The 115,343-nt window shown below is 28.4% G+C and carries 103 protein-coding genes and 3 pseudogenes (1 of these 106 running past the window's edge); 12 read left to right on the plus strand and 94 right to left on the minus strand.

The window, feature by feature from the left end:
• Positions 1-617, plus strand: a 617-nt coding sequence (locus tag IR152_RS06315) for an IS256 family transposase (protein ID WP_227450942.1), incomplete at its 5' end; no start/stop codon positions are given.
• A 367-nt stretch (positions 618-984) separates the two neighbouring features.
• On the opposite strand, the gene IR152_RS06320 is transcribed toward IR152_RS06315, so the two are convergent.
• The 10 genes from IR152_RS06320 to IR152_RS06365 form a co-directional block, all read right to left on the minus strand.
• Positions 985-1,854, minus strand: a complete 870-nt coding sequence (locus tag IR152_RS06320; protein WP_227450943.1) for a L,D-transpeptidase family protein — start codon at positions 1,852-1,854, stop codon at positions 985-987.
• A gap of 120 nt (positions 1,855-1,974) precedes the next feature.
• Positions 1,975-2,688, minus strand: a complete 714-nt coding sequence (locus tag IR152_RS06325; protein ID WP_227450944.1) for a DUF434 domain-containing protein — start codon at positions 2,686-2,688, stop codon at positions 1,975-1,977.
• Between the two features lie 278 nt (positions 2,689-2,966).
• A complete protein-coding gene (locus IR152_RS06330) occupies positions 2,967-4,355 on the minus strand; it encodes a dihydrolipoyl dehydrogenase family protein (protein WP_227450945.1) in 1,389 nt (462 codons plus the stop codon).
• Positions 4,356-4,477: 122 nt separating this feature from the next.
• Positions 4,478-5,755: a cytochrome c biogenesis protein/redoxin gene (locus IR152_RS06335; protein ID WP_227450946.1), complete on the minus strand. Its 1,278-nt coding sequence runs from the start codon at positions 5,753-5,755 to the stop codon at positions 4,478-4,480.
• Between the two features lie 143 nt (positions 5,756-5,898).
• The gene (locus IR152_RS06340) at positions 5,899-6,231 is read right to left on the minus strand and encodes a winged helix-turn-helix transcriptional regulator (RefSeq protein ID WP_227450947.1); all 333 of its coding nucleotides are present in this window, start codon (positions 6,229-6,231) and stop codon (positions 5,899-5,901) included.
• Between the two features lie 293 nt (positions 6,232-6,524).
• Positions 6,525-9,125 (minus strand): alpha-mannosidase, encoded by a 2,601-nt coding sequence (locus IR152_RS06345; protein ID WP_227450948.1) that lies wholly within the window; start codon positions 9,123-9,125, stop codon positions 6,525-6,527.
• Between the two features lie 29 nt (positions 9,126-9,154).
• The gene (locus IR152_RS06350; RefSeq protein WP_227450949.1) at positions 9,155-10,255 is read right to left on the minus strand and encodes a PTS fructose transporter subunit IIC; all 1,101 of its coding nucleotides are present in this window, start codon (positions 10,253-10,255) and stop codon (positions 9,155-9,157) included.
• A 15-nt stretch (positions 10,256-10,270) separates the two neighbouring features.
• A complete protein-coding gene (locus tag IR152_RS06355; RefSeq protein WP_227450950.1) occupies positions 10,271-10,591 on the minus strand; it encodes a PTS fructose transporter subunit IIB in 321 nt (106 codons plus the stop codon).
• 2 nt (positions 10,592-10,593) lie between these two features.
• A complete protein-coding gene (locus tag IR152_RS06360; protein WP_227450951.1) occupies positions 10,594-11,052 on the minus strand; it encodes a PTS sugar transporter subunit IIA in 459 nt (152 codons plus the stop codon).
• On the minus strand, positions 11,052-13,016 hold the full coding sequence (locus IR152_RS06365) for a BglG family transcription antiterminator (protein WP_227450952.1): 1,965 nt from the start codon (positions 13,014-13,016) through the stop codon (positions 11,052-11,054). The genes IR152_RS06360 and IR152_RS06365 overlap by 1 nt, the downstream gene beginning before the upstream one ends.
• 203 nt (positions 13,017-13,219) lie before the next feature.
• Here IR152_RS06365 and IR152_RS06370 point away from each other — a divergent pair, with 203 nt between their 5' ends.
• Positions 13,220-13,945 (plus strand): GRP family sugar transporter, encoded by a 726-nt coding sequence (locus IR152_RS06370; protein ID WP_227450953.1) that lies wholly within the window; start codon positions 13,220-13,222, stop codon positions 13,943-13,945.
• A 253-nt stretch (positions 13,946-14,198) separates the two neighbouring features.
• Here IR152_RS06370 and IR152_RS06375 read toward each other — a convergent pair whose 3' ends face one another.
• The 18 genes from IR152_RS06375 to trxA all read right to left on the minus strand — a co-directional run bounded on the left by IR152_RS06375 (position 14,199) and on the right by trxA (position 29,890).
• Positions 14,199-14,666, minus strand: a complete 468-nt coding sequence (locus IR152_RS06375) for a C-GCAxxG-C-C family protein (RefSeq protein ID WP_227450954.1) — start codon at positions 14,664-14,666, stop codon at positions 14,199-14,201.
• Positions 14,667-14,771: 105 nt separating this feature from the next.
• Positions 14,772-15,704, minus strand: a complete 933-nt coding sequence (locus IR152_RS06380) for a TDT family transporter (RefSeq protein ID WP_227450955.1) — start codon at positions 15,702-15,704, stop codon at positions 14,772-14,774.
• 152 nt (positions 15,705-15,856) lie between these two features.
• Positions 15,857-16,801 carry a DUF1848 domain-containing protein gene (locus IR152_RS06385; RefSeq protein ID WP_227450956.1) on the minus strand — a complete coding sequence of 315 codons (945 nt, stop codon included), beginning with the start codon at positions 16,799-16,801 and terminating at the stop codon, positions 15,857-15,859.
• Between the two features lie 340 nt (positions 16,802-17,141).
• Positions 17,142-18,578 carry a glycoside hydrolase family 55 protein gene (locus tag IR152_RS06390; protein WP_227450957.1) on the minus strand — a complete coding sequence of 479 codons (1,437 nt, stop codon included), beginning with the start codon at positions 18,576-18,578 and terminating at the stop codon, positions 17,142-17,144.
• Between the two features lie 163 nt (positions 18,579-18,741).
• Positions 18,742-20,142 carry a glycoside hydrolase family 55 protein gene (locus tag IR152_RS06395; protein WP_227450958.1) on the minus strand — a complete coding sequence of 467 codons (1,401 nt, stop codon included), beginning with the start codon at positions 20,140-20,142 and terminating at the stop codon, positions 18,742-18,744.
• 25 nt (positions 20,143-20,167) lie between these two features.
• Positions 20,168-21,514 carry a glycoside hydrolase family 55 protein gene (locus IR152_RS06400; protein ID WP_227450959.1) on the minus strand — a complete coding sequence of 449 codons (1,347 nt, stop codon included), beginning with the start codon at positions 21,512-21,514 and terminating at the stop codon, positions 20,168-20,170.
• A gap of 337 nt (positions 21,515-21,851) precedes the next feature.
• Positions 21,852-22,082 (minus strand): PF20097 family protein, encoded by a 231-nt coding sequence (locus IR152_RS06405; protein WP_311315431.1) that lies wholly within the window; start codon positions 22,080-22,082, stop codon positions 21,852-21,854.
• Positions 22,083-22,104: 22 nt separating this feature from the next.
• Positions 22,105-22,269 (minus strand): hypothetical protein, encoded by a 165-nt coding sequence (locus IR152_RS06410; protein WP_227450960.1) that lies wholly within the window; start codon positions 22,267-22,269, stop codon positions 22,105-22,107.
• A complete protein-coding gene (locus tag IR152_RS06415) occupies positions 22,253-22,927 on the minus strand; it encodes an epoxyqueuosine reductase (RefSeq protein WP_227450961.1) in 675 nt (224 codons plus the stop codon). Before IR152_RS06415 ends, IR152_RS06410 begins: the two co-directional genes overlap by 17 nt.
• Before the next feature lie 59 nt (positions 22,928-22,986).
• A complete protein-coding gene (locus IR152_RS06420; RefSeq protein ID WP_227450962.1) occupies positions 22,987-23,733 on the minus strand; it encodes a DUF2087 domain-containing protein in 747 nt (248 codons plus the stop codon).
• 348 nt (positions 23,734-24,081) lie between these two features.
• The gene (locus IR152_RS06425) at positions 24,082-24,231 is read right to left on the minus strand and encodes a hypothetical protein (protein WP_227450963.1); all 150 of its coding nucleotides are present in this window, start codon (positions 24,229-24,231) and stop codon (positions 24,082-24,084) included.
• Between the two features lie 214 nt (positions 24,232-24,445).
• Positions 24,446-24,601: a hypothetical protein gene (locus IR152_RS06430; protein ID WP_227450964.1), complete on the minus strand. Its 156-nt coding sequence runs from the start codon at positions 24,599-24,601 to the stop codon at positions 24,446-24,448.
• Between the two features lie 50 nt (positions 24,602-24,651).
• Positions 24,652-25,131, minus strand: coding sequence for an ATP-binding cassette domain-containing protein (locus IR152_RS06435; RefSeq protein WP_227450965.1), 480 nt, complete (start codon positions 25,129-25,131; stop codon positions 24,652-24,654).
• A gap of 10 nt (positions 25,132-25,141) precedes the next feature.
• Entirely contained in the window at positions 25,142-26,500 is a 1,359-nt protein-coding gene (locus tag IR152_RS06440) for an ABC transporter permease (RefSeq protein WP_227450966.1), read from the minus strand.
• A 75-nt stretch (positions 26,501-26,575) separates the two neighbouring features.
• Positions 26,576-27,328, minus strand: a complete 753-nt coding sequence (locus IR152_RS06445; RefSeq protein WP_227450967.1) for a sensor histidine kinase — start codon at positions 27,326-27,328, stop codon at positions 26,576-26,578.
• Entirely contained in the window at positions 27,316-27,987 is a 672-nt protein-coding gene (locus tag IR152_RS06450; RefSeq protein WP_227450968.1) for a response regulator transcription factor, read from the minus strand. Before IR152_RS06450 ends, IR152_RS06445 begins: the two co-directional genes overlap by 13 nt.
• 427 nt (positions 27,988-28,414) lie before the next feature.
• On the minus strand, positions 28,415-29,299 hold the full coding sequence (locus IR152_RS06455; RefSeq protein WP_227450969.1) for an NAD(P)/FAD-dependent oxidoreductase: 885 nt from the start codon (positions 29,297-29,299) through the stop codon (positions 28,415-28,417).
• Positions 29,300-29,563: 264 nt separating this feature from the next.
• Complete coding sequence (trxA, locus tag IR152_RS06460) at positions 29,564-29,890, minus strand: thioredoxin (RefSeq protein ID WP_395970812.1); 327 nt, start codon at positions 29,888-29,890, stop codon at positions 29,564-29,566.
• 241 nt (positions 29,891-30,131) lie between these two features.
• On the opposite strand from trxA, the gene IR152_RS06465 reads away from it, so the two are divergent.
• Positions 30,132-30,884, plus strand: coding sequence for a TrmB family transcriptional regulator (locus tag IR152_RS06465; RefSeq protein WP_227450971.1), 753 nt, complete (start codon positions 30,132-30,134; stop codon positions 30,882-30,884).
• Positions 30,871-31,752, plus strand: coding sequence for a PhzF family phenazine biosynthesis protein (locus IR152_RS06470; protein WP_227450972.1), 882 nt, complete (start codon positions 30,871-30,873; stop codon positions 31,750-31,752). Before IR152_RS06465 ends, IR152_RS06470 begins: the two co-directional genes overlap by 14 nt.
• Positions 31,753-32,082: 330 nt before the next feature.
• Here the strand turns inward: IR152_RS06470 and IR152_RS06475 are convergent, their stop codons facing one another.
• The 5 genes from IR152_RS06475 to pepI all read right to left on the minus strand — a co-directional run bounded on the left by IR152_RS06475 (position 32,083) and on the right by pepI (position 37,430).
• The gene (locus IR152_RS06475) at positions 32,083-32,580 is read right to left on the minus strand and encodes a CarD family transcriptional regulator (RefSeq protein ID WP_227450973.1); all 498 of its coding nucleotides are present in this window, start codon (positions 32,578-32,580) and stop codon (positions 32,083-32,085) included.
• Between the two features lie 221 nt (positions 32,581-32,801).
• Positions 32,802-34,211, minus strand: a complete 1,410-nt coding sequence (locus tag IR152_RS06480) for a VWA-like domain-containing protein (protein WP_227450974.1) — start codon at positions 34,209-34,211, stop codon at positions 32,802-32,804.
• A 3-nt stretch (positions 34,212-34,214) separates the two neighbouring features.
• The gene (locus tag IR152_RS06485; RefSeq protein WP_227450975.1) at positions 34,215-35,345 is read right to left on the minus strand and encodes an ATP-binding protein; all 1,131 of its coding nucleotides are present in this window, start codon (positions 35,343-35,345) and stop codon (positions 34,215-34,217) included.
• A gap of 11 nt (positions 35,346-35,356) precedes the next feature.
• Positions 35,357-36,160, minus strand: coding sequence for a hypothetical protein (locus tag IR152_RS06490; RefSeq protein ID WP_227450976.1), 804 nt, complete (start codon positions 36,158-36,160; stop codon positions 35,357-35,359).
• Between the two features lie 388 nt (positions 36,161-36,548).
• Positions 36,549-37,430, minus strand: a complete 882-nt coding sequence (gene pepI, locus IR152_RS06495) for a proline iminopeptidase (protein ID WP_227450977.1) — start codon at positions 37,428-37,430, stop codon at positions 36,549-36,551.
• A 605-nt stretch (positions 37,431-38,035) separates the two neighbouring features.
• Here pepI and IR152_RS06500 point away from each other — a divergent pair.
• Positions 38,036-39,007, plus strand: coding sequence for an aromatic acid exporter family protein (locus IR152_RS06500; protein WP_311315432.1), 972 nt, complete (start codon positions 38,036-38,038; stop codon positions 39,005-39,007).
• Positions 39,008-39,125: 118 nt separating this feature from the next.
• Here IR152_RS06500 and IR152_RS06505 read toward each other — a convergent pair whose 3' ends face one another.
• The 21 genes and pseudogenes from IR152_RS06505 to xylB all read right to left on the minus strand — a co-directional run bounded on the left by IR152_RS06505 (position 39,126) and on the right by xylB (position 62,726).
• Entirely contained in the window at positions 39,126-40,187 is a 1,062-nt protein-coding gene (locus IR152_RS06505; protein WP_227450979.1) for a transglutaminase-like domain-containing protein, read from the minus strand.
• Between the two features lie 542 nt (positions 40,188-40,729).
• Positions 40,730-41,581 (minus strand): MurR/RpiR family transcriptional regulator, encoded by an 852-nt coding sequence (locus tag IR152_RS06510; protein ID WP_227450980.1) that lies wholly within the window; start codon positions 41,579-41,581, stop codon positions 40,730-40,732.
• A 15-nt stretch (positions 41,582-41,596) separates the two neighbouring features.
• Positions 41,597-42,517 carry an N-acetylglucosamine kinase gene (locus tag IR152_RS06515; RefSeq protein WP_227450981.1) on the minus strand — a complete coding sequence of 307 codons (921 nt, stop codon included), beginning with the start codon at positions 42,515-42,517 and terminating at the stop codon, positions 41,597-41,599.
• 96 nt (positions 42,518-42,613) lie between these two features.
• Positions 42,614-43,528 carry an N-acetylmuramic acid 6-phosphate etherase gene (murQ, locus tag IR152_RS06520; protein ID WP_227450982.1) on the minus strand — a complete coding sequence of 305 codons (915 nt, stop codon included), beginning with the start codon at positions 43,526-43,528 and terminating at the stop codon, positions 42,614-42,616.
• A gap of 79 nt (positions 43,529-43,607) precedes the next feature.
• Positions 43,608-44,705, minus strand: a complete 1,098-nt coding sequence (locus tag IR152_RS06525) for a DUF871 domain-containing protein (RefSeq protein WP_227450983.1) — start codon at positions 44,703-44,705, stop codon at positions 43,608-43,610.
• 217 nt (positions 44,706-44,922) lie between these two features.
• Positions 44,923-46,269, minus strand: coding sequence for a PTS sugar transporter subunit IIC (locus tag IR152_RS06530; RefSeq protein WP_227450984.1), 1,347 nt, complete (start codon positions 46,267-46,269; stop codon positions 44,923-44,925).
• A 133-nt stretch (positions 46,270-46,402) separates the two neighbouring features.
• Complete coding sequence (locus IR152_RS06535) at positions 46,403-46,717, minus strand: PTS sugar transporter subunit IIB (RefSeq protein WP_227450985.1); 315 nt, start codon at positions 46,715-46,717, stop codon at positions 46,403-46,405.
• Positions 46,718-46,883: 166 nt separating this feature from the next.
• On the minus strand, positions 46,884-47,285 hold the full coding sequence (locus IR152_RS06540; protein WP_227450986.1) for a hypothetical protein: 402 nt from the start codon (positions 47,283-47,285) through the stop codon (positions 46,884-46,886).
• Between the two features lie 2 nt (positions 47,286-47,287).
• Positions 47,288-48,067 carry an anhydro-N-acetylmuramic acid kinase gene (locus tag IR152_RS06545; protein ID WP_227451119.1) on the minus strand — a complete coding sequence of 260 codons (780 nt, stop codon included), beginning with the start codon at positions 48,065-48,067 and terminating at the stop codon, positions 47,288-47,290.
• A gap of 147 nt (positions 48,068-48,214) precedes the next feature.
• A pseudogene (locus IR152_RS06550) lies at positions 48,215-48,394 on the minus strand (PTS lactose/cellobiose transporter subunit IIA); the annotation flags it as partial.
• Between the two features lie 419 nt (positions 48,395-48,813).
• The gene (locus IR152_RS06555) at positions 48,814-50,721 is read right to left on the minus strand and encodes an FtsX-like permease family protein (RefSeq protein WP_227450987.1); all 1,908 of its coding nucleotides are present in this window, start codon (positions 50,719-50,721) and stop codon (positions 48,814-48,816) included.
• Entirely contained in the window at positions 50,722-51,474 is a 753-nt protein-coding gene (locus IR152_RS06560) for an ABC transporter ATP-binding protein (RefSeq protein ID WP_227450988.1), read from the minus strand.
• A gap of 328 nt (positions 51,475-51,802) precedes the next feature.
• Positions 51,803-52,960 (minus strand): MFS transporter, encoded by a 1,158-nt coding sequence (locus tag IR152_RS06565; protein WP_227450989.1) that lies wholly within the window; start codon positions 52,958-52,960, stop codon positions 51,803-51,805.
• 2 nt (positions 52,961-52,962) lie between these two features.
• Complete coding sequence (locus IR152_RS06570; RefSeq protein WP_227450990.1) at positions 52,963-53,430, minus strand: PTS glucose transporter subunit IIA; 468 nt, start codon at positions 53,428-53,430, stop codon at positions 52,963-52,965.
• 13 nt (positions 53,431-53,443) lie between these two features.
• Entirely contained in the window at positions 53,444-53,932 is a 489-nt protein-coding gene (locus tag IR152_RS06575; protein ID WP_227450991.1) for a hypothetical protein, read from the minus strand.
• Between the two features lie 13 nt (positions 53,933-53,945).
• Positions 53,946-55,277: a 6-phospho-alpha-glucosidase gene (locus IR152_RS06580; RefSeq protein ID WP_227450992.1), complete on the minus strand. Its 1,332-nt coding sequence runs from the start codon at positions 55,275-55,277 to the stop codon at positions 53,946-53,948.
• 13 nt (positions 55,278-55,290) lie between these two features.
• Positions 55,291-56,856 (minus strand): alpha-glucoside-specific PTS transporter subunit IIBC, encoded by a 1,566-nt coding sequence (locus IR152_RS06585; RefSeq protein WP_227450993.1) that lies wholly within the window; start codon positions 56,854-56,856, stop codon positions 55,291-55,293.
• Positions 56,857-57,023: 167 nt separating this feature from the next.
• Positions 57,024-57,809, minus strand: coding sequence for a MurR/RpiR family transcriptional regulator (locus IR152_RS06590; RefSeq protein WP_003422510.1), 786 nt, complete (start codon positions 57,807-57,809; stop codon positions 57,024-57,026).
• Between the two features lie 217 nt (positions 57,810-58,026).
• A complete protein-coding gene (locus IR152_RS06595) occupies positions 58,027-59,226 on the minus strand; it encodes a S41 family peptidase (protein ID WP_227450994.1) in 1,200 nt (399 codons plus the stop codon).
• A 509-nt stretch (positions 59,227-59,735) separates the two neighbouring features.
• A complete protein-coding gene (gene xylA / locus IR152_RS06600; RefSeq protein ID WP_227450995.1) occupies positions 59,736-61,073 on the minus strand; it encodes a xylose isomerase in 1,338 nt (445 codons plus the stop codon).
• A 105-nt stretch (positions 61,074-61,178) separates the two neighbouring features.
• Complete coding sequence (gene xylB / locus IR152_RS06605; RefSeq protein ID WP_227450996.1) at positions 61,179-62,726, minus strand: xylulokinase; 1,548 nt, start codon at positions 62,724-62,726, stop codon at positions 61,179-61,181.
• A gap of 197 nt (positions 62,727-62,923) precedes the next feature.
• On the opposite strand from xylB, the gene IR152_RS06610 reads away from it, so the two are divergent.
• Entirely contained in the window at positions 62,924-64,078 is a 1,155-nt protein-coding gene (locus IR152_RS06610) for an ROK family transcriptional regulator (RefSeq protein ID WP_227450997.1), read from the plus strand.
• A gap of 163 nt (positions 64,079-64,241) precedes the next feature.
• On the opposite strand, the gene IR152_RS06615 is transcribed toward IR152_RS06610, so the two are convergent.
• The 5 genes from IR152_RS06615 to IR152_RS06635 are packed head-to-tail and all read right to left on the minus strand — an operon-like array spanning position 64,242 to position 68,828.
• On the minus strand, positions 64,242-64,646 hold the full coding sequence (locus IR152_RS06615) for a PTS sugar transporter subunit IIA (RefSeq protein ID WP_227450998.1): 405 nt from the start codon (positions 64,644-64,646) through the stop codon (positions 64,242-64,244).
• Between the two features lie 20 nt (positions 64,647-64,666).
• Entirely contained in the window at positions 64,667-65,149 is a 483-nt protein-coding gene (locus IR152_RS06620) for a PTS sugar transporter subunit IIB (RefSeq protein WP_227450999.1), read from the minus strand.
• A 19-nt stretch (positions 65,150-65,168) separates the two neighbouring features.
• Complete coding sequence (locus IR152_RS06625) at positions 65,169-65,978, minus strand: PTS system mannose/fructose/sorbose family transporter subunit IID (protein WP_227451000.1); 810 nt, start codon at positions 65,976-65,978, stop codon at positions 65,169-65,171.
• Positions 65,971-66,750: a PTS mannose/fructose/sorbose/N-acetylgalactosamine transporter subunit IIC gene (locus tag IR152_RS06630; protein ID WP_227451001.1), complete on the minus strand. Its 780-nt coding sequence runs from the start codon at positions 66,748-66,750 to the stop codon at positions 65,971-65,973. The genes IR152_RS06625 and IR152_RS06630 overlap by 8 nt, the downstream gene beginning before the upstream one ends.
• A complete protein-coding gene (locus IR152_RS06635) occupies positions 66,750-68,828 on the minus strand; it encodes a TIM-barrel domain-containing protein (RefSeq protein ID WP_227451002.1) in 2,079 nt (692 codons plus the stop codon). Before IR152_RS06635 ends, IR152_RS06630 begins: the two co-directional genes overlap by 1 nt.
• 312 nt (positions 68,829-69,140) lie before the next feature.
• Here IR152_RS06635 and IR152_RS06640 point away from each other — a divergent pair, with 312 nt between their 5' ends.
• Positions 69,141-70,010 carry an AraC family transcriptional regulator gene (locus IR152_RS06640; RefSeq protein ID WP_227451003.1) on the plus strand — a complete coding sequence of 290 codons (870 nt, stop codon included), beginning with the start codon at positions 69,141-69,143 and terminating at the stop codon, positions 70,008-70,010.
• Positions 70,011-70,112: 102 nt separating this feature from the next.
• Here the strand turns inward: IR152_RS06640 and IR152_RS06645 are convergent, their stop codons facing one another.
• From IR152_RS06645 to IR152_RS06705, 14 genes and pseudogenes are all read right to left on the minus strand, one after another.
• Positions 70,113-71,477: an MFS transporter gene (locus tag IR152_RS06645; RefSeq protein ID WP_227451004.1), complete on the minus strand. Its 1,365-nt coding sequence runs from the start codon at positions 71,475-71,477 to the stop codon at positions 70,113-70,115.
• A 79-nt stretch (positions 71,478-71,556) separates the two neighbouring features.
• On the minus strand, positions 71,557-73,911 hold the full coding sequence (yicI, locus tag IR152_RS06650; protein WP_227451005.1) for an alpha-xylosidase: 2,355 nt from the start codon (positions 73,909-73,911) through the stop codon (positions 71,557-71,559).
• Positions 73,912-74,131: 220 nt separating this feature from the next.
• Entirely contained in the window at positions 74,132-75,541 is a 1,410-nt protein-coding gene (locus IR152_RS06655; RefSeq protein WP_227451006.1) for a glycoside hydrolase family 1 protein, read from the minus strand.
• A 204-nt stretch (positions 75,542-75,745) separates the two neighbouring features.
• Complete coding sequence (locus IR152_RS06660) at positions 75,746-77,602, minus strand: beta-glucoside-specific PTS transporter subunit IIABC (protein ID WP_227451007.1); 1,857 nt, start codon at positions 77,600-77,602, stop codon at positions 75,746-75,748.
• A 474-nt stretch (positions 77,603-78,076) separates the two neighbouring features.
• On the minus strand, positions 78,077-79,354 hold the full coding sequence (locus tag IR152_RS06665; RefSeq protein WP_227451008.1) for a DUF4038 domain-containing protein: 1,278 nt from the start codon (positions 79,352-79,354) through the stop codon (positions 78,077-78,079).
• A gap of 48 nt (positions 79,355-79,402) precedes the next feature.
• Positions 79,403-80,428, minus strand: coding sequence for a substrate-binding domain-containing protein (locus IR152_RS06670; RefSeq protein WP_227451009.1), 1,026 nt, complete (start codon positions 80,426-80,428; stop codon positions 79,403-79,405).
• Between the two features lie 151 nt (positions 80,429-80,579).
• Positions 80,580-81,746 carry an L-fucose/L-arabinose isomerase family protein gene (locus IR152_RS06675; protein WP_413927477.1) on the minus strand — a complete coding sequence of 389 codons (1,167 nt, stop codon included), beginning with the start codon at positions 81,744-81,746 and terminating at the stop codon, positions 80,580-80,582.
• A gap of 246 nt (positions 81,747-81,992) precedes the next feature.
• Entirely contained in the window at positions 81,993-83,111 is a 1,119-nt protein-coding gene (gene tnpB, locus IR152_RS06680) for an IS200/IS605 family element RNA-guided endonuclease TnpB (protein WP_227451010.1), read from the minus strand.
• Positions 83,112-83,138: 27 nt separating this feature from the next.
• Positions 83,139-83,270: pseudogene (locus IR152_RS20395) on the minus strand (transposase); the annotation flags it as partial.
• Positions 83,271-83,867: 597 nt separating this feature from the next.
• A complete protein-coding gene (locus IR152_RS19975) occupies positions 83,868-83,999 on the minus strand; it encodes a hypothetical protein (RefSeq protein ID WP_255624560.1) in 132 nt (43 codons plus the stop codon).
• Positions 84,000-84,024: 25 nt separating this feature from the next.
• Positions 84,025-85,524 carry an FGGY-family carbohydrate kinase gene (locus IR152_RS06690; protein WP_227451011.1) on the minus strand — a complete coding sequence of 500 codons (1,500 nt, stop codon included), beginning with the start codon at positions 85,522-85,524 and terminating at the stop codon, positions 84,025-84,027.
• 12 nt (positions 85,525-85,536) lie between these two features.
• Positions 85,537-86,478 carry a transketolase family protein gene (locus IR152_RS06695; RefSeq protein WP_227451012.1) on the minus strand — a complete coding sequence of 314 codons (942 nt, stop codon included), beginning with the start codon at positions 86,476-86,478 and terminating at the stop codon, positions 85,537-85,539.
• Positions 86,479-87,300, minus strand: coding sequence for a transketolase (locus tag IR152_RS06700; protein ID WP_227451013.1), 822 nt, complete (start codon positions 87,298-87,300; stop codon positions 86,479-86,481).
• Positions 87,301-87,880: 580 nt separating this feature from the next.
• Complete coding sequence (locus IR152_RS06705) at positions 87,881-88,402, minus strand: CD3072 family TudS-related putative desulfidase (RefSeq protein ID WP_227451014.1); 522 nt, start codon at positions 88,400-88,402, stop codon at positions 87,881-87,883.
• Positions 88,403-88,566: 164 nt separating this feature from the next.
• On the opposite strand from IR152_RS06705, the gene IR152_RS06710 reads away from it, so the two are divergent.
• Complete coding sequence (locus IR152_RS06710; RefSeq protein WP_227451015.1) at positions 88,567-89,127, plus strand: CD3073 family putative ECF transporter S component; 561 nt, start codon at positions 88,567-88,569, stop codon at positions 89,125-89,127.
• A 323-nt stretch (positions 89,128-89,450) separates the two neighbouring features.
• On the opposite strand, the gene IR152_RS06715 is transcribed toward IR152_RS06710, so the two are convergent.
• The 5 genes from IR152_RS06715 to IR152_RS06735 all read right to left on the minus strand — a co-directional run bounded on the left by IR152_RS06715 (position 89,451) and on the right by IR152_RS06735 (position 92,055).
• Positions 89,451-90,143, minus strand: coding sequence for a hypothetical protein (locus IR152_RS06715; RefSeq protein ID WP_227451016.1), 693 nt, complete (start codon positions 90,141-90,143; stop codon positions 89,451-89,453).
• 249 nt (positions 90,144-90,392) lie between these two features.
• Positions 90,393-90,596, minus strand: coding sequence for a helix-turn-helix transcriptional regulator (locus tag IR152_RS06720; RefSeq protein WP_227451017.1), 204 nt, complete (start codon positions 90,594-90,596; stop codon positions 90,393-90,395).
• 242 nt (positions 90,597-90,838) lie between these two features.
• Positions 90,839-91,027 (minus strand): hypothetical protein, encoded by a 189-nt coding sequence (locus IR152_RS06725; protein ID WP_227451018.1) that lies wholly within the window; start codon positions 91,025-91,027, stop codon positions 90,839-90,841.
• A gap of 87 nt (positions 91,028-91,114) precedes the next feature.
• Positions 91,115-91,408, minus strand: coding sequence for a hypothetical protein (locus IR152_RS06730; protein ID WP_227451019.1), 294 nt, complete (start codon positions 91,406-91,408; stop codon positions 91,115-91,117).
• A 458-nt stretch (positions 91,409-91,866) separates the two neighbouring features.
• Complete coding sequence (locus IR152_RS06735; RefSeq protein WP_227451020.1) at positions 91,867-92,055, minus strand: helix-turn-helix transcriptional regulator; 189 nt, start codon at positions 92,053-92,055, stop codon at positions 91,867-91,869.
• A gap of 261 nt (positions 92,056-92,316) precedes the next feature.
• On the opposite strand from IR152_RS06735, the gene IR152_RS06740 reads away from it, so the two are divergent.
• Together IR152_RS06740 and IR152_RS06745 are read left to right on the plus strand one after the other, a co-directional pair.
• Positions 92,317-92,478: a hypothetical protein gene (locus IR152_RS06740; protein ID WP_227451021.1), complete on the plus strand. Its 162-nt coding sequence runs from the start codon at positions 92,317-92,319 to the stop codon at positions 92,476-92,478.
• A 158-nt stretch (positions 92,479-92,636) separates the two neighbouring features.
• A pseudogene (locus IR152_RS06745) lies at positions 92,637-94,181 on the plus strand (IS1182 family transposase).
• Between the two features lie 377 nt (positions 94,182-94,558).
• On the opposite strand, the gene IR152_RS19980 reads toward IR152_RS06745, so the two are convergent.
• A complete protein-coding gene (locus IR152_RS19980) occupies positions 94,559-94,687 on the minus strand; it encodes a hypothetical protein (RefSeq protein WP_255624565.1) in 129 nt (42 codons plus the stop codon).
• Positions 94,688-95,027: 340 nt separating this feature from the next.
• On the opposite strand from IR152_RS19980, the gene IR152_RS06750 reads away from it, so the two are divergent.
• Positions 95,028-95,513 carry a hypothetical protein gene (locus IR152_RS06750; RefSeq protein WP_227451022.1) on the plus strand — a complete coding sequence of 162 codons (486 nt, stop codon included), beginning with the start codon at positions 95,028-95,030 and terminating at the stop codon, positions 95,511-95,513.
• A gap of 75 nt (positions 95,514-95,588) precedes the next feature.
• On the opposite strand, the gene IR152_RS06755 is transcribed toward IR152_RS06750, so the two are convergent.
• From IR152_RS06755 to IR152_RS06800, 10 genes are all read right to left on the minus strand, one after another.
• Positions 95,589-95,735 (minus strand): hypothetical protein, encoded by a 147-nt coding sequence (locus tag IR152_RS06755; protein ID WP_227451023.1) that lies wholly within the window; start codon positions 95,733-95,735, stop codon positions 95,589-95,591.
• 765 nt (positions 95,736-96,500) lie between these two features.
• Positions 96,501-97,370, minus strand: a complete 870-nt coding sequence (gatY, locus tag IR152_RS06760; RefSeq protein WP_227451024.1) for a tagatose-bisphosphate aldolase subunit GatY — start codon at positions 97,368-97,370, stop codon at positions 96,501-96,503.
• A gap of 19 nt (positions 97,371-97,389) precedes the next feature.
• Positions 97,390-99,318 (minus strand): fructose-specific PTS transporter subunit EIIC, encoded by a 1,929-nt coding sequence (locus IR152_RS06765; RefSeq protein WP_227451025.1) that lies wholly within the window; start codon positions 99,316-99,318, stop codon positions 97,390-97,392.
• A 2-nt stretch (positions 99,319-99,320) separates the two neighbouring features.
• Positions 99,321-100,241, minus strand: a complete 921-nt coding sequence (locus IR152_RS06770; RefSeq protein WP_227451026.1) for a 1-phosphofructokinase family hexose kinase — start codon at positions 100,239-100,241, stop codon at positions 99,321-99,323.
• Positions 100,242-100,342: 101 nt separating this feature from the next.
• The gene (locus IR152_RS06775) at positions 100,343-101,095 is read right to left on the minus strand and encodes a MurR/RpiR family transcriptional regulator (RefSeq protein WP_227451027.1); all 753 of its coding nucleotides are present in this window, start codon (positions 101,093-101,095) and stop codon (positions 100,343-100,345) included.
• A 288-nt stretch (positions 101,096-101,383) separates the two neighbouring features.
• A complete protein-coding gene (locus IR152_RS06780; RefSeq protein ID WP_227451028.1) occupies positions 101,384-101,803 on the minus strand; it encodes a hypothetical protein in 420 nt (139 codons plus the stop codon).
• Positions 101,804-101,989: 186 nt separating this feature from the next.
• Positions 101,990-103,447 (minus strand): glycoside hydrolase family 1 protein, encoded by a 1,458-nt coding sequence (locus IR152_RS06785; RefSeq protein ID WP_413927478.1) that lies wholly within the window; start codon positions 103,445-103,447, stop codon positions 101,990-101,992.
• An 8-nt stretch (positions 103,448-103,455) separates the two neighbouring features.
• Positions 103,456-103,815 carry a PTS lactose/cellobiose transporter subunit IIA gene (locus IR152_RS06790; protein WP_227451030.1) on the minus strand — a complete coding sequence of 120 codons (360 nt, stop codon included), beginning with the start codon at positions 103,813-103,815 and terminating at the stop codon, positions 103,456-103,458.
• 28 nt (positions 103,816-103,843) lie between these two features.
• Positions 103,844-105,076 carry a PTS transporter subunit EIIC gene (locus IR152_RS06795; RefSeq protein ID WP_227451031.1) on the minus strand — a complete coding sequence of 411 codons (1,233 nt, stop codon included), beginning with the start codon at positions 105,074-105,076 and terminating at the stop codon, positions 103,844-103,846.
• Between the two features lie 22 nt (positions 105,077-105,098).
• The gene (locus IR152_RS06800) at positions 105,099-105,416 is read right to left on the minus strand and encodes a PTS sugar transporter subunit IIB (RefSeq protein ID WP_227451032.1); all 318 of its coding nucleotides are present in this window, start codon (positions 105,414-105,416) and stop codon (positions 105,099-105,101) included.
• Between the two features lie 244 nt (positions 105,417-105,660).
• Between IR152_RS06800 and IR152_RS06805 the strand changes: the two genes are divergently transcribed.
• Entirely contained in the window at positions 105,661-107,568 is a 1,908-nt protein-coding gene (locus IR152_RS06805; protein ID WP_227451033.1) for a BglG family transcription antiterminator, read from the plus strand.
• Between the two features lie 135 nt (positions 107,569-107,703).
• Here the strand turns inward: IR152_RS06805 and IR152_RS06810 are convergent, their stop codons facing one another.
• From IR152_RS06810 to IR152_RS06830, 5 genes are all read right to left on the minus strand, one after another.
• Positions 107,704-108,864 carry a glycerate kinase gene (locus tag IR152_RS06810; protein ID WP_227451034.1) on the minus strand — a complete coding sequence of 387 codons (1,161 nt, stop codon included), beginning with the start codon at positions 108,862-108,864 and terminating at the stop codon, positions 107,704-107,706.
• A gap of 171 nt (positions 108,865-109,035) precedes the next feature.
• Positions 109,036-111,651, minus strand: a complete 2,616-nt coding sequence (gene mngB, locus IR152_RS06815; RefSeq protein ID WP_227451035.1) for a mannosylglycerate hydrolase — start codon at positions 111,649-111,651, stop codon at positions 109,036-109,038.
• A 115-nt stretch (positions 111,652-111,766) separates the two neighbouring features.
• Positions 111,767-113,695: a PTS 2-O-a-mannosyl-D-glycerate transporter subunit IIABC gene (gene mngA / locus IR152_RS06820; RefSeq protein WP_227451036.1), complete on the minus strand. Its 1,929-nt coding sequence runs from the start codon at positions 113,693-113,695 to the stop codon at positions 111,767-111,769.
• A gap of 129 nt (positions 113,696-113,824) precedes the next feature.
• Entirely contained in the window at positions 113,825-114,580 is a 756-nt protein-coding gene (locus tag IR152_RS06825) for a MurR/RpiR family transcriptional regulator (RefSeq protein ID WP_227451037.1), read from the minus strand.
• Positions 114,581-114,812: 232 nt separating this feature from the next.
• On the minus strand, positions 114,813-115,343 hold the 3' portion of the coding sequence (locus IR152_RS06830; RefSeq protein ID WP_227451038.1) for a ChbG/HpnK family deacetylase. Its footprint extends 240 nt past the window's final position; only the last 531 of its 771 coding nucleotides appear in the window; its start codon lies off the right edge, out of view; its stop codon occupies positions 114,813-114,815.

Raw genomic sequence — 115,343 nt, forward strand, 5'->3', positions numbered from 1 at the left:
TTTGGATAGGTGAAGCCGAAGGTGCTAAGTTTTGGTTATCAGTCTGCAATGACCTTAAAAATAGAGGGCTTGAAGACATATTGATTGCCTGTATGGATGGTCTAAAAGGACTTCCAGAAGCAATAAAAACGGTATATCCAGATGTAAGTATACAAACCTGTATAGTTCATCAAATTAGAAATAGTTTTAAATATATAGCATCAAAAGACCAAAAAGAATTTATGAAAGATTTAAAATCAGTTTACAAGGCATTTAATGAAGAAACAGCACTCTTGAACTTGGATTCCTTGAAGGAAAAATGGTATCAAAAATATTCAGTAGTAATAGATTCTTGGTATAATAATTGGAGTAATTTATCAACATTCTTTGCATACCCAGAAGATATTAGAAGAATTATATATACTACAAATGCACTGGAAGGTTTTAATAGGCAACTTAGAAAATATACTAAAGTCAGAACAGTATTTCCTACAGATGAGTCACTTAGAAAATCATTATACCTATCAACTATGAAAATTATTGAGAAATGGAACTCTCCAAATCAAAATTGGTCAGCTACATTAGGTCAACTTACAATAATGTTTGGAGATAGAATTCCTAAAAATTATATAATATAATTTTTTTAAAATAATGGTACATTTAGTGTATAAAAACCTAAATTTAACATACAATAAATGTGTATAAAATACCATTATTAGTATTTCCTGATAATAAAAAAATATTACTAGAATTGAAAGTTTCCAGTAATATTTAGTAGCAAAAATATATATTTACACAAATCTATATACATTCTCAAAATATCTTAAGTATAACAACCTACCCCAAATTAATCATGTATATTTATAAGGGAGTGCCTTAAAATAGCTTTATTTTGTTAATGGCACTCTCTTATTATATTTTTTAAATTGTACTCTTTATCAGATGCTAGTATATAATCTTATTTATTTAAGAATCAGTACCCTAATAAACAACTTAAACATTTTCTTAATGAATTATGACTGTTGTTGTATCTGGTATATTATCGTATATCCACTTTGCATTTTCCGTACTTAATCTTATACATCCATGACTAAGAGCTTCACCAAGTCTGCCGTCTATTATATAACTTCCTGTTGAATCATATAGTACAGAATGATAGTAATACCCACCTTTAATTCGAGTAGCATACTTAACTGAATACTCATCTGTTCCAAAAGAAGGTTTTCTTCCACTTATATAAAACATACCTGTTATAGTTGGAGTCTCAGGCTTACCTATGGTACATTGCCACTTATAAAGTTGTCCCCAGCCTCCATTATCTTTCTTAAAAATATAAGTATATTTATTTCTAAGGTCTGTTACAATTAGATAATCACTAGTACTTTTAATATTATTTTCATTAACAAATTTAATCATATCAGTATAAAAATCCTTATAATCTAATTCATTGGGTTTATTTCCATCAGTTGATAAAAAATAATTAAAAACATATCCTGTTTTATCGTCATATACAACCTTACTCCAATCTCCATCTACTTGAATGACCTCAACCCTAGATTTTTCAGGAATCACTGTAATTATATTGGAAGTTGTAGACTTATCTTCTCTTAAGTTTAAGTTACTCCAAGCATATTTACTTACTGATACCAAATCCTTATACACGTATCCTTCTTGAGAATTGTACATCACCTTAATCCATTCATCTTCCTCATCTAATACCTCCATTTTAGCTCCCTGAGGTATTACAGTTATGATACTTGAATTAGTAGACTTAGCAGACCTCAAATTTACATTTGCTAAAGCATATTTATATATAGGTGCTCTGTATTTTTTAATATTTAGCTTAGTTAATTTCACACATATCCATCCTCTCATATGTCTTTTTACAACATTTTATGAAATTCGATACGTATTCGTTCTCTTATTTTCAAACTTTGCTTGTATATACTAGTAATATTGCTACATATATACTTATATATTCTCACTTATATTCATCTATTTATTTAAATTTACGATATTGCAATCTTTAATATACTCTTCAATTATACCTCTAGCTACATTAAAATAACTTATACACTTATCAATTATAACTGCATCACTACTAACTACTCTATCTAACTTTTCCAGCACAACATCTGCATTTTTTACTAGTTCTACTTCAGTTTCAATTCCCCAAGTTTTGGCGTGTTCCAATATCTTATACTTTAAATTCCCTGAGTTAGAAACTGGAGCATCTAGGTAAAATTTAAGATTCTGTGCATTGTATTTATTAAAAAATTTCCCTATCAAATTCAAAGCTTCTTCTGTCTTATCTATAATCTTATAAGTTCCCCTAAGACCTGCTAAATCTCTTATATTGCCATCACTGCCTATTACTAAAGTCCCACCAGATAACGCTACCTCTATAGCTATTATCAAATTAAAACCATCTATATGCATAATTCCTTCTTTGATTTTATCTAGAGAAATCCTCTTTGATTGTCTTATCATATTTTTTTCACTAGTACATACTGCCCTTTTTAATGCATCTCTTTGTCTTATAGAAAACTGGTATCTATCACCAACAAAGGTAACAACTGGGTCTATTTTGTAATCCCTATTTATTAACCATTCGATTTCTTCCTTTGCTTTTATAAGCCTTATTAATTCTTTACTCGAAAACCACCTTTTATCACTCACATCAAAACCTCTTTTAGATACCTTATTCATATAATTTCACCACCTTACTTTAAACATCCCACCCTATTACATTAAATATGGAGTATTTAAACTTTTAAAATAATTCTTGATGCTATTTCTTATCCATTTAAATTATACAATATTTAAATTATACAATTTAACTCCAATTTATAATACAAAATAATAAATTCTACATTATATTTATAACTTTGCAACATAAAAAGGATACTATTAATAATTTATTGTAGTATCCTTTCTATAAAATCTATTTATAATGATAATTTTAGGCTTTATATATTAAATTTATGCTATACTTCTTTTATCATATTAGGAGATAGAATATCATTAAGAGCTTCTGTCATAGTTGGATGTGCATAAACACGGTCTCTTAAATATGTATACTCTACTTCTAAATCTACAGCTAATTGAATTAAATGTATAATCTCACTTGAATCTTCACATATCATAGTAGCTCCAAGTATCTTATTTGATTTTTTGTCTATTACAATTTTTATAAACCCATCTGTCTTACCAATCTGCTTAGCTCTTGGAATTGCTTCAACTGGCATCTTTGCTACTAATACTTCATATCCTTTTTCCTTAGCTTGCTTAACATTAAGTCCAACTCTTGAAAATGCTGGGCTTATAAATATAGAATTTGGTATGTTTTTTCTATCACTAGTTGTTCTAGTCTTATTTCCAAATAGCTGATTAATAATTATACGATAATCATCTAATGAAATGTAAGTAAATTGTGGACCTCCATTTATATCTCCTATAGCCCATATATGCTCTTTATTAGTCTTAAGAGCATCTGATACTTTAATAAATCCTCTTTCATTTAATTCTATACCTGCATTTTCTAATCCTAGACCTTCAGTGTTTGCCTTTCTTCCTGTAGCCACAAGTATCATATTACTTGCTAATTCTTTAAATTTACCATCTACTTCATATTCTACTATAGCTAATTTAGAAACTTCTTTAATCTCTTTTATCTTTGCATTATTTATAATTTTTACATTTCTCTTTTCAAGTAATTTTATTATTTCTTCGGAGTCTTCAGTATCTTCATTTGGTAAAATACCATTATTGGAATTTAGTATTGTAACTTCTGCTCCAAATGAACTGTAAATACCAGCAAACTCTAGACCTATAAAACCAGCTCCTATTATTGTCATTTTTTTAGGTAGAGTTCTTAGATTCATAAGAGACTCACTATCATATACTATATTCTTATTCTCAACACCTTTAATATTAGGTATAAATGGTCTTGAGCCAGTATTAACAAATATCTTATCTGCTACTAACTCATAAATTTCAGTTTCATTTTTAACTTGAACCGTCTTTTCATCAATAAAAGTTCCCATTCCTGTAAATATAGTTACATTGTCATTTGAATTTAATTTATTATAGTTAGCTTCTCTAAGTTTTGTAATTAAAGTTTCTTTCTTATCTATAGCTTTCTCATACTCAACTTGAGCTTCATCCCAAGAATTTATATAGTTTGCCTTTACACTATTTGCTGAATTCTCCAAGCTTTTAGTTGGTATACATGCCACATTTATACATGTTCCACCGTACATCTTGTTTGACTTTTCTATTAAGGCTACTTTTAATCCTCTGTTTGCCAAATCTCCTGCTAATGTTTTTCCACCTTTTCCAAATCCTATTATTATTGCATCAAATATTTTTTTCATATAATTCAACCCTTTCCTGTGTTATTTATACATTTACTATAACAAGATTATATGGATAGCACAATTAGGCACTTTTTTGTAACCTTACATTTATTTATAAGTTTATACTTAAAGATTTTAATTTACTTGTTTCTCTGATTTTCAATAAAAGATGCCATAGTCTCTTTATCCATAGCTCCTGGAATATACTGAGTTACATATCCTTCTTTATCAATTATAAACGTAGTTGGAAAAGCATTAATTCCATATTGATATGCTAATGCTCCATCTTCATCAAGCGCAACTGGGAAAGTATATCCTTGTTCTTTTAAGAAGTTAACAACATGTTCCCTCGAACCCTCTCTACCTAAGTTAGGTGAAGCTACTCCTAAGATTACTACATCTTCATTATTTTTCTTATAGTCTTTATATAATTGTTCTATATGAGGCATTTCTTCTTTACATGGAGGACACCATGTAGCCCAGAAATTTAAGAATACAACTTTACCTTCATAGTCACTTAATTTATGTGTTTTACCATATTGGTCTGTTAAAGTAAAATCAATAGATTTTATCCTATCTTCATCATTAGCCCCTGTATCATTGTCTTCATTATTAGAGTTTTTTTGACTATCATTATTACTTGAGTTTTCTTCTTTATCATTAGAATTTTCTCGTTTATTCTCTTCTTGCTTACTTTCAATTTTACTATTTTGTGACATATTAAAATGTTTGCTTATACTTCCAAACCCATTTACCATCATTAATATACCTGACACTATAAGTATAAGTCCACCTATTTTTTTAATAATTTCCATATTGGACTTTATTTTATCTATAGCTTTAAATAGTTTACTGTAAAACATAGCTGTAATTATGAATGGCAAAATAAATCCAACAGTATATACTGCTATTAAAAGATTGGCACTAAGATGATTACTTGAACTTGAAACCATTACTAATACAGATGCCAATATTGGACCAATACAAGGTGTCCATCCAAAACTAAATGTAAAACCTAATAAAAAAGCTGTTATTGCTTTCATTTCTTTAAACTTCACATTAAATCTTTTTTCTCTATTTAATATTGAAGATTTAATTATTCCCATATAAAATAATCCCATGATAATAATTATAATCCCACCAATGAACATTATTAAATCTTTATTCTCATTAAAAAACATACTCAATACTCTTACTGATGAACCTAATATAAAAAATGTCGTTGATATTCCAAGAACAAAGAATATAGTATTTTTAAATAGAGAACTTCCTATAAAGCTTATCTTTCCTTCTTTTAGATTATCTACACTGCTATTTGACAATATACTCAAATAAATAGGTAAGATTGGCAATATACATGGTGAAAAAAAAGATACTATACCTTCTATAAATACTAAAAATAAATTTACATTTTGCAAACTAAAATTCCTCCTTATTTTGTTTTCAATATTACAATCTTATTTTCAAATCAGAATCTAATTAAAAAATTATGTAACTTTAATACCTTTTTATACTCATCGTTTAATTGAATCCTTATTAATTCGAGAACAAATTCTATGATTTATTTATTACAATTTAAATTTTTATTGCTCCACATAATCATTTTTTCCATAACAGGAAGTAACAGTAATCCTGATTCACTTAAAAAATACGTTGACTCTACAATATTATTAACCATCTTTTTTTGATTGACTATAATTCCTTGTTCAATTAAAAAATCTAATTGTTGAGTTAACATTTTCTTGCTACATTCTGGTATAGCTCTTTGTAACTCTCCAAATCGTTTTTTATCTTTTTGTATTTCCCATATTATTATAGCTACCCACTTTTTACCCAATATACTTGATAAAGCCTCTACTGGACAATCATATATCATATCATCTATGTTGTACATTTTATTCTCCTCTTTTCTTTATTTAATTATTAGATAAGCTTTTATAGAAGTGTATTTACAAACTCCATAAATACACCTATCTTTACTTAATTAAAATTTTTATTGTATATACACATACAACCAACTATTTTAGGTCTTATGTAACTAATATATCAGTTTTATAAATACATAACAATTGGTCACTTTTTTGTAACTACATAAAAATATATTTGATTTCATACAAAAAAGAGTGCCTCATAAACTAAAAAGTTCATCTTGAGACACTCACTTGAATAATAAACTTATTTTTACACTTATAAATCTAATAATATTGAAATAACATCAAAAGGTGCTATTTCATATACTTGTTCTTCTTCTAACTCCTCTATTGCATTTACTATTTTCCCGTTTCTACTTTTAAATATTTGCTCATCTAATATTATTTTCTTACTAGTTGGGTTTTCCAATCTTATTACAAATTTTTCTTTACTATAGTAAGAAGGATAACATGCTGACACAAGATAGTTTTCTGGTAAAGATATTATTTCCAATTCTCTACTTACAGATTTTTCAACAATTGATTTTTGAATCTTATTATCTATACGATATAAAAAGAAATTGTAGTCTTGTAATTGATAATTTACACATTCCTGTAGATAATTATGAGTTAAACTTGCAACTTCTGATTCATCAAATGGTTTGGAACTCATATATATTGCAAATGAAAATTCTACTTCTTTAAGTATTTGAGCTTTCTCGGTTTTAATTCTTATATGACCCTTTTTAGTTGTGTCACCAGAAGCACGCCCCGGTCTATATAATAAATCAGGCTTTCCTAGTTCATCTGTAGTAGCAAGCAAGGTCAATGCAATTTCATCTTCAACATGTTGATACTCTTTTATTCCTCTAGTAAATACAGTACAACTTCTATTTTGATTTGTCAGCGTAATATTGCTTTCCAAAGGCTCTAAATCTACAGGCATTTCACTATAAATATCTTCCCAGTTGTCTAAAACTCCATTTTCTCTTGTTATGTATCCAAATGGTAATGATGCTATGTTTTTATTATCTTTTATACCAGTTTTTACATGAACACGTAGTCTATGACTATATACTGTATTATCAACACAAAGTTTTATATCTATCAATGGATTCTCTTTTGATAAGATAATACTCGCTTTTACATTTAATTTTCCATTAAGATGTTTGTTTTTTCTATCTTCTAGTGTCAATGGTAGCAAAGTAGTACCTTCAACCACTATTTTTTCATATCCTAAAGTTTTTTCTGTAGACACTTTATCAAATAATAGTTTTATATCCTCATCATCTTTCAATGGAGAAAAATCATAGGTGTCTCCAGCATTTCCACTGTCCCTTAATGTTAAAAAGTTTGATATATAAGTTTCATCTTTAAGCTGTAAATTTAAGGCTCCATCTTTATATATTACCTTATAGTTATCATTAGATATAAAAGTATCATTAGATTTATTAAGTGACAACATCTCTTCATTACTCGATTCAAAACTAATAACTTTATATCCAAGTGCAGGAAGCTTTACATTTATTCTTACTTTTAATATATAATAACCTGGTTCTTCAATAAATATATTACCAGCAGGTGTTTCTTCTAATACGTTTTCTCTTGGCTTAACATAAGTTTCTTCAATTATAGTTGCATCTAAATTATCTCTAAAACAAATATTTTTACTATCACTTATAACTTGTATCTCTTTATATCCATTAAAAATTTTAGCTTCTGTATTAAATAATAAAATATCATTTTTAGATAGTTTTAGACCTTCTGAAATTTTTTTAACAATAGTATTTTCAATACTGTCACATATTTCATTTGCTTCTCTTATACGGTGAAGAATATCATCTGTTACAGTATCAGTTACACATCCAGCTAAACTATCGTGTGCTTGTCCTTCTAAAAGTTTTTTCCATGTATCTATAAGTAATTGATTGCTTATTTCAATTTTGCTCTTTTTAGCAATCACTAACAACGGTTCTATTCTTTTAATCAGCTTATTTTCTAGTTTGTCACATGCTAATTTTATGTCCATTCTACTAGAACCAATTGATTTATGTATTCTTGCCAGTACAGGCTCTCTAAATTCACCTCTATAACTTTCTAATGACTCTATTGATTTTACATATTTCAAAAACGCTTGATATGAACTTGTTATATATGAATACTTTCCAATGTCATTAATCGCTTTAATTTTATTCTTAAAATCACCAATTATATTTAGCTGGTCATTTCCTGAAGGTATTAATACTTCATCTACATCACTATATGATTTAATAAAATCAATAGCTGGGTCTAAACGTCCATTAACATACTTTAATGAAGGTTCTAACAGCATACCAGTTCCATATCCATGTGGCATATTTACAGCATATATATAACTTTCTCCATTTAAACTTTTCCATTTAAAATATGGTGATTGAACTTGTTTACCAAGATGTATACCTCTCCAAAAGAATATATTGTCAATACCTACATGCTTTAATAATATAGGCATCTGGGCATTAAATCCAAATGTATCTGGCAAATACCCAATTTTCATATACTTACCATATTTTTTACTTTCAAAAATTCCAATCATTAAGTTTCTTAAGATAGACTCTCCTCTAGCAAAGAATGCATCTGTTTGAGTAAACCATGGTCCAATATGTAATCTTTCTTCTTTTATTAACTTTTTAATAATTTCTATCTTTTCTTTGTGTAATTGTACATAATCATCCAAAATAGAAAGTTGTCCATCAAGTACAAAACTTACATCTGGATTACGTTCTAGTTCGTCAATGATATCTGTAAATAGTTGTTCACTAAGTACTAATGCATCTCCAGAGGTAAAATACCATTCTCTATCCCAGTGTGTATGATTAACAATATGCGCTTTTATCATTTACTCTCCTCTGTTCTTTATATTTAAATTTAAGCTTCCCACTCTGCTTCGTCAAAATCATCATCATCAAATTCATCTTCTTCAATAACTGGATTTCCACGTAATACTATAACTAAACCAGCCACAATTATTGTTCCAACTGCTATTGATAATATATACATTGGCCAGTTTTCTACTGTAAACCACCCATAAAATCCACTAATTGGAGTTGCATTTACTGAACCTAATCCAACTGCCATAGCTGAAGCGATTGCAGTTCCAATTACACATGAAGGTATTACTTTTAATGGAGATTCTACTGCAAAAGGAATTGCTCCTTCACTTACTCCAATTAGCCCCATTATAAGAGATGATTTACCAGCTTCACGTAACTGCTTATTATATTTTTGTTTTGCCAATATAGTAGCAAGACCTAATCCTAATGGTGGTATAACGATTCCTACCATTGCAGCTGTATTAGGTGCATAAATTCCACTTGTTAATAATGCAAGTGAAGTAGTCAAAGCTGCTTTATTAACTGGTCCACCTAGGTCAACCGCCATCATAGCTCCAATAATCGCTGCCATTAGTATCTGATTTGTGCCTGATAACCCATTTAACCAATTTTCTAATCCTGTATTTAATGTTGCAAAAGGAATACCTATAACATAATTGATTAATATTACAGTGATTAAGGTTCCAAAGACCGGTACTATAAATATTGGAACTATTGAAGCTGCTGATTTTGGTAACTTGACATGATTTTTAATAAATAAACATGTGTATCCTGCTATTAAACCAACTGCCAAAGCACCTAAAAAACCTGCCCCTATATCTTTTGCAATCATCCCACCAACAAGACCTGGTACTATAGCTAATTTATCTGCTATAGAAAATCCTATAAATGCAGCAATTACAGGAAACATTAATCCTAAAGCAGTTCCCCCAAAGCCATCTAAATCATGTAATATTCTTACAATACTATTAGCATTTTCTGCATATTTTGCATCCCATATATCTGGTATGTTATAGAAAGAACCACCTACACGAGATATTGCCATTATCATAGCTCCTGCAATTACTAATGGAATCATATATGAAATTCCTGTTAAGACATGCTTTTTTAACTCAGAGACTATCTTTTTTAACATTATATTTCCCCCCATTTATTTAGTGTCAATTAACTTTAGTGCATCATTTATTACTTTCTCTGCATCCTTTATAGGAGCATTAACTGGTACTTCCAATATTTCTTTACCTTCAAAACGTTCAGCATTTCTAACTTTAGTATCTACTGCAAATATTACTACTTCTGCAATTTGTGCATCTTTTGCAGTTAATTCATTGTCGATACCTGTAGCTCCTTGTGTTTCAACTTTTATAAGGTGTCCCATCTTTTTTGAAGCTTTCTTTAATGCTTGTGCTGCCATATATGTATGTGCAACTCCTGTTGCACATGCTGTTACTGCTATAATTTTTCTTTTCATGTCTACATCTCTCCTTCATTAAATATATTAATTATTTCTTGTGCTGAATTAGCTAATTTTAGTGCATCCACATTATCATCATCCATAAGCTTAGTTGCCAATTTAGATAATAATACAAGATGATTACTATCCTTATCAATATTACTTATAGCCAGTAAAAAAATATTATCTACTGGTTTTTCATCTAAAGCATCCCACTCAATCTTATTTTTAGTTTTTGCAAATATGATAGAAGATTTCTTGACAGCATTGCTTTTTCCATGTGGAATAGCAATACCATTACCAATACCTGTAGTTGCATGTTCTTCTCTTTCTAAAACAGACTTAACATATTCTTCTTCATTATCCACAATCCCATTTTCAACAAATATACCACTTAATTTTTTTATTGTTTCTTCCTTTGTAATTGTATTAAGATTAAAAACAATTTGTTCTTTTTTCAATACATCTGATATTTTCACTATATATTCTCCTCCATTAGCAAATCGTACACTTCTTTTGGTGAAGTTGCACTTAATATGTCATTTATATTTTTTTTATTGTCAATGAAGTCATAAAAAACTTCATATATTTCATCAAGCTCTAAGTTTTTGTCATTTTCTAATGAAATAAAGAAAATAACTTCTACATTTTCACTTCCCCATATAATAGGATTTTTTAAAGTTGCAACAGATATATTAGATTTTTTAATATAGCTAGGACTAGCATGAGGTGTAGCTATTGATTGAAAAGATGTATAAGATAAACGTTCTCTCTCAATTGCACTTTCAGCTATACCTTCTTTTGCAAAACCTTTTTTTACTAAGTTACCTGTTATACATTTAATTGCATCTTCATAATTTGAAACTTCCATATTTAATAAAATATTTTCTTCAAATATTAAGTTTTTGAAAGATTTATATTTCTTGGAAACATGCCTTGAAACATTCTGTATGTTTCTTTCCAATGTTCTTATATCACTTTCGTTTAAAATAGGGCTAACTACTATTGTTGGAATAGTTTCTAACTCTAAATAAATAGTACTTATTACCAAATCTGCATCAATTTTACTGGACACTAATTCTTGCACAGAAAGTATTTTTTCAATTTTTATCCTAGGGAAATATTTTTTTATTCTTGCAGATAATAATCTAGACGAACCTAGTCCTGTACTACACACCAAAATTACTCTAATATTTTGTGGAAGTTCTTTTATTCTTTCCCTAAAAGCTTCAAAATGTAGTGCTATATAAGCACATTCATCATCATTTATCCTAATATCATATATAAACTCAATTACTTTCTTTAAATCTAAAGCTTGTTCAAATGATAAAGAAAAGTTCTGTTTAATTGTGTTTACATATGGATTTTTAATACTAAGCCCATATGTCAATCTATTTATTGATGAATGGACATGCGTAGTCAATCCATCAATCAAATCCTTGTCATAGGCTGTCTCATACAATGTATTTTTAATAATTTCTCGAAGATTTGAGATATTATTTGTATTTGTCTCATAAGGATTAACTAAAGTATTTTTTAATTCAGTAGTTTCTCTATGTTGGTCAGCTGCTACTAAATGTAGATTTATATATCCAATTTCAGATTTTGGCAATAATATCGAAAGCTTCTCCTCTAGTTGTCTTGCTAAATAATTGGTATTTGACATTTGATTATTTTCTATATTCCCAGTATGCAAACTTTCTTCTATATATTCACCTCTTCTAATTCTCTCTACTGCTATGGCTAGATGAATAACTAATGACTGAAATTCATAATCAGAAAACTCAAATTCTCTTTCTCTACTGAAGTTCCTAAGAATATCTATAATTATAGATAAATCATCTTCAGAAAAAATACCATTTACATCTGCTTGTATCTTTTCAAATGCTTGATAAAAGCTTTCTTGCTCTTGCTTAATATACCAGTTTCTACTCCAAAATTTATGTATAAACTTAGCAGTAAGTTGCCTTTTATCTCTTTCACTTATATTTAACTTTATTCCCTTACTAGGTTTTTTATATATGGAAATTCCTTCATTTTTTAGCAGTTTTTCAACTTCGGCTAAATCTCTTTCAATAGTTCCACGACTTATATATAGTTCGTCAGAAAGTTGTTGTATAGTAATATAATCATTACTTTTTAACAGTACTGAATATATATAAATAACCCTCTCCTGTCTGGTTGTAGGAATTTGACTTCCTTTATTATCTAGGTAAGGAAGTATTTTTTTTAAATCTCCATCAATATAAACACCTATCTTAGGTTTCCTCACTAGAGAAAGACCTATCTTTTTAAGCACTGCTTCTACTTCTTTAAGAGATTTTGAAACTGTTTTTTCTGAAACATCTAAATCATCTGCTATTGCTTTTACAGTTGTATGACCTTCTTTTAATAAAAACTTTATTATTTTAATTTCACGATTTTGAATCATATCAGTTAACATTTTCAATTTTGCTCCTTCCCCTTGTCTTTATTTTAATGGAAAATGTTTTTCTAAAAAACTACTAATATTTCCTGATTAAATACGGTAATTTTTATGTATTGAACACTTTGATTTTAGATGATAAATTAAAAGCTGTCTAAATTTAATATGAAAGGAAATAACCTAATGCTGACAATAATTATTTCTTTACTTCCTGTAATGGGATGGGAATTGATTTGGTTATACATCCTGAGATTACATTTTTTTCATTTTGTATAAGTATGGTTTCGGGAATATTCTGGAGTTTAGGTCAACTGATGCAGTTTAAAGCAATCCAAATTTCTAGTGTATCTAAGGTAATGCCGATTTCAAATGGTTCACAATTGACTTTTACAACATTATTAGCTGTAATCTTATTTAATGAGTGGACTAGTTCTAAAATGTTCTTGATTGGTTCTTTATCGATATTGTGTATAATAATTGGTATACTTCTTACAAATTATCAAACTAAAAAATCTACTGATAACAATATGTTAAAATGTATTGGAATTGTATTACTATCCTCTTTATTTTTATCATTATATGTTATAACTAATCAAATATTTTCAATCGAAGGATACAGAATTATATTACCACAATCTGTTGGTATGCTGATAACTTCATTTATTATTGTTAAGTATTTTTCTAAAGAGATTGTATATAAAAAAAATATTTTATTCAATTTAGTTACTGGGATATTGTGGTCAATAGCAAATTTAGGTATGTTTATAACGACTAATGTATTGGGAGTTACAATAAGTTTTTCTATTTCTCAAAGTTGTGTAATAGTAGCTACTTTAGGGGGGATTATATTATTTAAAGAGAAGAAGAATAAAAAAGAATGGCTTGCTATTTTTCTTGGCATAATATTAATCATGTCTGGTGTCCTTATGTTGAGTATTATAAAATAGGTATTTATTCATACAAATCTATGCATATTTTTATACATATAAATTATCTGGTTCAATTTATTTTAAATAAATCTAGTTATATCCTTAAAATAATAACATATGTATTTATGAAACTAAACTACTCTCTAAAGGAATATTTGTTTTATTAAATACATATGCTAAAAATTTATAAAACTTTCTACCGTAATTAAAATGCTAAGTAATCTACACTATGAGTAAGTTTGACTTTAAAAATTCATAATCTACTATTGTGCTATTTAATATTAAGTTTTTCATCTTCTATAAGTTTATCTGCAACCCATTCTGTAACTTGACCTGTTATTTTAATACAATGTTCTTTCCTTTCAGGAGACATAAAGTTATCACCATCCCACTTCTTTGTAATAACTCTACAACATGTTGCACCATATTCCTTTTTAATATAATCGTGTAAATCCTTAGCATATTCAAACATCTTTGGATTCATAGTTTCACCATGAACTCTTCCATATACAATACCTAAGGCCATTTCACCTCCAGATATTGCTCCACAAAGACATTGTGATTTTCCAAGCCCTATTGGAAATCCTGATGCTAACTTAGTTATCTCTGGACTCAAAGGTTGTCCTAAAGCATCATTTATCGTTTGAAGAACTGCTTCAGAACAAAAAAACTCTCCCTTTCTAAAGTATTCTTCTGATGTTGTTCTAACCTCTTTTAAATATTCTTCTTTTGTTTTCATTTGTTTATCCTCCAATAAAATTAAGCTAAATTAAACCTCTAGAATTAATGTTACTTCTATCTATCGATATTAATATTTTTATTAAATATTTATATTTAATAATTTTTATTTAGCTTTAGATGTAGTTTCTGATTTACTAAGATATATAATAAATAAAACTAAAACATATAAAATAATCACTGTAGCAATTATTTCTTCTAGTTTAGAAGCATATAAAACCCAACTTACAGGATGACCTAATTTAGTTAGATAACCATTCATTAGTTTCACACCCATAGCACTTATTGCCATAGGGAATGTAAATGCAGCAAAACTTGGATAAAAAGGCAATCTTAATAATTTTGGTAAGTATCCTAAAACTATAATATAAAATACCATTGACAGTATAAATAGCAAGTATAACATTACGCTATTTTTATCGGAAAAAGAATTAATATATCCAGACAATAATAGTGACCCTGGTGCTGCTAATATAGCTATACTTGGCAAAGATGCTTCAGGCATTTCCTTGATTATCCATATTCTTTTTAAAACTATTGGTATAAGAACTATATAAGATACAAATCCTATCCAAAAAGCAATCTTACCAATTAAAAATTGATTAAATGCTGGTGCTGTAACACTGGTTGCAACTATTCCAACATAGACTATATACCAAGATGGAAATACTGATTTTATTGAGAATTTAACTAAGAATTTCTTGCTAAACATGACTATCAATACCATATGCCCCACAATTCCTATTCCCCAAATTATAATACCTAACTCTAAAGATAGTGGTTTTACATATGTAGCAAATATCATTGTTGCCATTGTTATAGTTGGAAATGTACTTGAAATTAAAGGATTTTCTAACTGCTCTTTAACTCCCTTTCTAAGCAATATTATTTTAACTATATAAATTGCATATAAAATAAATCCTATGAATCCAATTACACTATGTAATGATTCACTATAAGATTGTAATAAGTTACCTAAAGTAAATATTGATAAAATCAAACTTGCAATAGGTATAGGATATTTCTTTAGTAAATTCAAATTCTGCCTCCTTTGTTACTAAATTATTTGTGTTTTAATTATATCAAAAAGATGGTTAAATTGACATATTATGCCCACCTTTTTTATATAGAAAATATCTATTAAGTTTAATTTAATTATTACAAGTATCTATATTCTTAATATATTTATTTTTAATCAAATATACTAATTTGTTTATTCTTATCTATTTTAACAGTCTTCATATCTCTAATGCTTATTTTTGCATCATCTCTTAAAGTACCTATAAGTAATTTATTGTCTTCTTTATAAAGCCTACAGTTTTCTTCTACTTTCGTATAATTAAAGTTAGCATAACAATACAAACAATAATGTCTACAAGTATTGTATTGCCCTATATCGACACTTTTAACACATCCACAAATATCTCTTTGTGTACTATCTTTTTTTACATCTACTTCACTACCTATAATTTTTGATATTAACCTATCATCAATACACTTACTTTTTCCAATCCCAAATTTACTTAAATTATATTCTTCAGAACACATTTCAAGTGTTATACCATGTTTATGAGCAATCTTAGAAATCTCTTTTGATAATATTTCTATTTCTTTAATTTCTATCGGCTTTATATGTAATGATTTAGTATTAAATTTTGTTTTCTTATATAAATCGATAAAACTTATTATACATTTTTCTGTAAATCCATCAATCTGATTACATAAGGCTGCAAATGCTTTGATATGATAATCTACTGTGTACTTTTCACTTAAAAAAATTGGGTCATATCTTAAAATTACTCTTTCTTTGCCTATTTTTCTAGACAATTCCTTAAATGAATCTATTACCTTTCTTTTATCTAAAATACGTGTCTCTACTTCTTTGCCATATGATGTTATAGTATAGTGAAAATAATATTTATAGTCTTTTAATTTATTTAAATCATGTATCATTGGAGTTACATCCTTTGTCCAAAATACAAAACAATCGACAGTATGTGGATTTAACTCTATCTTACTAACCTGCTTTGGATTCATTGGATTAATAACATAGACAAAACCTTCTTCAAGTCTGTTAAAAAACCATTTACTATAGAAAGCAGGTATATCAGTTCTTCTACTCACGCTTACTATCATATTTAACCTCCATAATAATATAATTATGTTCTAATATATTTTAACATAATTATAGCTCCAAGTACTTAATTTAATCAAAACCTTTAAAATAATTCCAGTATGATTTATTGGTTTATTTCTAGCATTTAAAATATCCTTATAAGTTTATAATTCTTTAAAAATAAATATATATTATTCCTAAACTTCTAAAACTAATTTTATAATAAAACTAAAAAAGGTGCTATTTTTAAGCACCCTACAATTTTACTTTTTAATAAATTTAATACTCTACAATTATATCAATATCACCTTAAAGGTAAACACTATATATTAAAACTTTATATCATTATATAATACAATTTTATTGTAGTTGGTTTGTTTTATCTGGTTCATGATGTCTATAATAATATACTGTTTCTTTTCCAATTACTTCAGAGCCAAGCTTCTCCCATTTTTCTCCATAGCTAGCTTCTATCTGCTCATATTCTGAATCTGTTGATGCTACAATAAGACCATAATTAGCTTTGAATACATCTATTTCTTCATTTCCATTCTTATAACTCAACGTACCATCATTTAACCGTAACAAGTTTCCATTTTTTTGATAATTAAAGTTAATTCCATTAATAATTTCTGGACTAGATGAGTCAATAAATATATAATTGTTAAAGTTATTTTGTAACATTAAATTACCTCCTCCATGTACCGATTTAACTATATAATCGTAGGCATCTATATTACATCTCAATGTTAACTTTGGTATTTGAAAAGTTTTAAATACATAAACTTTATGTTTATATTCTAATCCATCATCCCAGTTGTCCTTATTATCACTGACTAAATTAATATTACATTCTGTAAAATAATTTCCATAAAATAAAGAATATGCTTCCTCTACCCTACCCTTTATATTTAGATATGTGTCATAATCTGTATTATAATAATATTGTCCACACCTTCTTATAATACCAAAAAAGTAACTACCTTTCATTGAATCAAATGAAAAACCACAATACCCACATTGGTCAATAGTAATATTATTAATTTTATAACTTCCATATCCCTCATAATTCTTAACTTGACTACTTATAAGACCAACTTTCTGTATTTTTTCAATCCTTACATTATTTATACTAGTACCAGTCCTAATCCTCATTCCATTTTGACATTTAGAGATTCTACTATTAGAAATAATTGTGTCTATTCCTGTATCAATACCTAAACCACAAGATGAAACTGTAATATCATTTACAATTGAGTAGTATGGTATCCTAATTCCTGTCCCCGAAAAACCACTTATATAGATATTTTCATAATGTCCTAGGCCGTTAATCATATTATTACTATTGTCATACATGATTGCCGATACATTATTCATCTCAACATTCTTTTCATTCTTATTAATAATCATCTCATAATGATATTTAGGATTACCTTTTGTTGGAGGTTCATCATTAACCTGTATCTCACAACTATCAGAATAGAAATTTATATTTTTAATACATTGTTTTTTCCCTGTCAATGTAATAATGCTCATATTTTCTACTCCACGTGTTATAAATTGCGTAGCCTCTGTAGATGAATCAGAATCACCTTGCAATACAATTTCTTTGTTAATTTTAACACCACTTGTAAATAAGTATTTACCTTTTGGAAAATACAAGACACAAAAATCTGTTTCTATTTCATCAATAATATCCTGCAAATCAGGACCTACATTATACATACCATCATTTTTAACACCTCTTTCTACTACATTAATCCATCTTCCATCTTTAACCCCAGTTCTTCCTTCCATAATACTATATATTCCTTTCTAATTTACTTAATATCAAAATTTTATGAACCATTAGTAGCAAATCAATTTTTTATATTATTCAATTTACACTATCACCAAACCCTTTAAACCATAGTAACTAACTCATTAATAAAACACTTCTATCCAAATACTACATATTTTCTTATTTTTCTATCAACTTATAATAGTATACAGTTATTCCAAACTCTACTTTTTCGCCAATTTGCTCCCATGTTCCTCCATAATGAGCAGAAAGTGTATTTTTATTTTTAAGAGTTGTTGACATAATGTCACCCACCTCTGGTTTATGCATTTTAATAATTTTGTCCTTACTATTTATATATATATTTCCATCTTTTATCTTGACTTTATCTCCATAATCTTCTTCAGATATACCAATCCCGTTGATACTACTTAATCTTCCATTATAAAATCTAACAGTTTGTCGCGTATTATTGTATGTTAGACTTCCTTTTTCTGACCTAATAATACAATCAGTAGCATCTATATTGCATGTTAATAGTACACCCTTAGTTTCAAGTGCCTCTATAATATACACCTTATGCTTATTTTCTTTAAAATCTTCCCAGTTATCTCCATTGGTATTTGACAAAACTATATTACTTGACTCCAATAAATTTCCATAAAGTAAAGAATATGCTTCTTTAGCTCTACTGCCTAATTCTAAATAAGTATCATAACTTACATCATAATAATATTGCCCACATCTTGTGATATTTCCTGCTATTTGAACATTGGAAATAGAATCAAACCAAAATCCACAATATCCACATTGGTCAATTGTAACATTTGTAATAAAGTTTAAACCTCTACCAATATTTTTAATCCCAATTTTTTTTATTTCTTCCACTCTGATACCATTTATAAAAGTTCCAGTAGAAATTATCATTCCATCAACACAACCCCAAACCTTACTGTTAGCAATAATTGAATTTTCTCCTGTATTAATTCCAAGCCCTGATGTAAAAACCGTAATATCATTTGCTGTAGAATTATTAGGCATGTCAAGCGCACTTCCAGAAAAACCACTAAAGAAGAGGTTTTCATAATGACCTGGTTCTCCCTGTTTATCTTCACATACAACAGCTGATATATTTCTATAATTAATGATTACATCATGGTGGAATCTAGGTTTTCCATCTGTTGGAGGTTCATGATTAGGTGTCATATCTCTATAACAACTATCTGAATAAAAACAAATACTCTTAATACAGTGTCTTACACTTTTTACTGTTATAATTGCTACATTTTCACTTTTAGGGCTTTTCATTCCTTTAAAAGTAAACTGTGTTACTCCAGCGGTGTTTTTAGGAACATTTGCCAAAATATAAGAATCCCCACATAAAGTTAATCGTTTCTTAATCTTAACACCATTTTCAAATAAATATTTTCCTTTTGGAAAATATATGATAGAGTCTTCTGGTGCAGCATCCATAATTTCTTGCAACCTGAAACTTACATCTTTTGTTTCATCATTACAAATCCCATAATCTATGACATTAATCCAACCACTTGTATCTTTAATTATTATAGGCCCTTCCATTACTCACTACCTCCTAGTTTCATAATTAATCTTTTATCTTTTTATAATAGTACATATATTCCCCAGCTAATGATTTTACATCAATCTGCTCCCATGTTCCTCCATGTAATTTATTTATTTCTTCTGCCGAATCTAGCACTGAATATATTACAGTATTCTTTTTTAATCTAGGAACCATTAAATACTTACCTCTATCATCTATATACAGAGTGTTTTCAATTATCTTAATTAAATCTTTTTCGTCTATATCAGAAATTTGAACACCTCCTACAGAACAAATCTCACCGTTATAAAATTTATAAGTATTTCTACCATTTTCTAATAATAAATTGCCCTTTGCACAATGTATAAATCCATCCGCTTCAGCATAACATGTTAACATTATATTGTTGGTTTCATTTGCCTTGATTACATATATCTTATGTTCATTAAGTGAATCACTTTCTAAAGTATCAATATTACTATTCATCAATACAATATTGCAATTCTCTAAAATATCTCCATAAAAAATGGAATACGCTTCTTCTTTTCTACCTTGCATATTCTCATAAGTATCATAGTCAACATTTTTATAATACTGACCACATCTAGTAATTCTTGCAGTTATCTGGCTATGGTACATTTTTTCAAACATAAATCCACAATATCCACATTGGTCTACTATAAGATTCATAATAAGGTTAAAACCAAATCCTTTATTATTTATACCGATTTCTCTTATTTCTTCTATTCTCACATTATTTAAACTGACACCAGTAGTAATCTCTATTCCATTTTTACATTCGTAAATCTTGCTACTAGAAAGCATCGATTTTTCTCCTATCTTCATACCAAGACCACATGAAGTAACAGTAATATCATTGCCAGTTGAATAATCTGGAATCTCAATTCCTGTCCCTGAAAATCCAGAAATAAACAGGTGTTCAAAATGAGATAGGCATTGTGTTCCTTCATACTCTTTAATAGCAGATACATTTTTAGGTAATATTTTTTCTATATCATGACTATCGTGATAAAAATTAATATTTTTGATACATTGACTTTTTCCTGTCAATGTAATAATACTCATATTAGAAACTCCTCGGGTTATAAAATTGGTTGTTCCTATGATTGATTTTTTGCTATCTGAATTTGATAATTGAGTATCTCCTCCATAATAAGAATCTCCTTGAAGTGTTATTTGCTGACTAATTTTAATACCTTCTTCAAATAAATAATTGCCTTTTGGAAAGTATATAATGGAACCTTCTAATGACTTATCAGAAACAATATCTTGTATCATATTACTTACATCATATTTTCCAGTAATGTCTATTTTACTGTTTAATTCCAGTACATTAATCCAATCTGGAGTTTTAGTTTCAATTTTCATGATTAATTCCTCCTCTTTAGAGTTAAATTATTTTTACAGAAACAAATTTTTTTGACTATAACTGAAGTGACTTTTACTCTCTTTTGGAATTTTGAGAGGACAATTTTCATTTTTATAATATCATTATAATTTCATTATATTTTCACTATTGCTAAGTTATTCTTAATTTTTCAATACAAATTTTATATAATGATTAAAATAGTTAAGCTTTGTATCAATATAATTTAATACCAATAAAAAAACACTCATTTCTGGACTATACCCCTCTTAGGAGACAGTTGAAATATGTAAAACTGTCTAAAACAGTGAGTATAGTTCAGTTCAGAGTGACTCTTCTTTAGATATTATCATCAATATCAATTATACACTTATTACATTTATTACAATAAAATGCTTTAGCCTTAGAACCTTTTAAAAAAGAGAATTTTGCTAAAGCTATTCCATCTTTACCAGTAGAATTACATAAGATACCAGAATCTCCATTTTCAGGAGTCCAACACAATATCTCACTACTATTCTTTATGTACCCTACTTTCATTTTAGACTTACAAAATGGACAGATAATAATACCAACTCCTTAACAAATTATCTTAAGGTCTAACTGGGTCAAACCATGAACCACTTACAGGTCCGTAAGAATCAACTAATTCTTTTGCTTCATCAAAGTTTTCATTAGTTTTAAATAGTTTGTCTAACTGTTGAATGTAGTTAGTTATTGTACCATCATCTCTAATAGAGTCATTTTTGATTTGCATATCTTAATGACCATGGACAACTCATCATACACCTCAATACACAAAAACACTTTGAAACATCAATAATAGACTCTCTTTTTCCTGGCAAAGTCCACTCATTTCCATGTATAGCTTTTGCAGGACAGTTTTCTACACAAACATTGCAATCTAGACATTTTGAATCAATCAAAGGATGTCTTTCAACAGAAATTGGAGCATCCGTAAGTACTGTACACATGCTAAAAGCACATCCATATTCCTCAGTTACAAACAAATTATTTTTTCCCATAAATCCAATACCACTAATATTTGCTATTGTCTTATGTGGTAAAGGGCTAATCCCTGATTGCATTTCTGGATTAATATAAGCTTTTTCAAAATATCCATGTTCTAGATTATTTTTCTCTGATTGAGAATACGCTCTATATCCTTTACTTTGAATATATTTTGAAATCCAATCAGCTAACTCTTCTACTTTTTCCTCTTTTTCCAAGAACTCATCACTATCTGTAGGTAAGTTATTGTATATATCTGTAATAAATTTTTTCGATAACCCTATACAAAATAAAATTGCTTTAGAGAAACCTTGTGTTTGACTTGTTGGAAATTCAGATATATCAACAAAACGGACAATATCTACACCTTTACTGTATAAAATAGATTTTAATTCATCATTCATATTTGACTCCTCCCATAGATAAAAATAATATTATATATTAGTAGAATTTACTATTCTAATTACGTTAACCAATACTTTGTACATTCTTTATTTCTACTCATAAAACCATATTCAATTAAATATCTTCTAATTGTTGCAAAATCACCATATATAGATTCTAAAATCTGATTAACTTCCTTTTCTGAATATTGCTTCCCACGCTCAAATTGTTCCAAAATCTTAGATAAAATTACGACCTTTTTCTTTTCTTTTGAAGAAAATACTTTTAATTTTAAAGGATTCATACTTTCAAATGATGTATCTAAAATGTGTTTTCTCTCTTCTTCAGTTACTACATATCTTTCATCTACCATTCTAGCATGTTCATGGATTGGTATTATAGTGCTACCTTTATTAGATTTATCTTCAAATACAGATTCATATAGTGCTAAATATAACTTAGCTTGTTTTGCTTTTTCTCTGAACATAAATTTTTGATGACGTATAGTAGAGGTGGACACTCCAACCTTTTTTGCGATTTCCTTATCTGGTAAATCACTAATAAATAATTGAAATAATTGTTTTTGATTTTCAGTCAGTGTGTTGTACTTTGAATCACTATTAAGTAATTGCTCTAAATAATCACTATGTTCTAATTCCATATGAAGTTCAATAGCTTTTGAAGCTTCAAAGAATCTATTACCTATTTTATATATTTCTCCTACTTCATATGTTTTTGTACATTTAGTACAACTATAACAATTTAAATCATCATTAAATATATAGCCTCGTTTAATATCATCGATAGAAAGATTTTCAATTTTCATGTCAGTGCCTCCATTTCATAATTTACGTTTTCCATAAATATATTATATTAAAGTTTATTAATATAGTCAACATTTTTAATTTTTGTTTATAAAATCTAATTATTTATTAATTTGAAATTACAAAATACAAAAATATATTTAAACAAAACTATTTAAATTTTTAGCTATACGAATACTTATTTATTCTATTTACTATTAAGTGTTTTTCTATATAAATCTAATCAATATTTACAAAATAAAAAGAACTCCTTAATTTATAATTAAAGAATTCCTTTTTATACAACAAATCTATACAATCAATCTTAATAAAACATAAATTTATAAATATTAATCTTGTATTTTAGTTCTTTATTTAAACTCAATTACAGTATCTTTCCCACCTTCAACACTATTACCTACATTATATGTATTCATATTGTACTTTGAATGATTAGTTATTGTAACTGGAGTAATAAGTGATATACCCTTTGATTCAATCAAAGAACGGTCAATTTTCAATAATCTTTACTATTTTTAGAAGTTTGCTAGTCATAGTTATCTTTAGTTTCAATTAGTATTTAACATTTTATGTAAAATTTATAAAAAAATGTATATAAATTTAAATAAGTGACTATACTAAAAATATGATACGGATAACCAATAAGTTCAACCTATCTCCCCCAAAATAGAATGAGTTACAGTTTCCCCCAACTGTAGCTCATTTTCGTGTAACTTAGTATCTTAAATTTCCTATACTTTTTATAAACATCAATTTACCATTATTTATTCCCCATAACTCATCACCACGTAAAGCAATTTTATCCAAAGTTGTAGTTATTATCACACATTTATTATCTTTAGATGCTAATTTGTAAAATATATCTACCAAACTTTTTTCACTTTTATCATCAGTATTTTCTATAATATCATCACAAATTATTAAATCAGGATTATTAGATAATGCCCTAGCAATGAGACTCTCTTATTATCATAGTTAGACAAATCTTTCACTTTACAATTTGCTTTATCTTTATCAATTCCTACTTTTTGCAGAATTCTATATACAATTTCATTTTTATTCTTTTCTCTGTTTCCACCAATCAGCATAGTTAGAATAATATTATCTAAAACAGTAGCATCATTTAACAAGTTATAATCTTTAAATATTGCCCCTACATACTTGCTTCTATAAATATTTTTATTTATTCTTTTTAAATCTTCACCCTTATACATAATACTTCCACTAGTGCAATCATCAATCCCTGATATTATAGACAACAAAGTACTCTTTCCTGCTCTGCTTTTTCCTATAATAACATACATTTTTCCAGTTTCAAATTCTACACTCACATCTTTTAATACAAAATTACTACTACCCTCATATTTATAATTAATATCAATTAATTTAAGTATTGACAATATACCTCACCTAATTTCTATCATAAATTATTTGTATTGGCTGAAACATAATTGTACTATATATAGATACTGTACCAGTCAGTAATATTAATATCATTACTATAAATATTATCTTAAACATAAAATTTAAAGTTGATTTATCTTTTAAGTTTTTCATCTCTTGTTTGGTGTTGAAGTCATTTATACTTATATCTTTGTATTCCCCTTGATTAAACAAAGAGTCATTATATGTTACATTGTATTTATATTGATATTCAAAAACATAATTTGATATTGCTTTTTCTAATATACTTGCAATTCCTAATCCAAGTACAATACATATCAAAATTATTATAATACTTTCATAAATAAAGCTTCTAATTATCTTAAATTTAGACATTCCAATTAGTATCAACACACCTATATCATATTTTATTTTTTTTATTGATATTGTGGAACTTATAATCAATAATATTACACCTAACACTAGTATCACAAGAGTAGACGTAAAGGCTACACCAGACAAATGTTTTATTGGTGTTATTAATTTATAATATGATAACTCATCTATAGTAACTTTATATACATCACTTAGCCCTTTATTTCTTAGTTCTTTCTCAAAAGCCTTTCTACTATTAGAATCTCTAAGTAAAAAACTAGCACTTGTATAAATCATTTTACTTTTTGGTTTAATCTTTTTTTCAAACATTACTAAAGTATTATATGAGGTTAATATATTGTTGTATATATCTATATCTTGAGCATTTTCTACTTTACTGCTATCTTTTTTCCTATATACACCTACTATTTTTAAATTTAACTTCACATTAGTATCATAATCACTTAATAAAGATATTGTATCCCCAACCTTAAGCTTATTAACCCCTAGAAAGTCTTCACTTACTATACATTCATTGTCTTTTTGAAATACGCTTCCTTTGCTTATATCTAAATTATAATATTTAAGACTTTTATTTTTATCTGTAAATCCCATAACTGCACAATTTATAGCTACATTATTATACATAAGGTTTTTATTATTACTAGATACATATTTATCGTTATCAATGTATAACACAATGTTTCCTATAAGTGACATTTTCTTTACATATTTTGATTTTGAAAAGTTTAGATAGTCATCTAAATTTAAAGCATTATATCCTATCAAAGGTTCTATTAAATCATTTTGAACAATTTTTTTTTCATCAAATTTAATACTGACCTCTGACTCAAGTTTTTTCTCATATTTTTGACTTATAATGGATACACTTAAATTTATTATCGAGGAAACAGCTATTGATAAAACCATTAATAATATAATAACTACTCTAAATAAACTATTAACTTTATTTCTAATCAAGTTTTTGATTGCATTATTCAAAATATACACTTTATATCTCCTCTTATCAATTAATACTATGTTAGCAATATTATTATAATCTTTATTAATTGTTACTTATATTCTTTAAACACTAAATAAAATGTTGAACTTTTCTTTTCCATAGATACTCATATTTTCTTCTTCTTCAAAATCAAATTTCAAATTACTATACACTGTAGAATAATTATCACACACTTGTGCACATATTAAAGCTATATCTACCTCATACATATCCTCATTATTTTTTATATCACTTATTGTAAGTACATCTTCTACGCTATTTGAAACCTTATCAAGAGTATTTAATAATTCCTCATTTCCATTAAGTTCTAGACTCGTTCTAAGTGTAGATATTGCATTCTTTTGTTCATGTGATAAATATGAATTCAATCTTTTATAATCCTCAATATGAGAATCAAATTTATTTTTTAAATTTTTATATACTCTAGACATAATAGGGTCTATAGTCAATATTTCATTCTCATCTTCAATGTTATTTATATTATTTAATATTTCTATTCTTGCTTTAAAATCCAATCGATTTAGTATTGATAAAAGTATAAAGTTAGATGTTACTATAAAGGCAAAAAATAGTATTATTACAACATTAAAATTATTCTTAAGTATAAGATTATAATTACTCATTTCCACTTTATCTAAGACATAAGAATTGTTTAAGGTCATTTCGCTATTAGATGAAGTTAAATCTCTAGAAATTAAGTTATTATCTATATCTGATATGTTTATAATATATTTTAGACCTACTGTAAAAATTATAAAAACTATAACAGAATATAAAATTAACACAATAGTTTTTTTATCCTTTAATCCTTGCATATAGAATATCCTATCCCTCTAGTAGTTATTATTATATCTTTACCTGCAACTTCTTTTAATTTCTTTTTTAATCTAGCTATATGTACTCTTAATACAGATGATAAAGGGTCAAAATATTCATCATAGACGTGTTCTGATATATCCACACCTGATACAATATCTGGATATCTACTTGCAAGATATTCTGCTATATCAAACTCTTTGGTACCTAACTTTACTTCTTCACCATATACATATACTTTTCTAGATGCTGGATTTATTGTAATAGGACCTGCTTTTATATCTGGGTTTGTCCTACCATAAAATCTTCTTATAACTGCTTGTATCCTCGCTCTTAATTCTATAATCTGAAATGGTTTTACTATATAATCATCAGCTCCTAAATCCAGACCTTTTGCCAATTCGTTTACCCCATCTCTTGCTGTTACAATTATTATGGGCGTATTTAGATTATTACTTCTAAAAAATTCTAATATCTCTATTCCATCTTTATCTGGCAAGTTTAAATCTAATAATATAACATCATAGTCATTTATAAATGCTTTTTCTTCTCCATCTAATCCACAATTTGCTATATCTACTACCAATCCTTCATTTTCCAAACCTGACTTTATATTATAAGAAAGTTCCTTATTATCCTCTATTATTAATACTCTCACATAATCATCTCCTAAATAAAATATCAATTTACATATTATATATAATGAATGTTTATTGAATGTTAACTTCACTTAATAATTATTTATATTTTAAACAAAACATAGCATTATTATTATCTAAATACTTATACTTGTCAAATTTAAGTTGAGCTAATTCAATCTTTTAATATTCTCCACAATACAAAAAGATGAATCCATCTAATAAAATTCACCTTTTTATATTAAATCTTTATTTTGAAATAACATTTATTAATGTTGAGAGGATGTATTAAAAAAATAATACCTGTAATCTTTATTAATTTTAAATATATTTCAATATTATATCCACCATAAATAACAATTTATAATTATTGATGATGGATATAAAAATTCCATAATTTTATTTGTTATAAATTTAAAACTAGTATCAATAATAATTTACTTTTAACTAATAAGCATCAACAAGCATAGACTTTTTTATCTTTTGCTTATCTAGATAAGAAATTGCACTAGACACAGCTGTCTGACCCTGACCTGCTGATTTTAAATATTGATATGGTTTACCAGCACAATCTCCTGCTACATATAAACCCTCGATATTTGTATTCATATTCTTATCTGATTTTATATGAGAATCTTCTATTTCTAATCCTGGAACCATATATTTCGGTGATACACTATCTTTTATAATGAAGATACCATCTATATCTAGCTCATTTTCTCTCAATACTAATTTATTCACTAGTTTTTCACCTTGTATTTCTAAAGGTTTATCATTTATTACATTTATACTACTATTGATTTTATTTTCTAATTTATACATAGGTATATAGTATACACTACTTGCTATTTCACTTAAAAAATTTGCTTCTTCTTCTGCTTCATGATTATATCCTATTATAGCTACTTTTTTATTTCTGTACAACATAGCATCACATGTTGCACAATATCCTACTCCTTTTCCAAGATATTCTTCTTCTCCCTTTATCATTTTTCCATATTCAATACCTGTAGCTAATACAACTGTAGTTGATTCATATGTATCATTTCCAGAAACTAATGTAAAATATTCACCCATACTATATACATTATTGATTCTTTTTGGGGTTATTTTTACTCCCATCTCATCTATATGTTTTTTAAATTTATCTTTAAGTTCTAAACCACTTATGTTACCAATTCCTAGATAATTTTCTATAGAAGGAGCTTTTATAAGTTTTTGACTTATCTCTTCAATTCCAAATAAAATTATATTTTTGTTTCTAATTTTAGCATTTATAGCAGCTGCAAGTCCTGCAGGACCACTTCCTATTATTGCAATATCGTATCTCATAATCTCACCTATTTTTTATAACCTTTCCTTTTTCTTTTATATAAATAATATATCAACAGTCAATATCATTAGCAATTAGGCACTTATTTGTAACTACATAAAACATTTATACTATAAACAAGGTGCTGTCTCAAAATAGAGATAAGCCTCTTTTTCATTGTTGAAATGATGAAAATATATTTGATTTCATACAAAAAAGAGTACCTCATGAACCAAAAAGTTCATTTTGAGATACCCCCTGTTTGTACATATAATTTATTTTAATTACATATATGATTCAACTTTGTCTTTCAAATTATCTTTAGGTATAAAACCTATTAATCTATCTACAGGTTTTCCATCTTTAAATATTATTACAGTTGGTACTGTAGACACTTCAAACTGTTGAGTTAGTTCTATACTCTGGTCAATATCCACTTTTAAAAAGCTTGCTTTTTCAGCCATCTCATTTCCTAAAGCTTCATATATTGGTGATAACATCTTACAAGGTCCACACCAAGTTGCAAAAAAATCTACAACTACTAATCCTTCTTTATTTTCTACTTCGTTTATAAATTCATTTTTATTTATTATTTTTGCCATAATATATATCTCCTTTATTGTTTTCTTGATATTAATATACTACGACCTATGTAACAGTTCAATTAGACACTTTTTTGTAACCACCTGTTTTTAGTAAACTTAGTATTATGATAAATGTATTTATAAGGTCAAATATTTCTAATATATTTTTATTTTATACTTAATATAGTTGACATTCTCTTATCTAAATTATAAAATTAAATTAATAACTACATAGGTAGTTACTAATATTTTTAAAAGGAGTTTATCTATGGATAATATAGTTACTGAATTACAAAATATAGGATTTACTAAATACGAATCTCAAATATACATATCATTATTAAAGGAAAATCCTCTAACAGGATATGAAATAAGTAAATTATCGGGTGTTCCACAATCAAAAGTCTACGAAAATATAACAAAACTATTAAACAATAATATAATTGTCAATGTTGGAACTGACCCTATTAAATATGTACCTATAGACCCTAATGAGTTATTAAAAAATAAGAAGGAAGAATTTAATAATTCTATAGCCAATCTAAAGAACAACTTACAGATACTAAATAAAGGTAAAAGCATAGAATACGTTTTAAACATAAAAGGATATAAAAATATCTTAAAAAAAGCAATAGAAATGATAAATAGTGCAAAACAAGAAATTATAATTTCTTCTCCTTATGAAGAAGTTCTTGAACTAAAAAAAGACCTTTTAATTGCTTCTAAAAAAAATATTAACATTGAAATACTACTTTTAGAAAATAAAAGTCTAGAAGGTCTGGGTAATGTTCACATTCATGGAGGCAATAAAACTACACTTGAAAATAAAATACTTTACAAAGGAATTATTTTAATTGTAGATAATAATGAAATATTGACAGGAAACTTATCTGAAAGCAGTGAATCTATTTCAATTTGGACAAAAAACTCTAATATTTTATATATTGGAACTCAATACATAAAACATGAAATTTATATTTCAGAAAAAATAAAAGGAGGCTATAAAAATGAACAAAATTAAGATTAAACAGGTTGATGCTTTTACAACTATACCTTTTGGTGGAAATCCTGCTGGCGTCGTTACTGATGCATCTAATGTTTCTGATGAAATCAAGCAGAATGTAGCTAAAGAAATGAACTTATCAGAAACTGCATTCGTTTCAGAGTCAAACATTGCAGATTTTAAAGTACAATTCTTCACACCGGGCTTAGAAGTTGATTTATGTGGTCATGCGACAATAGGGACTTTCCATGCACTTTTGGAAGAAGGAAAACTTAATACCAGTAAGAGTATATTTTATCAAGAAACAAAAGCTGGTGTATTATCCGTAGAACTAAAAAAAATAAATAATGAAAATATATTTATGATGGAACAAAATCCCCCTGAATTTGAAAATTTAGATAGTTACAGAAAAGAACTTGCACAAATGATAGGTGTACATGAAAATAGACTTCTTGAGTATCCAATTATGAAGGTAAATACTGGACTTTGGTGGCTTGTATTTGGATTAAAATCTTTAGATGATTTAAAAAATATCTCTCCAGATTTAAATAAAATCAAAAACTTTAGTGGTGATAATAATCTAATCGGTATAACTCCATTTTGTATAGAAACTATAGATGAAAAATGTGACTATCATTTAAGATCTATAGCACCATATGTTGGAGTTACAGAAGACCCTGTATGTGGAACTGGAAATGCTTGTGTATCATCTTATATAGTACATCATAATATTTTAAACAAAACTAGTTTTATTGGTGAGGAAGGTAACTTTATAAACAGACCTGGAAAAGTATATGTAAATATAGCTAAAGAAAACAATAACATAACTTCTGTGAAAATTGGAGGAAGTGCTTATACCATCTTAACTGGGGAAATTATGTATTAATCTTATATCTGATTTAAAACAAATAAAAATACTAGCTAACTAAAGCTAGTATTTTTACTTGTATATTTTTTATTTAATAAATATACTTCAATACATATCATAATAATATATCACAATAATGTACTTAAAAGTAAAACTTTATTTTTATTATTAACCAACTATAAATCAATCTAATACTATTTTTATAGATTAATCTATAAAACAGAATAATTATTTACTGATTATTTATCATCCTCAACAGGTCTATTTAATGTCTTGTCAAATAAGTTTTATCAAAACCAACATACATAATACCTAAAATAGATTAAATAAAGGATACTATAAAATACTTTATTGAGGTATGTGACTTGAAATATATGAACTAACTTCATTAGGAGAAATATCTAAAATAGTTGCAAATTCTTCATTTAATAACCTTTCAGCTTCTTTCATTATATTATCATCTGCTTGATGTGTTTTTTTACCAATAGATTTTACATACTCCCTGTTATGATATATACTTCTTATTAATCTTATTAACTCTTCACATTTACCACTTCTGAGAATTTTTTTAAATTGTTCACTTCTTATTTTTTCATTATCTATCCATGATGTATCCATATTAGGAATATCATTTATCAATGAAAGCACATTAATTTTAGAAAGTAACTTTCTCATTGGTACTTTTTCATTATCTACAGGAATTTTTATCACTGTATTACTGGAATAAATAGGGCTCAACACATAATAATCTTTTTTTATTCCATTTGTAAACTGTTCGTTTGTTATATCAAGTACTTTGCAGACTCCTGTCATACCATACATTATATAATCATCAATCTTAAACAAAACATCACCATCCTTAATAAAAAAATAGTCCTGACAATTTAATTCACCTTGCCAAAACTATCTGCTATATATTATATTTTAACACATTTTGAGACTTTAATGTAAGTAAAACTTACATTATTAAAATTAAAAAATACATTAACCATTGGTTAATGTATTTTTTAGGTTTTCATAATAGGCATATCAAGTATAAATTAAAATAGTTTATCCCCTGTGAATACTTATAAAATTGGTGCTTGGCTATTCATTGAATATCCATCATTTCTTACATCATTTATCTCTAACATTTCATTCTTTACTTCAACCTTAGTAAGTTTTTTAACTGCCCCATAAGGCTCTTTTAGTGAAAGTTTATCTCCCCTTCCAGAAACAACCCATAAAATCTTATACCCTCTAGGTACTACTTGTAGCTTATTTTCACCCTTACCATCAGTAAAGTAAACCAATAAATTAACCTTTTTATTATTAGCATACTCAAAGACTGGAGAAAATCTAGTTCCCCCACCTATCCTAATTCTATCTTTTACGTCTTTTTCAGTTCTCACTTTATATACACGTCTAATTTCATTATCACACTCTATAATTGTAATTTCATGATTATAGTTTTTCACTATACTAAGAACTTCTTTAATCGCTTGTTTAAACTCTTCACCACTAATACTTCCACTTATATCAAGTGCAACTGCTATTTCTGCCTTATGACTTCTAAGCTCACCCCTCAAATCTAAACGACTTGGTTGTCTTCTATTTCTTCTTGTTATAGTCTTCTTTTTATTATTTTCAACTGTTCCCATTATTCTATTAAGATATAAATTCCATGGCAATTCACCTTTGCTGTTTTTAAGTGATGATATCATACTTTCTAAATAAGCAGGAACTTTACCTTTTTGAGAACTATTAATAAATTTTTCAGTAAATTCTCTAAGAGTATTTTCGTCTATCTCATTGGATTCATCCCAGATATCATGAGTTTTTTCTGGGCTATAATCAGTTTCTATATCTCCGTATTTATCACTATCATCTTCTTCGCCATCTTCATCCTCTTCTAGTAAATCTAATTCAGTTTGAATCTTTTCTACGTAATATTCAAAGGGTTCATATGGTTCAAGTTTTAAAGAATATTTTAAGTTTACCCACTCTAAAGTAGTTGCATATGGTGGTAAATTTTTTAGGAATTTATTTACTACTATATCCATTGCCATATTAATAGCCAATGTACTATACTTTCCTTTTAACTCATTTGCTCTTATCAAATGCATAGATAATATATGATGAATTTCATGTTTAATTGTAGTTTCCATTTGCTTTATATCAAGTGTTAAAAAGATTATTGGATTAAAATATATAACATATCTAGCTCCTTTAAAATTTACACCTGTAGGACTGCTTATATCAAATCTTATTTCTCTTGACATCTGAAATAAAAAATATCCATAAAAATTATCCTCTTCTTCCATGAGACTTAAGTTCACTTTATCTACAAGACTAAAAAACTCATACTTAAAATCTTGTGGTATATCTATATCAAGTTTCTCATTAGCACGATTTGCCTTTAACATAGAATGAGTATTTATAATTTTACTTGCTTTATTATAAAGCTCTTTTGCTTGTTTATCAAAATAATTTTCCATACATTATCCCCTTATTAAACTATAAGATTCAAAATATGATTTTACAAACTCTTCATTTTCTATAGCTTTTTTATATACTTCAATATAACTGTTTCTAATATCCTTCATAATTCCTATCATTAAATCTACAGGATACATTTTTAAAAACTCAATAAATCTATTAATATAGTGGTTTGATTCATATTTATCATTCTTAATATTTAGCTCTAAGTTTTTTAAGATATTCATAGCTGACAGATAAAGTCTTGTATGACTCTCACTTTTTACTCTTTCTATAATAGACTCATCAATAGATTCTCCTAAAAAAACATCTTCGTAAGATATTAATGGTTTAGAATCTGATTCAATAAAACTTATAAGCTCTTCTGCAATAACCTTACCTACATTACCTTTTATAACATTTAAAAATACTGCTCTAGGAATAGAATTATTTTTTTCCTTATAAATTTTATAAATTTTAGATACTCTTTCATAACTTCTAGGAGTAGCTCTTACATCATCTTCATTTATTTTATGCAGGTATTCTGGAAAAGTGGAAATAAACTCGATAACTTTTCTTTCAATACCCTCATCTATTGCCCATTTTATCCATTGTGTATGGTCACTCTCCATATTTAACCAAACAAACCTATTTTCTTGAGCTGCATCCATATCTACCACTTGATAATCAAAATCTGAACCATATTTACTTGATGGGTTCATTGCTGCTAAAATCTTTACATCATCATGTAATTTATATCCATTAATTTCTCTATTTAAAATTAAATTCATAAGTTCTTGCTGTACTGTATGCTCACAACGATTTATCTCATCTATAAATAGAAGAACTGTCTTACTTTTAGATATCTCTTCATCAATTTCTCTTAATTTGTTATGAACAGCATATACTGTTGTTTTCTTTTCAGTCTTATATCCATCAGAATTAACTCCTACATAAGATTCTATAGTTGGAAGACCACCTATTTCACCCTCTTTAAGTAGGTTTCCATCAATAACAACTAAACTCCAATCATTTTCTTTTGCAAGCTTATTTGCTAAAGCTGTTTTTCCTATCCCACTTTCACCTACTATTAAAGGTACTTCTCCAGTGGATAATATTAAGTCAACGCTTTTTAATGTGTCTATAAAATTCATTTTTCTCTCTCCTACATAATCTTTAATTTCTCATCTACAGCTATTTTTTTTGCTGTCTTACTTCCGTATTTATAAATAAACATAATTTTATCTATTGGCATATTCTCACTATTTCTATCTATAACGCTACAATTTAAAAAATCTCGGATATACTTCTCCTCAACATCTTCCTTTGATAGTACTTCTTTTAATACTCCTTCCAATTCATCTTTAGATATTTTCTTTATAATGTACTTAATCACTAAGATATTCACTTTTAGAAATTCCAACATTTTATTCTTATCTAAATCAGTTATAAAACTAATAGCTGCTTCATTATTTTTTATAGCTATAAGTTCTGCATTATAACTAGGTGAATCTATATATCTCAAGGCATCATAACTTATTCTCACTGCCTCCTCTTGTACACTCTCATAAGGTTGTTTTATAAACTTTATTGAATCGTAATTTTTTCTTACTGCTAATAATTGTAACTCTTCACTTGGATTTTTAGCATATTTAATTGCCCATCCTGCTTGATTTATAGCCATCTCAATAACTTTGTCAGTTGGGTTTTTGATATAATCCAGTATACTCCATCCCTCACTTAATGCTTTTATCATCATATCTTCTGTTGGATTATCTATAAATTTAATTGCTCTAATATTATTATCTATTGCTAATTCTTGCATCTCTCTAGTTGGATTATCTATATATTCTAGTACAAGCCCATTTTCTTTAATAGCTAATAATTTCATTTCGTCAGTTGGATTATCTATAGTAGCTATAATATTAGGATTATTTTTTATCATTTCAATAACTCTTGATTTTTCCATAATGTGCCTTTCTTTCTATAATTATTTTTATATCTATGTTAATTATAATAATCTATTCCTATTTATATAATGGTTTCTTATTATAATTAATATACTTTTTAAGCAAATTTAAACAGAATAATTATACCAATATATAAAAAAATTTCTAAAAACTAATAAAATCAAGTATATAAGCATAAATACATTTCCATTATTTATAAAATTTAAAATACAATGTTAATATTAACAACAAAAAATGCTGTCTCAAAATAGAGATAATCCTCTTTTTCATTGCTTTTTCAGTTTTGAAATGCTGAAAATATATTTGATTTCACACAAAAAGAGTGCCTCATGAACTAAAAAGTTCATTTTGAGACACCATCTTTCTATATATATATTTATATAATTTTTAATCGTTCGCATCTAGCCACTCAGTTAGGACTTCTATATATTTATCATTTTCTTCAACGAATGGCATATGTCTTGAATACTCAAATAACTCCCATTTACTATTAGGAATTCTATCATACATAGTTTTTGCAATATATGGTGAACATAAATCTATTGCTCCACTAGTTATTAGACAAGGTTCTTTTATTTCATGCAATCTATCTGTAAATTCATATCCAGAAAGAGTTCCTGTAGGAGAAAATTCATTTTGTCCCCATCCTACAATATATGCTTCAGAACCTGATTTTTTAGGTCTTCTTAGGCACTCTGGAGAATCTTCTGTCACTTCACCTGCACAATACATTTCCATAAATCTTTCTAATGCGTCATCATATTCTTTGCTGGAGTAGTCTCCAGTATTTACTGCATCAAGCAATGCTTTTTGGTCAGCTTCACTCATATATGATATTCTTCTTTTTTGTTCTTTCTCCCAGAGCTTTGCAGAAGAAAGAGTGGATGAAAGAATATAAGACTTAATCCCTTTTGGTTTATATTCAATAGCATACCAAATAGCCTGCATCCCCCCCCAAGATTGACCTAATAGATGAATTTCTTCAAGTCCTAGGTGCTTTCTTAGTTCAATAAGCTCCTTTATCCAAGTGTCAGCATTAAATAACTCAGGATGCCCTTCTACAAATGAATTTCCACAACCAATTTGGTCATACATTATTACTTGTCTACCACTCTCAGCTATCTTATCCAATACTTCAAAATAGTTGTGTGTAGAACCTGGACCTCCGTGAAGTAACACTAATGGTTTCTTTCCTTCAGTATTTTCTCCTACTATGCGGTAATAGGTTTTAAAACCTTCAAAAGGCATATATCCTTCAGTAATTTTCATGTTATCTCCTCCAATTTGTAATTATAAATAATAGTTAAGTTCATTAAATTAAGATTATTTAAAACTTCTCATTTCTGCCTTTATTGTCTCTTCTATTTTCTAACATGCTGTCTTAATCCTTTCCTATGTGGACTGATATGACTATATGATAGCATATGCCAAACTCTTTTGCACTAGATTGTGTCTAACTTATCAATAACTTTTTCAAACTGTTTTCGCTTTACTTGTTCTGCCGTAAAAAATAGCATTTCCTATTCGTCGTCAATGGCAATATTTACACTTGTGAAGTGAAAGCTGTCAGCCCGAATTTCTGTTCAAATTGCTGAAGGATAAATTTTTCATCATATGTTAATTGTAATCAAGAGGAAAAAGAAAGTGTAAGCGGAAGTTTTTCACTGATTATGGACAATGTCTTTTCTTGCATGTAATACTACATAGAAGTATAATAATACTATAAATTAGAAGTTGTGTAGGGAGGATAGTAGATGGAAAAAGCAATTCAAATAGATACTGATTTAGGTGTTTTGCATGAGAGGGACTGTATATATCTTGATTTTACTACACATGACGATATTGATAATATGACTTTTACAGGAGGTTTGCATTTGAATAAGATTAATTCACTTAAGGTAATAAAATTATCTCTTGGATGTTCTTTTGCTATATTTATTGCTTGGTTATTAAAATTAGAATACTCAACGGTTGCTGGAGTTATAGTACTACTTACAGTAAAAGACACTAAAAAAGAAACTCTTAAAGGCTTTATTGGAAAGTTTTATGGTTTTCTTTTATGTACTATTTTTTCCTATTTATGCTTTAATATTTTAGGATATAATTTGACTTCATTTTCAATATTTATATTTATAATTATACCACTTTGTTTTTTATTAAATATTCAAGATGTCATTGCTATGTGTGTAGTCATCGCATCCCATTACTTCATCCAAGGAGAAACATCTATTAAGTGGATTTTAAACGAAGCTGGGATATTTGCAGTAGGAACTGGAATAGGTGTCATAATAAACATGTACATTCCAACAAATATACATAAAATCTATGAAGTTCAAAAAAAGTTACAGGAAGAAGTGAGCGTTGTACTTATAGACATTGCAGATATTATTGTAAATCCTAAAAAAGAAAATGGATATAGTAGAGATTTATATACACTAAATTCGCTTATTGATAGAAGTATTTCTGAAACTTATGATAATATTAATAATACTTTATTAAGTGACACTAGATTCTTCTTAGAGCATATGGATATTATAAAAAGCCAACGGGGTATATTAGAAAATTTGTATAGTTATGTATCTCAACTAAATTCTACACCACCGCAAGCTCATATTCTATCTGCTTTCATACATAAGATAGGTTATACCGAATTTGAAGCTGAAACAAGCAATCTTCTTCTTGAAGAATTGAATAGATTAATGCACAGTATGCAAAACCAACCTCTACCTGTTGATAGAACAGAATTTGAAAATAGAGCTATTTTATTTTTTTGTTTAACTGAATTAAAACAGTTTCTAATTAATCGTAGACGTGCCCAAGTTCTTAGAGATAATAATTTTTTTTAATAAAAAGAGGCGAAATCCAGTAGTTGACCTGACTATGAAATATCAGATATAATGTTAAATGCGCCCCCAGTAAGAGGGCGCAATGTTTATAATTTATTCTACTGTCATGAGTGAATTATTATTCATATCGAACATATATTATTTGACCAATTCCATTATTAAGTTTTGGATTAGTGATTTCTATTTTAATAGTCACATCATTTTCTTTACAGTACTTCGCTAATTCTGCACCAGAACGGTTCTTACCACTAAAATCTAAAGAAAAAGGCTTATCATATTCAAAAGGATACTCAACAGGTTTACCTCCTGGCGCTAATGCAAACATGCCATCTGGTGTGTTCATAAATCCTATTACAGCATATGTATGCTTTGATGGGTCTAAATTTGATTCCTTTCCAGAAAATGTAATTGTATTTACTGATGAATTAACTAAACTACATCGAACACCCTGATATGTTATATGTTTCTCATTTATATCTTCTCCATTTTTTCCAAAATTTCCAACAACTATTGACCCTTCTTGATGTGCTTGCATAGTATGCTTACCAGGTGGTGCTGGTTTCTGTGTCTGTTCTGGTTTTGTCGTCTGTACTACTGCCCCAACTTCTGGATATGCCTTCTTGTCAAATGGTAATGGGTAGCTAAGACTCTTATATATGATGTCCTTTCCTGCCGATTTATTAGCATCAATATCTACGTGATACAAACGCCCATCACCAAAACGGATAAGATTCCACTGGTGGTCATTTGATGTACTATGGACATAATAACATTCAATTCCCATAGCGTCACATAAAGCTTTGAAGCTCCTAGCCATTCCAGAGCATGCACCCTTTTTAGTAACCAATGTATAAGCAGTATTGGCTCCCTCTACTGCGTTCCAGTCAACATATGTTGTGTTATTTTTAATGTGATTATAGGCAACTAAAATCTTAGCGTCTGTAGTCATATTCTTTGTGATTTTCTTGTTCATAAAATCCGCGGTTGCTTGTGCTACTGAATTCAATTGTGCTTGTGACAGCTTCGGACCATATATGCTATTAGTTCCAGTTATATAGCTTTTTGGTGTCTTTGCTGTTACTTCTTTGGCTGTCATACCATAAACTGTCATACTCATACCTGAGGTTAAAACCATTGTTGTAATCAACAGCTTTGCAGCTAATTTCCTAAACTTCTTCATACTTAGTATTCTCCTTTACAAAATATTGTTACTTCCCATTTCGTGCCATTAATGAGGTTCATTTTGGATTTAAAAAGGTGAATTGTCAACATATTCGTTTCTCCATTCATGCGTTCGTGAAATGTTTAAATTTCATGGTAAATCTAGTCGATATTTTCTACATAATTAGTATACAATATAACTAACAAATCACTGCCTTTGCTGTTAGATTGAGAAAATGATGATGATTGATTAATATATTCAAAACCATTATCATGTAGTAAATAAAACCTTTTTCCAGTTATTAGTAATTGTGAGAATAGATAGAATTGTCAATAATACAGTTAAAACCAATTTTGTATACACTTTATACATTCTCCCCCAATAACATTATATCTATTATAATTTGTATATTCAATACACTTTTTGGAAAAATATAGGATGCATCTATAAAAATACTATATATTATTATTGAGTAAATCAATATTTTAAATATTTATCTATTTCTTATCGACTTATATTCATAGTCTAACTTCATTGTTTGGTTAATATATGACCTAATTTTAAGCGTTATCAATATTTAAATAATCAAGTATTCTTCTTGTTTCTAGCAATTTCTGTTCTGCCTCATTTAAATTTTCTTGAATTATAGAAATATATATTATGTCTATCAATGTAAGCATTGCTATTCTCGAAGAAATAGCACCCTCTCTAAGTCTTTTTTCTATATTTGGCACTACTAACTTTAAGTCACTAATCTTACTAAGATGATTATCACTATATTTAGTTATACAAATGACCTTGCATCCTTTTAATTTTGCATTTTCTATAGACTTTATTACTTCTTTTGATTCTCCAGAATAAGATATTGCTATAGCTATATCTTCTTTCTCTACATTGGAAGATACCATAAGTTGTGTATGACTATCTAAAGAAGTAAATGCTTGTTTATTTATTCTTAAAAGTTTCATCTGCAAATCTAGTGCTACTAAAGCCGAACCACCAACTCCAAATATGTATATATTTTTAGCCTTTATTATCTGTTCAACTGCTTCTTTTATTATATCTTTTTCATTTAGTAACCTTGTTTGGTTAATAGTCTCTATATTTTTATTCGTAATTTTATTTATAACACTATCTATATTACAATCATAATTTTCATCTACATATGTGTAATCATTTTCTTTTCCTATTAAATCTTTAGCTATTTCAATCTTTAAATCTCCAAAACCCGAATATCCCATTTTTCTAGAAAATCTAACAATACTTGCTGTACTTGTTTTTGAATTTGATGCTAACTCTGACACAGAAAGTTTACTAATAGTTTCTGTATTATCCAGTATATAATCAGCTATTTTTTTATCTACTTCTGTTAAGTCTTCATATATTTGTTTTAGTTTTAAAATGCAACTCATAATTCACCGCCTTACCTATCTACCATAGTATCTCTTTTTTGCAAGCAAACATGCCCCTAAGTCTGGAGTTAACACTGGTCTCACTATCTCAAATCTCGTTTTATCTAAATAATTTTTAAGTGGTTCTAATATTAAATCTCCTGAATTAAATACTCCACCTGAGTATGATACTCTTATCTTTGTATCTTTTTCAAAGTAATGCTCTAATCCTATTACAAGCCTACTTAGTTCATAGGCTGCATCATCAAATATTTTACTAGCAGTATCATCACCTTCAATAACTGCTTTTAAACATATGGTAGCAAACTTTGCTATTTCTATTCTATCTCCTTGTATTTCATCATTTACATATTTTATTATGTCATAATCATTCTCTATATCAAGATGTATTTTTATTAAATCATATAATTTTGTTTTTTGACATCTTCCATCAGACTGCATTGTGAACATTTTTAGAGCAGTCATTCCTATATAATACGCAGACCCTTCATCTCCTAATACATAGCCCCATCCTCCACATCTGTGAAGATTCCCATCTTTATCTAAAGCCTGTGCTATTGAACCAGTACCTGCAATTATATTTATACCTTTTTCTCCATTTAAAGAACCTGCTAAAGCTATTTCTACATCATTGCCCAGAGTATAATTTATATGGCTATATGCATTTTTTGTTGCTAATTCTAATGCATATAATACTTCCTTTATTTTCCCATATCCAGCAAGACCAACAAATGCATACTTTATTTCTTCTATATTTATCTTAGCATCTTTGCAAACTTCTTCCAACCCAGTTATCAATAATTTTGTTAGATTCTCAAATCCTATTTGATTATAATGACAAGTTCCTTTAAGTATACTCCCCACTATTTTTAAATTTTCATCTGTTAATGTAAATCTTGTTTTAGTTCCTCCACCATCTATACCTAAAAAATACATATTTCACTCCTCTAATGTCTGATAAATATTCACATACTTAAAAATAAACTTCCAATACTTTGATTTTAATATTGAAAGATTATTAGTATATTAATTTTAAAATATATCTATAGATTTTAAAGCTTCACTTATATAACCTTTGTGCATATCAAGAATTTTCTTTGCACTATCCATATCTAGACCACTTTTTATCATAAATATAGCTAATTTGACACTATTACCAGCCTCTCCTAAAAACCTTTCAGCTACACTATATTCTACATTTGTAGCTATCATTATTATCCTTTTTGCTCTTTCAACTAACTTTTCATTTGACGTTTTGACATCTACCATTAAATTTGAATACACTTTACCCATTTTAACCATAGAAGCTGTTGTCAACATATTACAAACCATTTTTTGAGCTGTTCCACTTTTCATTCTAGTTGAACCCATGATTACTTCTGCTCCTACGATAATACTTATTGGTAAATCAGCTTTTTTACTCATCTCACTATTTGGATTCATAGTTATTGATAATACTGCACATCCCAATTCCCTAGCATATTCCATAGCTCCTATTACATAAGGTGTTCTTCCTGATGCAGCTATACCACATATAACATCTTTAGAGGTAACTCCTCTATCTATTATATCTTGCTTTCCTAGTTCTTTATCATCTTCAGCACCTTCTACTGCTTTAAATATTGCTTGGTTTCCACCAGCTATTATAGCTTGAACAAGCTCAAAATCAACTCCGTAAGTTGGGGGACATTCTGTGGCATCTAGTATTCCTATTCTCCCACTAGTACCTGCTCCTATATAGAATAATCTACCACCTTGCTTCATTCTATCCACTATTATATTAACAGCTTTTGCTATACTTTCTTTTTGTTTTTCAACAGCATAAGCTACAGTTTTATCTTCGTTATTTATTAATTCTATTATACCTAATGTATCTTCTTTATCTATTTGTAATGTATTCTTATTTCTACCTTCTGTAACTAAGTTTTCTAAAGTTTTTATTAACATATCATTTCCTCATTTTCTAAATATTAAATTTTTAAACACAATTTAATTCTAACCTTGATAATTATATCCCCATAATAAATCATTTTGTTGAAGGCTTAAAATTAAACTTTTGCCATGGTTTAATATAATCCAATATAAATAATTCTTCTTTCCTTATACATCCTACTACATTCGATTTACCACTGTTTTTCATATCAGCCAAAGCTATTTGTAACTCTCCTGCATAGTGTCCATATTCACTACTTTCAATTACTATATCTCCTCTTTTTATCATTTTAGGAGCATTAAATAGTTCAAATTTGTATCCTTTATATTTAACACGAGATTGAGTAGACCTTATCAGATTGTCAGATATGTCCCCTCTATTAAAATGTATTTCTTCAAATAGTATCTTCTTCTCAACTTCTCGTATATTTTCCTCTATTGCTATATCAAATGTAACCATATCTTTTCTCATAGAACCTAATACCTTAAGCTCCTCATATGTTGGATAACAATTTGATATTATTATATCATTTATATTATTCATAGCTATTATATGCTTTACTTGAATATCTATAGGTAGATTTCTGTGCATCTCAATTGTTGGAAGCCCATCAGTTACAGGCCATGGTCCAAATGTGGTTTCATTTTGACTTGTTACAAAAACTGCTGTTCTTAATCCATACTTATTAAATCTTTCTGTACATTTTATAAAGTGTTCTAAATTTAATCCACTATATCTATGTGGATAAAAGTTATGACACCCTATCAAATTTTCTTTGTTAGGTTGATAGTCCATTATTGTGTCTATATAATGAGTATTGTTGCTCATATTTATTTCTATTTTTAGATTTTGAGGGTTAAAAGTCATTAATGCCTCTTCGGAACCTGTAAATCCCACGTCAAGTCTTATTCCATCTGCCTTCGTCTCTTCAAAAAAAGTTAAATCTTTATAGCTTATTTTTAATTCTCCAAAAACCCTTGGATTTACATCAAGTATCACTTCAAAGCCTTTCAATCTAGCATATTTATTTATATTTTTAAATTTTTTGATTATATTCTCTTTAGTATCTTCAACAGATAGTAAACATGAAAATATGCGTGTAAATCCATTTTCAGCTGCTTTATCTATATAATCATATATTTCCTTATCTGTTGTCTTTTCTGGATAAATTGATATTCCTAACCTTCCCATTTCTGTCTCTCCTTGTATTCTGTTATATGTTTAAATTTATTTTAAGTTATTTGAAATTTTTTCCACCACTTGATGAAATAAAATTTCATGTATATTTATAAAAAAAGAAAAGGTAAACTTTTCTTTTTTTATAAATAATCAACAAAGTATCTTTTCGATTTATTTCAAAATTGTTATACTTTAAAATTTATTTTAATTTAATATAGTTTCAAATTAACTAATAAACTTCTTGCTCCCCTGTTTTTTCTTCTTGAAGTAACCTATTATCGTACATCTTTACAAATGGATAGTAGATTACTATTGATATAACTATACATATTAAGTTAAGAACTGAAGCTCTCCAATCCCCACCAGTAGCTAAGTATGCTCCTACCGGTCCTGGTAATGTCCAAGGAGCAGTAACTACTACTCTAGATACTAAATTAGCACTCATTGCAAACCATGAAATTGTTCCCATTACTATTGGAGCTACAACAAATGGTATTATTAATATTGGATTTAATACTATTGGAGCTCCAAATATTATTGGTTCATTTATGTTGAATATTGCTGGTATTACAGTTGCTTTTCCTAAAGATTTTCCATAAGCTGATTTTGCTCTAAATGCAAGAAGTAAAGCCAATCCTATTGTAGCTCCAGAACCTCCAACCCATATAAACCATTGAAAAAACGGCTCAGCAGCAATTCCTGGAACTGCTTGACCTGCAGCATATGAAGCTGTATTAGCATCTAATAATTGTATCCATAAAGGTCTTGCTAATGAACCGATTATTGATACACCATGTATTCCAAATGACCAAAAAAACGTTATTAAAAATATTAGTACAATTACTGATGGTAATGTGTCAGTAGCTGAAACTAATGGAGTTACTAATTTAGCTATGAATCCGTGCCAATCAAATCCTAAGAAATAAGTAATAATAGCCATTAATATTATTATTAATGCAGCTGGTGTTAAAGCTTCAAAAGATCTTGTAACTGATGCTGGAACTGCATCTGGCATAGTTATCTTAAACTTAGATTTGTCAGTAAATCTATAAATCTCAACACCTATTATAGATGCTACAATAGCAACAAACATTGAGCCTCCGCCAAGGTTAGCCATTGGCATTTGCCATCCTTGAGGTATGGAATTATACCAAGCTAAAAGTTCTGGACTCTTTTCAACTATCTTTAATAAATCAGGTGCAAGCCCATCTATTGCAGTAGGAACTATTGTCAAAAGGAATGTGGCTGTAGCTAATAAACCTCCTGTCAATCCATCTAACTTATATGACTTTGCTAAACTATAACCTATGCCAAATGTAGAATATACCGATATAATAAAAAAGGTCATTCTGTATGGTAGTAATATTGTAACTGCATTTGCCTTTAGATACTGAGTCACTCCCCATGAATCTGGTAACGGAGGGAATGCTAATATCAAGAAAAATGAACCAACTATTATAAGTGGTAATGAAGCTACGATTCCATCTCTTACAGCTCTTAAGTGACGTTGTTCTGCCAATCTGGCCATAGAAGTTGATAATTTAGTGTCTAAAAATTCTGTAAATTTATCTAGCATCTTTTTTCCCCCATCTGATATTTATTTTTTAATCCCAAATAATTAGAACCTTGCCTTTCATCCCCAAATCTAAAGAAGGAGGCTTTTCGGCAATTTATTATAAAATTTTTCTTTCAATAACTGCAATAATATTCTATATATTATTTGCCAACAGCTCTTGAACTTGTTTTAATAACTTTGCCCCTCCTAGTGGACTATAAGCTTGTGCTTGTATCAATGCACATGGAACACCAATCTCATCAGCAAAACCTTTTAAGTAATCAAATCTATGTCTTACTTGCGGAGCTACCATAGCAACATCCCATCCATTTTTAATTTCATCCTCAAACTCCTGAGTCCCAATAGCTGATACATCTATCTCTATGCCATTTTTTGCACCTTCTTTTTGTAGTGCATTAACTGCTATAGAACTTGACATCCCCGCTGAACAAACAAATAATACTCTCATCTTTATTCCCTCCTGTTTTTGTATTTCTTTTTATTCATTATAACATGTATTTTAATTTGCAGGAATACATTTTCACATATTTTTTCATAATTTTCAAATCTAAATGTAATTTTTTTTCAAACATATTTTCTATACTCCCTTTTTAAACTAAATATTGAGTAATCTTTTAAATATGTATTCCTTTATATATCCAGAAATAGCCTATTATTGCAAACGATAATGCAAATAAAATATACATTCTAAAAAATCCCAAAGAAAATCCTCTCTTGCTTTCAATAAAGTATCTAGTATACGCAACTGCAAAAGAAGTAATTATTGTATTTCCTATAACAACTCCAATTTTATAATTTATTCCAAACATTGATAAGAGAAATGGAAAAGCTATAGTACCTATTAGTGCTGAAGCCATTAATATTAGCCCACTTTTAAAACTTATGGTTGGAATATTGTAATCCGTTTTTGTCTTTTTTTCTGTGTATTTTTTAGTATTTAAGTTCTCTTGCCTGTTTTTATTGTTTTTATAATTGTTATTTTGCTTGTTTTTCTTTTTTTTATTATTCTTAGACATACCTATTTACCTCCAAAAGGATTTGGTGTTATATTACCTAAAATAACTTTATTTTTTGCTCCTGTAGCGGATACTACATTAGAGAATGAATTATTTAATGTTTCATTTCCTAAGATTATAAATGCTAAAGCTTCCTTTGCATCAGAAGAATATCCATAATCATCTTGAGTCAAAACCTCAATTTCTGGTAACAAGCCTTTTATATACCCCATCAAGGTTGCATTATGAGCTCCTCCCCCTCCAATTAATAAAGTATCTATATTAACCTTTGGAATCACAAAGTTTTTGTAATTATCATAGATAGTTCTTGCTGTAAACATAGTTACTGTTGCTATTAAATCATGTTTATCTATATAGTTGTATTTGTTAAGCATTTTATCTAAATATGTTTGTCCAAATACTTCTCTTCCAGTACTTTTTGGTGGTGATTGGCTAATATATTTATGGCTCATCAAATCTTTCAACATTTCTTCATTAATTTTACCTTTTGATGCAAAGTATCCATCTTTATCGTATTTTTTGTCAAACAATCTTTGACAAACCCCGTCTATTATCATATTACCTGGACCTGTATCAAAGGCAAATACATCATCTATATTACATGTATTGGGTATTACAGTGACATTTCCTATTCCACCAATATTTTGAAGAGCTATATTTTTATCCTTATCACTATATAATAAAAATTCACTATATGGAACTAACGGAGCCCCTTCTCCACCTGCAGCTATATCCATAGTTCTAAAATTAGATATTACTTTTGTCTTTGTTTCATGAGCTATAACTTAATACTGCATCAATACCATCCAAAGAAGTTCCTGACATCAAACCTACACTATACATAATTATCATCCCTTAAATTTATAATATTTTGTACTAAAAATACCTTGTACATTATTGCACAAGGCATATATTTTCAATATATCAAATTACTTAGCATCTATTTTTTTGTGTAATTTTATTATATGTTCGACTAAGCTTCTAGCTTCCATAGCTGTCATTAGATGGTCTTGTGCATGTACAAATAATACAGACAATTCTGTTTTTTCTCCTCCTGCTTCAGCTTGGATTATTCTAGTTTGAACTTTATGAGCCTTATGTAATGCATCATCAGCTTCATTTTAACTACACCAATTCACTTTCATAAAATGCATTTAAATTAATTTTATTATGTTTTTTGTCTTAGCTAAATATTACCTTAAAATTTTTTCAGTGTCAATGTAATCTAGTGTAATTTTTTTTCACAACAAATTATATCTATATTTTGCTTTTCTTCTTTTGAGGTTTAATTATATATAGATATTGTAATTATATATGTTCAATACTACTATTTGATTGAATCTTATTATCAAATATGTCTCCTCATCTATACCATCTAAACTAATGTCTATTTAATCTATACTTAAAATCATCAAAACCTAACTCTTTAAACTATTAATATCACAACATATTTTATATAAATTTATTAATCAAACAACAAGGAGACTCTTATTGTAAGAATCTCCCTTGTCTTTTACTACTCTATCAACTAATTTTTATATACTACACTCTTAAACTTATTAACAGATACTGCTACATATATTATGAAAATTATCAAACATATAACTAAACTTAGTATATATATACCAAATAAATTTGCCATCAATAAATCTCCTGCTAATCTCAATGCAAAATAACTAGATATTGTTGCACTTAACATTGGTAAAGTATAAAATATAGCTACTTCTTTAAGTATAGCTCTATTTATCTCTTTTTCTGTAGTACCTATTTTTAATAAAATCTTGTATTTGTCTTTATCTTCATATGCATCATTATATATTTTCATATATATTATACTTCCAGCTACAATTGCAAATACTAAGAATAAAAACACAAGCACTACATATGCAAATTTCATCCATTGACCCTCATTTAGACCTTTATATCCATTCATAATATATCCATTTTTTAAACTTAAATTCTTTTCAATATTGCTGAACATTACTTGGCTATCTTCTTCTTGAGACACCTTTGCTCCATAAAAATATACTTGTTGACCCTTATCTCTTAATTTGAAATATGCATTGTCATTTACTACTATAATACTTTTATTAAATCCTGTACCTAATACTGGAACTTTTACTCCTCCCTTTGAAATACTATATAACTGTCCATCAAGTTTTATCTTAGCTTCTTTTGTAGCCATTGATACTATCGTTTGAGGACTCTTTAACTCTATTACACTATTTCCTCTAACTAATTTCTCACTATACTCCTTTAATTCTTCACCATTACCATTTACTTTAAGAATATTACAAAAATCACTATATTTCATTATAGCATCTGTTGTATCATAAGTTTCTTTACTATCTGTTTTTTCTAAAACTGTTAGTTCTGGATTTACTGAATATTTTATCTTATTAGTATCTTTTATTATATTCTCTATTTGTTTTTTATTCACTTCGTCTTTATTCATTGAAACTATGCTAACAGTGTATATATTTCTCTGCTCTTTTGCATTCTTATATACATAATTCATTGCAACTGAAGCACCAAGAGTGGATATTGTAGTAGTTATAATTATTGCTATTATAGCATAAGTTTTATAATTTTTATTTAACCTATAATTTATATTGTTTATTGCAATTATATTATTTCCATTGAATAATATTTTTTTATTTTTTATTATAATATCAAATATAACAGGCACAACTGATTTAAATAGACCATAAGTACCTATTATTATTATACCTATAATAGGTATTACACTAGTTATATTTCCAGTTCTTATATTAGTAGAAAGATAATAACCATATCCTATTACTATAATCGATATCATAGCTAATATATATATACCTATTCCTATCTTTGGTATTTTTTCTTGCTTTTTAGATGTATTAATTAAATTTATTACACTACTTCTACATATTGTTATAAAGCCTTTTATAGCCATTATTATAAATATAGAAATAAATATTAAAGTTGCATACAGTATAGCTTCTATGCTAAGCCCATTAGATACCTTTATATCAAATCCAGATAACTTTATTATCACTACTTGAAAAAATCTGGATGTTATTATTCCTATAATTATTCCTGTTATACAAGAACTTATTCCTATAAGCATATTTTCTACAAAATATATTTTTCCTATAGTATATAAATCTAAACCCATAAAGGACAATATTCCAATTTCTTTAGACCTATTCTTAAAAAATATATTTGTTGCATACCATATAAAGAAAAATAAAAATACTGATAGTATCATTATCACAGCCACTAACACTGATAGCGTAAATCTTTTATTTTCTCCTTGTAATACATTTATAGCATCACCATATCTTAATAACTCAAAATTAATTAACACAACTACTGAAAAAACCATAGATATAAAAAATGCTAGATACGTTCTTATGTTACTCTTAAAATTATTATAAGCAATTCCAAGTATACTCACTTACATCTCACCTCCCATAGAGGCTAGCATATCCATAATTTTCCCATAAAATTCTTTTCTACTACTTCCTTTGTTTAATTTACACTTTATATTTCCATCATTTATCATATACACTTCATTTGAATAACTTGCAGTTAATGGGTCATGTGTAATCATTATAATAGTAGAGTTGTTTTCTCTGTTTATTCTTTCTAATGATTCTAGAAGTTCATACGCTGATTTAGAGTCCAAAGCACCTGTTGGTTCATCAGCAAATATGACTGCTGGATTTGTAATTAATGACCTAGCTGCTGCACCTCTCTGTTTTTGTCCTCCTGATAGTTGATAAGGATATTTATCTAAATGATTTTCTAATCCAAATTTTTTGGCTATAGAAAATACCTTAGATTCTATTTCTTTACTTTTCTTTTTTCCTAGTGCTAGAGGGAGTGCTATATTATCCATTAGTTTCATGTTATCTAATAGATTATAGTCTTGAAATATAAATCCTATTTTTTCTCTTCTTAATTTTGAAAGATCATTATTTTTCACTTTCGATATGTTGATTCCATCTAGTATTATTTCTCCTGAAGTTTGTTTGTCAAGCGTAGACATCAGATTGAGTAATGTTGTTTTACCTGCACCAGATGGACCCATTATCGATATAAAATCACCTTCATTGACTGTAAGAGATATATTTTTTAATACATTCGTTCTAAATCCTTTTATTCCATAATCTTTTGATATATTTTTTATTTTTAATATTTCTTTCATAATAATAGCCTCCAGTTGCTAATTTTTTAATATATATTTATTTTAAAGGTTTTATATAAATAAATCCTTAAGTAAATATTACATTTTAACTGCTAGCATTACACTTTTGTAACATAGATAAAAGACTATCATAATCATAGTGAGAATGTCTTAAAATAAAAATTTTATTCATCTTTATTTGTAAAAAAAATAAAAGAGGTTCGTAAGAACCCCCTAATATATGCGATAATTGTTCTGTGAAAAACCAAAAACCACACCTTAACTATATCAGATACAGGTGTTATAAACAAATGGTATTTCTCTTAGACATTGAAACATTTATAATTTTTCACTTTAAAAGTTTCTTTTTTAAACATACTATCAAGCCATAAGCTAAGAATCCAAAAAGGCTTAATACCATTAATGTATAATTATAACCAATATTAATACTCAAGAATCCAGCAATAGTTGGAATAATTAGAGATGAGCCACCCATAAATATACTTAAAGCTATTAACTGGCTACTACTTCTAAGTTTTTTAGGTGAAACTTCAAATATTAATGTTTTTGACGTAATTAAAATTAAAGGAGTAGAAAACGCTTGAAAAACACATAGTATAATAATTATATTCGAATCACTTGCTAAGGCAAACAATAAAAACTGAACTGTTATCATAATAGCACTTAATTTTAATAAGCTTAAGCTACTATATTTCCTTAATAAATAAGAGCCCGCCAAATATGTTGGTATCTCCAATAATGACTGTAAAGACCACTTTAAAGATATTTGAGAATTTGTAGCATTTAAAGATATCATTTTATCTATTACAGTACAGTTATTTGCTACCACCATTGAGTATAGCAGAAATAAAATACATACCAGTAAAATATATTGCTTATCTTTTAATAATTCAATAATATCTTTATTAGTTACACTTATTTTCTTGTTAATCTTTTCAATATCAGGTAATAATAATATATTTATAATAAGTAATACTACAATGAAACCAATAGCTACAGATAATCCAAAATATGAGAACTTAAGAATCAAGTAAGATGCTACCATACTTCCAATAGCCCATCCAATTGACCCAAAAGTCTTAATGAATGACAAATAATTATTAAGCCTATCTCCACAACCTATTATCCAAGTATCGTATAAACTACAGCAAGTATTTAATAATCCTCCTGATAAAGCAACAAGTAACAAATATATTATAAAAGTTGCAGATTCAGTAGAAAACATAATAACTGATGCAATTCCATAAACTGATAGACTAATTAAAACAATTTTTTTCATTGTTTGATACTTATCAGCCAATACTCCAAATAATAATTGAAATAATATATTGGTTATTGCATAACTCGATAATATAATTCCTCTTTCAAATGCTGAGTAACCTAATTTTGATAAAAAAGGTGTAAATTTTGTCGATGCAAAGGCAAAAATAATATATGAGAGAAAATAGAATATGATAAATCTAAATTTAATCGCTTTATTAATCATAATTAATCAAAGCTGATAACTTTAATACCACTACTTCCCTCATGATTTAAGTTTGAAAGATGATATTTTACCTTATTAGGATTTTCTATAATGACTAAAGGAATATATAAAGTATTTTCAAGTAACTTGTTATCGATTTCTACTAATTTTTCACCCATATTAACTTCTTGACCTTGTTTAACTTCTAATTTAAATTTTTCTGTTTTTATTGTTGCACTATCTAATCCAATATGAATAAGAATTTGAACATCATTTTTCAATTTAATTCCTATAGCATGGTTAGTTTGAGCAATAAAATTTATTATTCCTCTAGTGGGTGATTTAAGAACATTATCCTTTGCTATCATAGCAAATCCATCCCCCATTACCTTAGTTGAAAATACTTTATCAGGAATTTCTTCAAGATTAATTATTTTTCCATCAATATAGGAATTAATTGTAATTGCTTCTTTTTTTCTTTTAAAGAACATTATAAACACTCCTCTACATAATTAACTTTATTCTGATTATCATTACAAATAACGATATTGAACATACTGCAACTGAGGAAAAAAGAGCTTTATAGCTCTTTCCCCATTGTAGTTCTTTAATACTGCTTATGATTTGTTTAATTCCAACAAATTTATAAACATAGGTAAACATGATAACAATAGTTATTGTGTAAATTTGGAATACCTGCCCTAATAAGACTAAATAGAAAGCAATCATGTTTTCTTTTATATCTTTATTCTTTTTTATATTATAAATAACATATGCACTGTATACTGCACTAAAGTTAGAGACTAAATTTAAACTTGCATTAACATCATTATTTAAAAGTTGTGAAAATGAAACATTTGTAAATAATGATGTCAATTCTAAATACACTATATATAGAACAGGTAATATTAGAAAATAACCCATTATCACTGAAAGAAATATATTCTCATCTTTTAAAGCTACTGTGATATTTTTTATTTTATTTGTTATCATGTTTTTATTCTCCTTATTTAAAAGTTGGCCAGAAATCCTTATTAGCCACAATCATTTCATCTAAGATTTCTTTTGCTACTTTTGCACTTGGAACAGTTTTACTCATAGTAAATGACTGCCATAATTTTTGATAGCTTTTATCTATCCATGCTTCTACAGCTAATTTTTCAGAAGCAACTTGTTGTTCCATTAAACCTTTTTGGAAAGTCGGTATTTTACCTATAGACATAGGTTCAACCATATCTTTTCCAACAAGACAAGGAATTTCAACCATTGCATCATCTGCAAAATTTTCAATAGCCCCATTATTAGGAACAATCAGTAAAAATCTTTCCTGAGTATTAAATGCTAATGCACAAGCTAATTCAACAATAAATTGAGAATGTTCATTTGCATCAAACCATGTATCTCTTGCTGTACCATTTTTTACAATTCTTTCACATTCTTCGAATGTATCTTTTTCTCTTCTATCCATAATTTCATTTGCTCTTGTATAATTTGGATTAGCATGTTTAACAGTTTCATCAGCCATTAAATAATATTTTAAATAAGTATTGGGTAATGTAGTTGGTTCTATTTCCAATAAGTTCTTTGCCGCTCTCATAGTTTCTAACCAACTAGATTCTTTGTGTTGACCTTGAGGCGTAAATTCCTCATATCCCTTTTTAGCACAATATTCTTTTAATTTAGGCATTAAATCATTTCCTTCTTTATCTTTAATGCTTGTCCACCACCCAAAATGATTTAATCCATAGTATCTAACATCAAAATCTTTACGAGAATTTAAACCTAAAATTCTAGCAAATATTTCCTCTAAACATACTGGCATATCACAAATATTAATAATTCTTGAATTTGGTCTTAATACACGACATGCTTCTGCAACTATAGCTGCTGGATTTGAATAATTAAGCATCCAAGCATTTGGAGAATATTTTTCCATATAATCAATCATTTCGATTACTGGTCCTATTGTTCTTAATCCATAAGCAATTCCACCTGCTCCACAAGTTTCTTGACCAACAACCCCATATTTTAGTGGAATTTTTTCATCTTGTTCACGTAAAGCATATAAACCAACACGAATTTGTGCCATTACAAAATCAATATCAGTAAATGCTTCTTTTGGGTCTGTTGTATAACTAAACTTAACTTCTGGATTTTTCTCTCTAACAATTATTTCACATGCTTCAGCAACTTTTCTCTGTCTCTCATCGTTATTATCATATAATTTAATTGATTCAATAGGAAATTTATCAATACTTTCAATTAGCATTGTTACAATTCCAGCAGTATAAGTACTTCCCCCACCAGCAATTAGTATTCTTTGTCTTTTTCTTTCCATCTTTATTTCTCCTTTACAATAAATTTTCAAACTCTTCTCTTACACTTGGAACTGAAAGCCCAATAATAATCTGAATAGCTTTTCCATTATGCACTAGACCATGTGCGCCTACTGCTTTAAATTCTTCTTCTTTAGAAATGATTGAGTCATCTTTTAAAGTTAACCTCAATCTTGTAGCACAATTTGTAACATCTACAATATTTGTTGCTCCACCAACTAATTTTATATATTCAGCCGCTTGTTGAGATGCTTTACTTAATTTATTTCCTTTTTCATCTTTAGTTTCTAAGTACTCATTTTTAGTATATAGTTTTGTTTCTTCAGTATCTTCTTCTCTACCAGGAGTTTTCATATCAAATTTCTTAATTAAGAAAGTAAATACAAAGAACCAAATAAATGAAAATATAATCCCTATAACAAATTGAATAATGTATACCTTCCAGTGATACATTCCAAGTGGAAGCCAATTTAATACAAGCCAGTTAATAATTCCTCCACCAAAATCACCAACAACCCCTAAAGCAAATGAAATCGTTTGCAAGCATGCATCTAAAAATGCATGTACTAAGAATAAAAGCGGTGCTACAAATAAAAATGTAAATTCTAACGGCTCAGTAATTCCAGTTAATACTGCAGTAAGAGTAGCAGGAATCATTAAACCTAATACTTTCTTCTTCTTTTCTGGCTTTGCAGTTACATAGAAAGCACCAAATACACCTAATGAACCAAACACCTTTGATAAGCCAGATAATGAGAATCCAATTGGATACATTTCCTTTAGAGTCTGATTTGAAGTTTGAAAATTCTGAATATGGGTAGCCCAATATACTGATGTTCCACCTGGAACAACAACATTATCATAACAAATTGGTGCATATACAAAATGATGCAATCCAGTTGGTATTAAAATCTTTTGTAAGAATGCATAACACCAAACTCCTATATTTCCACTATTTATAAAAAATGTTTGTAAATGCCTAATAACATTTTGAACATGTGGCCAAATAAAGCAAGTTAATAATGCAACTGGTATCATAGCAAAGAAACAAATTGCAACTACAAGTGATGAACCTCTAAATAATCCAATAAAATCTGGTAGTTCTTTATCATAAAATCTATTATGAACATAAATCACAATTCCTGATATTAATAAAGCACCTATCATACCAGTATCTAATGTTTTAATACCAGTAATGCTTACGAGTCCACTTCCAGTGCTTATTTCAGCTGCGAAATTAACACCAAAGCTTTTTCCCCAAAAACTTAACATAGAACCTACGAAATAATTGAAAGTCAAGTATGTTGCTAAAGCTTCCATGCAAGCTCTTGCTTGTTGCTTTTTTGCAAGTGCTATTGGTAAAGAAATAGCAAATAATAATGGCAGCTGATTAAATACCATCCAAGCTCCACTGGATATTACACCCCAAAATTGGTACCAAACATTTTCCGGTGTAGCAAGCGAACCCATAATTGACTGATTTTGAAATACAATTGAGAACCCAACCATTATACCAGCGAAAGCAAATAATAATGTTGGTGTAAACATTGCCCCTCCAAAACGTTGTATTTTCTTCATCATATAAATTACTCCCCCCTTATATTTTTATTTTATCCTTGGCCTTAGACATCTATTATTTTAACATGTTAATAAATATATACAATCTTTAGACTGTATTTGGAACTTATTCACAATCAAATAAGTTTTTGCACATTTTTATGTTCAAATTTTCATAAAAAAAAGAATGACTACAATTTGCAATCAATCCCTTCTGTAATCATTCTATGCCTTTTATAAATACTATATTTAATAAATAGTAACTCAATCAATATAAAATATAACATTGTCAGTTTATAACTAGGGTGCATTTGTAAAAATGAGATATTAGTAGCTGAAATATAAATTGATTCATCACTTAAATCAGTTAAGGTATTATTTTTAAACTCTGTAATTGAAATTATTTTAGTTCCTATTAATTTTAATCTTCTAGCAATATTAAGCGTATTCTCATTCTCGCCACTTAGGGATATAATAATCATGACATCGTTTTTACTAACAATATTGTAAAAAGAATCGTCAAATGTTCTTCCTTCAAAATCATATATTATTTCTTGACATGATAAAAACATTCTCTTTATCTGTTTTGCAACCACATTTTGAATATCACCTGAACCATAAGCGTATATTGTTCTTGATTCATAAAGAAGTTTACACAATGCATCATAATCTTTATTTTTTTGATCTTCAACATACTTAATTATTGAATTACACGCAATATCAAATGACTGATTTTCTATGACATGAACCTTTTCTGATTCCCAGCTTAATAATACTTTAAATTCACTGAAACCTTTTAAATCTAATTTTTTAACAAATCTTGTAATAGTTGCACGAGACACATTACATTTCATAGCAAGTTCATTTATTGACATCTTACTACAATGTTTTTTATTTGCAGTTATATATTTCCATATTAATAAATCTGTCTCATTCAATTTATTATAATTTAAAAAAATCATTTCTTCTAATCTCATAAACTATTACCTCCTCCAAGTAAAAACCGTCATAAGTATTATAACAATATTCAACATTAAATTACAGCATATTCTTATATTTCATATTTAACCCATAAAATTTATTATAAGAAATACTGGCTTAGTTGGTAGTTTTTTAAGTGTTACCCTTATAAATGACAGTTGAAAAAAGAATATGCTAATTAAAAAAATGTATTTTTTGATTCTGTTCTTTTATCTAATAGTTGATATTTTCAAGTTCTAGTACCTTTTTTATACAATTATCATCTTTAAAATTTTTGCTTCTTTTACAATCTTTTACTTTAAATTCTGGAATGGTTTTAAATTTTTCATCGCATATTCCATTCTTATTTAAATACATACAACTTGCCATTCTAACTATCAGACCACTATTTTTTAAATTAAACAATACAGGGTCTATACACCCTCCATCTCCGCCAGTAGTTTCACCAACTAAAGTTGCAAATTTAGTTTCTTTACAAAACATTGCAAATGACTCTGATGATGAATATATTTTTCTATCAACAAGTAAGTATATATTACCCTTAAATTTTAAATCATCTGTAGATTTTATAGTATAGGAAGTATCTTCAAAACTATTAAAGCCTTTTATAATTTCTTTAGGTGCATTTTCCTTTACATTTATTGGTAAATTTTCTACAGGATTTAATTTTATATTTCTTGCATTGGTATATTTTTTTACTATTTCGTTATTATTTCTATAAATTCTATAGCCATTTATTTTAACATCATTTTTTATGAGTTTAGATACAATTCCTTGCCAATACCTATCACTTCCACCTAAATTCCCTCTTATATCAATAATTAAGGCTTTATGTTTTTCTAAACTGTTAATATAATCTCCAACTACTTTTAAATCATTCTCTAAAGACTCCTTCTTTGCTGACATTGATGGTAAATACATATATCCAATCTTACCCTTAACAGCATCCTTTAAAATCAATTCTTTTTTTACAAGAATCTCATTTGGCATTTTTATTTTAGGATTTATAGAGTCATATCTATCTACAACTTTTTTATCATTAAGAAAATCATACCAGTCATTATTAGAGTATGATTTCTTAAAAAGTTCATATCGTTTCTTATTATCTATTAATTCTGTATGTTTATTATTTAAATCAGATAATATAGATGACAATTCTTCTATAAATTCTTCATCATTTTCAGTACTTTTTATTCTTTTTGTATATTTATCCTTATTTTCTAACCAATCAATATTATTAAGCGTTTTATTTACATCTAGATATGGATATCCTGTTTTTATAACATTATATACATAATTAAAATCCTCTACCTTTTCCTCTTCAGATAACTGATTCTTTTGAGAGTAAGTAGAATTACCTAATAAGATTGTAAATGCTAAAATAATTACTAAAAATAATACTTTCTTTTTCATATAATTCCCATCAACTTTCAAATTCTATATTTTAATACATTGTATCATTATTTTATTATCACCTAAACAATTAAAAGAAATTCCTGAAGATATATTCCACGATTACTCTCTTTAAAAAATTTTTATTTGTATTTTCAAAATTGTTTCATGAAAGTTATAAAATAACAATCATATTCAAAAATCTATTTTACTGCCATATCCTGAAAGTAAATTCTTATCAGTGATATGCTAAAAAACTTATCCATTATAATGGCTTAAATCGGGATACTTTACTGATTTTTTGGTTCTTAGTTGAGAAAGATATTTATAACTAAAAATATTGATAACTATAGAAATGATTATTTTTGATGGAAATTTTAAGGATATAAACTAATTATACTTAAGTCTATATCCTTAATTTATCATGATTATGAGAATTTTTACAAACACTTATCTTTTTCTGTTTTAGAATAAAAACAAGAACATATCCCGTTATTTTATTCAAACATCCAAGTTTAATTACTACACAATTACTTATTAGAAATTGTATCTACTTCATATATATATCTGTTAAGTATAGCTTCTAACATTTCTTGTCTTCCAGACTTATTCTTTATAACTGGCATTTTCAATGCATAAGATTCTAACTCTTTAAATCCAACCTTACCATCTACTATATCTTTACCTATACCCTCACTAAAGCTTGCATATCTTTCTTTAGTAAAGTTTTCAAATACCTCATCTTCTAATAATTTATGAGCTATTAATAATCCTTTTGCAAATGTATCCATCCCTGCAATATAAGCTAGGAATAAGTCTTCTACCTCAAAAGATGCTCTTCTTACTTTAGAGTCAAAATTAAATCCTCCCGGAGCTATTCCACCTTGCTTTAACACTTCATACATTGCAAGTGTTGCATCATATATATTTGTTGGGAATTGGTCTGTATCCCATCCTAATAATAGGTCTCCTTGATTTGCATCTATACTCCCTAAAACATTGTTTATTCTAGCTATATTTAATTCATGTTGGAAAGTATGACCTGCAAGTGTTGCATGGTTTGCTTCTATATTCATTTTGAAGTATTTATCTAGATTATACTTTCTTAAAAATCCTAAAACAGTAGCAGTATCAAAATCATATTGGTGTTTAGTAGGCTCTTTTGGTTTAGGCTCTATTAAGAATTGTCCGGTAAATCCTATTTCCTTAGCATAATCTACAGCCATTTGTAAGAATCTTGCAAAGTTATCCATTTCAAGTTCTGTATTAGTGTTAAGTAAAGTTTCATAACCTTCTCTTCCACCCCAGAATACAAAGTTTTCTCCTCCTAAATACTTAGTTACTTCCATAGCTTTCTTAACTTGAGCTGCTGCATATGCATAAACATCTGCATTACATGTTGTAGATGCACCATGAACAAATCTTGGATTTCCAAACATATTAGCAGTTCCCCATAATAATTTTATTCCTGTTTCTCCCATTTTAACTTTTATGTACTCAACTATTTCATCTAGTATCTTATTTGTTTCTTCTAAATCTCTTCCTTCTGGAGCTATATCTCTGTCGTGAAAACAGAAATACTCAATTCCCATTTTAGACATAAATTCAAATCCTGCGTCAACTTTAATCTTTGCTATTTCAATTGGGTCTGTCATATTGTTCCAAGGTCTCTCTACTGTGCCTACTCCAAATGGGTCATTACCCTCTCCACATAAAGTATGCCAATAACTCATTGCAAATCTTAAATGCTCTTTCATAGTCTTATTACCTACTACTTGTTCAGGATTGTAGTATCTAAATGCTAACTCATTGTTAGATTTTACTCCTTCAAATTTTATCTGTCCTATTCCTTTAAATATTTCACTCATTTTATATCCTCCCAATATTTTATAAATATAATCTACATAATATGTTTTCTTAATTTAAAACTATTTTCTATCGTTATTTTTATTTTCATTTTTAAGCTATTTTAGTTATTTATTTTTACAATTAACTACTTCATCTAATGACTTAAAATCATCTTTCAAAGACTTGTATATTTTTTTATACAACCTGTGATATCTCTTGTATGTATCTACATTTTCACTTATTGGCTCTAATTTAGTTGAAGTTTTTATTATAATATCACAAGCTTTTTGTATATTTTCGTATATTCCAACTCCTACTAATGCAAGAATTGCAACTCCAAGTGCTGGTCCTTCACTTGAATTTATAGTATATACATCTTGGTCAAACATATCTGCTTGCATCTGTCTCCATACTTTACTTTTGCCACCTCCACCTGAGGCTCTTACTTCATTAACTTCTATATTAAGGTTTTCTATTATATCCATACAGTCTTTAAGACTATACGAAACACCTTCCATTATTGACCTTGCCATTTCTTTTTTAGAATGGATTGGAGATAACCCAAAAAATACACCTCTTGCATAAGGGTCAAGATGAGGAGTTCTCTCTCCCATCATATATGGTAAGTAAAGTAGTCCATTACATCCTGTTGGTACTTGGTTTACTTGACTATTTATAATCTCATATACATCTTTACCTAAAGAATTTGAAACTTCCACTTCACTTTGACAAAAATTATCTTTAAACCATTTTAATGACAATCCAGCCCCTTGAGTAACACCCATAACATGCCATGTATTTGGTATTGCATGACAGAAAGTATGAACTCTACCCTCTTTATCAATTTTTGGCTCTTTTGTATATGCAAATACTACACCTGATGTACCAATAGTAGATGAGACTACTCCATCTTTAACGATTCCATTTCCTATAGCTCCTGCTGCTTGATCTCCAGCTCCACCTACCACTATTGTTCCTTCTTTAAGCCCTGTTAAATTTGCCACCTCTCTAGTTACATATCCTGTAATTTCTTGAGATTCATAAACCTTACCTAAAAGATTTCTATCTATATTTAGCTTTTCTAGTACTTCGTCACTCCAATTTCTTTTTCTTATATCAAGCAACTGCATACCACTTGCATCTGATACTTCTGTAGCATATTCTCCTGTTAATTTGTATCTTATATAATCTTTTGGAAGAAGTATTTTATTAGTATTCTTATAAATATCAGGTTCATTATTTCTAACCCATAGTATCTTTGATGCTGTAAATCCTGTAAGTGCTGGATTGGCAGTTATTTCAATCAGTCTTTCTTTACCTACTAAATCAGTTATCTCTTCACACTCTTTTACTGTACGTTGGTCACACCATATTATAGAGTTTCTTAGAGTATTACCTTCTTTATCTAGCATAACTAGACCATGCATCTGCCCTGATAATCCAATTCCTTTTATACATTCACTACTTATCTTTGAACTTTGAACCACATGCCTTATAGATTCGACTACAGCTTCCCACCAATCATTTGCATCCTGTTCTGCCCAACCTGTTTTCTCTTGTATAAGAGGATATTCATATGTACAACTTTCTATAGTATTTCCTAGCTTATCAAATAAGACTGTTTTAGTACCTGATGTACCAATATCCACACCTAATACATACTCCAACTTCATCCCTCCTTGAGACACCACTTCATAATTATCGTTTTCCTACCCTAATTTTTTTATATTTTACTTGCTTTATTTTTGTTAGTATATTAAACTAACTTATGAACTAATAATAAAATATTTAATTATCTTTGTCAATGCAAAATAGCCTTTTATTTTTGTCTAAAAAGTATTACAATATTATTTTAAGGAGGAATATCAAATTGGTTACTGATAAATACACTATTCGAGAAATGAATGAAAGATTGGTACTTGAACAAATTATAAAAAATGCTCCTATTTCTAGAGCAAGTATAGCCTCTACTATAGGATTAAATAAAGCAACTATATCTGCTATTACCAAAAAACTTATTGATGAATCTCTAGTTCATGAAATAGGAATTGGAAATAGTACTCATAGTGGCGGAAGAAAACCCATATTATTAGTATTTAATAAATGTGCAGGGATTTCTTTAAGTATGGATATTGGATATGACTATATATTCTCTTCTCTATCTTACTTAGATGGAACTATCATAAATTCTAAGAAATTAACAGATATACAAGTAAATAAAGATAACGTTATACAATTAATAGATGAAATTATAAATAGCTATAACATATCCAAAATAGACACTCCTTATAAGTTAATAGGGCTTACTTTGGCTATACATGGGATTACTTGTAAAAATAAAATATTGTTTACTCCATATTACAATCTTAATGAGATTGACTTACATAGTATCCTTAGTAAAAAGTACGACTTCCCTATTCATATAGAAAACGAAGCAAACTTAACAGCTTTAGCTGAGAGTACATTCTCAACTGTACATAACTCACTACTTAGCCTGAGTATTCATAGGGGATTTGGTTCAGGAATTATAATAAATAATGAATTATATAATGGCAGAAATGGCATGAGTGGAGAAATTGGTCATACTATTATCATGCCTAATGGTAAACTATGTCCTTGTGGAAACCGTGGCTGTTTAGAACAGTATTGTTCAGAGAAAAAAGTATTTGAAAAACTTTCTTCTTTAGAAAATATTCCTAAGATAGACTCTAATGTGCTAAGGCAATTATACTATGAAGATAACCAGAATACTAAAAAAGTTGTCCATGAGTTTTGTAGTTATTTATCAATAGCTATAAATAATGCTATTGCAACTTATGCTCCTGAGATAATATATTTAAATAGTCAAATAATAAGAGATATACCTGAAATATTACAAATTACAAAAGATATGTTAGTTAGCTCTTTTAACAAAGGCATAAATATAGAAATTTCATCATTAGGGTCTGAAGCATCTCTATATGGTGGTTCTGCTGTAAATATCAAGAGCTTTTTGAATATACAAAATTTAACTTTGATGAATTAAATGTAAGGGTTATGACTATATACAGTCATAACCCTTTAAATTATATATTCTAAAATTAAATCTATTATATAGTTTACACAAGATTAGCTATATCTTTTTAAGAAGTTGTATATTAATTAAATATTAATATAAGTATTTTATTTTAAATATCAATATAATCTTCCTACTCATCATCAGATAATAAACTTGTAGTTGGTTCAACTATAGAAATATTCTCTTTACCTATCTTCTCTAATTTTACTGCCAATTCTTTTGTATCTAAAAAAGCTGATTCAATAACCATACCTAAATTTAACCCTGAAATAATTTTAATTCTACTATCATTATTGGCTACTAATAAAGCAGCATTACAAGGAGTTCCACCTAGTAAATCCACCATTATAATTATTTCTGAACTTTCCTTATATACTTCTAAAGCTTTTTTTAGTTTTTCTATTGTCCCTTCAATTCCATCATCTTGCTTCATATTTACAGTAGGATAATCTATAGAATTTCCTATTATCATTTTTGCAGAATTTAAGACTTCTTTAGCCATGTTGCCATGACTCATCAAAATAATACTATTCACTTTAATACACCTCTCTAAATCTATAAAATATCTACAAGATAAGTTTTCTTATCATCTGGTGTCATTATAGTTGTAATTTCAATTCCTTCATCTAAAAGTCTTTTAAATGCTTCTTTCTCTTCTTCAGTAACACTGATATTAGGTTTTAGTACTGTTGTGTCTTTTCTACTTGACATATTTCCTACATTTATATTATGTATTTTTAATCCTGCCTCCACAAATGGAATAAGGTCAACAGGAGACTTGACAATTAATAATACATTTTGTCCTTCATACTTCCCAGCAGTAATATTTTTTATAGCAGTTTCTTCTGTAATTATAGATGATGCTATTCCTGCAGGTGTAGCCATTCTTAAAACTTGTTTTTGAACAGAATTGTTAGCTACTGCATCATTTACTACCATTAATCTTGTTACACCTAACTTATTACTCCACATAGTTGCAACTTGACCATGGATTAAACGGTCATCTATACGAATATTTTTAATACCTTTCATTTCCATATCTAATACCACCCTTTCCTTATTTTAAAATACCTAACGCATATAAAATTATTGAAACAACCATTACACCTAAAATTAAGTATATAGGTTTTATGTTCTTTTTAAGAGCCAAGTAAACAATTACAACTAAAATTGCAGGAACTAAACCAGGCATAATTTGGTCTAATATTTCTTGACCTTTCATTGTAAAGTCGCCTTGTTGAAAGTTCAAAGCGACATTAGCTTTTACTACTGAAGGTATTAATGCACCTACCACCATTAAGCCTAAAATAGATGTACTTTCAGTTAAAATCTTCAAACTTTTTTCGATTGAAGATATTAGCTTAGTACCTGATGTATAACCAGCATTAAATAGTGGTATACTTAATAATTTCAATGCTACACTCACTATAATCCACAGTAAGATTCCAAACGGACTTCCGTCTATTGCCATATTAGCTGCTATAGCTCCAAAAATTGTCCACGGAATAACGACAAATAAACTATCTCCTAAACCTGCTACTGGTCCCATCAAGCCTGTTTTAATTGAAGCGACAGCCTCTTCAGTCCCTTCACTTGATAACTCCTCCATTGCTACATTAATACCCAAAATATAAGGTGCAACCCATGGATTAGTATTAAAAAACTGTAGATGATTTAATACAGCGTTTTGCAACTTTTCTGGATTATCTTTGTATACTACTTTTAAAAATGGTAGTACTGCATAACAGTATGCTAAAGCCTGCATCTTCTCATAGTTTGAAGAAACAGAACTAGTAAAAAACCAACGCCATAAAACACTTTTTTTAACTTTTTCATTTGATTTATTTAATGATACCTTATCACTCATCTTCGTCCATACCTCCTACTACAGTATAATGTTGTGCTTGATTTTCCAAATTCTTCTTGTAAATTATAAGTGCAATTGCTCCTCCAATTAAAGCTACACCTAATAATGGTACTTTCATGTATACTGCTAAAACAAAACCAATTACTAAGTAACTAAAATACTCCTTAGCAGGAAGGTATCTAAGTAATAATCCTATTCCTACTGCTGGAAGTAATCCTCCAGCTACTGTCAAACCACCTGTTAACCATTCAGGTGTATATTTTAAAATGGTATTAATTAAAGAAGGTCCAAATATTACAGATAGAGCAACTGGAATACCTGTCGTAGCTGCTGTTAATAATACTCCTAACATTTGCATATATGTTATATTTTTATAATTTCCTTTTTTAGCTCCATCTTCTGCTTTATGAACTAGCCATATACCAATAGTATTTCTAAGAACATCTAACTGTACCATCAATAAAGCAACTGGAATACCTATAGATATTCCTACAGATGCTTCTTGCTTAGTCGTAATAGTTATAAATGTGGCTACTATACTGGCTGTCTGATAATCAGGTATTGATGCTCCACCAAAGTTACTAATACCCAATGATAATAGTTGCAATGTACCTCCAATATATAACCCTGTGTTTATATCTCCTAAGATAAGACCAGTAATAAAACCTGCTGTTACTGGTTGATATGTTCCAAACATTGTTGAATTTTTTTCATAGTTTATAAAAAATCCATATAGTACGATTAATAATAATTGCCATAATTGTGGCTCCATTATGCTTTCACCTCACTCAAAATATTTTTCAGTCCTTCAAAGTTATAATTACAATCTTGTTTTAAGAAAATAGGAATTTCTTCAAGTGGGCATTCAATTTCATAAGTTGTCCCACCTTCATAACTGACCCCACTAAATATATTTTCCCATGTATGTCCTTTTGGCAAATATACGTCTCTACTTCTATCTTTATAATTCATTATTGGAGCAACCAAAATTTCATCTCCAAGCATATATGTATTATCAACCTCCCAAGTTTTATCATCTTCAGGAAATTCATAAAATAAAGTTCTCATAACTGGTGTTCCATCTTCATGTGCTTCTTTCATCATTTTTTTTAAGTAAGTTTTTAAACTTTCTCTAATTTTTATGAACTTTGTAAGAATTATTTCAACTTCTTCACCATAAGACCATATCTCATTAGGAGCTCCAGTTACCATTGAGCCTCCACCTTTATTTGATAATGGTTTGCTATGAGGCAACCTATCTCCATGCATTCTCAAAATTGGTGAAAAAGTAGCATATTGGAACCATCTCACCATAAGTTCTCTAAATTCTGGGTCTTTAGGATTTCCTCCATGGAAACCTCCAATGTCAGTAGTCCACCATGGTATACCTGCTAGTCCCATATTTAGCCCTGTATTAACTTGATTATTAAAAGCTTCAAAACTAGAATCAATGTCACCAGACCATACTAAGGCTCCATACTTTTGAGCCCCTGCCCAAGCTCCTCTTACAAGAGTTACAATAGACTCTTTATCATCATGTAAACCATAATAAATCATTTTTAAATAATCAATAGGATAAATATTACCACAACTTAAAACATTTCCTTTTTTATATCTATAGTTATCAAAATCATAAACAGAATATCCAGGTTCAGCTACATCTAACCAATAATAATCAATTCCAAGCTGTTTATAATTTTTATCTATTCTATCCCAAACATATTCCCTCGCGTCTCTGTTTGTCATGTCTACAAAGACTGTATTTCCTTGAATTTGCATTGTCATTCTGACACCACGATTAACATTAACTAAATATCCATTTTCTAAATAATCATTGTAGTTTTCTGCATCACTTTGAACTGTAGGCCATACAGATACCATTGGCTCTACTGAATACTCTTCTTTTAGTTTCCTAACTAACTCTTTAGGATTTTCCCAATAATCTAGGTCAAATTTATATTCACCTTGCTTAGGCCAATGAAAATAATCAATTGCAATTGATGAAAGTTTAATTCCTCTTTTAGAATATTCTTTCACAACATCTAAAACCTCTTCTGAAGTTCTATATCTTAATTTACTTTGCCATAGCCCCAAAAGGTTTTCAGGCATCATAGGAACAGTGCCTGTAACTTGAGAATAATTTTTGTTTAATTCTTTTGGACTTTCTCCACAAGTAATCCAATAATCTATAAATTTTGTAGAAAACATCTTCCATTCTGTAATATTTTTGGCAAAAGATACTTTTCCAATCCCTGGATTATTCCATAGAAATCCATAACCTAAACTAGAAATATAAAAAGGAACTGATATTTGAGAATTTCTTTGGGCTAATTCCAGCACAGTATTCTTTAAATCTAAAAATTTATGTTGATATTGTCCCATTCCAAAAATCTTTTCAGAAGGCTCAGACTCAAATCTAGTAGTTACTTCAAATTCTCCACTATAACTTGGTCGATATTCTCTTGATTTTAATTTGAGAGTAGAGTTAAAGTCTTTGGTAATTTCAATTGTCCCTACATCTTCTCCACCATCATCATGTTTTACAGCTCTTAATCGAATATATTCTTTCAATAATACTTCATTTTTATCATTGTAAAAAGTAATTCTATCTCTATGGTCTAAGATAGCTTTTATCTTTCCATTTTTAATGATTGTGCTTCCATCTTCATTTTTATTAATCATAATATCGTCTTTATTTAACTTAGGTTTTTCGTTAAGAGCATAGTTTTCATCAACAAAATTTTGGTCTACAAATGACCTGATACGTAAAGAGTTTTTCCCCCATGCTTCTATTCGCAATAGTTCATTGTCAAACCTTTTTTCAATATAATCTTCAGATATTTTTATCATAGCTACCCTCCTAAATCAATGATATGATATTCTATTTTTATGTATCTTAAGTTAAATAATGTCGTTTAATATCACTATTTTATAAATTATATTATATATATAATTCATTTGTACATTAAACTAACTTACGAATAATATACTTTATTTAAATTTATTTGTCAATCGTTTTCCGAAATTTGGTATAATTTTCTAATTAAGTGATAGAAAGTAATTTTTAATATTTTTTATTTAAACTTTTTAATATCTGTGATAATATTTATATACATTAGATGTTCATTGAAAATCAAAAAATTGCTTTTTTAGGAGTCTATTATGAATACACTTAAACATGAATCGGTAAATATCCACGATGATATAGGCGTGAAGCTCTATCTATCTATTGATAACGGAAGTTTTACAGTTAAACACTGGCATTATAGTCTTGAAGTCATTCTTATACTTAATGGAAGCTTTAATCTTTTTATAGATAATGAAAGATTAAATTTAAAAGCAAATGATTTAGTAATATTAAATCCAAAGCAAATTCATTCAGCTATTTGTTCTGATAGTAATGAATCTATAGTTCTTCAAATTCCTTATAAATTTTTAGAAGAGAACATACCTAATATAAATGAGTTACGTATTAATTATAAAGAATTGCTTACTAATGTTGATGATGCTACTGTGAATAAATTAAAAAATACTTTAAATGAATTATATAAGGTATATAGCAAAGAGCCTCAACTATATATATTAAACTCAAAAATTTTATTATATAAATTTTTATATATTTTATATGGGAATTATTCAATTTCTATAGATTCAATATCTTACAAAAATACAGATAAATATTTTGATAGATTAAAAATTATAACTGATTATGTAAAAGAAAATTACAAAGAGCAAATTTCTCTATCTACAGCAAGTGAAGTTGTAAACTTAACACCTCAATATTTATCTAGATTTTTTAAAACACATATGGGAATAACGTTTACCTCTTATGTAAACAATATCAGACTTGAAAAGATGTATAGTGACCTTATAAACACAGATAATAATATATTAGATATTATTCAAAACAATGGCTTTTGTAATTATAAACAATTTATGAAGTTATTTAAGAAAATATATAATTGTACACCAAGTCAAAAACGACAACAAATAAATAAAACTAAAAAAGAAGTTGTCTCAAGATATAAATAAGTCTATTTTTCATTGTCGAAATGATTAAAATATACTTGATTTAATATAAAAAAGAGTGCCTCATGAACTAAAAAGTTCACTTTGAGACACTCCCTATATATATTATCTACTTCTTAATTCACTTATTACCTCTCTACATTTTTTTTCAGTTAATGGATACATCCTTATAAGTACTAACATAGCTATTGTAAGTACTACTGGTATAACACCATTTATAGAACGAATACCGTACAAAGCTTGTGAAGTTTGAGAAGTATTTGCAACATATCCTGTCATAGATAGCACCACACCTGGAACTAATCCACCTAAAGCCATACCAAACTTAAAGAAGAATCCTATTATAGAATAAGTTATACCTTCTCTTCTCTTTCCTGTTTTTAATTCACCATATTCAATAGTATCTGGAACTAAACTCCACATTATTCCAGTACTAGAATAAGCTATACCATGAATTACTCTAAGAATCATAATTAAAGTTATATGTTCTTTTCCTAAGAACATCATTCCTATTGGAAGAGATAAGGTAACTACAGTAAACCAAAATATTATTTCTTTCTTATCAAATTTCTTTAATAAAAGTGGAGTAACAGCATATCCAACTAACATAGCACCTTTTCCTAGTATCATATATGTTGGAAGTAAGTCTTCTCTACCTAATACATATTGGAAGAAATATATACCCACAGCATCTACTATAGACATAATACCAAACATCAATATGAATATTAATGATAATATAACTAATGGCTTGTTATTTTTAAGTAAAACTATTATATCCTTAAACCCAGCTTTCTCACTATCTTCATTTACTACACTATATCTTTCTTTGGTAGTGAAGAAACAGAATAATAGTAATAATCCACCTGCTACACCGTATATTATCATTGCATGTTGATAACCCTTGGCTAAATTTCCTCCCCCTAATATTATACTTAACTTAGGAACACCATAAGTTACTATAAGAGTTCCTACTGATGCAAAGAACATTCTTACTACGGAAAGGTTTGCACGTTCTGTGGAATCTTGTGTCATTGCTGATGTTAATGCTCCATAAGGTACATTCACTAACGTATATACCATCCCTAATCCTATATAAGTAACAAATGCATATACAAATTTACCAGTAGGAGATATATCTGGCACTGTAAAACATAAAATAGCTAGTAATGTAAACGGCAATGCACCGTATAAAAGATATGGTCTAAATTTACCATGCTTTGATTTTGTTCTATCTACAATAACACCCATTATAGGGTCATTCAAACCATCCCAAATCCTCGCTACTAAAAAAATCATAGATACTGCCATTGGAGCTAATCCATATACATCTGTATAAAAATACATTAAAAATGCTCCAACTGTGCTAAATATTAAGTTGCATGCTAAATCTCCTGTAGCATAACCGACCTTTTCTTTCCCTGAAAGCTTGTCACTTGCTATAATAGGTTGCTTCATATTGTTTTCCATGTAATTAACCCCCTTATCCTAGAGCTGGTATAAATTTATACCAACCCATTTTATAACAATACTATCTAGTTCTAAATACTTAAAAATTATTCATTACTGTAAATATGACTTCACTATCTTTAGCTTGTGCTACTGTTCCTATTTCTAAATCGTACTTACATTTAGCATTTTCAGATGTTGCATTAATATTTCTAAGAACTATTTTATAATCTCCACTTATTCCTTTTGTTTGAACACTTATTTTATTTCTTATTTTTATTGCAGATACTTTTCCTACTTCTTTTCCAAGTGAGTTATATAGTACTGTTTCTATTCTATTATTTTCATTTAATTCAAATATGTTAATCTCTAAATCCTTTAAGTAATCATAATCTGGTTTTTTATCATTATATCCTATAGGAATTATAGTATTATCTTTAACCATTAAAGGTAGTGACATATAATCATGATTTTCCTTGTACCATCTTCTACCTTCAAGTACTTTATTACTTAATAAATTTGTCCATCTACCCTCTGGTAAATAATAGCTTACATCTCCGGTATTACTAAATATAGGAGCTACTAATAAACTTTTACCAAACATATACTGACGATCTAGGTTTATACAAGTTTCATCATCACTATACTCAAGTACCATAGGTCTTATCATAGGTATGCCAGTATTTTTTGCTTCAACAGCATACTTGAATAAATAAGGCATAAGTTTCATTTTTAATTTAGCAAATTTACGAGTTACTTCAACAGCTTCCTCATCATATACCCATGGTACTTTATACTCAACATTTCCATGATATCTACTATGCGATGATAAAAGACCAAATTGAGTCCATCTTTTATAAATATCAGCTGTACACCCTTCTTCAAATCCTCCTATATCATGACTCCAATATCCAAATCCACAAAGACTTAAAGATAATCCACCTCTTAATGATTCTGCCATAGAAGGATAATTGGATAAACAGTCTCCTCCCCAATGTACTGGGAAGCTTTGTCCTCCAACTGTTGCTGACCTCGCAAACACACATGCTTGTTCATTTCCTAGTTTCTCTACTAAAAGTTCAAATACTAGCTTATTGTATAAATGAGTATAGTAATTATGCATTTTCTTAGGGTCTGACCCATCGTAGTATTTTATACCATATTTTAGTGCATCTATTCCATAGAATTCATCTTGAATAGGTATTCTTTCACCAAAGTCAGTTTTAAAGCTATCTACTCCCATGTCAATCAATCTTTCAAGGTGTGACTTATACCACTTACAAGCCTCTGGGTTAGTAAAATCTACTAAAGCCATACCTGCTTGCCATCTATCCCATTGCCATATTTTATTATTTCCAGTTTTGACAAAGTATCCTTTTTCAGCACCTTCTTTATATAGAGATGATTTTTGACCTATGTACGGATTTATCCAAACACAAACTTTTATACCTTTATCATGAATTCTTTTTAACATTCCTTCTGGGTCTGGAAATACTCTATTATCCCATTCAAGGTTACACCATTCAAATTCCTTCATCCAGAAACAATCAAAGTGGAAAGTTTCAAGTGGTATATCTCTTTCTAACATTCCATCTATAAAACTCATTACTGTTTCTTCATCGTAATTTGTACAGAAAGAAGTTGTTAGCCAAAGACCAAATGACCACGCTGGTGGAAGTGTTGGCTTTCCAGTTAAATTTGTATAGTTGTTTATAACTTCTTTTAGGTCATTTCCACCTATTATGTAATATTCAAGTGATTCACCTTCTACACTAAATTGAACTTTACTAACTGACTCTGAACCTACTTCAAAAGATATATTTTCAGAATGATTAACAAAAACTCCATATCCCTTATTTGTTAAGTAAAACGGTATATTTTTATATGACTGTTCACTTGCAGTTCCACCATCTTGGTTCCAAACATCCACTGCTTGACCATTTTTTACAAAAGGGGTGAAACGTTCTCCCAAACCATATACTAACTCCGCGACTCCTAGTGCTAATTGTTCTCTCATATAAATTTCTTTTTTGTCTGTTGTAATATAGGCAGTACCTGTTTTGCTTGTTTCAGTTAATAACTTGTCATTATTATAGAATTTAATTCCCCAGTTTTCACCTTTTCCTATTTGTGCCTTTAAGCTACCCGATATAAATTCATAGTTATAATCATTTTCTTTTATTTTAATATCTGGTGTTTTTTCATTTAATTTGAAATAAGATTGCTCATTTTCTCCTGCATGATGAGTAATTCTGACTTTAATTATATTTTCCATAGGAGAAGATATTTCTGTTGTTAACATTCCTCCATCTAAAGTGTTTCCTCTTGTATTTACTTTTACAAACGGACAATATGCTGTTAATTTTACATCTCCTATATACATATCATAAAGCTCAACAGGATGTAAAACCTTATAATTCTCTTTGTTCAACCACATTCCATTGCTAAATTTCAATTTAATATTCCTCCTCCGACTAATATTAGTTTTGCTTCAACTTAAGTATAGTTTATATTATTTTTTAACGATATATTAGGTATTTTCTACGCTACTTTATAGGTCTTTTTTAGCTTTTTTCCTATATTTATAAAAAAAGCTGTCACATAACAATTTATAATTGTTAATGCAACAGCTCCTTTTTTACTCTACATATTCAATTTCACTACATTTTGTAAATCTATTCAAATAAATATTCTCCATTTGTTTCTATAACCTTCTTATACCAATTAAAACTCTTCTTTTTATATCTATTTAAAGTACCACTTCCATCATCATTGCGGTCTACATAAATAAATCCATAACGTTTTTTAAGCTCTGCTGTTGATGCACTTACTAAATCTATACATCCCCATGTAGTATATCCCATCAGTTCAACACCATCATCAATAGCTTCAGCTACTTGTTTTAAATGCTCTCTTAGATAGTCTATTCTATAGTCATCATTAACTGTAGGTTCTCCATCCTCTCCTACTATTAATTCATCAATTGCTCCCAATCCATTTTCTACTATAAACAATGGCTTTTGGTATCTATCATAGAATTGATTAAGTACATATCTAAGACCTTGTGGGTCTATCTGCCACCCCCATTCACTTTCTTTTAATGTCGGATTTTTCACTCCTCCCATGATATTTCCTTTACTACCTTTAATAGTCTTATCTGAACTTTCACAAATACTCATATAGTAACTAAAAGATATAAAATCTACTGTATTTTTTAATATCTCAATATCTTCATCCATTATATCTATATGTATGTTATTTTTTCTAAAGTAGCGTTTTGAGTAACTTGGGTATTTACCTCTAACATGAACATCTGCAAAGAATAAATTTTCGTGTTCCTTTTCCATTGCACAAATTACATCATCAGGGTTTGGAGTTAATGGATAAACTGGCATAGATAACACCATACATCCTATCTTAAAATTAGGATTTATTTCATGACCTATCTTTACTGCTTTTGCACTTGCTACTAACTCATGATGTATAGCTTGATATATTTGACTTTTTGTTAATTTATCTTTAGGAGTATTGATTCCTCCGCTTAAAAACGGTTCATGTACTATCGAATTTATTTCATTAAATGTAAGCCAATACTTTACTTTATCTTTGTACCTTTCAAAAACTGTAGTTACATATCTACAGTAAAAATCTATTAAATCACGACTTATCCATCCATCATACTTTTCTGCTAAATATAATGGTGTTTCATAGTGAGATAGAGTAACTAATGGTTCTATATTATATTTTATACACTCATCAAATAAGTCATCATAAAATTTAAGACCTTTTTCATTTGGCTCTAATTCGTCACCATTAGGAAAAATTCTAGACCATGCTATTGATGTTCTAAATACTTTAAATCCCATTTCTGCAAATAACTTAATATCTTCTTTATATCTGTTATAAAAATCAATACCAACTAACTTCATGTTATCTTCTGTTGGCTTTTCAGTTCTAGGTGTCATAATTCCGTTTGGAGTTACATCTTGTATGCTTAACCCCTTTTCATTAACGTTATATGCACCTTCACATTGATTCGCAGCTACTGCTCCACCCCATAAAAATCCATCTGGAAATCTACTCATTTACTACCATCTCCCTTTATTTAATATTAAATGTTGCTTACAGTGTAGTCTTTAAGAAATATATCTATACAATTTACTTTTTTACTATTTATACCAATCTGAAGATTATTATCTTCAGATTTAAATGGATTAACATTCATTTCTTAAACATATAGATATGTAAGTATTTATGCTTATAAAAGTGAATCTCCTTGGTAACTATATTTAGTTTATTACAGTTAATAAGTTAGATTCTACCGTTAACGCTTTATTATTAGTACTTACTATTACATCTTGGAACTCTGATGAATTAGTTACAATAATTGGTGTTATTGTTGAGTAACCAGCTTCACTAATTTTATCAATATCAAATGTAACTAACAAATCTCCAGCTTTAACTTTATCGCCAGCTTTAACATGTGTCTCATAATACTTTCCTTCCAGTTCAACTGTATCAATTCCTATATGCATTAATATCTCTACACCTTCAATAGTTTCAAACCCTACAGCATGTTTTGTAGGAAAAACAAGTTTTACTTCTCCATCTGCAGGTGCATATAGTTCACCTTTGTCTGGTTTTATTGCAATCCCTCTTCCCATAGTTCCTTCTGAAAAAACTTTATCAGGTACATCTTCCAAAGATATAATTTCTCCTTGTAATGAACTCTTTAATACTACATTTTTAGATGTTGAATTTGAAATATTCTTATCATCAACTTCTGCTGAAATCATACTATCATCAAATCCCCATATAAAAGTTGTAACAGCTGACCCTACATAAGCAATAGCACATGCTATTAAGAAACCAACAAAACCAACACCTATATATGCAGGTAATGTAATTAAACTTGTCCCAATAAATACTCCTACACCTGTACCTGCTGCTGCTGTTATAGCACCTGCTACTCCAGAAAATATACTTGCAATAATAAAAGGCTTTTTAAATTTTAAATTGACTCCATATATTGCAGGCTCAGTTATTCCCGTTAATACTGCCGAAACTGCTGCAGGTCCTGCTATAGCTTTTAAATCCTTATCTTTTGTTTTTAAAAATACTCCCAAACAAGCTCCAGCTTGACTAAAGTTATTAGGTCCAGTTATTACAAATAAAGTGTCTCTACCATATGTAGCTATATTATTTAATACTATAGGTACAAATCCCCAATGCAATCCAAATATTATTACTGTTGGCCATATTACAGATACTAGACCTCCTGCAATTATAGGATTTATACTCATAATCCACTTATATCCATCAGCTAAATACACTCCTGCATAGCTTGTAACTGGTCCAATAGTTAAATATGTTAATGGAACAATAATTGATATACATAGTAAGGGAACTAAAAAACCTTTTAATATACTTGGTATTATTTTATTTAAAAATGCTTCTACCTTAGCAAGTGCCCATACACTAATAATCGCTGGTATGACACTAGAGGTATAATTTACTAGAATAACTGGCAATCCTAAAAAACTTATACTTTGACCTTCATTATATAAACCAACTATATTAGGATATACTAATGATGCTCCAATGATAAATGCTAAAAATTGATTTGCCTTAAAATATTTAGCTGATGTAAATGCTAAAGCTATTGGTAAAAAATTAAAAATTGCATCTGCTGCTGCATATAAAATCATATATGTACCACTATTTTCTTGTAAAATCCCTACTGTAGTACCTAATATTAATAAAGCTTTTAACATACCAGCACCTGAAAGAGCCATCATTAAAGGAGAAAAAATTGCAGATATAGCAGATATGAATCTATCAATAAGCTTTTCTTTTGTTTTCTCTTTATCATCTACATTATCAACCTGTGTTTCAAACATAGTTCCTTTTACCAGTTGGTTGTAAACTTCAGAAACATGATTTCCTATAACTACTTGATACTGACCACCACTTTCTACTACTGCTATTACTCCATTATTTTTCTTTAGCTTTTCTGTATTTGTCTTTCCTATATCTTTTAACTTAAATCTCAATCTAGTTGCACAGTGAGTAACATATGATATATTTTCTAATCCACCAACTCCTTCAATTATCTCTTTAGATAGGTCACAATATTTTGTAGACATAATAAACCTCCCACATTTAATATAAAATCAATTTCTATCTCAAATAACTTATTATATCAACTTCTCTTTTACATGTTTTGAATTACTTACTAATCTTTTTGAAAACGATTTCAAGCTAATTATAAACATCTTATTCAACTTATATTTTTACTTTATTTAGTTCAAGTAGATTAACTAGTACTAAATATTTACTTATATAAACTTTTTTCATAATTTTCAAACTATCAATGGATATTAAATCTAATCAAATCATGCTTTAAGAAGTCAACATCACTTGTTAGAACATTAATGTTTTCACTCCTTTCTAATTCCAAATATTCTTTATATTTTTATAGTAGCATACCTGATTATTTTTGTAAATATTTATTATTTTCAAACTAAATATTTACTTAATTTTCTTTTATTTTTTTATCAAACAAGAAAACCCTAAGCCATATTTTATGTGCTTAGGATTCTCAAAATTTATTACAATATTTATTTTTTTCCTATAATTACTACGTCTTTATTACATAAGTGCATTTTAAATAAAGTACTATCTTCTTTAAATTCAATTAAAGGACTAAGAATATTTTTTGTTTCTAAATCAAATAAATAAAATTTATACTCTGATAAATTTTCACTTATTTTAACATTAGTATTTATTGGTATGTATAATACAACAGATGATTTATCCTCATTGGTTGCATATCTTATTTCACTTGTATCATTAACAACAAGATTATTCTTAGGGATAATATTTTTTAAATTGTTTTGTTCAAGCAGGTACTTTAACATACCATAATCAAAAGCTCCTGGTAATTGAAGCGCATTTTGCCACAATAAAGGGCTGTCAAAAGCTTCTCCTATTTCCATAAAGAATGTTGCATCACTAGTATGCCAACTCCATATTCCATGAGCTCCATACGCTAGTCCAGCACAACCTCCAGATAGTACACTTTGCCATCCTGCCTTTCTTATATCATAGTCATTAAATCTGCCATACACCTTTCTACTATAACCCATCTGCTCATAACATGGTTCTGAATTTAAGATTGGTTTACATGGATATTTACTGTAAAATACTTCTGCTAAGTAGTAAGGCATATTGGTAAATGAACTATTATGTCCTGACTGATACATATAAAAATCAATTTTACTTACTAATACCTCTGGTATTTCCTCTAGCCTCCCTCTGATATGGAGAGTTTTTAAGGTGTTTGGAGATACTTTATTAAAAAATTCTAATGCTTTATTGTAATATTCTATACTTTCTTCTTTTTCAAAATCAGTATCCCCACTAATTAAATAAATCGGGTTCATATCATTAAAAGTTTTATTCACTACATCAAAATAAGTTGGCAAAAACGATATAGGTATTATATTTTTATCCATAATAGCGCTTGCCCATGTCCCTGGTACATAATTTGACCACAATACAACTAAAGCTAATTGAAATCCATATTCTTTAGCTAATAAACACATCTCTCTAGCATTTTCAAAATATAGTTTATTCAAAGTTGAATAGTCGAAAACTCCATCATCATTTATATCAAATGGTAATAACTCATTTTGCTTAGCACTTCTATCCCATTGAGGAAGTATGTTTATTTGAAGAGTATTAAAACCTTGCTGTTTCCTCTTCTCAAGGTAAAATCTCCACTCATTAAAATCTATATTTGTAAATGCACTCCAGCATGTATCTGCTAAATAAAAAAAATACTCTTTATCCAAAGTAAAAGTTCTATTGTCAGATGCTACTTGTAATTTACTCACTATTACACCCCTCTTCCTTAACAATAGTCTTAAACAAAATTAAAACTATTACTTATTAATATCTTTAACACTATTTCTTTCTATCAATTCTGTTTCTACCTCTATCTTTAACTTCAAATTAATTTGATTATTAATCTTGTCTATAAGTCTATTTACAGCTATTTTACCCAGTTCTACTGTCTGTACCTTAATAGTTGTTAGTGCAGGGTTGGCAAGTGCACTAAAAGTTATATCATCAAATCCTATTATGGATACATCTTCGGGAATTCTTATTCCTTTTTCATTCATTGCTTTCATTGCTCCCAAAGCAATTATGTCATTGAATGCAAATAATGCAGTTGGTAGCTCTACTTTTTCATCTATTATATTTTTCATGTCATTATAAGCCCCATCTATAGTAGGTTCTAATAAAAACTTATATTCTTGATTTTGTTCTATATTCAAATCATTTAGAGCCTTATCAAATCCAGTTGCTCTGTATTCAAAGTTCTTTATACTTCTAGAACTTCCTAAGTAACCTATTTTTTTATGTCCCTTTTCAACAAAATACTTTACAGCAGAATACGCACCACTGACATTGTTTATACAAACATAGTCTGAACTTTTAGTTTCATGGTAACTATCTACTATAACTATAGGTATAGATATGCTTAAATTTTCAAAAAATCTTAAATCCTCTTCATTCATTTCTGTTGCCAACAATAAAATACCATCTACATTCTTTTGTCTTATTATTGTATCGATATTCTCTTTTGAATTAACATCATCTCTAACATGAGAAATCAAGAGTTCATAACCATTATTACGGCACTCTCTTTCACAACCTTCTATAAGTGCAGAGAAAAAAGGAGTATCAGAAACAACATAACCATGTTTTTTAAATACTATTAGTCTAATTGCATTATCTTCATTTTTCTTCTGATTTCTAAAATAACCTTTTTCCTCTGCTATTCTAATTATTCTTTCTTTGGTTTCTTTTCCTACACCCTTTCTATTGTTCAATGCATTTGAAACAGTCCCTGGTGATACACCTGCTAATTTAGCTATATCTTGCATTATAGTTTTACTATTCATTTTATCACTACCTTTTCTATATTAAATGATTAAATTCACACTCCATAAATTATAGTATAAGGCAACAATTAAATAAAATAAACACTAAAACTAAATATTTAGTAAATATTTTTATTTTAGTGATGCTTTTCAATTTTTAATAAATAACATCTTATTCTCCTCTTATCCATGACTTTACATCCTCTTCTACATCATCATAAAAATCTAGATTTAAATCAGGTAAATACTTACAAGCTTCATAAATAGCAGGTAATACATCATGATGTATTCCAACACAGTGATGCACATATGGACCAGTTACAAGCTTATCTTCTAACCTTGTTAAGTTTTCTACTTCAACCCAAAGATATGTTCCCTGTATATAAGGTCCTTCTATTCCTTTTGCATGTCCTAACAGCAAAGAATACTCTCCATTATCTCCATCAAATCTTAATAAAGATATATTCCCTCCTTTTATCTCTGCAAATGATGAACCTACGCATCCACTTTCAAGGGCAAAAGGAGTTCCAAGTTTTGCTTTTTCGCCCTCTTTAGTTAAAGATATAGGATAGCATCCGCAATGTTGAAGCAATTCTCCATTTTTATTGGTTGGATGTGCTACTGTCCAATCAGCAAAAAACGGTGGTGTTTTCCCCATTGCAGCAGATTGAGCTATAACGGAAGTTATCGCTCCATGTATATCAGTTTCACAAACTACTGGTATTCCCTCATCAGTAAGAATAGCATTTGCTATACAAGGCATTATCTTAAGCTCCTCTTGTAAGGCATTCCAGCATTGAATGGCTACTGCTTTACATCCGTACTTTTCAGTTAAAAGGTTAAATGCCAACTTAAGTGCTGCCACCCTAACTACACTTTCATTTTCAGCATTTATTTCTAAACTATTTCTTAGGAACTGAATTGTTTCTTTTAATTTTTCATCATTTTTAGATTCTATATCTTTTACACAACTAACAAACTCTGATAAAGAAATTGGATTTATTTGAACTCCAAACTTCTCAAGTAGTTCACCTTCATTACACATCATAGTCCAAAAAGATAACGGTCTAGTTGATATTTGAAGTATTCTTAAATTTTTAAGTTCTTTTACTACATTAACTGCAGCAATAAAGTTATTTACTCCTCTTTCAAAAGCTTCATCTTCCAGAGATGCATTTGGTATGTATGTAAACTTAACTTTAAATCTTCTAAGTATCTTACCTGTAGCAAATAGACCACATTGACTATCTCTAAGTCTTGTTCCATCTTCCAGTGGAGCTCCATCTCTAGGACCCCATAAAAGAACTGGTAGATGTAATTTATGAGCAACTTTTGCCACCAAATCCTCAGTACCAAAGTTACAATGTGGAAAAAATAATGCATCTACTTTCTCCTGTTTAAACTTATCAACAATCTTTTCTACATCTGACTCTTTAAATAATAGCCCCTCTTCATTTATATCCTCTATCTGAACCTCCCATGACTAAAGTCACAGGGTTCCTGCTTCATAGAATTTTGCATACTAAAATACGTCTTACCAATTCTCCACAGGCTATCCCCGTAGTTCCTACGGTTCTTACATATGCTATCTATTTTGAACTGTTATTAGTCTTAATCCTTCTTTTAATATATTTATACTTGCATTTATATCTCTATCGTGAGTTTCATTACAACTAGGACAAATCCATTTTCTTATATTTAAGTTCTTAACTTCCTCGTTTTTGTACCCACATTTATTGCATATTTGTGAACTTGCAAAGAACTTACCTACCTTTACAATTTGTCTACCATGCCAATTAGCTTTATATTCTAATTGACGAACAAATTCTGAACATGACACATCAGAAATAGAGAGAGATAGTTTACGATTTTTAATCATGTTCTTTACTTGTAAATCTTCTATGCAAATAATATCATTCTCTTTTATTAGTTTAGTAGATAGTTTTTGTAGAAAATCCTTCCTTTGATTAGCTATATGTTCTTGAAGTCTTGCAACTTTTAATCTTGCTTTATTTCTATTTAAACGACCGATTGTTTTTCTCGATAATTCTCTTTGTAACTTAGAAAGTTTTCTTAATGACTTCTTAAGATACTTAGGATTTTCTATAAATTCTCCACAACTTGAGATACAAAATTCTTTAATTCCTAAATCTAGACCTATCTGATTATTAGTATTTTCAAATGTTTCAATATCTACATCAGTACAGCATAATGATACATAATATCTACCACTTGGTTCTTTAGATATAGTAGCATTAAGTATTCTCCCTTGAGGGACTTGTTTATCCCTTACTTTAACCATACCAAGTTTAGGTAATTTTATATATTTACTAAAGTACATAATGTTTCCATTTGTAAAGTTCGTTTTATATGAAAATCTATTAGTTTTCTTTGATTTAAATTTAGGAAATCCTGCCTTTCCTTTAAAGAATTTTTCATATGCGTTTTCTAAATCTTTTAAGGTGTTTTGTAGTGAAAATTTGTCAGGTTCTTTAAGCCACTTTAATTCTTTTTTTAAATTGGTCAAATCAGAACTACACTGTTTATAAGTAAAAGTTTCTTTATCATTTTTATAAACTTCTATTCTTTTAGCAAGATATTTATTATATACAAATCTACAACATCCAAAAGTTTTGTTAATTAACTCTTGCTGTTTTTTATTTGGATACATTCTAAACTTATAAGCTTTTTCCACTACTATCACCTCACTTTACCTGTTTTTTCTGATTAATTAATATATTTTCTTATCTGCTCCCCTGTATTTTATGATACAGTAGCAACTAAATATATTAATTAAATCTTCTTCAATTTCATTTGTTAATACTGGAAGTCTATATTTTACATACCATGCTATATGGTATTGTACTAAATATACATATCTGGGTCACTTCAATTTTTCATCACCCATCCTAATATTAACAAGCGCAATTTTTTTAAACAAGTATTTTAAAGAATTTTATATTTATTTTTAAATAACATATTTAAGAACCGTAAGTCTTAACTTTTATCATTTTTGAGGTTGTCGTTCACATAAGTTCGCTACTACCTATGCAGTTCTCTTATGAACTTCTTACACTTTCATGTAAGCACAGACTATATCTTATCCTTCGGCATTATCCGTTAAGGTCTACCCACTTCCACTACCAATAGCTTGTAGTGTACTTCCCTCAAGAGGAATAGTCGTTGAAGTTTCTCCTATTCGGAGCTTACCTGCTGATTGCCCATTTTAAAGTACTTAGGGTTTAACCTTATACCATCTAACCAATTTTTTCTACTTTCGTAACTTTCACACTTAGGTTTATTTCATCCTTATGTTTTAGTTTGATTAGCTTTAGGGGTTTTTAGCAATTCAAGTAGTATTGGATAGGTTCTATCCTATCTCTACATATAAGTTTCCCTATATGCTGACTATTTTAGCTACTAACTCATGACTAAAGTCACGAGTGTGCGTAGCTATTTTTTAATCAACAAAATCTATGTGCATGGATTTTAATTTCTTGCTTATTAATTGTTTATACTTTATAGCTTCCTCTTTACTAAATATATTTCTGCGAGTTGGTGCAACTCCTAGCTTTATTTTATACTCTATCATATTATCTCTCCTATCAATTAACATTTTAACTGTTCAACTCTGTCATATATAATACGCTTTTCATTGCATTCGTCCATTTTATATATAGTTTTTCTCTATTTTCTTCACTTATATTAGAAGTATAGTTTTTTATATCTTTAGGTAATTTTTTAATTTCTTCTATACCATTCCAAATACCTAACCCTATACCTCCTAAATATGCAGAACCTAAAGCTGATAACTCTTCATTTTTATTTTTATCAATCTTACAATCAAGTAAATCTGCTAAAAATTGATTATACATATTGTTTACTGTAACTCCACCATCAACACTTAAATTTTTAACTGTTATATTGCTTTCCGATTCTAATATATCAATAGCATCTTTAACTTGATATGCAATTGACTCCATGGCAGCTCTCATTATATGTTTTTTAGTAGTATTTCTAGATATACCTACTATAGATGCCCTAGCATTTGGTTTCCAAAAGGGTACACCTATTCCTATAAATGCTGGTACAAAATATACTCCTTCATTATTTTTAACTTCTTCGACAGCTTTATTAAACTCTTCAAAATCCGAAAATAAACCTAGTTCATTTTTTATCCAGTTGATTGTATCTCCACTAGAATTTACAATTCCTTCAACTGCATAATTAATTATATTTTTAGTAATATATCCAACAGTCGATACAATTCCATTTTGAGAGGGTATAAAATTTTCACCTACATTTATCATTATAGAATTGCCAGTACCAAATGTAGATTTTGCCATGCCTATTTCAAAACATCTTTGACCAAACAAAGCACCTTGAGAATCTCCAATTACTCCACTAACCTTAATATTATCTGAAAGATATCCCTCAATATTAGTTTCTCCAAATATTTCATCTGATGGATATATTTTGGGTAACATACTCTTTGGTATATCAAATATATTCAATAGTCTATCATCCCATTTCAAATCTCTTATATTAAGTAATAATGTTCTACTAGCATTAGTATAATCTGTAACATGATTTTTCCTATTAGTAAGCTTCCAGACTAACCATGAATCAATGTTACCAAGCAATAAATCTCCACACTCAGCTTTAGTTCTAGCTCCAGTCACATTATCTAATATCCATTTGACCTTAGTAGCTGAAAAGTAAGGGTCTAATTTTAAACCAGTCTTTTCTTGTATTTCATTTTTATATGCACTCAAGTTTTGACATATATCACTAGTTCTTCTACATTGCCATACTATTGCGTTGTATACAGGTCTCCCTGTATTTTTATCCCAAACTACTACAGTTTCTCTTTGATTTGTTATGGAAATACCAGCTATGTCTTTTGTACACACTTCATTAGCTATGATTATTTCCTTTAATAAATAAATTACATTATTATATATTTCAATAGGGTCATGCTCTACCCAGCTATCATTAAGATAGTATTGAGTATGTTTCTTGAATAATTTATTTATTATTCTTCCTTTATTGTCTATCAGTAACACTTTTGTTCCTGATGTACTTTGGTCTATAGTTAATATATACTTTTTATCCATGCTTTTTCCTCATTAACTTTCATTAGATAGCATTTCTTTAGCTATTTTAACTATATTTTCACTATTAAGTCCATAATAGTTAAATACTTCTTTACTGTTACCTGTTATAGGAGATTCATCTGCTATCCCTAACATTTTCATTTTAATTGGGAAGTTTTGAACTACAGCCTCTGATACTGCGGCTCCCAACCCACCATATATACTGTGTTCTTCTATTGTTATAATTCCCTTCGTTTCTTTAGCAGATTTTATTATAGCTTCTTTATCCAGAGGCTTAATTGTATGCATATTTATTACTCTACATCCAATACCATGTTTTTCAAGTTCTATAGATGCATCTAGAGCAATTCTTACTGTCTCGCCAGTTGCTATCACTGTTATGTCATTTCCACTATGTAATTCGTTAGCTTTACCTATTTTAAAATCAAATTCTTCATTCTCATATACATCTTCAACAGGATTTCTTCCTATTCTTATATAAGCAGGAATATCACTTTTATACAATTCTTGTATCATTTTCTTAGTCTCATATCGGTCAGCTGGAAGCAGTACTTGTATATCTGGTATCGCTCTAGTCACTGCTATATCTTGAAGAGAATGATGAGTCATTCCTAAAGCGCCATAACTTACACCCCCACTTATTCCTATAAGTTTAACATTATTTTTAGAGTAAGCTACATCTACTTTTATTTGCTCTATACTTCTCATTGATAAAAAACATGCTGGAGAAGCTACATAAGCCTTCTTTCCGCAAGATGCTAATCCTGATGCAATACTAACTAGATTTTGCTCTGCTATACCAACTTCAACAAACTGTTCTGGATATAACTCAGCAAATTCTGTCATTGAAGCAGAACCTCTAGAGTCACTAGTTAAAACCATTATATCCTTATCATATTTTGCCATCTCAACTAAAGTATCACAGATTACTTTACGATTTGCTATATTGTTCATCTATTTCTCCTCCTTTAACTCTTTAATTGCCTTTATATATTGCTCTTCAGTTGGTACTCCATGATGCCACTTTACGTTATTTTCCATAAAAGATATTCCCTTACCCTTTATAGTATTAGCTATTATAATTGTTGGCTTATCTTTTTTCAGTGGCATATTATCGAAAACCTCCACCAATTCTGTTATATCATTTCCATCTACCTGAACTACTTCCCAGCCAAAGCTCTCCCACTTCTCTTGAAGATTTTCAAGTGTCATAACTTCTTCCGTAGCTCCTGATATTTGCAATTTATTTCTATCTATAATTGCTACTAGATTATCTAACTTATAATGACTAGCTGCCATAGCTCCTTCCCATACAGACCCTTCAGCTAATTCACCATCTCCCATAAGAGTAAAAACTCTATAGCTTTTTATATCACGCTTTCCTGCTATAGCCATACCTACAGCTAATGAAAGACCATGACCTAAAGAACCTGTATTGACCTCTACACCTGCATTGTTATTGTTTGGATGACCTATAAGTGTTGAATTAAATTGGCTGTAGGTTTTTAACTTATCCTTACTAAAAAATCCTTTATCTGCCAACACACAGTATAAAGCTTCTGCTATATGCCCTTTACTTAATATAAATCTATCTCTATTTGAGTCTTTTGCGTTTTCAGGGCTTATATTCATTACATGGTAATAAAGAGTTGTCAAGATATCAGTACTAGACATTGCACCTCCTATATGACCTGCTTTTGCATTATATACAACATCTAATATTTCTTTTCTTATTTGATTTGATTTTTCTTCTAGCTTTTTAATCTTTTTATTCATATTCCCCTCCATATAAACCTCCAATTTAATATTTAGTAAATATTTAGTTATATTTTTATATTATCACTTATTTTTAAATTAGTAAATATTTATTATTATTATTAATTTTTATTTAGTTTTATATTCGTTTGTATTACTAAATATTTAGTCAGCAGAAGTTAAACAATGGAAATTAAAATTACATCGGATATCCAAGGTTATAAAGAAAACCTATAATATATAAACAAAAAAATGAGTGTCTCAAAATGAACTTTTTAGTTCATGAGGCACTCTTTTTTGTATGAAATCAAATATATTTTCATCAGTTTAACAACGAAAAAGAGGCTTATCTCTATTTTGAGACATACTCTTTCTCACAGATTTTAATACTACATTTATTTTAATTGCTCTTATTTTATCATCATTAAATTGATAGTTGCAATTTTTACAAAAAAATATAAGATTTTTCTTATACCATTTAAACAACAGCTTTCTTTTTAACCTGTAAACTTAATTATACATTTTGCAGATTTATTTCCATATTCTTAAAGTTTTTTCTGAGCATTTTATAATGTCATCTTTTTGATAAATATTTATACATTTACTTATCTTCTCTAATCTCATCAAATCCAACTATAGGTATCTCTAAATTATACTCTTTAAGTAACTTTTCTAGCTCTTCTATAAAAATACCTTTCCCGTCTACCATTTGTATATCATTTATTTTATTCATCAATTCATTACAACCATTTAACTCACCAAACCAGCTTTTAGAACTACATGTCTTATTATATCCGCAACTTGGACTACCATCTATTGCAATGATACTTTTTATATCATAATTATTTTTTAAATATTCATCAAACTGCCTTAAATAAGGTATTAACATTTGTCTACATTGTTCTCTGAAAAACAAATTGTCAAACTGTTCTTTTACATGTCCCCACCTATTTATTCCATACATAATTATTTCTGGACATGGTAGTTGAATTATTCCATACCCTTTATTTATTAAATATACTGCTACATTTTGTGCACCTTTAAATTCTGATGAGCCCTCTACTTTGGAGTTACAGTTTAATATACAATGACATACTACTACAATCTCTCTATTTCTTTTCATAATAATCTCCTTAGTTATTCTTAATTTTAATAATACTACATATTTTGCTAATCATATTATTTATTTGCTCTATATTTCTAATATTCTATATAGAAATATACAATTAGTAATCTTTTATAATCTATAATATGATAAATGTATACATTTTTTAGGAGGTATTATAATTGAATACTAAGAAAATCACATTTTCTTCAATGTGTATAGTTATTAACATTGTCTTAGGCATGGCTATATCTATGATAAATATACCATTATTATTTTTAGATACAGTTGGTACTGTACTTGGAGCTGTTGTATTAGGTCCTTTTTGGGGTGCTCTTATTGGAGGGTGTACAAACTTAGTTTTAGGTGTCATATCAGGTCCTACAAATATACCTTTTGCCCTTGTAAATATTGTTCTTGGTCTTATTGTTGGATATATTTCTAAGAAAAAAGGTTTTGGTTATAAAGAAGCTATTATTACAGGAGTAATTTTATCTATTGTTTGTCCTTTAATTGGTACTCCTATTTCAGTTTTATTGTTTGGTGGTTTAAGTGGAAGTGGTGCTGATTTATTGGTTGGTTTTTTAGTTCAGTCTGGTCAGAAGATATTTACGGCGGCATTCTTTCCAAGAATTCTTAGTAATATAGTAGACAAGCCTTTGTCTTGTATTATGGTGGTGTATTTCATAAATAAAATGCCTAAAGGTTTTATAAGTCAATATAGTAGAAATACGTCTAGTTAATCTTAATAAATTAATTGCCTTATCTGACTTATTAATATTTATAATGAAATCATACACTCATTTTTGTATAATATTTTTATTAATAATTTAATTAGATAGTATTTACATTATTTTAAATAAACGCAATCTCTTGATATAAATTTGGCTTATAAATCTATATCAAGAGGTTATATTTTATTAAAATAAACACATGATTATTCTATAAAATATTCCAATACTTAATTTTAAAAATTATTTTTTAATATTCTACATGAACAATTAATAATTATTTATCAATTTAAAAAGAGATATTGCATAATTATTCAATACCTCTCTTTATATATCTAAGATATGGCTATAGTTTGAGTTCCAATATCTATACCTACATTACCCAAACCAATTTGCCCTTTTATTTTTCCTTGAGTGGTTGTTTTTTTAGGTGGAACTCCTTCTAAGACTAATTGTACATACCATTTAATTTTACCCTTAATTTCTTTTTTAAGTATTCTACAATATTTTATTTTATCTTGGATTGCTCTTTGAGCATAGTTGTCGTTATTCTTTATTATTACTGGAATAGCCATCTTATTAAGTTTAATAACACCATCTTTATAACTAATGCCAGTTGAATTTTGTTTTCCTTCTATTGATGTTAATTCATTATATCTAATATAATTAACCTGTTTAGCTTGATGATATATATACTTACTAAAAGCATTGAAACATCTTGTGGCTATTTTCTGAGATATAGCAGAATGTAATTTATAATATTTACAAATAGGTTTAACAAAATTATGAAGTGAATACTCTGTCAAATTATATTTCTTAGTAATATCATTAAATATTTTATTTCTATCTTTACCCTTATATTTACAATTTGCTCGATACGCCTTAGATTCTATCATGTGGTTATACCTTTTAAATAGTTCTGATAAACATGAATTATATACTTTTCTATACTTATCAAAAGTATTACATATAATATCTTCTTCAAACTTTTCTGTCTTTAATTGTAATGTTAATATATAATTTGACATAATATTCACCTCACTTTCTAATATCTTGTTTTCTGATTTTCTACATATTTTTTAATAGTTTCACTGCATACATTACTTTGAGATAACACTTTCTGTATTGCTCCAATAACTACTATCTAAATCCGTTTTTTAAAATAGTATTTTTCGGATTTAAATTTGGTTCTATGTTTGTTTTGATACTTTAATTATATATTCTTATACGAATATTATCAACGTATTTTCCGGATTTTTGTTTTTTATTTTACTCGATTAGTCTAAGTCGAGTAATTCAAACATTTCTTCTTTACTGAATTTAAGCAATTTAGATATTTTTTCAAGTTCTTCAATTTTAAATGATGTTTTACCCTTTTCCTTATCATTATAAGTTGAAGTCGACATATTAATGTATGTGCTTAACATTTGTTGCGTGTATCCTCTGCTTTCTCTTAATTCTTTTAGTCTCTCCAAATTCATTTTATTCCCTCCAATATTATCATAGAATAATGATATCATATCAAAGAGTTACATAAAAGGCATCTCAATTATATTTTCTTAAATTAGCTAAGTATATTTTTATTGTTTTATTCATTTTTATATCCTCCCTTTTCACGTTCTCGTTACGAATATTTAATTAAAAATTTTTATTTGTTTTGATATTTTAATTATAACACCTCCGTTACGAATAGTCAAGTGTTTTTTTGAGTAGATTTTTACATCTACTCGTCAATTTTTTCTATTATTATTCTATTTCCATCAAAAGTCAATATAACTTCTCTATCTAATTTGGTAATATCCATGTGTTTTATCCATGTTGTAGGAATTGTAACTCTATTTGTATAAGAGTTTTCACTAGAGTTTCCACCACTTTTATTAAATATTACTTTTGCTTTTCTCTGTTCATACATTCATTATACCTCCAATGATATTAATAATATCACACTAAGAGCTTCTAGAAAAGACACTCAATAATTCAAGTGTCTTTTTATGTACTACTATTTAATTGATTTTAACTTTGCTATCTCATTCCAATTTTTTGATGTAGCCATTTCTACAAAGTTCATATTGTTATCAATTCTATCAAGGTGTTTGTCTACTTCGTTTATATCTGTCTTAACAATAAGTATATCTTTGTGTATGTAGTCAAGTTTCTTGTCTACTTCATCAAAGCGATTACCCATATCAGATTTTACTTCTTTTACTTCATTTTCAATACCATCAAGTCTACTTTCAATTCCATTAAGTCTATTGTCCATTTTTTGTAATAATTCCAATATCTTTTTATCCATGCCGTTCACACTCCTATTTTATTATTATATCATAATTTAAGTGTTATATTCCAACCCTTACTAAAATAATCTAAGATAGATTACTCTAGTAAATATTAGATAGTTTATGACCATATAGGTGCCAAGCAGTACAAACTATAATTTTAATGCTCAATCTTAGTGCTTTTTCGCAGTACCTCACAACTGCTATGTCATATTAAATTGTATTGAGTGCCATTATAGAAGCAATTTAATTGATACCTCAATTTTTTATAGACTTTAATTGAAAACCTTTATTAATTTTATTTACTTATTTAATATTATTTATAGCTTTAGAGATTTAAGAAGGTTCTTCGCCTATTACTTCATTTGAGAGGTGACTCTGTGTTTTCTTGTTCTCCTTTGCTATGATTTAATTATGCGATGTTATCTTGTTTTTGACAAGTCATTTTTGAGATTTTTTTTAAAAAATAATGGAATTAATCAATTAATTCCAATGGGTTTATATCTAAAATTTTATATATTTTTTCTAACTCGGTTACGGTAAAATCTGTTTTTCCTTGTTCTTTTCTGTTGTACGTTTTGTAATTTATTCCTATCAGAATAGAGAATTCTAATTGCGTATAGCCTTTTTGTTCTCTTAATTCTTTTAATTTATTAAGTTTCATCTTATCACACCTTTTTTATTGTATATATTATATACTATTTTAATAATAGAATTTTGTCAAACATGAGATATACAAAGAAAAGAGGTGTGAAACATGAATAGATTAAAAGAGTTAAGAAAAGAAAAAAATATCGGCTAAAGAGTTAGGCGAATTATTTAATACAACTGATGTTACTATTTTAAGATATGAAAATGAAAAGCAAAATATAAATGCTATTATGTTAAAAAATTAAGTAAGTTTTATAACGTAAACATAGATTATATGTTATGTCTTACAGATTTTAAAAAAAATATACAACTTGAAGAAGAAGAAGTTAAACTATTAGACAATTATAGAGAATTAGACAACAAGAGTAAAACAATCGTACAAGAACAAATAACCACATTAAAGAAACTACTATGGGGCTGTCGCACTAGAAAATAGTGCTACGCCCTTTTTTTGTATAAAAAAATAAATCCCAAGTTCAAAAGAGCCTGAGATTCTTGTATAATAATTGTATGCCAAAACAAAATACTATACAAACTGATTATACTACTTATGGTGATAATTATCAATTTAAGTTACCACTAAATATTGATTACATGATTCCAAAAGATGATTCTGTAAGGTTATTAAGTCAAATTATTGAGGAGATGAATTTAGAAGAATTATATAAGACTTATTCTCGAATTAGAGGAAATAGAGTAACCCCTAGACAACTTTTGAAAATTATAATATATGCAAACATGAACTGTATTTATTCTTCAAGAGAAATAGAGAAAGCATGCAAAAGAGATATTAACTTTATGTATCTTCTAGGCGGAGCCTCTGATCCAGACCATTCAACAATTGCAAGATTTCGTAGTATTCATTTTTCACCAATAAGCAAAAATTTGATTGCACAGTTTACAAACTTTCTTGGAGATAACAAGGAGATTTCAAAAGATACTCTATTTATTGATGGCACAAAAATAGAGTCCTCTGCCAATAGATATACTTTTGTTTGGAAAAAAGCTATAAATAAAAATATGGCTAAAATGATGAGTAATATATCTGACTTCATATTAAAATGTGAGATTGATTTTGGTATTAAAATAATTTATAAAGATAAAATTAAAATCTACCATTTGAAGAAACTTTTAAAGAAACTAAAAAAAATATCAAAAGAATTAAATATACCATTTGTTCATGGAAAAGGAAAGAAAAAATCTATGGTTCAAAAATCTATAGAGCAGTTAAATAATTATATTGATAGATTAAAAAAGTATACTAAAGATCTTCATATAATGGGTGAACGAAATAGTTATTCTAAAACAGATAATGACGCAACTTTTATGAGAATGAAAGAAGACCATATGAAAAATGGACAACTAAAACCAGCATATAATATACAATTTGGTGTAGATTCAGAATATATAATTTTGGTAAGTTCAGGACATCAACCTACAGATACGACAACATTAATACCATTTTTAAAATCTATTGAGGAGTATACAAAATTTAAATATCCTAAAATAGTTGCTGATTCTGGATATGAAAGTGAGGAAAACTATACATTTTTGGAGTGTAATAATCAATTATCTTTCATAAAACCTGCAAATTATGAAATTAATAAAACTAGAAAATATAAAAATGATATTGGACGTATTGATAACATGGATTATGATGAAAAAAATGATTATTATATTTGTAAAAATAACAAAAAACTATTTGCTAATAAAATAATAAATAGGAAGTCAAAAACAGGCTATAAAAGTGAAATAACTTGTTACACTTGTGAAGAATGTCATGATTGTCAATATAAAAGCAGTTGTATTAAGAGAAGTAATAGTAAGATTTCTCTTGAAAATAGGACTAAAAACATACAAATATCTAAGTTATTTCATGAAAAAAGCAAAGAAAACTTAAATAGAATTATGAGCCCGGAGGGGTGTGAAATTAGAGCGAATAGAAGTATACAAGCAGAAGGAGCTTTCGCTTAAGTAAAACAAAATATGAAATTTAGAAGATTTTTAAGCCGAGGTAAAGAAAATGTTCTATCAGAATGTATTATCGTGGCAATAGCTCATAACATTTCTAGGCTACACAATAAAATAGTAAAAAATAAATGTGGAATATATCTTTATCCTTTAAAAAAAGTATTCTAAATTTATTATTTATAATCAAATATTATCTGAAAAAATGGTATTTTTATACCTTGTATTTGTTATGCATAATTTTACTTAGAAAATAAACTTTATATAAAATAATTAAAAATATACCTATTAAGATAAGTAAAAAGAACTCTCACAGAACAAATTTAATTTGCTCATGCGACAGCCCTCTAAAGGAGTGGGCTTTCCACACTAGGTTGTAATAAATAAGTATTTACAAAATTTTGTTTTAATATTTTCGATTCGTGGTATAATAAAAGCAAAGAAACATATTTTACTTAACTTTGAGTGAAGTTTCCTTCAACAAATTATTTTGAAGATTTATTTTTCTGGAACTTTATATTAAGTTCCCAGCCACTCTTAGTTGTGAACTATACCCACTGTTTTAACTGTATAAAACAATGGGTATAGTTCATTGGTCGCTCAGAGTGGCATTTTAATTTATCGTAGATATAACTAGCTATAACACCAGCTATAATACTCATCATTAGATTTTCCATAGCTTTCCACCTCCTTTCATAAGAAAGTGAGGAAATTTCTATGGAAACACCACTCATAGCTTTTTCAAATATTTATTCCTTGCTATGTTTATTATATAATAAATATTGGAAATATAAAATTTATTATTCTATCTAAAAATATTCATTTTATTTTAATGAATGTCTTTTAAACTAAAAAAACAGTTATGAATTTATACTAATAATTAAGAACTATTCACAAATAATTAGTTTTTGTTTATGAATATTTAAGTATTATTAATAAATATTTCCTTGTACAATTTATACTATTGCAATAGAATTGAGATAGGTATCTAATTAAAATACTTTGGAGGTTTGATATATGAATAAAAAGTGCAAAAAAATCATAGCTACTTCTCTAATTGGTACAATTCTATTTACTACATTATTACCATCGGTTTCTTTTGCTGATAGTAACTCTCATCAAACAGGAATAGAATCATACATATTGGATGAACAAAGACTAAAAGATATTGATGAAATTGCAGCATATTTTGGTTTTACAGAACAAGAGAAAGCAGATTATATCAATGCTATTAAGGAAGTAAAGTTAGAGGCACAATCTACACCTACTACAAGAGGAAAATTAAGTTGGGCTGTAAAAATATTAAAAGTTGCTTGGACTAAAATTCCTACAAAAGTTAAAGTTGCTATAGGTGGATATGCAGCTTATGGCAGAATACTTAGTATTTTAAATACATTCACTGGCACAGTTGAAGATGGATTATATAAAGGTTGTAAAAGTCTTGGTATGAGTAATGATGTTGCATGGTGGGTTACTAAGGCATTACTAGCATTTGTCTTATAAAATATAAATTAGGAGCTGATAATACTTGATTACAAGCATCGTTTTGTATGTTATATGTATAATGAACATTGTATGTTATACATATAAAAAAGGAATTACTTTTTTAGCTGCTAATATAGTCATGTTGCTTTCAAATGTAGTCTTATCAATTTTAAACATAAATAAGATGCACAATAATATTATATCTGGTATTGTATTATTAGGATTTCTTCTTTCTATCATACTATTTATAGTATCATATTTTGCAAATAAAAAATCTTAGTATAGAAATTAAGATATAGTAGATATTGATTAGGATTATAGCTTATTTTTTATAAAGTTATAATCCTAATATCATCTAAAATCTGACACTCTATATGCCATTTTAAGGCTTTGTAAATTGTTCTATAACTTCTAATGGATTAGTTAATCCACCAGTCCAAAATGTCTCCCAAATCTTGTCTACTTTGCTCCTTAATTCGCCTGTAATCATATATGACTTTCCCTCCAGTATTCATAAAATAATTTGAATATATATTTTAGTTGTACTTCTTAATAATTGGTATTTTTATATTAAATTTAAAACTTTACTACACAGTTATTAAATTATTTTTCCTATTTACATGTCTTAGTTAAAAAACTAATGCAATACTCTTATTTTATGATTATTATATATACCATACAAAATTATTTTATCATATATCCTTCATAGAAGTCATCTACTTGGATAACTCTTACCATATTATAACTTTTTAATATTAATTTAAATATAGAAAGAAACTTTTTATTTAATCATATCACCTTCCTTATTTCAAACTTCTCAATTACAATCTTAATCAAAAAATAAAATAAGGTGCTGTCTCAAAATAGAGATAATTCTCTTTTTCATTGTCGGAATGATGAAAATATATTTAATTTCATACAGAAAAGGGTGTCTCAAAATGAACTAAAAAATTCATTCTGAGACACCCCCTTAATCTAATCTTACTTAATTATTTCCCTTTATTATTAACACTCCACTTTCCCTATTGCTTTTCCTACACATCCACAAACTTCCATTCTACTCTTAACAAACTCTTTAACTGAATCTAAACCTTTTTTACCATATTTCTTAGGGTCAATTACTTCTGGGTCAGAATTAAGCACATCCTTAACCCCATTACTATAAGCAATCCTTAACTCTGTTGCATAATTAACCTTACAAATCCCTCTTTTTATAGATTCCTTAATCATCTCGTCTGGTATCCCAGACCCACCATGTAATACTAATGGAACTGATACAGCCTCTCTAATTTCAGATAATCTATCTAAATCAAGCTTTGGCTCTCCCTTATATAGCCCATGTGCCGTACCTATTGCTACTGCTAAAGATGATACTCCGGTTCTCTCTACAAACTCTTTTGCTTCTAATGGGTCTGTATATGCTCCACCATCTCCACCATCTAAGTCATCTTCCTTTCCTCCAACTTTACCTAATTCAGCTTCAACAGGTATATCTGAAGGCATACATGCGTCTACAACAGATTTAGATATTGAAATATTATCTTCGTAACTTTCATGAGAACCATCAATCATAATAGAAGTATACCCGACTCTAAGTGCCTGCATAGCTAGTCCAAAACTTGAACCATGGTCTAAGTGCATTGCTACAGGAACACTTGCCTTCTCTGATGCTACCTTTACATTTGCTAAATAATAATCTAATCCTGCATACTTTATTGTTGAAGGTGTTGTTTGTAGTATTACAGGTGATTTAAGTTCTCCAGCAGCCTCTATTACTGCCATAACCATCTCCATATTTTCAACATTAAATGCTCCTACTGCATAATGCCCTTCTTGTGCATCTAATAATATTTGTTTAGTTGTCACTAATGCCATAATTCATCCTCCTATATGTTTATATTGATTTGATTTCTTCATTATTTAATTTTGATACTATTTCTCTACTTGTCTTGCTATTTAATAATTCATTTAAAAACTCTTCATTCATTAACTTTGAAGATAATTGAGATAATGTCTTTAGGTGTAAATTATCACCATCGTCCGTAGCTGCTATCATAAATATAATGTGTACTAGATTTCCATCTTCTGATTCAAAGTCAAATCCTTCTTTTGATACACCCACTGCTACACGTGGTATTTTTACTGCATCTGTTTTTGCATGTGGTATCGCTATCCCCATGTCAAAACCTGTAGACGATATTTCTTCTCTCTTATAAATTTCTTCCTTAAACTTATTTTTATCTGAAAGAGCACCCGATTTTTCAAGTATTTCAACCATTTCATCAATTACATCTGCTTTGTTTTTTCCCTTAACATCTAAAACTACTGTTTCTTCGCTATATAAAGACATATCATTAGATACGTTTTCCAATGTTGTAATTTTATCTGTACTTTTATGCTCATCCTCATTTTTAATTTTAGTTGTATTTTCTGTAGTAGCTTTGTTATCTACTACTTTAGGTGTAACCATCATATAAAGTACAGCACCTATTAATGAACCTACCAATATACATCCTACCCATAAAAGTGGCTTATTTACTAATCCTAGAACCAAAAATCCTCCATGTGGAGCTGGTACTTCTATTTTCATTATATAAGTTAAAATTGCTGATATTGATGAACCAATCATAAGTACTGGCAACACTTTTAATGGATTCTTTGCCGCAAAAGGTATTGCTCCTTCTGTTATATGTGTACTACCTAGTATATAGTTAATTAATCCTGCTGCTCTATCTTCTTCTGTAAATCTGTTTTTAAATAAAGTAGATGCTATTGCTATTACTAGGGGTGGTGTTATACAAGCTGCAGATACACCTGCCATAAATAAATAGTTCCCCTGTCCTAAAAGCATAGTTCCAGTTACATATGCTGCTTTATTTACTGGACCTCCCATATCAAATGCTGACATACATCCTATTACTATTCCTAAGATTATAGGGCTTGAATTTTGTAATCCTGAAAGAAAGTTCATCATAGCATTGTTAAGTGCTGAGCATGGTCCTCCAAGCAATAGCATGGCTACACCAACAATACCTACACTTACTATAGGAATTATAAAAATCGATTTTAGCCCTTCTAACTGTCTTGGTAATTTTCTTAATACATGCACAAATAATTTAACTAAGTAACCTGCTAAAAATCCTGCTATAATTCCACCTAAAAAGCCCGAACCTGTGTCAAAGGATATCATTCCTCCAACAAGACCTGCTAACATACCAGGTCTTCCTGATATAGATTGAGCTATAAATGCTGCCAATACAGGAACCATCAAATTCATAGAATATCCACCAACAGATTTTAATGTAGCTGCTATTTGATTATACTGTTCTGAATTTGGGTCAAATGAATAAATCCCCCATAAAAATGATATGGCAGTAAGTACTCCACCTGCTACTACTAAAGGCAACATGTGAGATACACCATTCATTAAGTCTTTATATAACTTTTGACCAAATGATAAATTTCCTTCCTCTGCAACTTTACTACTTGATGAACTTCCCTTTCTAATAGGTACTTTACCATCAATACACCTTTGTATAAGTTCATTAGCTTTATGTATACCTTCTTTAACAGGTACCTCTATTACTGGTTTTCCATTGAATCTGTCCATATCAACGTTTTTATCACAAGCAACTATTATTGCGTCTGCCATTTCAATATCTTTTGCTGTTAATTTATTTTCTACACCTATGGCTCCATTCGTTTCAACTTTTATATCACAGCCTAATTCTTTAGCTGAATTTTTTAATGCTTTTTCTGCCATAAAAGTATGAGCTATTCCAGTTGGACAACCTGTTACCCCTAGAATCATCTTCTTTCCCATTTTTATACCACCTTTCTGACTCTTATATTTTTTATATAATCTTCCACATTCTCTAAATTACCTATACCATTACTTTCAGCCACACTTGCTCCTGTTGCTGCCGACCTTTTTAACGCATTTTCAATATCTTCTGGATTTTCTAACCATATACTTAAAAAAGCAGCTAATGCAGAATCTCCAGCACATGCAGAGCTGACTACTGTAATTGGTTGAGCACTAGCATAATAAATCGATTTCCCATTGTAAAAATAAGAACCTTTTTCTCCTAAGGTTAGCAGTATATTTTGAGCACCTTTTAAATGCAGTAGTTTAAGTACATCCTTAATATCTTCTTCATCTCTTACAATAATTCCAAATATATCTTTGATTTCTTCATCATTTGGTTTTATTAAATATGGGTTATATTGTAACAACTCCTTTAATTTTGGTGAACTTATATCGAGTATTGTCTTTATACTTTTATTTTTACAAATCTTAAATATATCTTCATAGTAATTATCATCAATACCAGGAGGTAAACTTCCACTTATTGATAAATAACTTATATCTTCTAGAGCCTCTATCTTCTCTAGCATATCTAGTTTTTGTTTTTCGTTTATATACGACCCAGAGTTTACAAATTTAAACTCATCACTTCCATCATTTAAAAATATATTTATACGAGTTGTATCTTCTACCCAAGTAGGCAATACATCAAATCCTCTCTTTTCGCTTTCTTCAACTATATATTTTCCTGAAAATCCTCCAAAAAATCCTAATATCTTAGACTCTATACCATAATGACCTAGTACAAATGTTACATTTAATCCCTTTCCATTAGGAGAATATACAGCATTTGATGTACGATTTACTAATTTCCTCTTTATACCATTAGTAGATATATTCATATCTATTGCTGGATTCGTAGTTAATGTATATATCATTGTCTTCCCCCTTGCTTGTGCTGTGTATGTTTTCATTATAATAAAAAAGTCTATGAAAATCTTTTCACAAATAGAAAATTGATTTTCATAGACTTTTTAATTTAATTTTCAGAATTATTATATCTGACCATATAATCTATAATTATCCTAGATATAATATACAAGGGCAATCTAGAGGACACTTCATATTCAGAGATTGATATATGTTCGTGCTTATATCCTACAATATATAAATCCGAATACTTTATAAGTTTTGCATTTTCACTACAACAGCAAGTTATAACTTTAGCTCCACTCAAATTAGCATTCTGTGCTGATTCTACAAGTTCTACAGTATTTCCATTCAACGAAAATATAATTATAAGTTCATCTTTTTTTATTGATTTAGATTTTATTTTCATTATATTAGGGTCATTTATAAAAACAACATTAAAGTCAAGTAGTTGCAATTTAAGACTAAACTCTTTTGCTACATATTCAGTAAGCCCTCTTGCTAAAATGTATATCTTACTGGATTTGTTTATAGTTTTTATTATGTTAATTAATGTAGTTAAAGATATTTGTTCTATAACTCTCTGTGCTTCTATAAAAGACTTATTTATTATATCCCCCATATTTTGTATATCATCATTTTCATCTTTTACTGTTAACCTATACCTAAGTTCATTAAAGCCATTTAAACCACATTTTCTAATTGCTCTTGAAACGGTTGCTGGAGATGAATATGTTTCGTGAGCAATCTCTACTATAGATAATTCTGGTAATATTGACTCATTTTCATTTATAAATTTAATTATTTCAAGTTCTGTTTTTGTTAGATTTTCAGAGTTACTTTTGTTTAACTCAATTATCATATTTTTTATCTCCTTGTATATAGTTTTATTTGACTAAATTTATTAAGTATTTATAATAATATATTACCTCTTAAATATTAATTTTTATACACAATTAGGATTTAGTCAATGTCTATATATGTAAATTTATAATTTTATACTTTAATTCATTATGTTATTTTGTAATAAAAAAGGAACTACTCAATTACCAATACTGAATTACTAGTACTGATTAATCCCCAATTTTGAGACCTTCAAGTAACTTAAACTATTAGAAATAATTTATAAACAATAAACATCATCCTCAGCTTATATACTTGAGTAATATCTTTTTTTATTAATAGAAATTACCTTATCAACAATTGAAATTGTAGCTCCAGTACATAGTATTGAAAATAGAGTTCCAAACCCTATATTTCCCCCTAAATATATACCTAAAATTAAAAACAATACATCTGCTATAGTTTTTAAGACTTTGTATGAATAGTTAAAATTATCTTCAATATAGATTAATATAGCATCTAAAGGACTCATCCCAATGTCAAACTTTATGAGCATTGCAAATCCAGTACACATAAGTATATGACCAATTATGAAACTCATTATTTTAATAATAGTCCCTAAACTACCTATATTAAAATCTAATAATAAGTATATATACAAATCTATAAATATTCCTGCTAGTAGTACATAAACACAGCTCCCTAACCCCAAGCTTTTTTTATTCAATAACAATGCTATAAACAACAAAGTCCCATTATATATTAATCCTGCTAATGTCTAATTTACAATTAAAAATATAAACATAACTTTTTTTATGACACTCATAATTAATAAACCACCTTATTTATAATTATAATCCCCCTTATAAAACTATATTAATAACATAGTATTTATAAGAGGGATTATTTATATTTAGAAATTATTTACTTTTTCTCCTAATTCTTCTCCATTAGTTCTTATTACATTTTGATACCAATAAAAACTATCTTTTTTATGACGTTCTTTGCTTCCATTTCCATCGTTATCTATATCCACATATATAAATCCATACCTCTTTTCCATTTCTTGAGATGAGCAACTTACTATATCTATTGGTGACCACATACAATAAGCTAATATTTCCGTTCCATCAGCTATAGCTTCACCTATTTGCTCTATATGTTTTCCTAAATAATCTATTCTATAATTGTCATGGACTTTTCCATCTTCAAATTTATCATGCATTCCAAATCCATTTTCAGCTATCATTATTGGTTTTTGATATCTATCATAGTATTGAGATAAAGTATTATATAACCCTTTTGGGTCAATTGCCCATCCCCACGGATTTGCTTTTAAGTATGGATTTTTTATATTATCAATTGGATTCATAGTATTTTTACTTGCTGAAACTGTTGTAGAATAATAATATGATAGAGCTAGAAAATCCATAGTATTTTCTTTTAATACCTCTTCATCCCCTTCCTTCATAACTATATTTATATTATTTTCTTTGAAAAACCTCTTAATATAAGCTGGATATTCCCCTCTAAAACTTACATCAGTGAAGAAATATTGTATCCTATTTCTTTTTAAAGCAAATACTACATTTTCAGGGTCACAGTCTTCTGGATAGGATGTACAATCTGCCATCATCATACCTATCATCATATCTGAATTTATTTCTTTTCCAAGCTTCTTAGTTAAAGCTGTAGCTATGAATTGATGATGAATAGCTTGATATCTAGCCTCTTCTACATTATCTACCTGGTCTACACAAAATGCAACTGAATTAAATGATTCATGGTATATTAGATTTATTTGGTTTATAACTATCCAGTATTTGACTTTATCTTTGTATCTATTTAATATTAATTCTGCATATCTAACAAAGAAATCTACTACTTTTCTATTAGACCATCCTTTATATTTTAATACTAAATTTAAAGGAGTCTCATAATGAAGTAGTGTTACAATAGGTTCCATACCATTATCTATTACTTCATTTATAAGATTATCATAAAACTTTAACCCCTCCTCATTAGGCTCTAAATCATCTCCATTTGGAAATATTCTAGCCCAGTTTATTGAAAATCTAAAACACTTTAACCCTAGTTCTTTTAAAAGCTTTAAATCTTCTTTGTATGTATGATAAAAGTCTATTCCACTACGCTTAGGATAATGCCCATTGTTATCTTTCATAGCAAACTTTATTTTTTCTATAGTCATATCAGACTCATAATGTTTAGATATATCTCTATCTTTATCATATATATGTACATCAGCTAAGCACCACCCTTTTCCACCTTCATTCCAGGCACCTTCTAATTGGTTAGCTGCTACAGCTCCACCCCATAAAAAATCTTTAGGAAACTTACTCAACTTAATCACTCCTTATTCTATTTATTATTTAAATTATTTACCTTATATTCTATAGACTTTACTATTCCTACTAAAGACATAGTTATATTTAATTCGCTGAATATTGTCATAAGAGTATCTTGAGCATGTGCAAATAACAGGGAATGAGTTCTTTTTTCTCCACTAGCTTCACCTTGTATGATATTAGTTTGAGCTCTATGTGCTTCTGTCATAAACTCTTTTGCTTTAGCTAGTTTTAAATCAGCATTTTTATAATCAAACTTTTCTAAATCACTAAGAGCTTGTTTAATTTCTGTTCTAGCCTCACCTGCACGAAGTATTATTTGCATTGCCACTTCTACTAACTCTTCATCTATTATATGTTCTTCAATTGTCATATTTATAATTTCCTTTCAACATCTAAATTTAAGCTTCTTGACTCTCTAATTTTAGTTCTTCTTTTTCATAAGCTTTAAAAAATGGATACCATATCATAAATAGTAATACTATGTTTATTGCTAAAACAATAAGACCTCTAACATCTTGATTTACCATAAAAGTAGATATACCAAAAGGAACATACCATAAATTAAACACCTTACTTGGAATTGTAACAAATCCCATACTCATTGATAAATAAGTAGTTATTGATATTACTATTGTACCTATCCACATAGGCAACATTAAAAATGGGTTCCATGCTACTGGAGCTCCAAACATTACTGGTTCATTTATGTTCATTATTGAAGGAACGACACATGCTCTTCCTATTGCTTTTATTCTACTAGCTTTGGATATACACATCATTAATACTAATGGTAATGTTGCTCCCCATCCCCCTAAAGTTATCCAACCTGTTTGAATAACTTCATAAGTATATATATTAGTTGCCACACCACCTGATGCTACAGCTGCTGCATTGGCTGCAATTGCACTAAGCTGAATTGCATAAGTTATCGGGGATAGTACCCATCCACTTATACCTAAGGAATATATAAATACTACTAAAAAGTTTAAGAGTACAAAACCAGGTAATGTCTGTGCTATATCTGATACTGGTTTAAATATTCTAACTATTATTTCAAACACATCAAAGTTAAGCCCATAAATTAATCCCCAACCTATAAACATTATCACTGCTATAGGTAACATACTGTCAAACCATTTACTTACAAAATCCGGAAGTGCTGAATCTTCGCCGAAAAATGAAAAAGAACCAAATAAAGACATTATTAATCCAGAGAATAATCCTGCAACTAGTGCCACAAGCATCCCCTCTCCTCCGAATCTATTGAAGTTAAATAAAGCACCCTGTTCTGTAATCTCTGGTCGAATCATCATTAGCATCAATCCTGCTCCTGCAAGACCTGCAACTACACTCATACTTTCAAATTTCTTATTCTTCATTATTTCCATAGGCAATAAAAATGCTATAAATAATCCTAAAAGCCCAAATGTATATTGATTTATTGGGCTTAAATCAGGCAAAAAACTTATGTAATTTTTCAAGACAGAAACTATAGTTACTAAAGAACCTACAAATACCATAGGTAAAACTTTCATTATAGTTGATTGAACCGATTGTACCCATATATTCTTAGTTATCTTATTTACAACAGGAGTAAACTTTTCACTTAACAAATCTATAAATTTATTCATAAACACTCTCCCCATAAGTATTTTATTTGTTTGATATTAACTCTAATGCTTCTTCTAAAGCCTTCGCCCCATCTAATCTTCCATATGCAGTTTTAGATATACATGCTACTGGCACATTATATTCATTAGCTTTTTGTTGAATTTCTTCCTTCATATAATCTAAGTGTGGCCCTAATAATAAACAATCTATTTCTGGTAAATACTTATCTATCTCCGACTCACTTCTAGCTTTTATATCTGCTTCTATACCCTTTTTCTTTGCACTCTTTCTCATACTAGTTGCCATAAAACCTGTACTTGCTCCTGAACCACACGCCAACAATACTCTTATATTTTTCATATTGATACCTCCAGTATTTTTATCCATTAATTTATTTCTTAATGAATTTTTTATTTAATTGTGCTTATATTGTACTTCCTAAATAAGCTCATTTCACATAAATATATTTCCTAATAATAGGAAATCATTTACTCTTAATTAGGCATATTAATATATAGTATAATGTATCTTATAATACGTACATTCAATTATATAATATACTATATCATACAGATTTTATTTTAAAACTATGCGAGGGAATCTAATGAAAACATCTAAAAAAGAGCTATTTTTAAATTTCATAAAAACGCAACATGATTGGATAGATTCATCCACATTAGCTAATTACCTTAATGTATCAACACGTTCGATTAGAAAATATGTAAACGAAATTAATTCTACTGGTGAATTTATACTGTCCTCTAAAAAAGGATACAAAGTGAACCTTAATAATAATTGTCAAACTAAAATTGATAGTTCAGAAAATACATCACCTGATAATAGGTTAAATTTAATTTTAAAAGAACTTATAGTTAACAGTAATGGAATTAATATGTTTGATTTAAGTGAAGAATTATTCGTTAGTTCAGCTACCATTGAAAGTGACATAGTCAAAGCCAATAAATTTATAGGAAGTTATAATTTAAAAATAAAACAATCTAGATTTTTATTGAAACTAGTTGGAAATGAGTCTGCAAAGCGTAAATTAATGAGCTCTATAATATTTAAAGAAACAGGAAGTGATTTTTTAAGCTTATTTGATGTACAAAAAATATATCAAGAGTATAATTTAACTAAACTAAAAGAAAATATAATACATATATTAAAAAAATACAATTTATTTATAAATGAGTATGCTATAAATAACATACTTCTTCATTTAATGATAACTATAGATAGAATAAAAAAGAATAACTACATAGAGTCTGTTGAAGTAGTAAACTATATAGACAATAATATAGATGTAAATATTGCAAAAGATATATCAAATTTTTTAGAATCAGAGTACAACATAACTTTAACTAGTACAGAATTATACTATTTAGTATTTCAGTTAACAAACAAAACTACTGTTTTAAACTATCATAAAATGGATACTAAGTCTTTGTCAAATTATATAAACGAACATTTTGTTAATCTAACTAAAAAAATAATTAAAAATGTATATGATTTATACTTTATAGATTTATCTGATGATGAATTTGTTGTAAAATTTACTCTTCACGTAAAAAACTTAATCAGTAGGGCTAAGAATAATCAAGTTTTGAGAAATCAAATACCTCAGAAGTTGAAAGATTCCTATCCTCTGATATACGATATATCTGTTTATATTTGTAATCAGATTCAAATTTTAGAAAACATAGAGATAGATGAAGATGAAATATCGTATATATCTCTCCATGTAGGCTCATTCTTTGATAGACAAAAACTACTAGAAGATAAAGTTCTTTGTGCATTAATTACTCCAAATTACTATGATTTACAACTAAGAATAGTAAGAGACCTTGAAAAAAGATTTAATGAATCTATAGAAGTTATTCAAATTTTTTCAGATATTCATAATCTAGACTTTGATAGCAAAGTAGACATGGTCATCACTACCTTACCAATTAGTAATAGATGCCCCATACCTTTTGTCTATATAAATCCTTATCCAAATAGAAAAGATTATGATAATATCCAAAGTAAATTTATTCAAATTAAAGATAGAAAAAACATACTTACTGTACAAAACCATTTAGAAATGTACTTCAGTGAGTCTTTATTTATGAAAAATATATATTTAGATAGTGCTAAAGATTATATAAAATTTATGGGAAATATTCTATACGAAAATAAATATGTTAAAACTACTTATGTAGATGATGTTCTTATAAGGGAAAACATGTCTTCAACTGCTTTTAATAACAACGTAGCAATTCCTCATAGCATGAAAATGGATGCTTTAAAAACTGGTGTCTGTTTAATTGTCAACGATAAACCAGTTAAATGGGGTAGGGAAAAAGTACAAATTATAGCCATGATACCTATAAATGAAAAAGAAAAATTCAATTACATATTCGAAAGCTTTATTGAAATACTATCTGAGTGGAATAATGTTAAAGAACTTACTAAGGCAGATAGCTATAGTAGTTTTATGAATAGAATAGCTTATCTTATTCAGAATATCTAAATCCATGTGAGACTGTAAATTAATTTGTACTTATATATATTGTTAAAACTATTAATGCAAAATTAAAAAGCTATCACATTGAAAAGTTTAAATTCTTACGTGATAGCTTTCTTTTTTAATTAATATATATTATTTTTAATATAACCTATTTTTTGATTGTTGTACACTAGTTATAAGATTAAATACTTGTATTGTTGTGGCAGTCATATTATCACTGGCAGTTTCTTTATCCATTGCTTCTTCTATTGTCATAGCTCTATTTACTATAGAAAAATAAGCATCTATCCCCTCTTCATTACACTTAACTGCATCTCCTGTTGTCGCTCCAGCCAAACCTATTACTTTTACGCCATATTTTTTTGCCAGTTTTGCAACTCCTATTGGTGCTTTGCCCATGGCAGTTTGATTGTCCAATCTACCTTCGCCAGTTATGACAAAGTCTACATCTTTTAACTCTTCCTCTAATTTAATTTCTTCTAATATTATTTTTATTCCAGGTTCTAATTTTGAGTTTAAAAATGCCAAAAACGCAAAACCTAATCCTCCTGCTGCTCCTACTCCTTCTACATTAGCTATATCTTTATTTAAACAATTTTCGACTACTTTAGAAAAATTTCTAAGACCATTATCTAACTCCTCAATTATTTCTAATGTTGCACCTTTTTGAGACCCATATATGTATGCAGCTCCATTTTTTCCAAACAGTGGATTGTTTACATCGCAAGCGATTTTAAAGTTACATTCATCTAATTCTTTTAATCTATTACCTACTTTTATGTGTCTTATTTCATTTAAAACTTTTCCTCCCAGCTTTACTAAGTTGTTATTTGAATCATAAAATTCAAACCCTAGAGCTTGAAGCATACCTACTCCAGCATCATTGGTAGCACTTCCACCTATTCCAATTATAAAATTTCTATATCCTTTATTTATTGCTTCTTTTATTATTTCTCCAACACCATAAGTCGTAGTGTATAAAGGATTTCTAAGTTCAGTTGGAACTAATGTTAGTCCTGATGCTTGCGCTATTTCTATTATTGCTGTATTTGTATCTTTTAATAATCCATATGTAGCATTTACTTTCTCAATTATTGGTCCAGTAACTTCTATAGTTTCTTTTTCACCATTCATTCCTTGCACTAAAGCATCTACTGTTCCTTCTCCACCATCTGCAAGCGGTAATATCTTTACTTCTGCATCTTTTTTAACTTTTAATATTCCTCTTTTTATTGCATTTGCTGCCTCTATTGAAGATAAGCTTCCTTTCAAGGAATCTATAGAAATTAATACTTTCATATTTATCTACTCCTTATTTTAAACATACATTATTTTAGACATACAATTTTCTAAGTATAATTTATATTTTATACCTTACATCTTCCTTTGTATATAACTTATACTATTTATCTTCTTTTTACTTTGTAAAAAAGGTCAAATATATATAAAACATATTTGACCCTTATATCATTACTTAACTAATATAGTTTTAACTTGGTTCATTGTACACTCTACACTTACAGAATTCTTATCTATTGATAAAAATTCTAATTCTTTTTCATTTAAGTTAACCTGTTTAGCTATTTTAATATTTTTGTTAAATACTATGTTAGCTGATTTTGTTTCTTCTTTAGTATTGTATAGTCTAACTACTAATGCATCTTCTTTTTCAGCCTTTTTCACAACACTTAACACAAGTTCCTTATTAGTTTCTTTGAATAAACTATATGAATAATCCACTTCTATTCCTGATTGATTCAATTTCATAGCATTATATGGCATTTTATTGTAAGTTTGTATTTTTGTTAGGTATTCCTTAGCCATGTTTGCAACATTTGCTTCTATCGTAGATTTTTCATGAGTAACTATTGCTAAGTCTATTTTTATATTTCCTATCATTTGAGAATCTGGAGTAGGTAACTTTATTCCTGATGGACGACCTGGACGTCTTACCATTTCTTCTTTACCTAGGAATCCTACACTTCTAAATAGAGTTACAGCTATCGTATCAAATTTTTCTCCTACTATTTCAAACTCTCTTGTACTGTTTGTAAGGACAGCTACTCCATGCTCTTCATCAGATAATCCAACGAATGTTAGCATTGGATATATAGAATCTGGTCTTTCACTCCATCCTTCCTGTTGCCAAACTTCCATAGCATCATCATACACATTTCTCTTTATATGCCCAAACTGATTATCAGATACAGAAAACTTTGCTGCTATATTCGTTGGTATATAAGTTCTAACTCTACAATCTCTTGCTTGGTTATTCATATTGAATACTACATCTATTATGGCTTTATCATTTGGAACATTTATAATTATATCAAAGTCAATAAATGAGTCTACTATATTATTTTTTCTAGCTTGTATATCTTTTGGTACTTTTAACCTATAATTTATCTTTATCTCATTATTAAATCTATTCTTCTTTATAGTATGGTTTGCTACTAAATTATCGTTAAATATTAATTTCTCATTTGGAAGTGGTGAAAAATCATACTCGTCTCCTTCATCTCCTCCATTTTCCATCAATAATACATTCTCAAAAGTTTTGTTTAATTTTTTATCAAATATCTTTAATGTTCCATTTTCATTGACTTGAATAGTATAAAAGTCATTGTCTACCATATCACATACTTCGTAAGCTTTTTCTGGCATATGGTCAACTTCTTTTATCATATATGCCTTATACCCCATTGCAGGTATTTCATCTTTAAAATTTATTGTATATGCCATAAATGGGTCATAGTTTCCATAGTGAACTATTTGACGGTCTATTAATCCTGCATCTATTTCTTCTTTGTGTATCACTTCAAAATCCAACTTATTATTGTCTCTATCAAATATTTCAAATGCTTTCATTTTAGTTATAACTTGGGCACTTACTGTTTCATTTCTATCATAAGGCATTAAGTTAAATGCTACTAACTTGTCTAAAGCCATTTCACAACTCATAGCATCAGCTATTTTTCTCTTGTAAAATATTATTAATTGGTCTACTTTTTCCTCAGCTAAGAAAAATCTATTCATTATTTCTTGGTGAACTTTATCTGAACAACAACATCCAATACTGTCATGAGCATGATTTTTCATTATTTCTTTCCAAATTAACTCTATTAATCCATGGTGATATTCAAAACCTAGAGAATATGCAATAGAAGCTAATGGTTCTAAAATATTAGTTATCTTTGATTCTATTCTAGCATTTGCTGCTTTTATATCCATTCTTGTTGAGAATATACTTCTATGCACCCTCATATATTTCCCATCTAGAAATTCCCCTTTTAGTGTATCTATGTCTTCGTTTTTTTCTAGTTCTTTAAATATATTTTCATATCTACTTAAGAAAAATTCTCTCTCTGGATAACATTCTTTTAATTTGCATATAACTTCAAATATATTCTCTTGAATTGGCATTTGGTCATGCCCATTTGGAAGTATTATATGGTCTGTAGTTGCTCCTTTATCAAGGACTGGTAAGTATTTATCCATTCTTGTTCTTAACTCGTATTCATCCATTGGTAGATATTTCCCTATTGCATAACCTAATGGAAGTATTTGAGCCAAAACAGAAGACCCATCATCACTCTTCCAGTTGAATTCTGTTTTATTAGTTCCCTTTCTTTCAGAACATCCTCTCCAAAACATTGAGTATTTTATATCAAAACCATTTAGTATTTGTGGCATTTGAGCACTTTGCCCAAATGAATCTGGTAAATATCCTATTTTCATGTATTCTCCAAATTCATCACAGTCTTTTATTCCATACAATAAATTTCTAAGTATTGACTCTCCACCAACTACCATTTCATCAGTTTGAGTATACCAAGGACCTATTATTAACTTTCCTTCTTGAACCAATTTTTTTATTCTATCCTTGTATTCAGCTTTAACTGCTAGATAATCTTCCAATATAGCAGTTTGACCGTCCATCACATAATATGGATAGTTATGATTATTTTCTAACATATCCATGATTTCTTCCATATTATTTACAAGTAATATTCTAGATTCCTCGGTTGAGAAGTACCACTCTCTGTCCCAATGCATATGAGGAACTATGTGTACATTTTTTTTCATTATTTATCCTCCAAAACTTATCTGATAATATTTTCTGTCTAATTAAAAATCAAATAAAAATATTACTGAGTTTACATAATTTTTCAATATTTATTTTATTAATATAATTAAATCTCTAATAATTCATCTTTCTTTGATTTTTTTGTTTCCTAGTTATTATTAATAACACTGCTGATATTATAGCTCCAAATACTGCTGCAAAGAACCATATTGATGCTGCCATAACTCCTGACATACTTCCCTCTAAAAGGGCTAATGAGAATATACCAGCTCCAGGCACTTGAAGCCCTATATTGAAGAATGCTACTATAGAACCAGTTATGGCTGAACCAGCTACTAATGATGGTATAACACGAATTGGGTCCTCTATCATAAATGGTATAGCACCTTCAGTTATTCCAGCCAATCCTAATATCCAAGTTTGCTTTCCTATTTCTTTTTCTGATTCTGAAAATAAATCTCTACCTAAAATAGTAGCTATTGTAACTCCAAAAGCTGAAACCATTTTAACTGATGCAAATATTGCATAAGGTATAAAGTTACCACTTGCTATTGCTCCTATTGCAAATGTGTAGGCTGCTTTGTTTATTGGTCCACCTAGGTCAAATGAAACCATAGCTCCTATTATTGCACCTAGTAGTATTGCATTTACTCCAGTCATTCCATTTAGCCAATTTATAAGACCATTGTTAAGTGCTGCTACAGGCTTTCCTACTACAAATAACATCAATAAACCTACTACCAAAGAACCAACCACTGGATATACCCAGAAGCTTACAAATCCTGCTAATGTACCTTTAGCTGGTATATTCTTCTTTAAGAATCTTACTATATAACCAGCAAGTAAACCTCCTAACATACCTCCAAGAAATCCACTACCTATTAAATCTGCTGCTAGACCTGCTGCGAACCCTGGTCCAAGACCTGGTTTTTCAGCTAGTGAGTAAGACATGTATGCTGATAATACTGGAACCATTAATGTCCCTAACATACCACTAGAAAGTTTTCTAAGTTGCCATAACCAAGAACCTTCTTGATTGTACAAGTCTTGTAGACCAAATGCCTGAGATGCTAATACTGCAAATGCAAGTATCATACCTCCTGCCACTATAAGTGGTATTATATGAGATACTCCTGTAAGTATTGCTGATTTCACATCTTTTTTCCATGATGATTTTTCATTATATGATGTATCTGATGATTTTTCTATATATTCACCTTTGCCTTGTTTTTGTGATACTTCTAAAGCTTCATATATTACTTCTTTTGCTCTTTTTAGTGGAGCTGCTACTGAAGTTTTTACACTTGGCAAGTGTTCAAATCTTTCTGTATTTTTAGGTGCTACATCTGTTGCATATATTATTGCTTCTGCTTTTTTTATTATATCTGGAGTATGAGGGTCTACCATACCATTAGCTCCTTGCTTTTCTACATATACATCTACACCTATTTCTTTACCAGCTTTAACTAATGCTTCTGCTGACATATATGTATGTGCTATACCTGCAGGGCACGCTGTTATTGCTAACACAATTTTCTTTGATTTATTTTGAATTATAGTCTCTTCTTTTGTTTTTTCTTTCTTTTCTTCTATATCTAAGTTATCAAATAATTCTTTTTTAGTTTTTGAATTTAACAACATATTCATATAATCCTCATTTGACAATCTAGTAACTAACTCAGAAAGTATTTGTATATGTGTATTTCCACCTTCATTTTCTGGTACTGCTATCAAAAATATTAACTCTACTTTATTATCTGGGTCTACACTTTCCCAGTCCTCTATTGGTGTCTCTAAAGTCATAGCTGCAAATGCTGCCTCTTTAACTGACTTAGATTTTCCATGAGGAATTGCAAGTCCTTTTTCAAAACCTGTTGGAGATAAAGTTTCTCTATACATTACAGCTTCTAAATATTCCTCATAAGATGTTAACTTACCTTCATCATATAGCTTTCTTGCTAAGAACTTTATTGCGTCTTCCTTTGTTTTTACTTTTTGTTTTAAAAAAACAAGGTTTTCATTTGTGATTTTCTTAAATTCCAAAATTACGCCCTCCTTAAATCATTTAATGTTATGAATATAGCATAAAATAAATCATGAAAATGTTTTTTTGAAATTATACACACAATTTCTTCTTAAAAAATAAAGATTTGTGTATTTATACACAAATCTCTATCTTAACCAGTATTGCTCTATTATCGCTCTCATAATCATCATGATTGGAACCTTATCTGATATATTATATCCATTTACTTGTCTAATTGTTGAATAGCAATATAAACTTATATCCGCAATTTGTTGTAATTTATTTTCACATATATGTGTTAGAGCTACTACCTTACATCCCTTATCAACTGCTATCTTTGCTGCTTCTATCACTTCTTTCGTTTCTCCACTTAAGCTAAGGGCAAAAAACATATCTTGTTCACCTAATTTTCCTATATCATGAAGTACTTCATGTCTTTGGCTATAGTAGGTTATATTATTATGACCACCTCTAATTTCTTTTACTAATATCTCACACAAAGGAATGTTTTGACCTATTCCATAAACTATAATACTCCTAGATTTTTGAATCATATCTGCTACTTTATTTATTTTTTCATAATCTATTAGCTCTAATGTCTTTTTTATGTCTGATTCAAAGCCATCTTTAACCTCCTTATTCTCATCTTTTAACTCCTCTTTTAAATTATTTTTTAGTTGAGAAAAACCATCATACTCCATCTTTTTACATAACCTAACTATGGTATTTGGCACAGTAAAAAATTTATCTGCTAAAGATTGTATTGATAATTTTATTACTTCTTCTTTGTTTTTTCTCATATATTCAATTATCATGTCCTCTGTATCTGTAAATTTATACTCATATTTTTTTGCTCTTTCATAAAATTCCATAGTTTCTCCTCCATCTATTTTATTATTCATAAGTAAAATTCAAAAATATTATCTAAAATTTTCGTTAATATTATTATAATTTAATATTTTTAATTTTTTAATGTATACTACTCCTTTTATTATACATAAAAAATGTGCACTTCCTATATTGATAGAGATGATTCAAGTTTTTATTTTGATACATCTCTATCAATATTCTTTTAGGAAATACACATTTTTTTCAAATACTTATTTTTAATTAACATTTTAGCTAATCTATTCTTTATATATAATTATTAGCCTTTAAAATGTCTTTAAAATCAACCAACTCAATCTTATTTCTTCTTAACCACATTTTAACTTCCTTATCACATAACATTGCATGTTCATATACTCTCTCTTGAACAAGAGAGGATGATTTTATAAGACTATAATCTATAAATCCTGGATGAGTAACCATCAATGTTATATCTTTATCTAAATTTATATATTTTTCTTCAAATAATTTAACAAAAGATTTGTTTAACTTGTAAAAATCATTCTGAGGATATTTACTTGGCATACTAATACATGAATCTAAATAATAGGGACAACTTGGTATACCGTATTTTTTTGCAGCATCACACATTGCCGATATTGATACATCTTCTTCTATACCATGTATATCAATATATTCAGGCAACTTATTCATATACCACTTGTAAGTTTCAATTTGAGCACAAACTTCTTCATATACTTCTTCATAATTAAAAACCTCTTTACCTGTCAATAGTTGCGTTCTTCTTATTTTGCTAGAAACAAATTTTCCACCTTC

This window comes from Clostridioides sp. ES-S-0108-01 (assembly GCF_020662285.1).
Lineage (GTDB): Bacteria > Bacillota > Clostridia > Peptostreptococcales > Peptostreptococcaceae > Clostridioides.

Coding starts and splice junctions, on each gene's coding strand:
- IR152_RS06320 (WP_227450943.1), bottom strand. CDS start 1,854: ATGAGAGGATGGATATGTGTGAAATTAACTAAGCTAAATATTAAAAAA.
- IR152_RS06325 (WP_227450944.1), bottom strand. CDS start 2,688: ATGAATAAGGTATCTAAAAGAGGTTTTGATGTGAGTGATAAAAGGTGG.
- IR152_RS06330 (WP_227450945.1), bottom strand. CDS start 4,355: ATGAAAAAAATATTTGATGCAATAATAATAGGATTTGGAAAAGGTGGA.
- IR152_RS06340 (WP_227450947.1), bottom strand. CDS start 6,231: ATGTACAACATAGATGATATGATATATGATTGTCCAGTAGAGGCTTTA.
- IR152_RS06345 (WP_227450948.1), bottom strand. CDS start 9,125: ATGATAAAAGCGCATATTGTTAATCATACACACTGGGATAGAGAATGG.
- IR152_RS06350 (WP_227450949.1), bottom strand. CDS start 10,255: ATGTTAAAAAAGATAGTCTCTGAGTTAAAAAAGCATGTCTTAACAGGA.
- IR152_RS06355 (WP_227450950.1), bottom strand. CDS start 10,591: ATGAAAAGAAAAATTATAGCAGTAACAGCATGTGCAACAGGAGTTGCA.
- IR152_RS06365 (WP_227450952.1), bottom strand. CDS start 13,016: ATGTTAACTGATATGATTCAAAATCGTGAAATTAAAATAATAAAGTTT.
- IR152_RS06370 (WP_227450953.1), top strand. CDS start 13,220: ATGGGAATTGATTTGGTTATACATCCTGAGATTACATTTTTTTCATTT.
- IR152_RS06375 (WP_227450954.1), bottom strand. CDS start 14,666: ATGAAAACAAAAGAAGAATATTTAAAAGAGGTTAGAACAACATCAGAA.
- IR152_RS06385 (WP_227450956.1), bottom strand. CDS start 16,801: ATGATAGTAAGCGTGAGTAGAAGAACTGATATACCTGCTTTCTATAGT.
- IR152_RS06390 (WP_227450957.1), bottom strand. CDS start 18,578: ATGGAAGGAAGAACTGGGGTTAAAGATGGAAGATGGATTAATGTAGTA.
- IR152_RS06395 (WP_227450958.1), bottom strand. CDS start 20,142: ATGGAAGGGCCTATAATAATTAAAGATACAAGTGGTTGGATTAATGTC.
- IR152_RS06400 (WP_227450959.1), bottom strand. CDS start 21,514: ATGAAAATTGAAACTAAAACTCCAGATTGGATTAATGTACTGGAATTA.
- IR152_RS06410 (WP_227450960.1), bottom strand. CDS start 22,269: ATGCAAATCAAAAATGACTCTATTAGAGATGATGGTACAATAACTAAC.
- IR152_RS06415 (WP_227450961.1), bottom strand. CDS start 22,927: ATGAATGATGAATTAAAATCTATTTTATACAGTAAAGGTGTAGATATT.
- IR152_RS06420 (WP_227450962.1), bottom strand. CDS start 23,733: ATGAAAATTGAAAATCTTTCTATCGATGATATTAAACGAGGCTATATA.
- IR152_RS06445 (WP_227450967.1), bottom strand. CDS start 27,328: ATGCAAGGATTAAAGGATAAAAAAACTATTGTGTTAATTTTATATTCT.
- IR152_RS06455 (WP_227450969.1), bottom strand. CDS start 29,299: ATGAGATACGATATTGCAATAATAGGAAGTGGTCCTGCAGGACTTGCA.
- IR152_RS06465 (WP_227450971.1), top strand. CDS start 30,132: ATGGATAATATAGTTACTGAATTACAAAATATAGGATTTACTAAATAC.
- IR152_RS06470 (WP_227450972.1), top strand. CDS start 30,871: ATGAACAAAATTAAGATTAAACAGGTTGATGCTTTTACAACTATACCT.
- IR152_RS06480 (WP_227450974.1), bottom strand. CDS start 34,211: ATGGAAAATTATTTTGATAAACAAGCAAAAGAGCTTTATAATAAAGCA.
- IR152_RS06485 (WP_227450975.1), bottom strand. CDS start 35,345: ATGAATTTTATAGACACATTAAAAAGCGTTGACTTAATATTATCCACT.
- IR152_RS06490 (WP_227450976.1), bottom strand. CDS start 36,160: ATGGAAAAATCAAGAGTTATTGAAATGATAAAAAATAATCCTAATATT.
- pepI (WP_227450977.1), bottom strand. CDS start 37,430: ATGAAAATTACTGAAGGATATATGCCTTTTGAAGGTTTTAAAACCTAT.
- IR152_RS06505 (WP_227450979.1), bottom strand. CDS start 40,187: ATGAAGAAGTTTAGGAAATTAGCTGCAAAGCTGTTGATTACAACAATG.
- IR152_RS06510 (WP_227450980.1), bottom strand. CDS start 41,581: ATGAGTTGCATTTTAAAACTAAAACAAATATATGAAGACTTAACAGAA.
- IR152_RS06515 (WP_227450981.1), bottom strand. CDS start 42,517: ATGTATTTTTTAGGTATAGATGGTGGAGGAACTAAAACAAGATTTACA.
- murQ (WP_227450982.1), bottom strand. CDS start 43,528: ATGTTAATAAAAACTTTAGAAAACTTAGTTACAGAAGGTAGAAATAAG.
- IR152_RS06525 (WP_227450983.1), bottom strand. CDS start 44,705: ATGGGAAGGTTAGGAATATCAATTTATCCAGAAAAGACAACAGATAAG.
- IR152_RS06530 (WP_227450984.1), bottom strand. CDS start 46,269: ATGCTAGATAAATTTACAGAATTTTTAGACACTAAATTATCAACTTCT.
- IR152_RS06535 (WP_227450985.1), bottom strand. CDS start 46,717: ATGAGAGTATTATTTGTTTGTTCAGCGGGGATGTCAAGTTCTATAGCA.
- IR152_RS06540 (WP_227450986.1), bottom strand. CDS start 47,285: ATGTCTAAGAATAATAAAAAAAAGAAAAACAAGCAAAATAACAATTAT.
- IR152_RS06560 (WP_227450988.1), bottom strand. CDS start 51,474: ATGAAAGAAATATTAAAAATAAAAAATATATCAAAAGATTATGGAATA.
- IR152_RS06565 (WP_227450989.1), bottom strand. CDS start 52,960: ATGATTAATAAAGCGATTAAATTTAGATTTATCATATTCTATTTTCTC.
- IR152_RS06570 (WP_227450990.1), bottom strand. CDS start 53,430: ATGTTCTTTAAAAGAAAAAAAGAAGCAATTACAATTAATTCCTATATT.
- IR152_RS06575 (WP_227450991.1), bottom strand. CDS start 53,932: ATGATAACAAATAAAATAAAAAATATCACAGTAGCTTTAAAAGATGAG.
- IR152_RS06580 (WP_227450992.1), bottom strand. CDS start 55,277: ATGGAAAGAAAAAGACAAAGAATACTAATTGCTGGTGGGGGAAGTACT.
- IR152_RS06585 (WP_227450993.1), bottom strand. CDS start 56,856: ATGATGAAGAAAATACAACGTTTTGGAGGGGCAATGTTTACACCAACA.
- IR152_RS06590 (WP_003422510.1), bottom strand. CDS start 57,809: ATGAGATTAGAAGAAATGATTTTTTTAAATTATAATAAATTGAATGAG.
- IR152_RS06595 (WP_227450994.1), bottom strand. CDS start 59,226: ATGAAAAAGAAAGTATTATTTTTAGTAATTATTTTAGCATTTACAATC.
- xylA (WP_227450995.1), bottom strand. CDS start 61,073: ATGAGTGAAATATTTAAAGGAATAGGACAGATAAAATTTGAAGGAGTA.
- xylB (WP_227450996.1), bottom strand. CDS start 62,726: ATGAAGTTGGAGTATGTATTAGGTGTGGATATTGGTACATCAGGTACT.
- IR152_RS06620 (WP_227450999.1), bottom strand. CDS start 65,149: ATGGAAATGAAAGGTATTAAAAATATTCGTATAGATGACCGTTTAATC.
- IR152_RS06625 (WP_227451000.1), bottom strand. CDS start 65,978: ATGAGTGATAAGGTATCATTAAATAAATCAAATGAAAAAGTTAAAAAA.
- IR152_RS06630 (WP_227451001.1), bottom strand. CDS start 66,750: ATGGAGCCACAATTATGGCAATTATTATTAATCGTACTATATGGATTT.
- IR152_RS06635 (WP_227451002.1), bottom strand. CDS start 68,828: ATGATAAAAATATCTGAAGATTATATTGAAAAAAGGTTTGACAATGAA.
- IR152_RS06640 (WP_227451003.1), top strand. CDS start 69,141: ATGAATACACTTAAACATGAATCGGTAAATATCCACGATGATATAGGC.
- IR152_RS06645 (WP_227451004.1), bottom strand. CDS start 71,477: ATGGAAAACAATATGAAGCAACCTATTATAGCAAGTGACAAGCTTTCA.
- IR152_RS06655 (WP_227451006.1), bottom strand. CDS start 75,541: ATGAGTAGATTTCCAGATGGATTTTTATGGGGTGGAGCAGTAGCTGCG.
- IR152_RS06660 (WP_227451007.1), bottom strand. CDS start 77,602: ATGTCTACAAAATATTGTGACCTATCTAAAGAGATAATTGAAGGAGTT.
- IR152_RS06670 (WP_227451009.1), bottom strand. CDS start 80,428: ATGAATAGTAAAACTATAATGCAAGATATAGCTAAATTAGCAGGTGTA.
- IR152_RS19975 (WP_255624560.1), bottom strand. CDS start 83,999: ATGATAGAGTATAAAATAAAGCTAGGAGTTGCACCAACTCGCAGAAAT.
- IR152_RS06690 (WP_227451011.1), bottom strand. CDS start 85,524: ATGGATAAAAAGTATATATTAACTATAGACCAAAGTACATCAGGAACA.
- IR152_RS06695 (WP_227451012.1), bottom strand. CDS start 86,478: ATGAACAATATAGCAAATCGTAAAGTAATCTGTGATACTTTAGTTGAG.
- IR152_RS06700 (WP_227451013.1), bottom strand. CDS start 87,300: ATGAATAAAAAGATTAAAAAGCTAGAAGAAAAATCAAATCAAATAAGA.
- IR152_RS06705 (WP_227451014.1), bottom strand. CDS start 88,402: ATGAAAAGAAATAGAGAGATTGTAGTAGTATGTCATTGTATATTAAAC.
- IR152_RS06715 (WP_227451016.1), bottom strand. CDS start 90,143: ATGTCAAATTATATATTAACATTACAATTAAAGACAGAAAAGTTTGAA.
- IR152_RS06720 (WP_227451017.1), bottom strand. CDS start 90,596: ATGAATTTGGAGAGACTAAAAGAATTAAGAGAAAGCAGAGGATACACG.
- IR152_RS06725 (WP_227451018.1), bottom strand. CDS start 91,027: ATGTATGAACAGAGAAAAGCAAAAGTAATATTTAATAAAAGTGGTGGA.
- IR152_RS06730 (WP_227451019.1), bottom strand. CDS start 91,408: ATGGATAAAAAGATATTGGAATTATTACAAAAAATGGACAATAGACTT.
- IR152_RS06735 (WP_227451020.1), bottom strand. CDS start 92,055: ATGAAACTTAATAAATTAAAAGAATTAAGAGAACAAAAAGGCTATACG.
- IR152_RS06740 (WP_227451021.1), top strand. CDS start 92,317: ATGTTATGTCTTACAGATTTTAAAAAAAATATACAACTTGAAGAAGAA.
- IR152_RS19980 (WP_255624565.1), bottom strand. CDS start 94,687: ATGGAAAATCTAATGATGAGTATTATAGCTGGTGTTATAGCTAGTTAT.
- IR152_RS06750 (WP_227451022.1), top strand. CDS start 95,028: ATGAATAAAAAGTGCAAAAAAATCATAGCTACTTCTCTAATTGGTACA.
- IR152_RS06755 (WP_227451023.1), bottom strand. CDS start 95,735: ATGATAGAAAGAAGAAATCCTAATAATACAATACCAGATATAATATTA.
- gatY (WP_227451024.1), bottom strand. CDS start 97,370: ATGGCATTAGTGACAACTAAACAAATATTATTAGATGCACAAGAAGGG.
- IR152_RS06765 (WP_227451025.1), bottom strand. CDS start 99,318: ATGGGAAAGAAGATGATTCTAGGGGTAACAGGTTGTCCAACTGGAATA.
- IR152_RS06770 (WP_227451026.1), bottom strand. CDS start 100,241: ATGATATATACATTAACTACGAATCCAGCAATAGATATGAATATATCT.
- IR152_RS06775 (WP_227451027.1), bottom strand. CDS start 101,095: ATGATAATTGAGTTAAACAAAAGTAACTCTGAAAATCTAACAAAAACA.
- IR152_RS06790 (WP_227451030.1), bottom strand. CDS start 103,815: ATGACAATTGAAGAACATATAATAGATGAAGAGTTAGTAGAAGTGGCA.
- IR152_RS06795 (WP_227451031.1), bottom strand. CDS start 105,076: ATGAATAAATTTATAGATTTGTTAAGTGAAAAGTTTACTCCTGTTGTA.
- IR152_RS06800 (WP_227451032.1), bottom strand. CDS start 105,416: ATGAAAAATATAAGAGTATTGTTGGCGTGTGGTTCAGGAGCAAGTACA.
- IR152_RS06805 (WP_227451033.1), top strand. CDS start 105,661: ATGAAAACATCTAAAAAAGAGCTATTTTTAAATTTCATAAAAACGCAA.
- IR152_RS06810 (WP_227451034.1), bottom strand. CDS start 108,864: ATGAAAGTATTAATTTCTATAGATTCCTTGAAAGGAAGCTTATCTTCA.
- mngB (WP_227451035.1), bottom strand. CDS start 111,651: ATGAAAAAAAATGTACACATAGTTCCTCATATGCATTGGGACAGAGAG.
- IR152_RS06825 (WP_227451037.1), bottom strand. CDS start 114,580: ATGAATAATAAAATAGATGGAGGAGAAACTATGGAATTTTATGAAAGA.